Source organism: Kribbella sp. ALI-6-A (assembly GCF_001984195.1).
In the GTDB taxonomy this organism is placed as follows: domain Bacteria; phylum Actinomycetota; class Actinomycetes; order Propionibacteriales; family Kribbellaceae; genus Kribbella.
On the sequence record NZ_MTQN01000008.1, the window covers coordinates 170,089 to 280,792 of the forward strand.

The window sequence follows — 110,704 nt, forward strand, 5'->3', positions numbered from 1 at the left end:
CGGCGCCCACCACGACGAACGACCCGACGAGTCGACACCTGAGGAGATCGGCCGATGAGTGACGTAGCTGCCCGGATTGCCGGAGCCCCGATTTCCTGGGGTGTCTGCGAGGTTCCCGGCTGGGGCTGGCAGTACGACCCGGAGACCGTGCTGGCCGAGATGCGCGATGTCGGGATCGCGGCGACGGAGTTCGGGCCGGACGGGTTCCTGCCCGACGACCCGGCGGAGAAGGCGAAGACGCTCGCGGACCTCGGGCTGCGCGCGGTCGGCGGTTTTGTCCCGGTGGTGCTGCACGACCCGTTGCACGACCCGGTTCCCGAGGTCGCCCGTGCGCTCGAAGGCTTCGTCGCCGCCGGGGCTTCGACCCTCGTCATCGCCGCCGCGACCGGTTCGGACGGTTACGACGGCCGGCCCGTGCTCGACGACAGCGGCTGGGCGACCCTGCTGGCGAACCTCGACCGCCTGACCGAACTGGCCGCCGCCCAGAGCGTGCTCGCCACGATCCACCCCCACGTCGGCACGATGATCGAGAACGCCGAGGACGTCCGCCGCGTCCTGACCGGCTCCACGATCGGGCTCACCCTCGACACCGGTCACCTGATGATCGGCGGCGTCGACCCCGTCGCCCTGACCCTCGAACACACCGCGCGGATCAAGCACACCCACCTCAAGGACGTCGACGCGTCGTGGGCCGCGAAGGTCCAGTCCGGCGAGGTCAGCTACACCGACGCGGTCCGGGAGGGGATGTACCGCCCGCTCGGTCAAGGCGACGTCGACCTGACCGCGATCGTCGGCGCTCTCGAGTCGTCGGGCTACCAAGGCTGGTACGTCCTCGAGCAGGACACCATTCTCCAGGAGCGGCCGACCGACGAAGGCCCGGTCGCGGACGTCCGTTCCAGCATCGCTCATCTGCGCCACCTCGCAGCCGGATCGGCCGTCGAAGGCGCGGTGGTCTGATGGTGGACGACGTACTGACCATCGGGCGGATCGGAGTCGACCTGTATCCGTTGCAGACCGGCACGCACCTGGAGGACGTCGAGAGCTTCGGCAAGTTCCTCGGTGGAAGCGCGACCAACGTCGCGGTGGCGGCGGCCAAGCACGGGCGCAAGGCGGCGGTGATCAGCCGGACCGGGAACGACCCGTTCGGCACCTTCATCCATCGCACCCTCCGTGAGCTCGACGTCGACGATCGGTTCGTCACCGGAGTCGACGGGCTGCCGACGCCGATCACCTTTTGCGAGATCTTCCCGCCGGACAACTTCCCCTTGTACTTCTACCGGTTCCCGAAAGCCCCGGACCTAGTGATCCATCCCGAGGAACTGGATCTGCAGGCGATCAAGGACGCCAAGATCTACTGGTCGACGGTGACCGGCCTGTCGGCCGAACCGAGCCGCTCGGCCCACTTCGCCGCCTGGGAAGCGCGTGAGCGCCGCCCGATCACGGTGCTCGACCTCGACTACCGTCCGATGTTCTGGGCCGATCCCAGCGAGGCGCACGAGCAGGTCAGCAAGGCCCTGGACCACTGCACGGTTGCCGTCGGCAACCGCGAGGAGTGCGAGGTCGCCGTCGGCGAGACCGACCCGGACAAGGCCGCCCAGGCGCTGCTCGACCGCGGCCTCGACCTGGCCGTGGTGAAGCAGGGACCCAAGGGAACGCTCGCCCGGACCCGGGACGAACGCGTCGAGGTGCCGCCCTTCCCGGTCGAGGTCGTCAACGGCCTCGGCGCGGGCGACGGTTTCGGCGGAGCCCTGTGTCATGGGCTGCTCGCCGGCTGGCCGCTCGAACGCGTCATCCGCTTCGCCAACACCGCAGGTGCCATCGTCGCCTCCCGTCTCGAGTGCTCCACCGCGATGCCCACCGAGTCCGAAGTCCTCACCCTGATGGGCGAAACCGCATGACCAGCCATCAACCGCCGTCCCGAACCGCTCCGAGCGATCCGGCGCCCGCGCTGCACCCAACGCAGATGAGTGGTCAGAGGCAGGCCGTCAGCCCAACGCCGGACGCCGACCCGGCCCCTTCGTCGAGGCGAGCCGCCGCGGGCGGTACGGCGGCGTACGCGGGCGATCCGGTCGCCGGCGTGAACCCCGCGCAGGCGACTGATCCGGCGCTCGCCCCGAGCACGTCGCAGGCAGGTGGCCCGCCGTCTGCGCCGAGCCCCGGGCCGACGAGCAGCCCGGTACGCGCGGGTGGGACGGCGCCTGCAGGTGTGGGCAGGCAGGAGGCAAGGCAGGTGGAGTGGGGTACCGGGTACGGCGTGGATCTGACCGAGTTGCGGGTGCGGCATCCTGAGCGGGTGGCTGAGGCCTGGCAGCAGCGACGGCGGCGTGAACTCGTGGGAGACGACGGACGGTTGCTGATCGTCGCGGCGGACCACCCGGCGCGCGGTGCGCTGGGCGTCCGCGATGACCGGATGGCGATGGCCAGCCGATCCGGGCTGATCGAGCGGCTGTGCACGGCGCTGCAGCGGCCGGGAGTCGACGGCGTGCTCGCCACGCCGGACGTGCTGGAAGACCTCCTGCTGCTCGGAGCGCTGGAAGGCAAGCTGGTCATCGGGTCGATGAACCGCGGTGGGCTGCAAGGCGCCTCCTTCGAGTTGGACGACCGGTTCACGGCGTACCGGTCGGCGGACGACATCGCGTCGCGCCGGCTGGACGGCGGCAAGATGCTGACCCGGATCTGCCTGGACGACCCGGGCACGGCGGCGACGCTGGAAAGCAGCGCGCAGGCAGTCACGGAGCTGGCCGAGCGCAGGCTGATGGCGATGGTCGAACCGTTCTGGTCGGTGCGGACCGACGGGCGCGTCAGCAATCTGCTGGACCCGGACTCGGTGATCCGGTCGGTGCACATCGCTTCCGGGCTCGGCGCGACCAGCGCGTACACCTGGCTCAAGTTGCCGGTGGTCGACGAGCTGGAACGGGTGATGGAGGCAACGACGCTGCCGACTCTGCTGCTCGGCGGCGATCCGACAGTCGCGCCGGAGGAAACCTATGCATCCTGGGGCAAGGCGCTGAGCCTGCCGTCGGTGCGCGGTCTGGTCGTCGGCCGGGCGCTGCTGTTCCCGCCGGACGGCGACGTCGCCGCCGCAGTCGACCAGGCCGCCACGCTGGTACACGGAGGTGCCGTATGACGAAGGCCACGTCCAGCCACGGAGGTGTCGTATGACGCGCCTGATCCCACCGACCGCCGGCGCCCCGAAGGCAGTCCCGTCGACCCGTGGAGGTGTCGCATGACCGAGTGGTTCAGGCCCGCAGGCTCCACGGCCCGGGACGGCTACGACCTCGTGGTCCGGCCGGGGGAGCAGGACTGGCACCACACCGGCCTGAGCGTGCGGACGCTGCGGCCGGGACAGTCCGTCGAGTTCGACACCGAGGACTGTGAGTACCTGGTCCTCCCGCTGAGCGGCTCGGCCGAAGTGATCGTCGACGGCGAGGTCGTGCCGCTCGGCGGCCGGGCGGACGTCTTCGCCGGACCGACCGACCTCGCCTACGTCCCGCGCGAAACCACCGTGGCGGTCGTCAGCGCCGGTGGAGCGCGGATCGCCTTCCCGCACGCCAAGGCCGCGAGCGACTACCCGTTCCGCCGGATCGGGACCGAGCAGGTGGAGACCGAACTGCGCGGCGCCGGGGTCTCGTCCCGGCAGGTCCGCAACTTCGGTACGCCGGCCGTGCTCGACGCCGACTCGATCATCGCCTGTGAGGTGCTCACGCCGGCCGGCAACTGGTCGTCGTACCCGCCGCACAAGCACGACGAACACAAGCCGGGGGAGGAGAGTGTGCTCGAGGAGATCTACTACTTCGAGCTGCAGCTCTCCGAGGACGCGCCGGAAGGCGTCAAGGGCAACGACCCGATCGGCTACCAGCGGGTCTACGGGACCGAGGACCGGCCGATCGACGTGCTCGCCGAGGTCCGGGACGGCGACCTCGTGCTGGTGCCGCACGGGTGGCACGGCCCCGCGATGGCACCGCCCGGCTATGACATGTACTACCTGAACGTGATGGCCGGTCCAGGCACGGAACGCGCCTGGCTGATCAGCGACGACCCACAGCACGGCTGGGTCCGGCAGCTGTGGGACAACCAGCAGATCGACCCTCGGCTCCCGTTCGGCGAGCGGTGAACAGCCGCCCATGAACCTCTCTACGATCGATCCGCGGCTACCTTTCGGAGGACAGCGATGACGGTACGTCTCACGGTCGCGCAGGCGCTGGTGCGATTCCTGAGCGTCCAGTACTCGGAGCGCGACGGCGAACGGCAGAAGCTCTTCGCCGGCTGCTTCGGCATCTTCGGGCACGGCAACGTGGCCGGGCTGGGCCAGGCCCTGCTGCAGGCCGAGCTCGAGGACCCGACGGCGCTGCCGTACATCCTGGCGCGCAACGAGCAGTCGATGGTGCACAGCGCGTCGGCCTTCGCCCGGGCTCGCGACCGCCTGCAAACCTATGCCTGCACGGCCAGCATCGGCCCCGGCTCGACCAACATGGTCACCGGCGCGGCCCTGGCGACCGTGAACCGGCTGCCGGTCCTGATCCTGCCGTCGGACGTCTTCGCGACCCGCGTGGCCAGCCCGGTACTGCAGGAACTGGAGAGCTTCTCGGCCGGCGATGTCTCGGTGAACGACGCCTTCCGCCCGGTGTCGAAGTACTTCGACCGGGTCTGGCGGCCCGAGCAGCTCCCGTCGGCGCTGCTGAACGCGATGCGTGTGCTCACCGACCCGGTCGAGACCGGCGCGGTCACGATCGCCCTGCCGCAGGACGTCCAGGCCGAGGCCTACGACTGGCCGGAGGAGCTGTTCGCGGAGCGCACCTGGTACGTCGCCCGGCCGTTGCCCGAGGCATCCATCATCGAGAAGGCGGCCGAGCAAATCAGGGCGGCCGAGCGGCCGTTGATCGTGGCGGGTGGCGGCGTCGCCTACTCGCGCGCCCAGGACGCATTGCGCTCCTTCGCCGAGGCGACCGGGATCCCGGTCGCGGAAAGCCAGGCAGGCAAGGGATCCCTGCGCTACGACCACCCGCAGTCGGTCGGCGCGGTCGGTGCCACCGGAACCACGGCGGCGAACGCGCTGGCCCGCGATGCCGACCTGGTGATCGGCATCGGAACCCGCTACGCGGACTTCACGACGGCGTCGCGGACGGCGTTCCAGAACCCGGACGTGAAGTTCGTCAACATCAATGTGGCGCGGTTCGACGGTGGTAAGCATGCTGGTCTCCCGGTGGTCGCGGATGCTCGGGAAGCCCTTGTTTCCTTGACATCCGCGCTCGATGGCTGGCGCGTGCAGAGAAAGTACACGGATTCGGCCACCGCACTGGCCGAACAGTGGGACGAGGTTGTGGACAACCACTACAACCCGCCCGCCGAGGTGACCGGAAAGCTCGCGGAAGGACTGCTCACCCAGGGCCAGGTCCTCGGTGCCGTCAACGAATTGTCGGCGCCGTCTGATGTCGTTGTCTGTGCGGCCGGTTCGATGCCGGGCGACCTGCACAAACTCTGGCGGACCCGCGACCCGAAGGGCTACCACGTTGAGTACGGCTACTCCTGCATGGGATACGAGATCGCCGGCGGTCTCGGCGTCCGCCTGGCTGCCCCGGACCGCGACGTCTTCGTCCTGGTCGGCGACGGGTCGTACCTGATGATGTCGAGCGAGCTGGTCACCGCGGTCCAGGAGAACCTCAAGATCATCGTCGTCCTGGTGCAGAACCACGGCTTCGCCTCGATCGGCGCGCTGTCGGAGTCCCTGGGCTCCCAGCGATTCGGTACGGCGTACCGCAAGCGCGGCGCGGACGGGCGATTGGACGGCGACTACCTGCCGGTGGATCTGGCGGCGAACGTGCGCAGCTTCGGCGTCGAGGTGATCGAGGTGTCCAGCCGGGACGAGCTGGACAAGGCGATCCACACGGCGAAGGCCGCCGACGGACCGATCGCGATCCACGTCACCACCGACCCGATGACCGGCGCGCCGGACAGCGAGTCGTGGTGGGACGTGCCGGTCAGCCAGGTCTCCGACCTCGACTCGACCCGTGCGGCGGCGGCGTCGTACGAGGAGTCGAAGAAGGCCCAGCGTCCGTACCTGGCGCCGGTGGAAGGTCGTTGACGTGAGCTTCGAAACCGGCAGCGTGAGGATCGGCAGCGCCCCCGACTCGTGGGGCGTCTGGTTCGCCGACGACCCGCAGCAGACGCCGTGGACCCGATTCCTCGACGAGGTCGCCGAGGCCGGGTACACCAGGATCGAGCTGGGGCCGTACGGCTACCTGCCGACCGATCCCGCCGAGCTCAAGGACCAGCTCGACCGGCGCGGACTCGAGATCACCGCCGGTACGACGTTCGAGCACCTGCACCGGCCGGACTCGTTCGAGTCGACCTGGCGCGACGTGGCCCCGGTGGCCGAGCTGGCCGCCGCGATGGGCGCGAAGCACCTGGTCGTGATGCCCTCGATGTGGCGCGGTGACGACGGCCAGGTCGTCGAGCCGCGGCTGGACCACGAAGGTCAGGCGCGGCACGGTCGCCAGGTGACCGAGCTGGGTCGCCGGGTGTTCGAGGAGTACGGGCTGAGGACACAGTTCCACCCGCACGCGGACGGGCATGTCGACACTCAGGACACGGTCGAGCGGTTCCTGGCCGAGACCGACGGCGCGCACGTGAACCTCTGCCTGGACACCGGGCACATCAGCTACTGCGGCGGCGACAACCTGCAGCTGATCCGCGACTACCCGGACCGCATCGGCTACGTGCACCTGAAGCAGGTCGACCCGGCCGTGCTCGCGCAGGTCCAGGCCGAAGGGCTCGGGTTCGACGCGGCCGTCCAGCGCGGGGTGATGTGCGAGCCGCCCGGCGGCGTACCGGAGCTGCCTGAGGTGCTGGAGGCGCTCGCCGGCCTGGGCGTCGAGCTGTTCGCGATCGTGGAACAAGATCTCTACCCCTGTGCGCCGGAGGTGCCGCTGCCGATCGCGCGACGCACCCTGGCGTACCTGAACAGCCACGGGGGTGGTGCATCCGCCTGACGGCCAGGAGAGTATGCACTCTCTGGTCAGTAGCAACGCCGCGGCGTACCCGCGGGAACTTCGGAAAGGCTGGTTGTGGTCATGGTTCGGTGGCATAGGAAGGCCGTAGTCACTGGTGCGGCACTGGCGCTCGTGCTCGCGGTGGGAGCCTGCAGCGACTCCGGCGGCAAGCAGGAGGAGCAGAACGCGGACTCCGGCTCGGGCAACGTGGCGACCACGCCGCGGATCAAGGTCGCGCTGATCACCCACTCCAAGGCGGGTGACACGTTCTGGGACATCGTCCGGCGCGGGGCCGAGGCGGCGGCACAGAAGGACAACATCGAGCTGCAGTACTCCTCCGATCCCGACGGCGCGGCCCAGGCCAACCTGGTGCAGACCGCGATCGACTCGAAGGTCGACGGCATCGCGGTGACGCTGAACAAGCCCGACGCGATGATGCCGAACGTCAAGAAGGCGATCGCGGCGGGCATCCCGGTGACCGTGCTGAACGGCGGCCTGGACACCTGGAAGCAGTCCGGCGCGATCGGGTACTTCGGGCAGGACGAGCGGATCGCCGGCGAGGCGACCGGGGACAAGCTCAAGCAGCTCGGCGCGAAGAAGGTGCTCTGCGTCGTGCACGAGCAGGGCAACGTCAGCCTGGAGGCCCGCTGCCAGGGCATCAAGAACAAGTTCGGCAACGTCGAGAACCTGAACGTCGACGGCGCCGACCAGCCGGGCACGCAGGCGACCATCACCTCGAAGCTGCAGCAGGACAAGTCGGTGGACTACCTGGTGGGTCTGAACGCCGGTGTCACGCTGACCGCCGTCCAGGCCGCCAAGGACGCCGGGTCGTCGGCGAAGATCGGCAGCTTCGACATGAGCAAGGAGATGGCCAAGGCGGTCAAGGACGGCACCGTGCAGTTCGCCGTCGACCAGCAGCCGTACCTGCAGGGCTACCTGGCGATCGACGCGATCTGGCTGAACAAGACCAACGGCAACTCGATCGGCGGTGGCGAGGCCACGCTGACCGGCCCGTCGTTCGTCGAGAAGTCCAACATCGAGGCCGTCGAGAAGTTCGCCGCGGCCGGGACCCGCTGAGGTAGCCGCGATGGCATCGACGATCGCGACCCCCGCCGACGCCGACGACCGCGTCTCGGCGCGCTCGGTCGGCGCCCGGCTGCTCAGCCGCCCGGAGATCGGGTCGCTGGTCGGCGCCGCGGTGATCCTGGTCTTCTTCCTGGTCACGGCGGAGCCGTTCCGCGACATCAACAACGCCGGGACGATCCTCTACCAGGCCTCGCTGATCGGGGTGATGGCCGTTCCGGTCTCGCTGCTGATGATCGGTGGCGAGTTCGACCTGTCGGCCGGCGTGGCGGTGACGACCGGTGGCCTGACCGCCGGCATCTTCGCCTACCAGTTCAGCGTCAACGTCTGGGTCGGGATGGCGGTCGCGCTCGTCCTTGCCCTGGCGATCGGCCTGTTCAACGGCTGGCTGCTGATGCGCACCGGGCTGCCGAGCTTCCTGGTCACGCTCGGCACGTTCTTCATCCTGCAGGGGCTGAACGTGGCGGTGACCCGGCTGACGTCGGGCGCCGTCGCGTCGAACTCGATCAGCGACATGGACGGGTTCGGTTCGGCCAGGGCGCTGTTCGCCTCGGAGTTCAAGCTCGGCGGCCTGACGATCAAGATCATCGTGGTCTGGTGGATCGTGTTCGTCGCGATCGCCGCCTGGGTGCTGCTGCGGACCAAGATCGGCAACTGGATCTTCGCGGTCGGTGGCGACGCCGCGTCGGCGCGGGCGGTCGGCGTACCGGTGAAGAAGGTGAAGATCGGCCTGTTCATGACCGTGGGGTTCTTCGCCTGGTTCACCGGGATGCAGCTGCTGTTCGTGCAGAACGGCGTCGTGCAGTCCGGTGAGGGCGTCGGCAAGGAGTTCCTCTACATCATCGCCGCGGTGGTCGGCGGCTGCCTGCTGACCGGGGGCTACGGCTCGGTGGTCGGCGGCGCGGTCGGCGCGCTGATCTTCGGCATGGTGCAGCTCGGCGTCGTGTACGCCGGCTGGAACCCGGACTGGTTCAAGGCGTTCCTCGGCGCGATGTTGCTGCTGGCCACGATCGTGAACCTGGTCGTCAAGAACAAGGCGGACGCACGATGAGTACGACCGAAAGCTTCGCCAGCGAGGCGACCGGCAGCCCGACCACGCCGATCGTGCACCTGGAGGACGTGGGCAAGAGCTACGGCAACATCCATGCCCTGCGCGGGGTGTCGCTGTCGGTCCGGCAGGGTGAGATCACTTGTGTGCTGGGCGACAACGGCGCGGGCAAGTCGACGCTGATCAAGATCATCGCCGGCCTGCACGACTACACCTCGGGGACCATGTCGGTGAACGGCGAGGAGCGGCACTTCTCCTCGCCGCGCGAGTCGCTGGACAGCGGCATCGCGACCGTTTACCAGGATCTGGCGCTGGCGCCGTTGATGTCGGTCTGGCGCAACTTCTTCCTCGGCAACGAGCTGACCAAGGGCCCGTTCCGGGTGCTGGACTCGGCGCGGATGAAGCGGATCGCGCACGAGGAGCTGACCAAGATGGGGATCTCGATCCCCAACCTGGAGCAGCCGGTCGGCAAGCTGTCCGGCGGTCAGCGGCAGTGCGTCGCGATCGCGCGGGCGATCCACTTCGGCGCCAAGGTGCTGATCCTGGACGAGCCGACCGCGGCACTCGGCGTGAACCAGTCGGGTGTGGTGCTGAAGTACATCGTCAAGGCGCGGGACGCGGGCATCGGGGTCGTTTTCATCACCCACAACCCGCACCACGCGTATCTGGTCGGCAATCACTTCGTCATCCTCAAGCTCGGCCGGGTAGCGCTGGACACACACCGGTCGGACATCACGCTGGAGCAGCTGACCACGGAGATGGCCGGCGGCTCGGAGCTGGAGGCGCTCAGCCACGAGCTGCGCGGCTTCGACCCCGAGCTCGTCGTCGCTCCACAGAACAAGCAGGACTGAGCGGTACGGCGAGGCGCCGGCCCGGTCCGGTACGCCGGGCCGGGCGGTCCTCGGAAACAGGGCAGGTGGTTGCCGGACGGATTTGGTCGCCGGAAGTAGTGCAGGCGGTTGCCGGACGGACTCGGTGGTCGCCACAAGTGCGGCGCGGGCAGTCGTCGTACAACGTCGTCAGAGAGTAGGTCGAGATGCAGGATCTGAGGATCGGGATCATCGGTGTCGGGGTGATGGGCGCCGATCATGCCGAGCGGGTGGTGCGACGGATCTCCGGCGCACGGCTGGTCGCGATCTCCGATCCCGACCTGCCCCGGGCGACCGCCCTGGCCGAGTCGCTGGGTGAGATCCGGGTGATCGAGGATCCGCTGGCGCTGGTCGGGGACCCGAGTGTCGACGCGGTGATCATCGCGTCGCCGGGATTCGCGCACGCCGAGCAGCTGATGGCGTGCCTGGAGAACGCGAAACCGGTGCTGTGCGAGAAGCCGCTGACGATGGACACCGAATCTTCGTTGCGGGTCGTCGAGGCCGAGCACAAGCTGGGCCGGCAGCTGATCCAGGTCGGGTTCATGCGCCGGTTCGACCCGGAGTACGCCGCGCTGAAGCAGTTGCTCGACTCCGGTGAGCTCGGCCGGACGCTCCTGCTCCACAACGTGCACCGGAACAAGACGGTCTCGGCCAGCTTCCGCAGCGAGATGATCGTGCGCGACTCGCTCGTGCACGAGGTCGACGTCGCGCGCTGGCTGTTCGACGACGAGATCGCCCGGATCACCGTGCATGCGCCGAAGCCCACCGGTCTGGTCGCCGAGGGCGTGCTCGACCCGCAGTTCGCGGTGTTCGAGATGGCGAGCGGGGCGATCGCCGACGTCGAGGTGTTCGTCAACTTCCAGGTCGGCTACGAGGTGCGCTGCGAGGCCGTCGCCGAGAAGGGCAGCGCGACCATCGGACTCGGCGTCGACGTGCTGACCCGGCGCGGCGGGCAGTGGGGCGGCGTCGTACCGGAGGACTACCGGGCCCGGTTCGGTACGGCGTACGACATCGAGGTCCAGCGCTGGGTCGACGCGACGGCGCGGGGCGAGATCGACGGGCCGACGGCCTGGGACGGGTACGCCGCGGCCGCCGTCTGCACCGCCGGGGTCCAGTCGCTGCAGGAAGGCCGCCCGGTCGAGGTCGAGCTGGCCCGCAAGAGCGAGGTGCTCGGATGACCGCCGCACCCGCTTCACGACACGACATCACCGCAGGATCGACGCGAGGGACGAAGCTGTGAGCACTCAACGCATCACCCACCTGATCGGCGGGACCCCCTGGACGGGAGTCTCGGAGCGGACCAGCAAGGTCTACAACCCGGCCACCGGCGAGGTGACCGGTGAGCTCGACCTGGCCTCGGCGGCGACCGTCGACGAGGCGGTCAAGGTCGCCCACGAGGCGTCGAAGACGTGGGGGCGCACGTCGCTGACCAAGCGCGCGCAGGTGCTGTTCGCGTTCCGCGAGCTGCTGAACGAGCGCAAGGGCGACATCGCCGCGCTGATCACCGCCGAGCACGGCAAGGTGCTGTCGGACGCGCTCGGCGAGGTGACCCGCGGGCTCGAGGTGGTCGAGTTCGCCTGCGGCATCCCGCATCTGCTCAAGGGCGGCTTCAGCGAGAACGTGTCGACCAACGTCGACGTGTACTCGATCCGCCAGTCGCTCGGCGCGGTCGCGGTGATCTCGCCGTTCAACTTCCCGGCGATGGTGCCGCTGTGGTTCGTGCCGATCGCGGTGGCCTGCGGCAACAGCGTGGTGATCAAGCCGTCGGAGAAGGACCCGTCGGCGGTGAACGCCGTCGCCGCGCTGTGGAAGGAGGCCGGTCTGCCGGACGGCGTGATGAACGTCGTGCACGGTGACAAGGAGGCCGTCGACCGGCTGCTCGAGCACCCGGACATCAAGGCGGTCTCGTTCGTCGGGTCGACGCCGATCGCGCGGTACGTGTACGAGACCGGTACGGCGAACGGCAAGCGCGTGCAGGCGCTCGGCGGCGCGAAGAACCACATGGTCGTGCTGCCGGACGCCGATCTCGACCTGGCCGCAGACGCCGCAGTGAACGCGGGCTTCGGCTCGGCGGGCGAGCGGTGCATGGCGATCTCCGCGCTGATCGCGGTCGAGCCGGTCGCCGACGACCTGATCGGCAAGATCCGGGAGCGGATGGCGACGCTGAAGACCGGCGACGGGACCCGCGGCTGCGACATGGGCCCGCTGGTCACCGGCGAACACCGGGACAAGGTCGTCGGGTACGTCGAGGCGGGGGTCGCGGCCGGCGCCGAGCTCGCGGTCGACGGGCGAGAGGGACCGTTCGACGGCGGCGACGACGGGTTCTGGCTCGGACCGACGCTGTTCGACAAGGTCACGCCGGAGATGTCGATCTACACCGACGAGATTTTCGGGCCGGTGCTGTCGGTGGTGCGCGTCCCGTCGTACGACGCGGCGCTGGACCTGGTGAACTCCAACCCGTACGGCAACGGGACGGCGATCTTCACCAACGACGGTGGGGCGGCGCGGCGGTACCAGGTCGAGGTCGAGGTGGGCATGGTCGGGGTGAACGTGCCGATCCCGGTGCCGATGGCCTATTACTCGTTCGGCGGGTGGAAGAACTCGCTGTTCGGCGACACCCACGCGCACGGGACCGAGGGCGTGCACTTCTTCACCCGCGGCAAGGTGATCACCTCGCGCTGGCTGGACCCGAGCCACGGCGGCCTGAACCTGGGCTTCCCGACCCACGACTGATTGCCGTTCGGGGTGTAGCGTCGAGAGTGACCCCCGGGGATCAGGAGTGCCGCGGCGAATCAGGCTCAGCCGAGTCGTCCGTCAGTGGGAAGCCCCAAGCCCTGGAGTGCGTCATGTCGAAGAACAAGGGCGGACGCGAAGTCCGCAAGCCGAAACAACCTAAACAGCCGAAGGCCAGCCCGGCCGACAGCGCGATCATTCCGCCGACCAAGCAGGCGCGGAAGTAGTTCGCCAGGCACTGAACAGGTGAGAACGCCGGTTGCCACGCATCCTCGAGGAGCGCGGCGACCGGCGTTCGCCTGTCGCGGCGGCGGAGCAGTTAGCTCTCGCCGTGCCGCCGTGCCGCCGTGCCGCCGTGCCGCCGTGCCGCCGTGCCGCCGTGCCGCCGTGCCGCCGTGCCGCCGTGCCGCCGTGCCGCCGTGCCGCCGTGCCGCCGTGCCGCCGTGCCGCCGTGCCGCCGTGCCGCCGTGCGCGCCGGCGCGTCTCGCCGGCAACGCCGAGCCGAGTCGACCCCACCACGGTTGGAATCCGCGAGGTGGAACGTGAGGATCCGGGGCGTGCAGGCGAGAACGGCGTACAGGCAGGTCAGAGCTGCATGCTCGGGCGCGGCTGCAGCCCCGCGGACCGATAGGCCGCGTCGATCAGTTCCATCGTCGCGACCGCGTCGTCGGCGTCGATCGGCACCGGGGAGCCCTCGCGCAGATGCGCGGTGAAGGCCTCCAATTGGTACGCGTACGACGACTTGCGGCCGAGGTGTTCGACCCAGTGGTCTTCCTTGGTGGTGACAATCACCCGGTCGTCCTGGTGGGGCAGCACGAAGCTCGGGGCGAACGCCTCGCCGCGGGTGCCGACGACCTTGAGGCTGAACTCGAGCTGTTCGGCGGCCATGCTGGTGCGGACCGCGCCGGTCGCGCCGTTCGGGAACACGAGGTCGGCGTTCAGCCACTCGTCGACGCCGGGCAGGCGCTTGCGTTCGCCGGCGCGGGCGCTGACCAGCGTCGGCCGGCCGCCGCCCCACGGGGCGAGCATGCGCTGGGCGTGCAGCGCGTAACAGCCGACGTCCATCACGGCTCCACCGGCGAGCGGGAGCGACCAGCGCGGGTCCTCGTCGGCCGGCGGCGGCATCACCATCGTGGCCTCGACGTGCTGGAGTTCGCCGAGCTCACCCTTGCCGAGCAGTTCCTGCAGCCGCTTGGTCACCGGGTGGAACAAGTAGTGGAAGCCCTCCATCACCATGACGCCGGCCTCACGCGCGGCGTCCCGGACCTGGGCGGCCTCGGCCGCGTTGCTGGCCGACGGCTTCTCGGTCAGCACATGCTTGCCCGCGGCAATGGCACGCAGGTTCCACGGCCCGTGCAGGGCGTTGGCGAGCGGGTTGTAGATCGCCTCGACCTCGGGGTCGTTGATCACGTCGTCGTACGACGCGTGCACGCGCTCGACGCCGTGCTCGGCGGCGAAGGCCTCGGCCCGGTCGGTTTCCCGGGCGGCGACCGCGACCAGCCGGGCGCCGGTCAGGCGGGCCGGTTCAGCGATCGCCCGGCCGGCGATCCGGGCGGCGCCGAGGATGCCGATGCGCAGCGGTTCCATGCCTTCTCCTTCAGATGTCGTCCGTACGGCGGCGTACGGCGGGCTGGTCGAGGGCTTGCCGGAGGTGGGGCGGCCGGAGCCCGTCGAGTCCCTGGCGGGGTGTTCCGCCCGGCTCCGGGACGCAAGGTCGCCGGTCGGCGACGTCGCCGTCCGAGGCCGGCCGGAAAAGCGTATCCCCCGCCGCCGACGGAAACGGTGGCCGGATCGAAGGCGTCATCCTGCCCGAGGTCAGGCAGCACCCGGTAGGCCGTGACCGCCATCCGGACCCGCGGGCCGACCCCTCGTGCGACCCGGCCGCGATCACACCTCGCGACAACACACCGCACCCAACCGCAACCCGTCCATGCCCGCAGCGTAGAACCCGCCGGGCACGACGGAGGCCGCCGACCGCGGACCACCCACGGACCTTCACCTGCCGGATCCACCCCGTTCACCTCCATCGCTTGCCGAAGGCACCTTCCCCGGATTCACGTCCCCGTGATGAGATGCTCACCGGCTGACGACGAACCTGGGAGGCGGGAATGCGTACTGATCACGGGCTGCCGGTGGTTCGGCTGGGGCTGGTGGGCGCCGGCCGGATCGGAGTGATGCACGCCGGCAACATCGCACGCCACGTCGCCGGGGCCGAACTGGTGGCAGTGGCCGATCCCCGGCGTGAGGCGGCCGAGGAGCTGGCGGGCAAGTACGCGGCCCGCGCGTGCGAGGTCGACGAACTGCTCGCGGATCCCGAGATCGACGGCGTACTGATCGCGTCGATCGCGGCCGCGCACTCCGACCTGATCGTCCAGGCGGCACAGGCGGGCAAAGCGGTGTGGTGCGAGAAGCCGGCCTCGCTGACGCTCGACGAGATCGACCGGGCGATCACGGCGACCAAGGACGCCGGGGTGCCGTTCCAGGTCGGGTTCAACCGGAGGTTCGCGGCCGACTTCCAGCAGGCCCGGGCGACGGTCGACGCGGGCGGCATCGGTACGCCGCAGCTGATGCGCTCGATCACCCGCGACCCGGGCTGGCCGGCGGGGCTCACCAACGCGGCCGGCGTCCGGCCGTGGACGATCTTCCGCGAGACCTTGGTGCACGACTTCGACATCCTGCTCTGGCTCAATCCGGGCGCCGAGGTGGTCGAGGTCTACACCCGCGCCGACGCGCTGGTCGCGCCGGAGTTCAAGGACGACGGGCTGACCGACACCGCGGTCGTCGTGCTGACCTTCGACAACGGCGCGATCGCGACCGCGGAGGCGAACTTCTCCGCGCTCTACGGGTACGACGTCCGCGCCGAAGTCTTCGGCAGCAAGGGCATGGTGCTGGCCGGCCGGCTGCCGAGCACCCCGGCGGTGCACTACGACGAGAGCGGCCTGCACCAGCCGACGATGCGCAGCGACGAGCAGATGTTCCGCGACGCGTACGTCCAGGAGCTCGCCGACTTCGCCGCGGTCGTGCGCGGCGACACCGAACCGCCGGTCACCGGACAGGACGCACGTCGTGCCCTCGAGATCTCCCTGGCCGCGATGCGGTCGCATCAGGAGCAGCGGCCGATCCGGATCGGGTAGCCGGCGCCGAAATCGCCGCCCCACAAAGGAAGAGATCTGATCAAATCTGCTCATCGACTCGACGGTGGGCCGCTGACAGCCCAAGATGTGCCCATGAGCACCGTCCAGGTCAGCGTTGATCGCACCAGCCGTACCCCGCTCCATGTCCAGCTGGCGCAGCAGCTGGAGGCAGCGATCCAGGGCGGTGACCTGCCGGTCGGTTCCCGGCTCAGCAACGAGGTGGACCTCGCGGAGGCCTACGGGCTGAGCCGTCCAACCGTGCGGCAGGCCATCGCCCGGCTGGTCGACCAGGGCCTCCTGGTCCGCAAGCGTGGCGTCGGCACGCAGGTCGTCGGCAATTCCGGCCAGGTCCGGCGCTCGCTGGAGCTCACCAGCCTGTACGACGATCTGGCGGCGGCGCACCGCAAGCCCGAGACCGAGGTCCTGCGCTTCGGCATCGCTCCCGCGAGCCCTGACGTGGCCGCTGCCCTGCAGTGCGAGGCAGGAGACCGCGTACTGCGGCTGGAGCGCCTGCGCCGGGCGGACGGGGAGCCGTTGGCCCTGATGCGCAACTGGCTGCCGCCGGAGATGCTGGACACCGACCCCAGCACTCTGGCCGAGCGCGGCCTGTACGAGCTGCTCCGGGCCGAGGGGGTCCGCCTCAAGGTGGCCCACCAGACCATCTCGGCCCAGCCGGCCACCCTGGAACAAGCTCGCCTTCTCGGTGAGGAAGTGGGCCACCCGCTGCTGGCGACCACGCGGATCACCTACGACGACCACGGGCGCGCGGTGGAGTACGGCTCGCACCTGTTCCGCGCCTCCCGCTACGCCTTCGAGCACACCCTCGTCCACCGCTGACCCACCCCTCAGAGGATCAGCGGCGGACGAGAGAGCCTTACTACTTACCAGTTCCAGGGAACTTCCAGCCGGCGTTCCCGGCCATCGCGAACAACTCGGCGGTGCTGAGCACCGGCTTGACCCGAGTGTGCTTCGCGTCCTTCTCCTGCGGGCCGTTGTAGCTGGTCATGCTGATCATGCGGCCGTCCGGGTAGTGGATCTCGACCCGGTTGGCGAGCACGCCGTTGATCGCTTGGCGCTCGTCGCCGTACGTCGGCTCGTTCCTCGACCAGCCGGTCACCGCGCCGTCCGGACGGACCTGGCAGTGCGACGGACCCTCGTCGCCGCACTTGGTCCTGGGCGTCTCGTACTGCACGAACACGTCGACCCGGGCCGCGCCTCTGCCGTCGTTGACGACGTACGACGCACCGTTGAAGCCGTCACCGCCGCCACCCCAGGTCTCCGGACGAGTGAGCTGGAGATTCCGGGGGAGCACGTTCCGCAAGGTCTGCTGGGTCTGGGACAGCGGCACCGTCGGTTTGCCGTCGCCGGGTTGCGGGCCGAGATCCGGCTCAGGCGCCTTGGCCGGAAAAGTCCACTCGCTGCTGGTCGCCATCGCAGTCAGCTGGGCCACCGAGAACAGTGGGTTCGGCCTGGTGTGCTGGACTCCGACTCTCGGCGCGTTGTAGCTGTAGATGCTGATCATCCGCCCGTCGGGCCGGAAGAGCTCGACCACCGTGTTCTTGATGCCCCACGGATTCTTGTCCGGGCGATCCCGGGTGATCGACTCGTTGGCGTACGACGTGAACACCGATCCGTCCGGCAGGACCTTGCAGGTGCCGTGCAGTCCGGCGCAGGTCGAGAGCACCTTGGTGGTGATGATCGAGACCCTGATCAGCGAGGCACCCCGGCCGTCGTTCACGACGACCTCGGCGCGGTGCATCCCACCGCCGTCGGCCCCGCTCTTCGGCGACGACTGCTGCAGCGTTTCCGGCAGGAGGCTTTGAAGAGTCGCCAGCGTTCCGGCGGGCGTGGCCGGCTTCGGTGCGGCAGGCCGTTGCGTCGGTGCCGCGGTAGTGCTACCGGCGACGGGGGCCTGCGGGGTGCCGGCGAACAGTTGGGTGCCGCCGACGGTGACGCCGGCCGTGGCCAGGACCGCCGCGGCGCCGCTGAGGCTCAGCAGCGCCTTGCGGCGCCGGCGCAGCGTGACGCCCCGGCGGATGCCGCGGTCCACCAGATCCGGTGACTCCGGCTCGAGATCGTCGGTGACCCGGCGCATCAGGTCGGGCAAGCTGTCGTTCAAGTTGTTCATCGGGATTCTCCTGCGGATCAGAGAGCGATCAGGTGGACGTCGTCGCCGAGCACCGCGCGGAGCCGGTCCAGGGCGCGGGAGGTCCGGGTTCTGATCGCACCGGCGTTCTTGCCGAGATCGAGCGCGACCTGTTCGACGCTGCGATCTTCGAAGAACCGCAGCACGAGCACCGCACGATCAAGGGGAGACAGTTCGGCCAGAGCGTCCCGGAGGGCCACCCGCAGCTCGAGATCACCGGAGTGCACCGGCTGGTCCGGCATGGCCTCGGTCGGCTGCTCGCCCCAGCTACGCCGCCGGCGCTGCGAGATGAACGTCCGGGCCAGCACGGTCTGCGCGTACGCCGCGGGGTTCTCGATCCGCTGCATCCGCCACCAGGACCGGTACATCTTGGCCAGCGTCTCCTGCACCAGGTCCTCAGCGTGGTGCCGGTCGCCGGCGAGCAGCCAGGCGGTCCGGTACAGCTGGGGAGTTCGCGCTCTGGCGAACTCCTCGAAATCGTCCGTCGTCGATCCCATCACGGCCCTTCGTCGTGGTCTCACTCTGTACGACGCCGCGGGCCATCGGGCGCGTTACAGCCGGCCGGTCCCGGCGCGGCGGAGGCCACGGGTTTCTGCAACAAGCTGCAACGCGGGTGGACCACACCGTGAGCGCACGGTTACGGTCGGTCGGCCTCTGCCCGCCGGTCAGTTGTCCACAGGTTGCGCGGATCGGGTTGGCGCCCGCACCCTCCGGCTTGGGAGGATGGTCGCGCAGGGTGACGAAACGGTCGCCGGCCGGCAGAGCCGAACCACTGACGAGCACGGGGAGACGATGACAGCCGACAGGGTCGCCGCGCGCCGCAACGGCTTCGGTGGTGCGGTCGAGCTGATCGACGCGCAGGTCCGCGACGTCGTCCGGCGCGAGGGCATCGACCCGCTGCGCGACCCGGGCGCGGTCAGCTCGATCGTCGCGACCGTCGTCCGGGAGTACGACGAGCGCAGCCTGACCGGCATCGTGCCGCCGATCGGCGACGTCGAGGCGGTCAGCCGAGAGGTGCACGACCGGGTCGCCGGATTCGGGCCGCTGCAGCGCTATCTGGACGACCCGGCGGTCGAGGAGATCTGGATCAACGAACCGTCCCGCGTGTTCATCGCCCGCGACGGCCGGCACGAGCTGACCACCACGGTGCTGACCGAGGAGGAGGTCGCCGACCTGGTCGAGCGGATGCTGAAGACGACCGGACGGCGGATCGACGTCTCGCAGCCGTTCACCGATGCGCGCCTGCCCGACGGCAGCCGGGTGCACATCGTGCTCGGCGGTATCACTCAGCGCTATGCGGCGATCAACATCCGGAAATTCACGGTCCGGGCCACCAAGCTGGCCGACCTGGTCGCGCTCGGTTCACTGACTCCGCACGCGGCCGCGGTGCTCGACGCGTCCGTTGCCGTCGGCCTCAACATCTTGGTGGCCGGAGGCACCCAAGCGGGCAAGACCACGATGCTGAACGCGCTGGCCGGTTCGATTCCGGGCCGGGAGCGGGTGATCAGCTGCGAGGAGGTCTTCGAGATCAAGCTACCGATCCCCGACTGGGTGTCGATGCAGACCCGGCAGGCCGGGCTCGAGGGCACCGGCGAGGTGCGGTTGCGCGACCTGGTCAAGGAGTCGCTGCGGATGCGGCCGTCCCGGGTGATCGTCGGCGAGGTCCGCGGCGAGGAGTGCCTGGACCTCCTCTTGGCTTTGAACAGTGGACTTCCCGGGATGTGCACGATCCACGCGAACTCGGCACGCGAGGCGTTGACCAAGATGTGCACGCTGCCGTTGCTCGCGGGAGAGAACATCGGGTCCCGGTTCGTGCTGCCGACGGTGGCAGGTTGCGTCGACCTCGTCGTGCACCTCGGCATCGGGGCCGACGGGCAGCGCCGGGTGCGCGAGATCGTCGCGGTGAGTGGACGGATCGAGGACCAGACGATCGAGACCGAGACCCTGTTCGGCACCTACGACGGCGTACTGCGGCGGGCCGAGGGGCAGCTGCCGCACCCGGAGCGGTTCCAGCAGGCGGGCTATTCGCCGTCCGGGCTGCTGACCGAGCTGCCGCGAGGGGTGCACTGATGGGGCTGCTGCTCGGGCTGTTCTTCGGGGTCGGGTTGTTGCTGATCGGCTGGTCGTTCGTCGCGCCGTACGAGGAGAAGCCGAAGACCGACGGGCGGTTGACGGCACGCAGCCGTGACCTGCTGGCGCGGGCCGGGGTCGAGGGGGTCACGCCGGGCGCGTTCATCGGGGCTTGCCTGCTGACGGGGTTCGTGGCGTTCGTGCTGATGTTCCTGGTGTCGGCGACGTTGCCGGTCGGTGTGGTGTTCGGGGTGATGGCCGGTGGGGTGCCGGTCGCGCTGCTGAAGAGCCGGGCCCGCAAGCGACTGGCGGAGTTCCGGGAGCTGTGGCCGGACGTGGTCGACAACATCGCCTCCGCCGTACGGGCTGGGCTGTCGCTGTCCGAGGCGCTGGCGCAGGTCGGGGAGCGTGGGCCGTTGCCGCTGCGGGAGCCGTTCCGGCGGTTCGGGGCCGACTACGCCTCGACCGGGCGGTTCGCCGACTCGCTGGACCGGTTGAAGGCGCGGCTGGCCGATCCGGTCGGCGATCGGGTGGTGGAGGCGTTGCGAATCGCGCGCGAGGTCGGTGGCGGTGACCTCGGCCGGCTGCTGCGGTCGCTGTCGAGCTTCCTGCGCGACGACGCCCGGACCAGATCGGAGCTGGAGTCGAGACAGTCCTGGTCGGTGAACGGCGCTCGCGTCGCGGTGGCGGCTCCGTGGCTGGTGCTCGGGCTGCTGTCGTTCCAGGGCGACGTGATCCAGCGGTACAACTCGCCGGTCGGAGCGCTGATCATCGGCATCGGTGCCGTGGTCTGCGTGCTCGCCTACCGGGTGATGCTGCGCATCGGCCGGCTGCCCGAGCCCGAGCGGGTGCTGCGATGAGTCCCGTGCTGATGGGTGGCCTGCTCGGCGGAATGCTCGGGGCGAGTCTGCTGCTGGTGATCCGGCGGGTGCCGTTCCTGCGCAAGCCGACGGTCGACGACCGGATCGGGCCGTACCTGCGCGACCTCGCCGGAGCCGACGTGTTCTCCGGCGTGGTCGACTCGGGGTCGCCGTTCCACGCGATCCTGCGGATGTTCGGGCCGTCGTTGCGCGCGGGAGCCGTGCGGCTGGAGCGGATCCTCGGCGGTGCGGTGTCGATCCGGCGCCGGCTCGCGCGGGCGGGCATCGACCGGAGCGTGGAGGAGTTCCGGATCGAGCAGGTGCTGTGGGGGACGGCAGGATTCGGTGCAGGACTGCTGATCGCGCTCGTGGCGCTGTCGCTGGGTTATGGGAACCCCGTCGGACTGCTTGTGCTGTCCGCGCTGCTCGCCGTACTGGGTGTGCTGTCGCGGGACACCTACCTGAGCACCCAGGTGCGCAACCGGGAGCGCCGGCTTCTGGCGGAGCTGCCGACGGTGGCCGAGTTGCTTGCGCTGTCAGTCGCGGCAGGGGAGGGTCCGGCGGCGGCGCTCGACCGCGTGGCCAGGTCGTGCCGGGGAGAGCTGGCCGACGAGCTTCAGCGTGTGCTCGCGGAGACGCGTGCGGGTTCGTCGCTGGTGCGCGCGCTCGACAGCCTGGCGGACCGGACGGGCCTGCTCGCGCTGTCCCGGTTCGCCGACGGGTTGGCGGTCGCGCTCGAACGCGGTACGCCGCTGGCCGACGTCCTGCGGGCCCAGGCCGGAGACATCCGCGAGGCGAGCCGGCGTGAGCTGATCGAGTCCGGAGCGCGTCGCGAGGTCGCGATGATGGTGCCGGTCGTGTTCCTGGTGCTGCCCGTCACCATCATGTTCGCCTTCTACCCCGGCGCTGTCGGGATCGAGATGATCGCCGGATGAAACGAGGAGAAACCATGTCCCTGTTGCTGACCAGACTCTTCCTGTCCCTGGTCCTGAAAGCACGCCCGGCAGCCAAGGAACGCGGCGACGTCCCCGGCTGGGTCCTGATCACGGTGATGACGGCCGGCCTGGTCGTCGTCATCTGGAATCTGGCGGGTACCAAACTCGCAGACATGCTGGAACGCGCTCTGGACTCCGTCACCGGCAAGTGATCGGAGCCCACGGCAACCAACGGCGGCGGGACCAGCGCGGCGCGGCAGTGGTCGACTTCGTGCTGGTGTCGGTGATCGTCGTGCCGTTGTTCCTGGGCATCCTGCAGGTCGGCCTGTTCCTGTACATCCGCAACACGATGACCGCGGCGGCCTCCGAAGGCGCGCACTACGCGGCGGTGCTCAACCGGGACACCGCCGACGGCGAGGCCCGGACCCGTGAACTGGTCGACGGTGTCGTCCGGGACGAGCTGATCGAGTCGGTCACCGCCGAGCAGACCGACGTCGACGGGCAGCCCGTGGTGCGGGTCGCGATCTCGGCCCACATGCCCGCGCTCGGGCTGTGGGGGCCCGGCATCGACTTCACGGTCGAGGGGCACGCGATCAAGGAGACCGGCGAGTGAGGGAACGGCGGCGGAACCGAGACAGTTCGTCAAACCTGCTCGCGAAGGCGGCCCGCCGAAAACGCGACGAGCAGGGCAGCGCGGTGGTCGAGTTCTCCTGGCTGGCGTTGCTGCTGCTGGTGCCGCTGGTCTACGTGATGCTGGGCGTGTTCGACGTACAGCGTGCCTCGTACGGCGCGACGGCGGCGACGCGAGCCGCGGGGAGGGCCTTCGTCATCGTGCCGCAAGGGCTCACCGAGGACGACGCCAGGGCGCGGGCGTTCGAAGCCGCCCGGCTGGCGATGAAGGACCAAGGGCTCGACCTCGGATCCGGCGACCTGACGATCACCTGTGCCCCGGCCTGTCTGGAGCCTGGGTCGACGGTGACGGTCGAGCTGGACCATCAGGTGCCGCTGCCGCTGATCCCGGAGGCGCTCGGGGGAGCGCGACCGGCCGTCCACGTGTCCGCGTCGCACACCGAGCCGTACGGCGACTACCGGGAAGCGAAGGGCTCGCCGTGAAACCACGACGGGAGCGGGACGAGCGCGGCCAGATGACCGTGCTGATCATCGGGTTCACCGCGATCGTGCTGCTGATGATCGTCGTGGTGACCGACGTCTCGAAGGTGTTCCTGGTCCGGCGCGACCTGGACTCGACCGCGGACGGCGCGGTCCTGGCCGCGGCGAACGGCCTCGCGGCGATCTACGCGCAGACCGGCACCGGCGGCAACGCACCGATCGACCCGGAGGAGGCGCGGCGACTCACGGCCGACTACCTGGACACGGTGTCGGCGAGCGAGCGGTTCGACGGGCTCGACTGGTCGGCCGACGTGACCGGTACGACGGTGACCGTGCAGCTGACCTCCACGGTGGATCTGCCGTTCGAGCCGCCGGGCTGGCCGGGCGAGGCCGACATCGCGTCCACCGCGTCGGCCGTCGTACCGGTGCGGTGATCCCGGGCTGGTTGCTCGCGGACCCGCCCGACCTGGCCGAGGCGGTCAGCCGGCTGGTCAGCACCGCGCCATACACGGCCATGCCACGCGCTGTCCCGGCCAACGCCGGCGACCGTGACGAACTGTTGTCCAGGGCAACATGTGGAACGGGTTTGCCCGACTGGGCTCCTGGGGCACCATGGGGACCATGCGGATCGATCTGACAGGACGACGGGCGCTGGTTTCGGGATCCACCCAGGGGATCGGGCAGGCGATCGCCACCGAGCTGGCCAGAGCCGGCGCGAGTGTGGTGGTCAACGGGCGCGACCAGGCCAAGACCGACAAGGCCGCCGAGGCGATCCAGCAGGAACTGCCTTCGGCGGAGCTGATTCCGGTCGCGGCGGACCTCGCGACCGTGGAGGGCGCCGACGCTCTGCGGCAGCAGGCGGGCGAGCTCGACATCCTGGTGAACAACCTCGGCATCTTCGGCGCCAAGCCGGTGCTGGAGATCGACGACGACGAGTGGCGCCGCTACTTCGAGGTCAACGTGCTGTCGGCGGTCCGGCTGACCCGGATGTACCTGCCGGGCATGATGGAGCGTGGCTTCGGCCGGGTGATGAACATCGCCAGCGACTCGGCGGTGGTCACGCCGCTGGAGATGGTGCACTACGGCGTGACCAAGACGGCGCTGCTGGCGGTGACCCGAGGGTTCGCGAAGGCGGCCGCCGGGACCGGCGTGACGGTCAACTCGGTGATGGCCGGCCCCACCCACACGCCTGGGGTCGAGGAGTTCGTTAACGAACTGGTGGACGACGACCTGCCCTGGGACCAGGCGCAGCACCAATTCATGAAGGAGCACCGGCCGTACTCGCTGATCCAGCGGCTGATCGAGCCGCGGGAGATCGGCAACCTGGTGGTGTACCTCAGCTCCGAGCAGGCGTCGGCCACCACGGGCGGCGCGGTCCGCGTGGACGGCGGCTACATCGATTCGATCCTGCCGTAGCAGCGGCGGCCGGCGACCGGCTGACGAGGCAAAGCGCTCAGCCGAAGACCTCCCGGTGGTCGGCCAGCCAGGTGCGGAAGGTGCGCCCGGCATGGCCGGCCAGCTTCTCGACCGCCGGTTCGATCGGGTGCGGACTGCCGACCCGTGACGACCAGTACGCGAGCAACGCCTCGAGCTGTGCGGGCCGCCGCATCATGGCGCCCATCTCCACCCGAGCCTCGTCCGCGCTGAGGTCGACGGCCTCGAAGGACGCTCCGGTGACCTCGGCGACCTGAGCCAACTGCTGGCGACGGGTCATCGACTCCGGCCCGGTGAGCGGATACCCGCGGCCGTCGTGCTCGCCACCGGGTCCGTCCAGCAGCACACGGACCGCCACGTCGGCGATGTCCTGCTCGTGGATCGGCGCCTCCTCGGCGTCCAGGTACGGCAGCCGGACCTGACCGGTCGCGCGGATCGAGTGGGCCCAGTAAATCGCGTTGCTCATGAACGCGCCGGGCTGCAGTACGTCGTCGCGTACGAACCGCTGCCGACGAGCTGCTCGGTCTCCGCATGCGGATCACCGGCGGCCTCGTCGGTCCCGGCCTGGGACGACATCGACGACAGCAGCACCACCTGCCGTACGCCGGCCGCGTCGGCCGCTGCCGCGAAGAGGCCTGCGGTCGACGGATCGGCGTACAGGAAGACCTGCGTGACGCCGTCGAGGGCCGGGGACAACGGGTCGTAGGCGATCGCGCCGGGAAGATCGGCCGGCGCGCGACTGGCGATCCGGACGTCGCGGCCGGCGGCGGTGAGACCAGCGTAGACGGCGCGGGCGATGCGGCCGCGACCTCCGGTGACGAGAATAGTCATGGATGAGCTCCAAAAATGTAGTGACTACAAGATTGGAAAGAGTAAAGCACGGCGCCTTAAGGTGTGTCCATGGAGATCGGGCGCCGGGAGCGCAAGAAGCAGCAGACCCGGCAGGCGATCTCCGACGTGGCGACCCGGCTGTTCCTGGAACGCGGGTTCGACGCGGTGACAGTGGCCGAGGTGGCGAAGGCGGCTGACGTCGCGGTGCAGACGGTGTTCAACCACTTCCCGACCAAGGAAGACCTGTTCTTCGACGAGACCGGCTGGTGGGCGGGTCCGGCGCAGGCGATCCGTGATGCGCCGCCGGGCGCGAATCCGATCACCGTGCTGGAGCAGCAGTACTTGAGCGTGGTGCGGGGCCGCTTGGAGTCCGGCCACCTTGCCACCTGGCTCGAGTTCAACCGCACGACCGCGGAGAGTCCCGCGTTGCTCGCTCGCCGTCGCCAGATCGCCGAGGAGATGGAGGACACGCTCGCGGCTGCCCTGCTCGCGCGCGATCCCGAGCTGAAGCCGCTGACGGCCCGGCTGATCGCCGCGCAGTTCGCCGCCGCGCAGAAGGTGCTGGAGCAGGAGCTGGCGCTGATCCTGCCGGCCGATGCGAATCCCGAGCAGCTGAAAGCGGCGAACGCGGAGCTCAAGCAGGCTGTCGCCGAGGTGTTCGGCGCACTCCGTCGCGCTTGGTGACCGCGGCGCTGGATTCCCGGAGCGGCACGGTTAGCGGGTAGTCTGCTTGGTTGTGGCTGGACTGGATTTTGACGCGGAGCTCAAGCAGCTCGACGCGACGCTGACCTCGATCGAGAAGGTTCTCGATCTGGACACCATGCGCCGGGAGATCGCCGACCTCGGGGAGGCGGTCGCCGCGCCCGACCTGTGGGACGACCAGGCGAACGCGCAGAAGGTGACGTCGCGGCTGTCCAGCCTGCAGGCCGACCTGGAGCGGGTGACCAGCCTGCGCAGCCGGATCGACGACCTGGGCGTGATGATCGAGCTGTCCCGCGAGGAGAACGACGCCGACAGCCTGGCCGAGTCCGAGAAGGAGATCGCCGCGCTGGCCAAGTCGATCCAGTCCCTCGAGGTCCGCACCCTGCTGTCCGGCGAGTACGACGAGCGCGAGGCCCTGGTCACGATCCGCTCCGGCGCGGGTGGCGTGGACGCCGCGGACTTCGCCGAGATGCTGCAGCGGATGTACCTGCGCTGGGCCGAGCGGCACGGCTACCCGACCGAGGTCTACGACACGTCCTACGCCGAGGAGGCCGGGCTCAAGTCGACCACCTTCGGCGTCAAGGCGCCGTACGCCTACGGCACGCTGAGCGTCGAGTCGGGCACGCACCGGCTGGTCCGGATCTCCCCGTTCGACAACCAGGGCCGCCGGCAGACCTCGTTCGCCGCGGTCGAGGTGGTCCCGGTGCTGGAGCAGACCGACGAGATCGACGTCCCGGAGGAGGAGCTGCGCATCGACGTGTACCGCTCGTCCGGTCCGGGTGGGCAGAGCGTCAACACCACCGACTCCGCGGTCCGGATCACCCACATCCCGACCGGCACGGTGGTCTCCTGCCAGAACGAGAAGTCCCAGCTGCAGAACAAGGCCAGCGCGATGGTGATCCTCAAGGCCAAGCTGCTCGCGCTGAAGAAGGCCGAGGAGCGGGCCCAGATCGACGCGCTGCGCGGTGACGTGCAGGGCTCGTGGGGCGACCAGATGCGCTCCTACGTGCTGCACCCGTACCAGATGGTGAAGGACCTGCGGACCCAGTTCGAGTCCGGCAACACCTCGGGTGTGTTCGACGGCGAGATCGACGAGTTCATCGAGGCCGGCATCCGCTGGCGCCGGACCGGCCAGACGGTTGCCGACCAGAACTGACGTGACCGCGGAGCTCCGCGCCGACTGCGGGAGCTGCTTCGGGCTGTGCTGTGTCGCGCTGACGTTCGCCAGGTCCGCGGACTTCGCGATCGACAAACCGGCCGGCGACCCCTGCCCGAACCTGCAGGAGGACTTCCGCTGCGGCATCCACAGCAAGCTCCGCCCGGCGGGTTTCCAGGGCTGCACGGTCTACGACTGCTTCGGCGCGGGCCAGAAAATCTCCCGGCAGGCCGGAGTGAGCTGGCGCGAGCAGCCCGGCCAGGAGATGTTCGCCGCGCTGCCGATCATGCGGCAGCTGCACGAACTGCTCTGGTACCTGTACGACGCGCAGCAGCGCCCCGAGACCGCGCCGATCCGGGCCGAGCTCCAGCGAAGCCTCGACCACGTCGAGGCCCTGACCCAGCAGCCGGTCCTGGAAGTTGACCTGGGCAACGAACGCCAGAGCGTCAACGAGTTGCTGCTGACCACCAGCCGGCTCGTTCGCGGCAAGCAGAGCAAGAAGAAGGAACGCCGCGGCGCCGACCTCGTCGGGGCCAAGCTGCGCAAGGCCGACCTGAGCCGGGCCAACCTGCGCGGCGCCTACCTGATCGCTGCCGACCTGGCCGGCGCCGACCTCCGCAAGGCGGATCTGATCGGCGCCGACCTCCGCGACAGCGACCTCCGGGGCGCTGACCTCACCGACGCGCTCTTCGTCACCCAGTCGCAGGTCAACGCGGCCCGGGGCGACAGCAGCACCAGGATCCCCGGCAGCTTGCTGCGCCCCGACCACTGGAACTAACGCAGCTGCCGAGTCACCGGCGTCATCAGCAGCGAGATCGCGGTGATGGCCAGCGCCACCGCGGCCAGCGAGCCGCCCTGACCCCACGACGTACCGGACAGCGACAAGTACGCCGTACCGACCGTGGCTGCGCCGAGTGCCAGGCAGGTCTGCTGGCTCGTCAGCAAGATGCCGCTGCCGAGTCCGGCCTGGGCAGGCGGCACCTGACCGACCACCACGCCCATCAGCGGGACCATCACCAGTCCACTGCCGAAGCCGGCGATCAGCATCGGCAGAGCGAGGGTCCACGGCGTCACGTCGGGCCACAACGCCAGGCCGACCGCCGCCAGTACGGCGTACCCGACGGCCTGGATCAGCCAGCCGCGCACGATCAGACCGGCGCCGTACCGCGCCTGCAGGCGCGGGCCGTAGATCGACGTAATCAGGAAGCCGACTGCCATTGGCAGCAGGCTCAGACCACCTTCCAACGGTGACATTCCGGCCTCGCCCTGGGTGGCCAGCGCGAACACGAACATGAACCCGCCGAACGTCGTGAAGAACGCCATCGCCAGCAGCAGGCCGATTCGCATCGCCTTCAGGCGCAGCACGGTCGGAGGGATGAGCGGAGCCCGATCGGCCTTCTCGGCCCGGTGCTGGTGCAGGCCGAGCAGCCCCACAGCCGGTACGACGGCCGCCAGCGACAGCCAGGTCCACAGCGGCCAGCCGAGCGGGCGTCCCTCGGTCAGCGGTAGCAGCAGGAGCACCAGCGTGAGCGCGAGCAGTCCGGCGCCGGCGAGGTCGACCCGGTGGGCCTGAGCGGCCCGGGTCTCCGGCAGGAGCTTCAGCGCCGCGGCGAGCGCGACAATGCCGACCGGCACGTTGACCAGGAAGACGGCCCGCCAGCCCAGCCCGAACACGTCGGCCTCAACCAGTACGCCGCCCAGGATCTGGCCCAGGGCTGCCGCGGCCCCACCGGCGACACCGAACATCGCCATCGCCCGCGCCCGATGCTCACCGGCGAGCAAGCTGCTGATCGAAGCGAGCACCTGCGGCGTCATCGCGGCGGCGGCCGCGCCCTGGAGCACCCGGGCGGCCAGCAGGACGCCGATCGACGGAGCGATCGCGCAGAGCAGCGACATCACCGTGAATCCGACCAGACCGATCAGGAACAGCCGCTTCCGGCCGAAGCCGTCGCCGAGCCGTCCGCCGACGACGAGCAGAGTCGCGTTGGCGATGCCGTAGCTGCCGACGACCAGCTGGAGTTCGCCGGGCGTCGCGTGCAGGTCGGTCCCGATCGCCGGGAGCGCGACGTTGATGATGAAAAACGAGAGCATCGGCAGGAAGGCGCCGAAGAGCAGGGTGGTGAGCGCCACCGGACCGAGCGGCGATTTGGCAGGTGCGTCGATCGGCGGAGCGGAGGTCTGTGTCATGATCCCCAGCCTGCGCTGCTCCGGATCCGGGTAGTGAGAGCCTGGTTATCCTAGTACTCACACCACCTGGCACCGGCCTTCCGCGGCCCCGCGAGCTCGGCCACGATGGAGGGGTGAGCGTCGTGACCAGCCTGCCAGTCAGCCGCCAGAACGGCCCGGACGAGCGCCGCCGCGAGCTGGCGGGCTTCCTGCGCAGCCGCCGGGAGCGGCTTCAGCCCGAGGAGGTCGGCTTCGCACCGGGCGGCCGACGCCGTACGCCGGGCCTGCGGCGCGAGGAGGTCGCGCAGCTCGCCGGGGTCGGTGTCACCTGGTACACCTGGCTCGAGCAGGGCCGGGACATCAACGTGTCCGCCCAAGTGGTCGAGGCGATCGCCCGGACGCTGCGCCTCGACCGGCTGGAGCGCAACCACCTCTACACCCTGGCCGGGTTGCCGCTGGGGCCGGTGAGCGCCGAGTGCGGCGGTCTGCCGCCGTCGGTGCAGCGCATGCTCGACAACGCCTCGCCGTACCCGGGACTGGTGCTCAACGCCCGGTACGACGTCCTGGCCTTCAACGACGCGTACTGCAAGATCATGCTCGACCTGACCCAGATCCCGGTCGAGGAGCGCAACGTACTCTGGCTGACCTTCGTCACCCAGCAGTGGCAGTGCTCGTTCAGTGACTCGGAGTCGATCAAGCTGCACATGGTGGCGGGCTACCGGGCAGCCTCCGCCGATCACCTGGGCGAGCCCAGCTGGCAGGAGCTGACCCAGCGGCTGCTGGCCGAATCGCCGGAGTTCGCCGACCTGTGGAACCGGTACGACGTCGCCGCGCCGAGCAACAACGTCAAGGTGATCGACCACCCGCGGGTGGGCCGGCTCCGGATCGAACCGGTGAACATGTGGCTCACCCGGCTCGGCAGCGCCCGGGCCACCATCTACACCGCGGTCGACGACGAGTCCGAGGCGAAGTTCCGGCGGTTGCTCGAGGACTGAGCCGGACGGCCGGCGGCATCCAAGGCGCCGCCGGCCGTCCGGGGATCAGCTGATCGGGATCCCGGGGTTCGCCAGGCCCCTCCCGCCGGTGACGGTGTTGCTGCTGTCGATCGTGACCTTGCAGCTGGTCGCGTTGTAGTTGGTGATGTAGAACGCGTACCGCCCGCTGCCGGTGGCCCCCGTCAGGTCCGACCGGTTGTTGCGGAAGACGGTGCCGCAGCCCCACCCGGACTGCTGGGTGTGGGTCTCGAAACCGTTGTTGGTGGTGTTCTTGCCGGTGTTGTTCTCGATCAGGTAGTTGTTGCCTTTGACATCGACCCAGCTGTCGTCGTAGTTGGCGCCGGTCAGGCCGCGGCCGTCGAAGGTGTTGCCGGCCACCCGGCCGCCGGTGGTGCCCTCCTTCAGGTCGATCGCCTCGCCGCCGACGTCGGGACCGATCGTGTTGTCGAGGATCTGCACGTTGTCGGACTTGTCCGACGTACCGCCGGCGCTGCCGACGTACACGCCCTCGCCCATGCCCCGGCCGTCGTTGCCGGTGTCGTAGATCGTCGAGTTGCGGATCGTGCCGTACGTGCTGGAGTTGCGGAAGTGCACGCCCTCCATGTCCAGGCCGTGCACGGTGACACCGTCGATCACCACCCGGGTGGCGGAGTCGATCATGATGCCCTTCTGGCCGCCGGTGACCGTGAGGCCCTTGACCTGCCAGTACGACGCGCCGTTCAGGTGCAGGCCGTAGCCGCCACCCGCGGTGAGGACGGCCCGAGCGCTGCCGACGAGCGTGATCGGCGCGCTCGACGTACCGGCGACGGTGGTCTTGAAGTTGCCGGTGTAGGTGCCGTCGGCAAGCCTGATCGTGTCGCCGGGCTTGGCGCTGGTCAGGGCGGTCTTCAGTTGCGCGGCGGTGCTGACATCGATCGTGGCCGCTTCGGCCGGACCGGCGACGAGACCGGCGGCGACCACGCCCAGGGTGAGCAGCAGTGCGGTTCTCATTGGATCACCGACCTGAGCAGCTTGTCGCCGGTGGTGTTGGAGCTGCTGATCCAGATCGCGTTCGCACCTGGGACCTTCACCACCGACCGGAGCCGGCCGAAGGTGCTGGTGAAGTACGCCTGGGTCGCGCCGGCGTTCTCGCCGTTCAGTTCGACCCGCCACAGCCGCTGGCCGCGCAGCGCCGCGACGTACGCCGTGTCGTTGACGATCGCGAGGCTGCTCGGTGACGCCTCGGCCGTCGTCCAGGTGCGCTTGGGGTTGTCCATGCCGGGCGTACTGCAGGTGCCCTGGCAGATCGGCCAGCCGTAGTTGTGGCCGCTGACGATCAGATTGAGCTCGTCGAACTGGGTGTCTCCGAGCTCGGCGGACCACATCCGGCCGGCGGAGTCCCAGGCCAGGCCCTGCGGATTGCGGTGGCCCTTGCTGTAGACCAGGTTGCCGAACGGGTTGCCCGGCGCGGGCTGGCCGCTGGTGGTGAAGCGCAGGATCTTGCCGTTGAGCGAGTTGTTGTCCTGCGAGGTGGCGGTGTCCTGGGCGTCGCCGGTGCCGGCGTACAGGTAGCCGTCCGGGCCGAATTTGAGCTGGCCGCCGTTGTGGAAGGTGTTGCTGCGGATGCCCGGCACGATCACTGTCCGGTTGGACAAGGTGGTGCCGTCGAAGTTCATCCGGACGATCCGGTTCTCGGTCCGTCCGTTGTCGTTGGAGGTGTGGAAGAGGTAGACCGCCTGGTCGGTGGTGCCGTTCCAGGTCGGCGAGACAGCGATTCCCATCAGCCCGCCTTCACCGTTGGTGGTGACGGAGTTCGGCACGGTGCCGACCGTGGTGCGGGTGCCGTCGAGGCTGACCCGGGAGACCCGGAAACTGTTCCGCTCGGTCATCAGGGCGGATTGACCGTCGGGCAGGAACGAGGTGGCCCAGGGCAACGACAGACCGGTGACCAGCTCGGTCGGCTGCTGGGGTACGCCGCGCACCGGGGCCGGCGCGGTGTCGACGTCGACGGCGTCCAGGTTGGGCAGACCGGCGGCGGTGGCAGCGGTGGCGCGGATGGTGTTGGTGCCGGCCGCCAGATTGACGGTGATCACCCGGTCCTGCCAGGTGGTCCACGCTCCAGTGCCGGCGAACGACAGGTTGTCGGAGACCAGCGTGCCGTTCACCGTGATGTCGGCGGCGCGGTTGGCCGTCGTACCGTTGGCGAAGCGGAACGAGACCGTGGCCTGGCCCGCGGCCTGGACCGGAACGCTCCACTGGACGTAGCTGCCGGCGACGTTGTCGCCGTTGACGAAGCCGGTCCCGGTGAAACCGGCATGGTTCGACTCGACCACGCCCTGGGAGATCGTGGCCGACTCCGCCTGGTAGCGGATCGGCGCGGCGGCCGCCTGATGCGCGGGGACCAAGGCCGCGACGAGCAGGACGGGTACTGCTGTTCGGAGCAGTCGTCCCATGAGTTGCTTCCTTTCGAGGGGGCGGTGAGGAGACTCAGGGGAGAACCCGGGCCGGTCCTGGGGGCGTGAGGACCGGCCCGGGCGCACTTCAGCTGGTCGGGAAGTCGTCGGCGGAACGGATCCGGTCACGGATCCAGACCCCGGCCGGCTTCAGGACCGACGTACCGGTGAAGGAGTTGCCGGCGCAGGTGCCCTGCTTGAACACCGCGCCGGAGCGGAAGTCGTCGGAGAAGTTCCAGTTCGTCCAGCCGATCTTCTTGCTGGCCAGGAAGTCCAGGTACTTCTGCGAGTTGACGAAGTCGTTGGTGCCGTCACCGCTGGCGGTCTGGGTGCCGAACTCGGTGACGAACAGCGGGATCCGGTCCGCGGCCCGCGACAACGCGTTGAAGTACTCGGTGTAGTGCGACGCGGCGTAGAAGTGGAAGGTGTACATGAAGTTCGTCGCGTTGATCGGGTTGTTGATGATGTCGGCCTCGGACCGGCCGTCGGAGACGCCGAGTGAGCCCCAGCCGTGGGTGCCGACGAACACGACGCCGTCGGGGTCCTTGGCCCGGATGACCGGAATCATCTGCTCGGCGTAGGACTTGATCGCGGCCCAGGAGACGTTGTTCGGCTCGTTGGCGATGTCGTAGATGATGTTGGTCTTGGACTTGTGCCGGTCGGCGATCTCGGTGAAGAACGTCTTGGCCCTGGACAGGTTCGCGTTCGGGTCACCCGGCGTGAGCTGATGCCAGTCGACCAGGGCGTACATGCCGCGGCGAGTGGCCTCCTCGATGTAGCCGTGCACCATGTCGGTGAAGCGGCGCGGGTCGGTCTCGTAGCCGCCCTCCTGGATGTACATCGAGATCCGCAGCACGTCGGCGTTCCAGTCGGTCGCCAGCGCGTCCAGCGAAGCGGTCTTCACGCACTGGCTGTACCACTGGATGCCGTGCGTGCTCATGCCGCGCAGCTGGATCGGCTTGCCGTACTGGTTGCACAGCTTGACGCCGCAGACCCGGAGCTGGCCGTTGATCGCGACCGGCGTCGCGGCGGCGTTGACCGTGTCGACCGTCAGCGAGTCGGCGTTCGGGCCGCCGTCGGCGATCACCGAGCTGGTCCGGATCTTGTTGGTGCCGGCCACCAGGTTCGCCGTCGTGGTGACGGTCTGGTACGACGTCCAGGCGCCGGTGCCGGGGAAGCCGAGGTCGTTGGCGACCAGGGATCCGTTCACCGAGACGTCCAGCGGCCGGTTCGTGGTGGTGCCGTTGGCGTACCGGAAGGCCAGCGAGTACGGGCCGGCCGAGGGCACGGTGACGGTGTACTCGAGCGAGCTGGTGGTGACGTTGTCGAAGTTGACGAAGCCGGAGCCGGTGAAACCGGTGTGGTTGGACTCGACGACGCCCTGGGAGATGGCGGCGTTCTCGGACTCGTAGCGGACGGGAGCGGCCGAACTCGTGGTCGCTGTGGTGGTGACCAGGGCGGTGGCGGCCAGCGTTGCACTGGAAACCAGCGCTGACCAGCGGCGGGTACGCGTCATCGCGGATTGCCTCCTACTTCGCCGGGGGCGGTGGACGGAGTGGGACTGCATCGGAACCTAATAGGAAGGTTTCCTAACGGTTGCCGGGAACTTAGCGAGGATGCCGACCGCTGTCAATCGGTCGCCAAGCGTGAGGCCCGGTTCCGTGACCGGAGTTCCGCCCAGGCGGCTCAAGCGGTGTCGCGGTCCCGCCAGGCGGTCTTCAGGGCCGCGAGCGCAACCGCGACGGCGGGCCGGCGGGCGGTCGCCGTCCGCCAGACGGCGTACAGGCGACGGCTCGGCGCGGGCTGCAGCGGAAGCGCCGTGACGCCGTCGGGCAGCGGCCCTCGGCCCAGGCGGGGGATCATGCCGATTCCGATCCCGCGGTTCAGCATCGCGATCTGGGTCTGGTACTCCGCGACCGAGTAGGCAACGATCGGCTCGACTCCAGCCTTGCTCATGGTCCGGACCAGCCAGTCGTGGCAGATCGTGCCGGGTGGCTGGCAGATCCAGCGCTCGCCGACCAGATCGGTCGCCCGGACGGACTCCTTGCCGGCCAGGCGATGGGCGGCCGGGACGAGGACGTCGGCCGGGTCCGTGCCGAGCTTCACCCGGGACAACTCCTCGGTCAGCGTGAGCGGAGTGTTGTGCCAGTCGTGGACGACGGCAACGTGCACCTCTCCGCGCTGTACGGCGGCGACGGCGTCGAACGGATCCAGCTCGATCACGCGAACGTCGAGCGCCGGGTGCTCGTTGATCAGGTGCGGCAGGGCCGCGGGAAGCAGTCCCCGTGCCGCGGTGGGGAAGGCGGCGATGACCAGTTCGCCGATCGCCTGCCCGCGTTGCTCCTCGAGCTTGAGCTCCGCGCTCTCGACGAGTTCAAGGACCTTGGACGCCGTGGCCGCCAGTTCCTGCGCGGCGTCGGTGAGTACGACGCCGCGCCCACGCTTCTCCAGCAGCGTCGTCCGGGTCTCGCGCTCCAGCTTGGCGAGCTGCTGCGAGATCGCCGACGGCGTGTAGCCGAGCGCCTCGGCCGCGCTGCCGACCGATCCGTAGAGCGCGACGGCGTGCAGCGCGCGCAGCCGAGCGAGATCGATCATGTAGCACTCCTACATCGTGGGGCATAGCAATCTGTGCTGGTTCTTAACTGTACTTCCCTTGAGACTGGAGCCCATGAATCCCCGTCACGTGCTGCTCGCGCTCGCCGTCGTCCTGGTCTGGGGGATCAACTTCGTGGTCATCGAAGTCGGTCTCGAGGACTTCCCGCCGTTGCTGTTCTCGGCGTTGCGGTTCTTGCTCGCAGCGGTGCCGGCGATCTTCGTGCTCGGTCGTCCACGCGTCGCCTGGCGGTACGTGATCGCCGTCGGCCTCGCGCTGGGAGTCGCGAAGTTCGGCCTGCTGTTCGTGGCGATGGATAACGGCGTACCGGCCGGCCTGGCCTCGCTGGTGCTGCAGTCGCAGGTGATCTTCACGGTGCTGTTCGCCGTGCTGGTACTGCGCGAGCGGCCGCGGCGTATGCAGCTCTTCGGGATCGGTGTCGCGTGCGCCGGCCTGCTGCTGATCGTGCTGGACCGCGGGCTGGCCTCACCGCTCGGCGCGCTGCTGCTGGTCATCGCAGCCGGCGCCTGCTGGGGTGTGTCGAACACGGTGACCAGGCACGCGAAGCCGCAGGACATCCTGCGCTTCATGGTGTGGGTCAGTGCAGTCGCCGTCCTGCCGCTGACCGTTCTGTCGCTGCTGGTCGAGGGTCCGCGCGCTGACCTCGACGCGCTGCGCAGCATCGACCTGGGCGGTGCCGCCGCGCTGCTTTACCTCGCTGGTGCCGCAACCCTGTTCGGCTTCGGCGTCTGGGGCTACCTGCTCGGCGTGTACGACGCCAGCACCGTCGCGCCGTTCTCGCTGCTGGTGCCGGTCGTCGGCATGGCCGCCGCCTGGATCCTCCGGGGCGAAGCGGTGGGCCTGCAGCAGGCGATCGCCGCCGTACTGATCATGGGCGGCATGGCTTGCACGGTGGTCCGCCGTCGGACCGTCGTACCGGTGGAGGAGCCGGGGTTGGCGCTCAGCAAGACTGGCTGAGCCGGCTCCGGACCTCCATCAGAGCGAACCCGAGGAGGTTAAGGCCCCGCCACTGGGCGGGGTGCTCGGCACGTTCGTCGGTGGCCGCCAGTCCGATGCCCCAGATGCGGTCGACCGGGCTGGCCTCGACCAGGACGCGCTCGCCGGTGCCGAGCAGGTAGTCGCTCAGGGCGTCGTTCTGCTCGAACTTGTGGACGTTGCCCTCGATCACCAGGTCGAAGCGGTGCTGGATCCAGGTCTCGGTGTCGAACCCGCTGACCTGCCGGCCGAGCGCCTTCGCCTTCTGTGGATGGGGCGCGGCGACGATGCTCTGCTCGGCCTCGCGGTCGCCGAACAGCCGCGCCTTGCCGGCCATCATCCAGTGCTCGGCGGTCGGGTAGCGCACGCCGTCCACCGTGAACGGCGCGTGGAACCACTGGCTCAGGCAGCTCGCGTCGACCTGCCCGTCGCGCCGCGGGGTGTCGCCCCAGAAGAAGACGTACTTGTACCGCTGCCTGCGGGACAGGCCGTCGAGCAGGTCGGCGGTGGACAGCGGGGTCGTCATTCGTACGGGTTCGCCGGTGCGGTCACGGCTTTCACCTCGGAGACGGTCAGCGCGGCGACGTCGCCGTCGGCGCGTTTGGTCGGCTCGGCCCACTCGCCGGTCACGGTGACCCACTGGTTCTTCGGCGGCGCCGCGTGGCCGCGGGCCTCGACCATGAACGCCGTACCGTCGGCGACGCAGCAGGTCAGGCCGATCCGGGACACGTACCAGCTGCCGTCCTTGCCTGGCGTGACGAAGCCGGTGAGCTGGAAGTCGCGACCCTTCATGCTCTCCTTCTCCCACACGGCCCAGACGGCGTAGTCCCGGACGGCCAACGGGACCGGCGCGTTGCCCTGCGCGCTGTTGGCGAGCCAGGAGTTGCCCTTCGGGGCGACGGGTTTGGCGGCGACCGGGGATTGGCGCTGGGCGGCGTCGGCGCCCAGGGCGGGCGGGTCGACGACCAGCAGCGCGAAGACCGGGATGAGCATCAGCCAGGCGGCGCGAGGGAGTCCGTGGTGGTTGTGGCCGTCGTCGGCGTGCTCCTTGCCGCGGGTGTCGGCCAGGACGTCGGCGACCGCCAGCAGGATCAGGATGATGCCGGCCGCGAGCAGCATCCAGCGCATGCCGGGCTTCACGTACCGCAGATAGGTGTTGGAGATCGCGAGCTGGACGATCGCCGCACCGACGAACACGACGACCAGACCTGCGACGTTGCGCTTCACAGCAACCACCACCCGACCAGAAGACTGGCGCCGACCGCCACCACGAAGGTGGCCGGCGCGAACCGTACGGCGAACTTCGGCCCGAAAGTCCCGGCCTGCAACGCGATCAGTTTCACGTCGACGATCGGCCCGACCACCATGAACGCGAGCCGCGCGGTCAGCGAGAACTGCGTCAGGCTCGCCGCGACGAACGCGTCCGCCTCCGAGCAGATCGCCAGCAGCACCGCGAGCAGACCGAGTACGACGACCGAGAGCAGCAGGTTGCTCGCGACGTGGTCGAGCCATTCGCGTGGGACCACCACGTTGAGCGTGGCCGCCGCGGCGGCTCCGATCACCAGGAACCCGCCGGCGTGCAGGAAGTCGTGCAGCATCGACGAGCGGAAGACCTCCAGCCTGCCGGTGCCTTCGGCGTGCCGGCTCTTCGGCATCCGCAGCCAGGAACTGCCCTTGCCGGTCAGCAACCACAGCCAGCCGAGCGCCATCGAGACACCCAGCGAGGTGAGCGCTCGGGCGACGACGACCTTCGGCTGACCGGGAAACGCCACCGCGGTCGACGCCAGGACGACGGGATTGATCGCGGGGGCCGAGAGCAGGAACGCGATCGCCGCGGCGGGGGTGACGCCGCGGCTCATCAGCGCGGCCGACACCGGGACCGAGGCGCACTCGCAGCCGGGCAGGATCACGCCGGACGCGCTCGCGACCGGGACCGCGAGCGCCGGATGCTTCGGCAGGGCCCTGGCGAAGAAGGAAGCAGGGACGAAGGCGGTCAGCGCGGCCGACAGCAGGACGCCGAGCACGAGGAACGGCAGCGCCTGGACGGTGACGCCGACGAACATCGTCGCCCAGGTGCGGACGCCGTCGTCGGTGAACAACCCGGCGAACAGCTTGCGGCCGAACAGGGCGAGCCCGACCAGCACCACCAGGGTGATCGTGAAGGCGATCGACGAGCTCGCGGGCTCCTTCTCGGGGTCCTTCGTGGGTGGCTCCGAGGACGCGGGTGGTGGACCTGTCGGGGGCGCGGCATCACCCGGGGCGACGGGAATTTTTGTCGCCTCGGCGGAGTCGGCAGGCGTACTCATGGGCGGCATCCTGACACAGCAGGGTGCACCGGATCGACTACGTGGGGTGTACGTTAATGAAAATCACCGTCGTTCCGCAAAATACTGGCCGGTGCCGGGAAAGTGCTCGAAGAGTGCGTACCGAGTTCCTGTTGGGGCCCGCAGCGCCATGGCAGGGTGGAACGCATGGATGCCAACGTCGTCACCGCGGTCAACAGCCTCACCTCACGCTGGGCGCGCACCCTCGCCCCGGACAACACCGTGATCTCCGGCCTGGGCCTGTGGCCTCTGCTCGCGCTCCTGGCGACCGCCGCCGACGAACCAGGCCGCTCCGAGCTGGCCGCAGCCGCGGACGTCGACGCCTCCACCGCGGCTCGTGACGCCGTGGACCTGATTCACACGCTCGACGCGGCGACAGATCTGCACGCGGCCCTCGGCGTCTGGGTCCACGAGCAGCTGAAGCTCAGCGAGTCCTTCGACAGCGTGCTGCCCACGGAGCTGACCGGCACCCTCACCGGCGACCTGGCCGCCGACAAGGCGAAGCTCGACGCCTGGGCGGCAGACCACACCGACAACCTGATTCGCGAGATGCCGCTCGAGGTCACCCCGGACCTGGCCGTCGTCCTGGCGTCCGCGCTGTCCCTGCGCACGACCTGGAGCCGGCCGTTCCGCGAGCAAGTCAAACGCATCCCCACCGGCCCGTGGTCGGGCAACTGGCACTGGCTCGACCGCACCGACCCCGATCTCGACACCGTCCACGTGTACGACGACCCGGCGGCCGGCCCGCTGACTGTCGTCACGGTCCAGGGCGACGCGGACGTCGACGTCCTGCTCGGCATCGGATCACCCGAGGCCGCCCAGGCCGACGTTCTGGCGGGTCTCGTCGCGGCCGTCGCTTCGCCGACGTCCGGTCTGTCTGGTTCCGCCCTCATCACCCGAGGTGAGCCCGGTCAGGAGCTGGCGCCCGGCGTGAAGGTCTCCCAGTCCACCGCTGCCACCCCAGACGTGTCCCTGGCCCTCCCGGCCTTCAGCGTGACGGCGGAGCACGATCTACTGCCGCTGCGCGACCTCTTCGGCCTCACCACCGTCACCACAGCTCCCGGTCGCCAAGGCCACTTCTCCGCCATCAGCCCCACGCCGTTGGCCGTCGGTCAGGCGAACCAGTCCGTACTCGCACGCTTTTACGCCACCGGCTTCGAAGCCGCCGCCGTCACCGCGATGGGCATGATGCGCGCCTCGGTCCCCGTGATGAAGTCCCTGCGTCTGGACGTGTCCCTGACCCGTCCGTTCGCGTTCACCGCCGTCCACCGCGCAACCCGCCTACCGGTGGTCACCGGCTGGCTGCAAACCCCCACGGAGGCGGAGTGATCGGTCGACTAGCATCCGCGACCATGAGCGCCTCCCGTATCGAGCATCCCGCCGATCTCGACGTGGTGCGGACGTCCTACGACCGTGTCGCCGACAACTACGTCGAGCTGAACCTCGGCGACCTCACGTCCTATCCCTGGTTGCGGACCGCGATGGACGGTTTCGCGGCGGCGGTCCACGGTCTGGGTCCGGTGCTGGACGTGGGATGCGGTCCGGGAGACGTGACCGCCTATCTGGCCGAGCGGGGCCTGGATATCAAGGGCGTCGATCTCTCGCCGCGGATGATCGACCACGCCAGGCGGCGGTATCCCGACCTGCGGTTCGAGGTCGCTTCGGCCACCGAGTTGGAGCTGGCCGACTCGTCATACGGCGGGATTCTCGGCTGGTGGTCGCTGTTCAACCTGCCCCGGCACGTGCTTCCCGCGGTCATCGAGTCTTTCGCCCGAGCGCTGGTCCCGGGCGGGCACCTGATCATCGGGACCCATCAGGGCGAGGGCGACATCGAGCGGACCGAGGCATACGGCGCGGTGCCGGTCAGCTGGACGACGCATCTGTGGCAGCCCAAGGAGCTTTGGGCGATGCTGGGCGCGGCAGGCCTCGATTCAGTGGCCGAGCTGCGGCTTTCCGAGAGTGTCGCCGGGGTTCCCTCGCTGGTGGTGGTCGCGCAGCGGGCCGCCCCCTGACAGTTGCCTACGGCAAGGTGAAGAGCCGGTTCAGCAGTGCGGAGGCCTCGTCGACCCCCGCGCGGTCGCCGGTGAGCAGCAGGTCGAAGAGCAGACCGCGGGACGCCGCCAAGCCGAGTCGCGCGTACGCCGGCGCCTGGTCGGCGGGGATGCCGGCCTTGACGCAGAGCGCGATCAGCGGCGGGAGCCAGACGTTGATCAGGTCCGCCTTCAGCGCCTCGGTGTGGGGGAGATCCTGCATGGCGTGGGCGGACAGTTCGAAGAAGAGCGGGCCGTAGATCAGCGCGGCTTCGGTGACCCGTCGCCAGAACTGCTCGGCCTGCTGCTCCAGCGGGAGGTCCTCGAGTTCGGCCAGCAGTTCGCGTTGCTGTTGCTCGACCGTGCGCACCACTTCGGCCAGCAGACCCTCCCGCGAGCCGAAGTGGTAGATCAGCATCCGGTGGCTGGTGCCGATCGACGTCGCGATGCTGCGCAGGCTTGCGTCGCCGATGCCGTTCTTCGCGAAGTGCTCGACGGCGTCGGTGAGCAGCGACTCGCGGCTCACGCCTCGGTGACCTTCTTCAGGCTGGCGGCCTCCTGGGCGATGTACCGCCTGGTCAGACCGGCGTAGAGCCTGCCGAACAGCCAGCCGAGCGGACCCTCCTGGATGATCGTCGCGGTCACCACCGTGCCCTCCGGCGTACTGACGACCCGATGGCCGCCGGTCGTCTTGATGCCCGGGCCGCGCGAGACCCATTCGAAGTACTCGCCGTCCTTCAGCTCCGTCACCTCCCAAACCGCGACCGGGAGCTTGGGCTGGCGGATCCGGGTCCGGGCGCCGACCCGCAGGGCGCCCTCGTCGAGCCGCTCGACCGAGTCGACGGTCGGGGTCCATTCGGGCCAGCGGGCGACGTCGCTGAAGACCGCCCAGACGCGATCGGCCGGGGCGTTGATGGTGGCGGAGTGTTCGAAGCGCATGTACCAAATGGTACATGCGCGCTGCGTCGCCGTCGATCAGCCCAGCGTCGACAGTGCGTGTACGGACGGTAAGAGCCGAGTCAGATCGGCCATCGCGGTGTGCTGACGATCCGGTACCGCCGGTAGGGTCTGCCCCATGGCCGACCAGAACACGAACAACGCCACCGAGAACGAGCAGGACCCGGGGGCCAGCACCCAGATGTTTCGCGCCTTCGTCAACGAGGGCGAGGTGCACGCCGCCGAGGAGCCCAAGATGAACGGCCGCATGCTTGCCGTCGTCGGGGGCGTCGTGGTGCTGATCGCCGTCGTCGCGGCGATCCTCGTCCTCTGACCCGACCGTGGGACGTCCGACCTTGATGTGGCGACGCGGTGTGAGCCGGTGACCACCCTGGACGTGCACGTCGTCCGGGTCTTCGTCGACTCCGCCGGTGCCTTCGGCAATCCGCTCGGCATCGTCGACGGCGCCCAGGTCGCGCCGGCGGACCGGCAACGCGTCGCCGCGGAGCTGGGCTACAGCGAAACCGTCTTCGTCGACGACCCCGCCGCAGGCCGGATCCAGATCTTCAGCCAGACCGCCGAGATGCGGTTCGCGGGTCATCCCACCGTCGGCGTCGCCTGGTGGTTGCACGCGCAGGGCCACCCGGCCGACGTACTGCAGGTGCCCGCCGGTGAGGTCCCCGTGACCCGCACCGGCGACATCACGTCGGTCCGCGCCCACGCCACCTGGGGCAGCACCTTCGACTGGCGCCAGCTGCCGACACCTGAGGACGTCCTCGCCGCAGACCCCGCGTCGTACTCAGCCGGCCACACCTTCCTCTGGTCCTGGACCGACGAACCCAGCGGCCGCATCCGCGCCCGGGTCTTCGCCCCCGCCATGGGCGTGCCCGAGGACGAGGCCACCGGCTCAGCCGCCACCCAACTCACCGCCCGCCTCGCCCGAGACCTCCACATCACCCAGGGCGCCGGCTCCGAACTCCTCACCACCAACCTCCAGGACAACTGGACGACCGTCGGCGGCCGAGTCCTCCCGGCCCTGACCCGAAGCTTCACGTACTGACCGCATGGAGAGCGCGATGCGTCGAGTGCCGCTGGGAGAACTTCTTCGCTGAGAGCACCGCATACGTGGCGGGCCAGCTGGGTGATCAGTTGTGGGTCCCCGACAGCGACGGCCTCGCCTGGGACGCGCGTGCGGTGGATCCCGCTCGCCTCCGGCTCTGACGCCGGTCCCGCCCTCGCGCCGGCCCGCCCTGGCCTCGGCGGGATCCGACGCCGGCCGACCGACGCTGAATCCGCGCGCCGCCCCGGCATCCGTTGACGGCGGGTGGTGATCGGGCGGAGCATGGGTGCTCGGCTAGCGGGAGGTTCGCGATGGCGGAGATCGTGCGGGCGGCGTTGGTGCAGACGACCTGGACCGGGGACCAGGAGTCGATGGTCAAGGCGCACGAGGAGTACGCGCGGCAGGCGGCGGCGGCCGGGGCGAAGGTGATCTGCTTCCAGGAGCTGTTCTACGGGCCGTACTTCTGTCAGGTACAGGATCCGGAGTTCTACTCCTACGCCGAGAGTGTGCCGGGGCCGACCGTCGAGCGGTTCCAGGCGCTGGCGCGGGAGCTCGGCATGGTGATGGTGCTGCCGGTGTACGAGCAGGAGCAGCCGGGCGTGCTCTACAACACGGCCGCCGTGATCGATGCTGACGGCAAGTACCTCGGCAAGTACCGGAAGAACCACATTCCGCAGGTGAAGGGTTTCTGGGAGAAGTTCTACTTCCGGCCCGGCAATCTCGGCTACCCGGTGTTCGACACAGCGGTGGGGCGGATCGGCGTGTACATCTGCTACGACCGGCACTTCCCCGAGGGTTGGCGAGCGCTCGGACTGGCCGGGGCGAAGATCGTGTTCAACCCGTCGGCGACCAGCCGCGGCCTGTCGGCGTACCTGTGGCAGCTGGAGCAGCCCGCCTCCGCGGTGGCCAACGAGTACTTCATCGGCGCGATCAACCGGGTCGGCGTCGAGGAACTCGGCGACAACGACTTCTACGGTACGTCGTACTTCGTGGACCCGGAGGGCAAGTTCGTCGGTGACGTCGGGCACGACCACGAACCGGAGCTGATCGTCCGCGACCTCGATCTCGGCCTGCTCGACACCGTGCGGGACCGCTGGCAGTTCTACCGGGACCGGCGGCCGGACGCCTACGGAGACCTGACCAAGCCGTAACCGCAGACCGAAGGAGCGCCGCGCATGTCGTTGCTGGTCAAGGGTGGAACGGTGGTGGGCCCGACCGGCGCCCACCCGGCGGACGTGCTGATCGCCGGCGAGAAGATCGTCGCGGTGTTCGATCCCGAGCACAGTGCGCAGATCACCGCCGACGAGGTGATCGATGCTTCCGGCAAGTACGTGATCCCCGGCGGGATCGACGCGCACACCCACATGGAGCTGCCGTTCGGCGGTACGGCGGCCAGCGACACCTTCGACACCGGCACCCGGGCCGCGGCCTGGGGCGGCACGACCACGATCATCGACTTCGCCGTCCAGCGCACCGGCGAGGTGGTCCAGGACGGGCTGGCCGCCTGGCACACCAAGGCCGAGGGCAACTGTCACGTCGACTACGCGTTCCACATGATCCTCGGCGGCGTGGACGACGACGCGCTGAAGGCGATGGACCAGTTGGTCGCCGAGGAGGGCATCACCAGCTTCAAGCTGTTCATGGCCTATCCCGGCGTCTTCTACTCCGACGACGGGCAGATCCTGCGCGCGATGCAGACCGCCCGGGCCAACGGCGCGATGGTGATGATGCACGCCGAGAACGGCATCGCGATCGACGTCCTGGTCCAGCAGGCACTGGCCCGCGGCGAGACCGATCCGCTGTACCACGGGCTGACCCGGCCGCCCGCGCTGGAGACCGAGGCCACGAGTCGCGCGATCGCACTCGCCGAGGTCGCGCAGGACTGCCCGCTCTACATCGTCCATCTGTCGGCCAGCGGCGCGCTCGAGGCCGTCGCCGCGGCGCGTGACAAGGGCCGCAACGTCTTCGCCGAGACCTGCCCGCAGTACCTGTATCTGACGCTGGAGGACCAGCTCGGCGCGCCCGGGTTCGAAGGCGCGAAGTGGGTCTGCTCGACGCCGTTGCGCAGCAAGCACGAGTCGCACGCGCGCGACCTGTGGAAAGGGCTGCGCAGCAACGATCTCGCGATCGTGTCGACCGACCACTGCCCGTTCTGTTTCAAGGACCAGAAGGAGCTCGGCCGCGGCGACTTCTCCAAAATCCCGAACGGCATCGGCGGCGTCGAGCACCGGGTCGACCTGGTCTACCAGGGCGTGGTCGACGGGCAGCTGTCGCTGGAGCGCTGGGTGGAGACGATCGCGACGACGCCGGCCCGGATGTTTGGGCTGTACCCGCGCAAGGGAGTCATTCAGCCCGGCGCGGACGGCGACGTCGTGGTCTACGACCCGAACGGCAGCACCCGGATCAGCGCCGAGACCCATCACATGAACATGGACCACTCGGCCTACGAGGGGTTCGAGGTGAGGGGACATGTCGACACGGTGATTTCCCGCGGCACCGTGATCGTGGCCGATGGCAACTACCATGGCCGGAAGGGGCACGGGCGGTACCTGCGGCGCGGACTCTCGTCGTACCTGGTCTGAAGGGGGAAACCGGTGGACTTCGGAGTGGTGTTCCAGTGCGATCCGCCGGCCTCGGCGGTGGTGGAGCTCGCGGTCGAGGCCGAGCGGGCCGGGTTCAGCCACGTCTGGACGTTCGACTCGCACCTGCTCTGGCAGGAGCCGTTCGTGATCTACCCGCAGATCCTGGCCGCCACGGAGCGCGTCGTGGTCGGGCCGATGGTGACCAATCCGGGGACCCGGGACTGGACCGTGATCGCGTCCCAGTTCGCGACGCTGAACGAGCTGTTCGGGAACCGGACGATCTGCGGGATCGGGCGGGGCGACTCCGCGCTGCGCACGCTCGGTGCGAAGCCGGGCACGATCGCGGAGCTCAAACAGTGCGTCGAGGTGGTGCGCGAGCTGGCGTGTGGGCGCACGGTCGAGTACCGCGGGCAGCAGTTGAAGTTCGCCTGGGTCTACAACGGCGCCCTGGAGGTCTGGGTCGCGGCGTACGGGCCGAAGGCGCTGGCGGCCGCCGGGCAGGTCGGCGACGGGTACATCCTGCAGCTGGCGGATCCGGACATCGCGGCCTGGATGATCTCGGCCGTACGGCGTGCTGCCGAGGAGGCCGGGCGGGACCCGGCCGCGATCAAGTTCTGCGTGGCGGCACCGGCGTACGTCGGGGACGACCTGGCGCACCAGCGTGACCAGACCCGGTGGTTCGGCGGGATGGTCGGCAACCATGTGGCTGACATCGTCGCGCGGTACGGCGAGGGCGCGACGGTCCCGGCGGCGTTGACGGAGTACATCAAGGGACGGCAGGGGTACGACTACGCCGAGCACGGACGCGCGGGCAACAGCCACACGAGCTTCGTGCCGGACGAGGTGGTCGATCGGTTCTGCATCCTCGGGCCGGTCGAGAACCACCTGGCCAGGCTGCGCGAGCTGGAGGCGCTGGGCGTCGACCAGTTCGCGATCTACCTGCAGCACGACGCGAAGAGGGAGACGCTCGAGGCCTACGGGCGGGAGATCATCCCGGCGCTGTGAACGACCTTCGGCGGCGTCGGCCGCGACTTCACCGACGTCCACCACCGATCAAGCGACCGGCGCCTGGACGGCTCCCGCCTGGAGAGCGCGATCGAGGGCGGTCTCGGGCGGCTTGATCGGTGGTGGACGTCGGCCTCGGTCAGCATCTGGCCGCTCAGCTGCAGCGTGCCGTCGCCGGCTCAGCTCTCGGCGGTGGGCGTCCAGCGGTAGGCGCCGGGCAGGAGATCGGTGGCGACCACGCTGCCCAGGCCGTTATCGGTGGGCAGGATGACCCGGATGTCCGGGTGGTAGTCGACCAGGATCTGCCGGTCGCGGCCGCACGGGCCGCAGACGCCGCGGCCCTCGTTGCCGACGGCGACGATCGTGGTCAGCTCGCGGGCGCCCTCGGCGCGGGCGCGGCCGAGGGCGACGAGCTCGGCGCACGGGCCGCCGAGGAAGTGGTACAGGTTGATCCCGGCGAACATCCGGCCGTCGGCCGCGCGGACCGCGGCGCCCATCGTGTAGACGCCGTCCGGACCGTCGGTGTTCGCGTCGACGGTCCGGCGGGCCAGCTCGATCAGCTCGTGGTCGGCGGCGGTCAGCGGAAGCAGGTCGAGCACGTGGTCACCTTTCCGGTGGGCCGTAGGGGAAGACGCCGGTCGGGTCGTAGGTGGAGCGGATCTCGGCGAGGCGCTGGAAGATCTCGGCCGGCCAGCAAGCCTCGTACGAGCCGGGAACGGTGAGGCCGCCGGCGTAGTTGACGTTGTGCTCCGGGGAGATCCACGGCTGCAACGGCGCCAGCAGGGCCTCGGCAGCGGGCGGGAGGACGGTGTCGAAGAGCGCGGGGTCGGGGACACCGATCAGGATCAGCGTGTACGCCGCACCGCGGCCGCCGACGGCGCTGCCCTCGGGCACGTCCCGCGCGACGGCGCCGCCGAGGTGGCGGATCTCGATCGCGACGAACGGGACCTGCTGGTCGGGCCCGGCGACGCCGAGGAACGTGTTCACGAAGTCGGCGTCGAGGTCGGTGAGCAGCTGCCCGCGGTCCCAGCCGGGGCCTGGGTCGCGAGGGTCGTTGTGGATGTCGGCGATCCGCGACGCGGGCATGTCCTGGACGGAGTCGATCAGAACGGTCGCCACGTCCCGCATGGGCTGCAGCAACCGCTCGCCCTCGCGAGCGAGATCCCGGCCCGCGGTGCCCGCGGCCGTCTCGCCGCCCCCAGCGGAGGCACGCCCCGCGCCTTCCCCCACGTACGCGAACCGAACGCCCAGCACCGTCTTCCCCCGCAGCGGCTCCGGGATGACCTCCAGCGGCGGCAGCCGCAGGATGATCGCCGACGAGGTCGCGGTCTCCGGCAGAGTTTTCGTCCAGTCGACCCACGCACCGAAAGCCCGCGCGATCTGGTCGGCGTCGAAGAACAGCGTCCCCGCGTACAGAGTGCTCAGCGGGACGAGTTCGAAGTCCATCGACGTGACGATGCCGAAGCCGCTCTTGCCGCCCCGCAGCGCCCAGAACAGATCCGGGTTCTCCTCAGCCGATGCGGTCCGCACCTCACCGTCAGCGGTGACCAGGCGGAAAGAGCGAGCCCAGTCCGAGGAGAAGCCGAAGGTTCGCGCCAGCGGCCCAAGACCGCCACCCGTGGTGTAGCCGATGCAGCCGACGTTGTCGGAGGCACCAGCGACCGGCGCGAGTCCGTGCCCGGCGGCCGCGGCGATCACCTCGGCCCAGCGGCACCCGGCTCCGATCTGAGCGATGCGGCGAGAGACGTCGATGCTCACGCCGCCGAGTCGGCGCGTGGTGACCAGGATGCCGTCGGCAACCGGTACTGCCGACCCGTGGCCGGTGGCAAGGACCCGCACAGGGACACCAGCGGACGCGGCGATCCGCACCACCGCGGCTGCGTCCTGTTCCGAGCTGATGCCGACAGCAACGTCCGGTGCGTGCCGGACGGCGGTGTTCTGCGCGGCGACCTCGTCGGCGAAGCCGTCGTCGCCGGGCCCGAGGACCGGGCCGGCGGTGATCTCGGCGCGAAGCCGGTCGATCAGTTCTGCGGTCATGCTGGGTTCCCCTCCAAAGGATTCACTCACTGATTCCCGAACGCTCGACTCCCTCGACGATCCAGCGCTGCAGGAAGACGAACATCACCACCAGCGGCAGGATCGCGACGCAGGCGGCGACAAAAAGCTGTGGCAGGTTGATGGTCTGCGCGGTCAGGAACGTCGACAGCGCGATCTGCACCGTCCAGGCGTTCTGGTCCGGCGCGATCACCAGCGGCCACAGGAACGCGTTCCACGAGCCGATGAACGTGATCGTGCCGATCGCCGCGATGAAGCCGGTCGAGTTCGGCACGACGATCCGCCAGAACGTCCCCCAGTACGCCGTACCGTCGAGCTGCGCGGCTTCCTCCAGCTCGCGCGGGAAGTTCAGGAAGTACTGCCGGAACAGGAACGTCGCGAACGCCTGGAACAGCCCGGGCACGATCAGCCCGCGCAGCGTGCTCACCCAGCCGAGCGTGGAGACCAGCACGAAGCTCGGCACGAATGTGACCGCGGCCGGGATCAGCAGCGTCGCGACGATGAAGTAGAACACCGCGTTCGCGTACCGGAACGGGATCCGCGCCAGCCCGTAGCCGGCCAGGCCGGAGATCACCAGGACGCCGACGGTCTGCACCACCGAGATGACCAGCGAGTTGATCAGCGACCGGCCGATCGGCACCGTGGGATCGTTGAAGAGGTCGGCGATGTTGCTCCACTGCAGCGACGACGGGAAGAACGTCCAGTTCGGTGAGGTGATGTCCTGCTCGGTCGACAACCCGTTGCGCACCAGCAGGTAGAAGGGCAGCAGGAACAGGACAGCACCGGCCATCAGTACGACGTACCGGAGGACAGACCCGGCCCGAACCGCGCGGGACCGCTGGATGCTCGCCATCTCAGTCCTCCCTCCGGCCGAGTCCGAGGAACCGGCCCTGTACGAGCGCGACCAGCGCGATCAGGAGCGTCAGTAGGACCGCGCCCGCGCTGCCGTGGCCGAAGTCCTGCCCCTGTCCGAGCGCCGCGTAGTACAGGTAGACCAGCGGCGGTCGCGCGTACGGCGGGTACTGCCCCGAGCTCGACAGCAGGTTGTAGAACTCGTCGAAGGCCTGGAACGCGTTGATCAGCAGCAGCAACAGTACGGCGGTCGACGTGGCCCGCAACTGCGGCAGCGTGATGTACCGCAGCACCTTCCAGCCGGTCGCGCCGTCGATCGCGGCCGCCTCGTACAGCGACGGCGCGATCCGCTGCAGCCCGGCCAGGAACAGGATCATGTAGAACCCGGCCTGCAGCCACATCCGTGCCGACACGATCACCAGCCAGTACCAGGGCGGCTGCGTGACCGAGAGCCAGGCGATCGGCTCGACCCCGAACCACCCGAGCACGGTGTTGGCCAGGCCGAACCGGACGCCGTTGAAGATCGACAGCTTCCAGATCAGCGACGCCACGACGTACGAGCAGGCGGTCGGCAGGAAGAACACCGAGCGGAAGAACGTCCGGGCGAACCGGGTCCGGTTGACCAGCAGGGCCAGACCGAGCGATGCGACGAACGTGGTCGGCACGATGAACAGCGCGAACACGACGAAGGTGAGCAGGCTGGACCGGAACGCCGAGTCCCGCAGCATGTCCAGGTAGTTGGCCAGGCCGACGAAGTCGGTCGGCGTGACCGTGTTGCGGGCGTCGAAGAAGCTCAGCACCACCGACCAGACGATCGGCACGTAGACGAACACCAGCAGCCCGAGCACGAACGGGCCGACGAAGATCGCGAACCACAGGTTGCGGTCGTAGCGGCCCCGCAGCCGCGCGACGAGGGCCGGCATCAGCCGGCGATGCGCTGGAGCTCAGCCTCCACGACCGCCTTGACCGCCTTGATCTCGGTGGCCGGGTCGCTGCCGTTCTTGATGATCCGGCTCAGCGCGTCGGAGTACGCCGTACCGGACTTGGGGGTCCACAGCAACGGAGTCTGGGCACGGCCGTTCTCGTTGACGAACTTCACCGCGTCGGCGGCCGGTCCGGCCTTCAGTTTGTCCGCCTTCGCGGCCAGGCTCTTGCGGGCCGGGATGTGGAAGCCGTAGCTCTGCGCCCAGTCCAGCTGCTTGTCGGTCTGGTCGACCCACATCCACTGGACGAACTTCTTCGCCGCGTCGACGTTCTTCGACTTCGTGCTGACCGAGGCGCCGTACGCGCCGACCGGGACGCTCGGCGCGCCGGTCGAGGCGTTGAGCTTCGGCCAGGGCAGGACGCCGAAGTCGTCCGGCAGGGCCTTCTGGAGCTGGGGGAACGTCCACAGACCGGTGAACTGCATCGCGGTCAGTCCCTGGGTGAACGCCGACGGGTCGGACCAGTCGGTCGGTGCCCCGAGCAACAACGACTGCGAGGTGAACAGCTCGCGCAGCTTGCGTAGCGACTCGGCCGCGGCCGGGTCGTCGAAGCCGAACCGCCCGTCCTCGGTCAAATAGTCGAGGCCGGCCGACCACAGCGCCGGGCCGCCGAGGATGCCGACGCCGCCGTCGTTGCCGACGAACAGGCCCTTCACCTTGTCGGTGGTCAGCTTCTTCGCCGCCGCGATCAGCTCGTCGACGGTGGTCGGCGGCTGGACGCCGGCCTGCTGCAGCAGGCTCTTGCGGTAGACCAGCAGTTGCATGTCGGTGGCCTGCGGGATCGCGTAGAGCTTGCCCTGGTAGGTCACCCGGGCGAGCAGCGACGGGGTGAAGTCGTTCTTCGCGTCGCCGAGCAGGTCGGTCAGATCGGCAACCTGGCCGCCCTTGATCATGTCGATGGTCGGGCCGTTGCCGTACTCGAACACGTCTGGCCCGCCGTCGGTGAGCAGCGCGGCTGCCGTCTTCTTGTCGTAGTCGCCGGGGGACCACTGGACCGTGACGGTCGCGTCCGGGTACTCCTTGGCGTAACGTTGGACGGCCTGCTGGGTGCCTGCCTCGCCGTACTGGTGGTACCACTGCGACAGGGCCGGTTTACCGCCTCCGCTGCTCTCGCCGCCGCCACCACCGCCGTCCGAGCGACCCGTGTTCGATCCGCAACCGGCCACCGCCAGCGCGGCGATCCCGCCACCCAGGGCGAGGAAGCTCCTGCGGTTGAACCCGTCTGCACCCGGCATTCGACGTACCTCCACGATTCCCGGCGCGGTCCCACAGCCCGCGCACCTGGTCCGACCCTACGACCGGCCGGGTCTCCCGGTGCGCCTTTTCACCCGCTGAAAAAGCAGTTGCGCACCGGCTCGTGCGGGATAAGGTGTGCGCCATGTCCCGCATGCCGCACTAGAGCGGGCTCGCTGTCGCTGAGCCCATTTGCCGTCCCCTGCCTCGTCGAGGCCGGGGCTCTCTAGGAGCGCCTTCTCATGTCCAGCACCACGCGTGCTGGGAGCTACCGTGCCGTCCTCCTGCTGCCCTCCGCGCTGCGCACTTTCGCGCCCGCGCTGGCCGGTCGGCTGGCCTACGGTCTGCTCCCGCTGTCCACTTTGTTCACCGTCCACCGCGCGACCGGCTCGTTCGGCGTCGCCGGAGCCGCTGTCGCCGGCTTCGGGCTGGCGTCGTTGTCGATGCCCTACAAAGCCCGTCTGGTCGACCGCTACAGCCAGCGCCGAGTCCTCCCATCGCTGGCCCTCGTCTGCGCATTGGGGCTCGTCGCAACCACCTTCCTGAGTACGCCGGCCCTGCTGGTCGCATTCGTCGCTGTGACCGGTCTCTTCGCGCCACCACTCGGACCGTCGATGCGCTCGAACTGGCGCCTGATCACCGAGGACACCGACCTCAAGGAACGCGCTTACGCCCTGGACGCGATCTGCGAGGAGTCCCTTTACCTGTGCGGTCCCTTGCTGGCCGGTCTGCTGATCAGTCTCTGGTCAGCACCCGCAGCACTGATCTGTACGGCGGTGCTGCTTGCCTGCGGCACCTTCCTGATGGTCACCGCCCCACTGACCCGACGGACCACCCCGCCGAGTCCCGCCCGGCATCCGCTTGGGCCGCTGACGAACGGTGGGCTGCGCCGGATCCTCGTCGTCATCCTGGTCACGGCGGCCGGCGTCAGTACGGCGTACCTGTGCGTGGCGGGTGTCGCGCAAGCGGAGGGACGTCCGGGCGCTGCCGGTTTCGTCGAGGCGGGGATCGGGCTCGGCAGCGTCGTCGGCGGTCTGCTGTGGGGACGCCGGAAGCACACCCGGTCGCACGAGGCACACCTGGCCGGGCTGATCGGCGTACTGGCGGCTGGGCTGCTGCTGGCTTCGCTGGCGACGCACCTGGTCGTCCTGGGAGTCGTAATGGGCCTGGCAGGTGTCGCGGTCGCGCCGCTGTTCGTGGTGTCGTACCTGGCTGCCGACGACCTCACTCCGCCCGACCAGCGCACTGAGGCGAGCACCTGGATCAACACCGCCAACAACCTCGGCAGTGCCGCCGGAGCGTCACTGACCGGGCTGCTGATCGACCGCGCCGGGCCGGCGTACGGGTTCCTCGCCGGTGGCGTGCTGCTGGTGCTGGTGTCGGCGGCGGTGCTGCTGGGCCGTCGGACCGAGTGAGGGTCAGGCGTCCGAGAGCCGGGCGATGGTCGCGCCGGCGCGGCGGACGATCGGGACCGGCCCTTCGGGCAGGACGTCGCCGATGAAGGTGTAGTGGCGCAGGATGTCGGGGTCGACGCCCCCGGGGCGGTGCCGGCTGTGGTCGCGGACCCAGTCGATGATGTCGCCCCAGCCCGGCGCGGCCAGCGACCCGCCGAAGTGCTGGACGGACAGCCCGGCGCACAGGTTGCCGAAGGCGAGGCGGTGGGCGAGCGGCCAGCCGCGCAGCGTGCCGAGCACGAGCGAGGCGAGGAACACGTCACCCGCGCCGGTCGGGTCGTACGAGCGGACCGGCAGCGCGGGGATGTGCTCCTCCTCGCCGGTCGCGGAGTCGATCGCCAGCACGCCGTCGGAGCCGTTCGTCACGACGGCCAGCGGGACCCGCTCGGCCAGCTTGTGCAGCGCGGCCTTCGGCGTGTCGGTCCGGGTGTAGGCCATCGCCTCGCCGGCGTTCGGGGTGAAGGCGTGGAAGCCCTCCAGGACGTCGAGCACCGCCGGCGACCAGGTGTCGGTCGGATCCCAGCCGACGTCGCCGAACAGCAGCGCGCCGGACTCCCGGGCCTCGGTGGTCCAGCTGGGCAACTCCTCGGCGACCGGCACGATCGCCGAGCGGGTCTTCAGGCCGGGGCCGACCAGCTTGCTCGGGTCGCCCGGGGCCTCGTGGGCGTGGGTGACCATCGCCCGGTCCCGGTCGATCGACATCGAGACGGTGACGGGGGAGTGCCAGTGACCGATCCGCCGCGAGTGCGACAGGTCGACCTTCTCCTGGTCGGCCAGCGTGCGCCAGCAGAAGTCGGCGTACACGTCGTCGCCGAAGACCGCGGCCAGGCCGCTGCGCAGGCCGAGCCGGCTGGCGGCGATGGCGAAGTTCGCCACCCCGCCCGGGCACGAGCCCATGCCCTCGGCGAAGATCTCGGTCCCGGTGGTCGGGGCCGATTCCAGTCCGGTGAGCACGATGTCCAGGAACACGGTGCCCTGCACGAACACGTCGTAGCAGTCCGGGTCGTCCACGTGACGTCCTTGTCGGTGGTGAGTGGTTTGCTGTCCTTCGTAACATCATCGACCGGTCATCACCAGGGATTTGGGAGGACGTCCGTGACAGCGCAGGTGTGTCCGTGATTCCGACCTGGATCTCCGTGGTCGGCGTGGTGATGACCGTGCTGAGCCCGCTGCTGGCGCTCGGCGGGGTCGCGCTGGGCGCCTATCTGACCCGCAAGTCCGACCGCGAGCTCGACACCTGGCGGCACCGCGAGGAGACGATGCGGATGGTCCGCTGGGCCGTCGAGCAGATCCTCGAGGACGACGACGTCGGCACCGACGCCGGAGTGGTCACGCTGCGTTCACTGATGCGCTCCGAGCTGTTGCAGCCCGAGGACTACGAGCTGGTCGCCGCGCTGACCGCGGCGGTGGCCATCGACCGGGTCGGCGAGGCGACGTACGCTGAACTGGAGGACGCCGACACCGAGGTCGTCACGGAGGCCGGTCCCGAGGAGGGAAGTCGTCGATGGCTGAGAAGAAGACCGTGAAGGTGCCGCGGCAGGCGGTCGAGCTGGCCCGGCTGCACGTCGAGGCGGCCCGCCGCGCCGGGCGCAAGCCCGAGCCCGGTCTCGCCCGGATTGCGGACGCCCGTCCGGAGAACGGCGGCTCGACGGCGCCCGCGCCCGCCTGAGGGCCGGTTGTGGGCGGCACGCCTGACCGGAACACCCGGCCGAAGCACCTACACTGATCGACGGCCGCTCCCGGTGGCGTACGGTGCTGTGGTGGTTACCGCTACGTCGCTCCCTGTTCCCGACCACGGCCGGAATGTCCCGTGATCCGCTTCGAGAATGTTTCCAAGACGTACGAGGGTCAGTCCAAGGCTGCCCTGCTGAACGTGAACGTCGAGATCGAGAAGGGCGAGTTCGTCTTCCTGGTCGGCACCTCCGGGTCCGGCAAGTCGACGTTCCTTCGTCTCGTGCTGCGTGAGCACCGGACCTCCAAGGGTCACATCATGGTGGCCGGCAAGGACCTGAACCGGCTGGCCAGCTGGCGGATCCCGCAGATGCGCCGCCAGATCGGCACGGTCTTCCAGGACTTCCGGCTGCTGCCGAACAAGACCGTGGCGGAGAACGTCGCGTTCGCCCTGCAGGTGATCGGCAAGCCCCGCTCGCACATCCGCAAGACGGTGCCGGAGGTGCTCGAGCTGGTCGGCCTGGACGGCAAGGAGGACCGGCTGCCCGACGAGCTGTCCGGTGGTGAGCAGCAGCGGGTCGCGATCGCGCGCGCGTTCGTGAACCGGCCGATGATCCTGATCGCCGACGAGCCGACCGGAAACCTCGACCCCGGCACGTCGGTGGGCATCATGAAGCTGCTGGACCGGATCAACCGGACCGGGACGACCGTGGTGATGGCGACCCACGACGTCTCGATCGTCGACCAGATGCGCAAGCGCGTGATCGAGCTGGAGAACGGCCATGTCGTCCGCGACGAGTCGCGCGGCGTCTACGGCTACCAGCACTGAGACCAGGGACTACTGACTGATGCGCTTGAACTACATTCTCTCCGACCTCGGTATCGGCCTGAAGCGGAACCTGTCGATGACGATCGCGGTCGTCGTCACCATCTGGGTCTCGCTGTCGCTGTTCGGCAGCGCGCTGCTCGCCCGCGAGCAGGTCGACCTGATGAAGGGCAACTGGTACGACAAGATCCAGATCTCGATCTTCCTCTGCACCAAGGACTCCGGCGGCCGCGGCTGCTCGGGCGCCGAGGTGACCACGGAGCAGAAGAACCGGATCAAGCAGGTGATCGAGTCCAGTCCCGACACCGCGCCCGACGGCGTGTTCGGTGAGACGAAGAAGGAAGCCTTCGAGCAGTTCAAGAAGCTCTACAAGGACTCGCCGATCGTCAGCACGGTCACCGAGGACCAGATGCAGGAGTCGTTCCGGGTCAAGCTCAAGGACCCGCAGCGCTATCAGAACCTGGTCAGCGCCGTGGCCGGGCTGCCCGGCGTCGACACCGTGCAGGATCTGAGACAGTATCTCGATCCACTCTTCAAGGCGCTGAACGGATTGCAAGTCGGCGCGCTGGTGGCCGCCGCACTGCTGCTGGTCGCCGCGCTGATGCAGATCTCCAACACGATCCGGCTGGCCGCCTACGCCCGCCGGCGAGAGATAGGCATCATGCGCCTGGTGGGCGCCTCGAACTTCTACATCCAGCTACCGTTCCTGCTGGAAGCGGTGCTGGCGGCCCTGATCGGCGCGGTCCTTGCCTGCGGCACCTTGTGGATCGGCGTGTACTTCGTGGTCATGCAGCGCGCGCAGGAGACGTTCCGGGTCTGGCAGTGGGTCGGCGCGGCCGAGACCTTCCAGGCCACACTGATCATGGTGGTGGTCGGACTGATCCTCGCGGTGGTCCCGACATTCCTGACGACGCGGAAATACCTCAAAGTCTGACCCGGGTGACTTATCGTGCAGTAGCACGACAACTCAACCCAGAGCAAGGGGTCGACTGTGGTCCCGCACTTCCCCGGTGCGTTCCCGCGTGAGCGGGGACGCATCAAGCGAGACGACAGCATCGGCGCCACCGCCACACCGGACGGACGGTCACGCACGCGACCGCCCGCCCGGCAGACGATTGTCGCCGCTTGCTGCGTTGTCCTGTCCATGACCGCCGGAGCACTGGCGGTGGTTCCGTCTGCGAGCGCGGACCCACCCGATCCGAACGCGCAGAAGAAGCAGCTCGACAGCCAGATCAACCAGTCCAAGGCCGATCTGCACGAGTCCTACGACCAGCTGTCGAAATCTGTTGCCGCCTACAACCAGGCGGAGGCGCAGTACAAGGCCGTCCAGGCCCGGTACGCCGCCGCGCAGGGCAAGCTGGCTTCCGCGAAGGCCGCCGACGTGGTGGCCGCGGGCAAGCTCAAGGCGGCCGAGCAGGCGCTGGCGACCGCCCGGGCGAACGTTGCCCAGGGCCAGAAAGAGATCGCCGCGAAGAAGGCGCTGGCCGGTCGCGCGGTGCGTTCGGCGTACCAGCAGCAGAACCCGTTGGTCGGGCTGTCGATCGTGCTGCGTGGCGCGTCGCCGGCCGATCTGGCCAGCGGGATGCAGGTGCAGCGCAACGTCTTCGGGATCACCGGCAACGCGATCACGAACCTGAACAACGCGCAGGCGCAGCTGGCCAACAAGCAGGCCAAGCTCGCCGAGGCGGAACGGATCGTCGCGGCCCAGCGGGCCGAGGCGGCGCGGACCGTGCAGGAGGTCACCCGGCTCACCCAGCAGGTCGCTGCCGACAAGGCCGCGGCCGCCGCGGTGACGGCGACCCGGCTGGTGGCGCAGCAGGCGGCCGAGAAGGACAAGAACTCCGAGCTGGCGCACTACCAGTCGCTGGTCGCCGAGCGGTCGCGGGTCGAGCAGATCCTGATCGCGCGGGCGCGGGCCGAGAAGGCCGCGGCCGCCCGGCGCAAGGCCGCCGCCGAGGCCGCCGAGCGGGCGAAGGCGAAGAAGGAGCACCGGCCGCCGAAGCAGGTGCCGGATCCGCCGGACAACGACGGCGGGCTGAGCTACCCGATCAACACCTACATCACCTCGCCGTACGGGATGCGGTTCCACCCGATCCTGCACTACTGGAAGCTGCACGACGGCACGGACTTCGGCGCCGGCTGCGGTACGCCGATCCACGCGGCGGCCAGCGGCGTGGTCACGGACCGTTACTACAACGGCGGCTACGGGAACCGGATCTTCATCTCGCACGGCGTGATCGACGGCGACTCGGTGACCACGGTCTACAACCACCTGTCCCGCTACAAGGCCCGGGTCGGCCAGCGCGTGAAGAAGGGCCAGGTGATCGGGTACGTCGGCACCACCGGCTACTCGACCGGCTGCCACCTGCACTTCATGGTCTACGAGGACGGCCGCGTGGTTAACCCGATGAAGTGGTTGTGAGTCGTCTGGGATACTGGCCGGATGGTGAAACAGACCGGCCACAAGCCGATCGCGCAGAACCGTAAGGCGCGACACGACTACCACATCGACGACGTGGTGGAGGCCGGCCTTGTGCTGACGGGGACCGAGGTGAAGTCCCTGCGGCTGGGCCGGGCCTCGCTCGTCGACGCCTTCGGCTCGGTGCGCGGCCGCGAGCTGTGGCTGCAGAACATGCACATCCCGGAGTACACCCACGGCACCTGGACCAACCACGAGCCGCGGCGGACCCGCAAGCTGCTGCTGCACCGCGACGAGATGGAGAAGCTGATCAAGGCGGTCGAGCAGCAGGGCGTCACGCTGGTCCCGCTGTCGCTGTACTTCAAGGACGGCTACGCCAAGGTCGAGCTGGCCACCGCACGCGGCAAGAAGGACTACGACAAGCGGCACGCGCTGGCCGAGCGCCAGGCCAACCGCGAGGCCCAGCGCGCCCTGTCGGACCGCAGCCGCCGCTGACCCCGGCGAACGTCGTACGGAGTGCCCTGGGGTCGGCTCAGGGACGGCTCCGGGCGGCACCCGATGGGGTGAGCGGCGTTCGGGCCGCACAGTGGAGACATGTCCACTTCAGAGCTGCTGGTGACGCCGGCCCAACGGGACCGTGCGGTCGAGATCCTGCAAGAGATGTACGCCGACGGCCGGCTGACCCACCTCGAGTTCGACTCCCGGCTCGAGCTGGCGCTGAAGGCCCGCACCCGCGCCGAGCTGAACGGCTCGTTCGACGGGCTGCTGGCCCGGCCGGTCCCCACCTACGCGCCGGCCGCGTTCACCCGCCCGGCCCCGCTGCAGCCCTACCAGAGCTCCGGTCGCGGGATGGGCACCATCTCGCACTGGCTCGGTTACCCGACGTTTTTCGTCGGCCCCGCCCTGGTGGTCGCGACGGCCGGCAAGACCAACCCGGTGGTGCGCAAGCACGCGGTCGAGGCGGTGAACTTCCAGATCAGCGCGCTCGCCCTGTTCACGCTGCTCGGCATCGTCACCGGCGTCACCGAGGGCTTCACCGGCTTCCTGTTCCCGATCGTCGGGCTGGTCTGGTTCGTGCTGACCGGCATCGGCGGCCTGGCCGCGATGATCGGCTCCGACTTCAAGTACCCGTTCACGCTGCGCCTGCTCAAGTAACCGCCGCAACTTTCCTCCGGCCGGTCGCATCAAGTGGTGCATCGATGCCTACTGGTGACCGGAACGAGGAGTGGACGGTTGATGAGGTTCTGGGGACGACGAGCTGCCGGAGTGGGGACCGCGGTGGTGTCCGTGCTCGCGCTGTCGAGCGGGACGGCCGGCGCGGCTGACCCACCGGGGACGGTCGAGGTGAACCGGGTGCCGGCGCTGGAGCCGGCCATCAGGGTGGTGGACGCCTCGCCGTACGGGGTGCTGTACAAGGCCGGCCCGCGGAACGCCTTCGCCGGCCGCACGATCACGTGGCTGAAGCCGACCGGGCGACCGGCGTACGAGATCTCGAGCGACTTCCGGGCACTGCGCGGGGACAAGGTCTACGCACCGGGCGGGCGGTACCTGGTGATCGGGCGGACGCAGGAGCAGCGCTGCGCGCCGGACCTCGCGCCGCTCGAGCCGTGGACGTCGCCCGACGCGGCGTACACGTCCTTCGGCTGGATCGCCTCCGGCGGACGCCGGATCCACGTGTCCGCCGACGGTTGCCGGGTCGGTGGGACCGGGCCGGAGATCCAGGATTCCCAGCTGCTGGCGTCCGACGACCAGGGCTACGTACTGCGCGGTGGGACCGACAACGAGCTGGTCGAGCTCGAGTACCACTCGTACGCCGATCCCGGCACCGCGGTGAGGATCCAGGACGGCGGCCGCAACCGGTTCCCGCAAGGGATCGATCTCGAGGGCGACCAGGTCAGCTGGGCCAGCTACGAGTCGACCGAGCCGGTCCCGCACACGTCGTACGTCGTCCGCTCGACGACGACCGGTGGACCGGCGCGGGTCACCCGGATCGAGCAGGTGGTGCGCACGACGGCGATCAACGGGGCGGGCACCGGCTGGGCGGGCTGCGACGACAGCGTGACCGAGGATCGGTGCTCGGCGGGCTCGATCAGCGCGTCCGGGGTGGTGACGGAGCTCAAGGACAGCGAGTCGATCGGCGTGCACGACCAGCAGTACGTCGTCGACGTGTACGGACGGTCGCCGGGGCTGGACGCGATGGCCGTGGTGGGTGACGGCCTTCCGCGGACCCGGCTGGTGACGGTCGGGCTGCTCCCGCCGAAGAGCATCGGCGTCAGCCTCGGGGGCGGGTTCGTCGCCTACCGGGACAACCAGGGGACTCTGTATCAGGCCCTTCAGCGCCGCAAGGTGGTCGAGACGTCGGGCGGGCTCGTGCTCGGGCCGCAACGGTCGGCCGGCGACGTCGCCCCGATCGAGGCCGCGCAGGGCAGCGCCGGTACGGCGTACGTGGAACCGGTGCCGGGCGGCGACCTGTGGCTCTGGAAGTCCGACGGGACGCGGACGCGGGTGTACGCCAACCAGTCCAGCGCGGACAAGGTCGTCGGGCCGCTGCAGCTGAGCGGGCATCGGCTGCTGTGGATCAAGGGACTGCTGACCGATCAAATGTGTGGACCGTGGGGCTGCGAAGGGATCTACGACGACCACCGGATGATGGTGTACGACCTGCGGACCGGGACGAACACGGAGATCGGTCCGCTCGGCCTCAACGCGAGGGTGGCGCTGTCCGGGGACCGGCTCGTCCACACCGACAGCACGTGGCGGATCCTGCAGCGGGATCTGCGCACCGGGACGGTCAGTGAGCTCAGAGGTGCGGGAGAGCCGGTCAGGAGTCTGGATCTCGAGGGCTCGGTCATCGGGTTCTCGACCTGTACGACGAACGACTGGGGTGGTTGCGGCGACACGACGCTTGTCGTCCGGGACCTGGCGACAGCGGCCGCTCCGGTCGAGCGCGCGGCCTCCGGTGTCAGTAGCGTCCGGGTGTCGGCCGGGCAACTGGTCTACAGCACCCTGGCGGCGATGGGATCCGGAGCCGAGCTGCACGTGTGGCGGCCAGGCTCTCCGGATGCGGTCCGCACGATCGGCCCGATGGCCGGCTGGGGGGTGTTCGACGCCGCGGACGGGAAGGCCGCCTGGATCGGCCCCGACGAGGTGGTCAGGCTGGCTCCGCTGCCGGCCTGAGGAATGCCAGGTGCGGTTCGCTCGTTGGACTTGGTAGTGTTGATCTCCTACGGACCTTCGGGTCCGTAGGAGTTTGACAACTCAACAGGGGGTGAACGGTTTCGACTTTGGACGTACGTTCCAAGAGAAGCGGGCCGAGGATCCAGGGTTATCTCGTTAACGATCTCTGGAAACCAATAACTGCCAACGCTAACGCGCGCAGTAGCTTCGCTCTCGCCGCCTGACGGCCTGAGCACTTAAGAAGCGGTCAGCCCGGGGTTGCTTCCGACCCGGTTCCTGGCCTCAGCTAGGAAGCTTGCTTCGTCAGCCCGGTCACGGGGTTGACGCGGGACATTTACAGTGACTGAGTCTGTCAGCGACGTGTCTGTACGAGCGCTGGGACTGAGAAAACGACAATTCAGACTGCGCCCGGAGAAGTCTTGGGTCGGCGCCGAAGGACGCGGGTTCGATTCCCGCCACCTCCACCACCCCTTGAATGTCACGACCAAGCCCCGGCAGCCTCAGGTTGCCGGGGCTTGGTCGTGCCCGGGGTCAGTACGCGTAGCGCTTGACGGTCTCGGGGTGGATGACGATGCGAACCTGGGCCTCGCTCAGGATCCCGGCCAGGTCCTCGGCCCGGGTCGGGTCGTCGAGGTCCCAGTAGCGGGCGGCCAACCGCTCGGCCAGGGCGTGCCCGCCGTCCGGTTCCACCGTCGCGCGGCCGGCGACCGACACCCAGCGCTCGCGTTCACCCACCGGTGCCGCGACGACGATCGAGGCGCGGGGATCGCGGCGCAGGCGCCGTACCTTGACCGTGTCCGGACCGGTGAACAGCTGCATCGTGCCCTCGGCGGTGACCTCGAACCAGACCGGCCGGGGTTGGGCCGGCACGGGCCCGTCGGCCACGGACAGGAACCCGTAGAGCGGCCGCCGGAGGAACTCGAGGTCCTCGGTGGTCAGTGAACTGGCGTCGTCGGTGCTCATCACAGCCCTTCTGATCGGCATTGGGTGAGTACCTTCCATTGAACTCGACCGCGACCGGCGACATTTCCAGGAACACCGAGCCGATGCCGCGGGTTGCTGCTGATATGACGATCGAACTGGGGTTGATTCTGCCGACGTCCACGCCGGACCCGAGCACGCCGGTCCTGGGCGATGTGCGGGCGGCGGCGCGCACGGCCGAAGAGGCAGGAGTGGAGTCGGTGTGGTCGACCGATCACCTGATCGCCAGTGCGCCGATGCTGGACAGCACGGTGGTGCTGGCGACGGCGGCAGCGGTGACCGAGCGGGTGAAGATCGGGTACGGCGTGATGCTGCTCGCGCTCCGGCCGGTCGCATGGGCCGCGAAGCAGGTCAGCAGCTTGCAGTACGTGTCGGGGGACCGGGTGCTGCTCGGCGTCGGGACGGGCAACCCGGCGCACGGGGACGTCGGCTGGCGCGCGGCCGGTACGTCGTACGCGGACCGCGGGCGGCGGACCGACGAGGCGCTGGCGGTGCTGCCGGATCTGATCGCGGGGCGCACGGCGCGCGTGGACGAGGACTTCGAGGCGGCGATCGCGCCGGGCGCCACTGTCCCGCCGATTCTCGTCGCGGGCGACGGGCCCAAGGCGGTGGAGCGCGCCGCTCGGTTCGGCGACGGGTGGGTGTCGATCGCACTCTCGGTCGACGACGTGCCGGCGCGGATCGCGGCGCTGGATGAGCTGGCGGCGCGATCCGACCGGGCCCGGCCGGAGGTGACGATCGTCGCGCCGCAGCTGCATGCGGACCTCGCCAAGGCGGCCGCGCAAGTGGCGGCGTACGGGGAGGCGGGGGTTGCGCGGCTGATCCTGCCGCCGACCGGGAGCGAGTGGGAGCGCGACTACGCCTGGGCGGGTGAGCTGCAGGCCGAGGTCACCCGGGGCTGAGCTCCCACCCGGAGGTTCGGGCTCACTTCCTCGTGACGAGCCCGAACACCAAGCTGACGAGTCCGGCCACGCCGACCGTGATGCTCGTGATCACGAACCCTCGAAGGAACGTCGAGAACCTCGCGGCGTCGCCTCCTCCGCCGAGGAGGAAGAGCGCGAACGGCATGACCAGGATGACGAGAGCAAAGGCCAGCAGCACAGCTCCGAGAATGAGGGCGGTCACGCTGAGCCGCTTTCGGGTCGACTGTTCGGCGGGTGGTTGATGGGGGAACAGCGGTTGGTGCGGAGGGAAGTTTCCCCGCCGCGGGTCGTTGGCCCCTGGATGGCCCGGCGCGGACTGTGACATGCCTGGACACTACCTGCCGACGGGCTCTGCGGACCGCCCGCCGCGTCAGCCCTCGGATGTGGAGTAGTGCGCGGTCCACCAGGGCTTCCAGCGCTCGTCGATCGTGTCGCGGGTTGCGTCGTCCACGCCGTACAGGGTGAGGACGGCCATCGCGGCGCCGGCGGGCTTCTGCTCGTTCGGGCCGACGTGGCTGAGCACGAGCAGGCCGTTGCCCCAGCCGTCGACGGTCAGGCCGCGCTGGTGCTCGGAGACGAACCACACCGTGCCGGTGGCGCGCTCGCCGAGCAGGTCCATCTCGTACGGCGAACCGACGGGCAGGTCCGGCAGCTTGAACTGGTCAGAGCCCGTGCCGGAGTAGAAGAGCGTGCGCCGCGGCTCGTCCGGGTGGTGCTCCAGCGCGAAGCGGAGCTGCTGCAGGAACGTCGTCCAGCCCTCGGTGATGTCGTCGTAGTAGGCCTCCCAGTCGGGGTCGTCGCCGTGCGGTGCGCGGGTCAGCGTGATCCGGGCGCCGCCCTCGGCAGGCTCGACCTCGAACCGGTCGCCACCCTGGATCTCCAGCACCCGCGCCTCGGGGTTGTCCTCGGTGACGTGGGTGAAGTAGATCAGGTCGATCTCCTGGTCGAGACTGCCGTCGACTCCGCCCTCGTACTCCCAGCCGTGCCAGTGCCGGATCTTGTCCTTGTCGCGCAGCGCCTGCCAGACCGCCTCGACCGGCGCGGCCACGGTGACGACGATCTTCGGGGTCTCGCTCATCGGGAGTCCTCTCCTTCTTCGGTACGGCGTACTGCGGGGTGGCCGCCGGCGATCAGGCGGTAGGGCCGGCCGTCTTCGGTGTCGAAGGCCTCGACCACCTGGCGGACCGCCTCGGTCAGGGCGTCGGTGAACCGGTGCACGTCGCCCGGCGCGCCGAACCGGACCTCGGTCTCCAGCGTGAAGGTGAGCAGACGTTTGCCCGCGGCATCGGCTTTGCGCTGCATCCCGGCGACGTCCCGGACGGTGCCGGCGGCAACTTCCACCAGGTGCTCGGCGGCGTACTGGTCGTGGATCGCGGTGAACGCCCGGCCCATCAGGCCCGGATCGACCACGATCGTCGCGGAGGCGCGCAGGATCCGCTCGGTGAAGCCGCGACGCTGCCGCTGCTCGACGAGCTCGACCAGTCCGGCCTTCTCGAGTTCCTTGAGGTGGTAGTTCACCCGTTGGCGCGGCAGCTCCAGCGCAGCGGCCAGCTGGGTCGCCGAGGACGGCTCGCGCAACAGCTCCAGCAGCTGCCGCCGGATCGGCGACAAGGCGATCCGCACGGTCTCCGGTTCGTCGACGTAGGCCTGCATGCGACCCAGCGTCGTATTGACAGTTTAATTTGTCAATAGCCCAGCGCGGACGCCCACCACTGACCAACCACCCGTCGCAGCGCCAAACAACGGCGTGTCGCGGCGTGTCGCGGCGCGTCGGGTTGGTTGATCAGTGGTGGGCGTCCGCCCCTGTCGATGCGGCAGCATGAGGGCATGGCGATCGAGGGGCCGCAGTTGCCGGTCGGGACTCAGGTGGTGCTGCGGGTCGCGGGGCCGGACGACGCCGGCGGTACGGCGCAGCGTGGCGCGACCGGGCGGATCGGCGGGGTGACGGCCGACGGGCGGTACGAGGTGCGGCTGGTGGATGGCCGGGGGACGGTCGCCCGGCGGGACCAGTTGAGTCTGCGTACGGCGTACCAGGACGATGCGATCGGGCTGGAAGCGCCGGACGGCGATCTGCTCGTGCGGGAACGGACGATCTACGCGGCTGTCGTGGGGTCGCGGGCATTCGGACTCGACACGGACGCGTCGGACACCGACACCCGCGGGGTCTACGTGGCGCCGACCGAGGCGTTCTGGTCGCTGGCCAAGCCGCCGACGCATGTGGACGGTCCGGAGCCGGAGTGGTTCTCCTGGGAGGTCGAGCGGTTCTGCGAACTCGCGCTCAAGGGTAACCCGAATCTGCTCGAGGTCCTGCACTCCCCGCTCGTGGTCACCTGTACGCCGCTTGGCGAGGAGCTGCTCGAACTCCGCACGGCGTTCCTGTCGCAACTCGCGTACCAGACCTACTCGGGGTACGTGCTGAGCCAGTTCAAGAAGCTGGAGGCGGATTTCCGGCGGGACGGTGCGCCGAAGTGGAAGCACGTCATGCACCTGATCCGCCTGTTGCTGTCGGCACGAACCCTGCTGGCTGACGGCCGGCTCGTCGTCGACGTCGGAGCCGATCGCGAGCGGCTGCTGCAGGTCAAGGCCGGTGCGTTGCCCTGGGACGAGGTCGAGCGCTGGCGGCTCGACCTGCACGAGCAACTCGACCGTGCGCTGGCGAAAACCATGCTGCCCGCGACGCCCGATGTCGCTAGGGTCGACACCTGGTTGAGGTCGGTTCGGCGAAGGAGCATCGGTGACGCGTGACATGCGGGAGCTGGACCACGGCGAGCTGCGCGCGATCATCGCCGACCAGCCCTATCCGTTGCTCTTCGCAACGGTCTCCGGCGCGCACCTGTACGGCTTCCCGTCCCGCGACTCCGACGTCGACCTGCGCGGCGTGCACGTCCTGCCGGTCGAGGAGGTCGTCGGTCTGACCACCGGCCCCGACACCCTCGACCGGACCTGGTTCCAGAACGAGGCCGAGGTCGACCTGGTGACTCACGACCTGGCCAAGTTCGTCCGGCTGATGCTGCGCCGCAACGGCTACGTGCTCGAACAGGTGCTGTCCCCGCTCGTCGTGACCAGTACGCCGGAGCACGAGGAACTGGTCGCCCTCGCTCCCGGTTGCCTGACCACTTGGCACGCGCATCACTATCGCGGCTTCGGGAAAACCCAGTGGGACTTCTTCGGCAAGAAGCAGGAGCTGAAGCCGCTGCTCTACACCTTCCGGGTGCTGCTCACCGGAATCCACCTGATGCGGACCGGGGAGGTTCAGGCCGATCTCCGCGAACTGCTCGCGCTGCCCGAAGCGCCGGCGTACCTGCCGGAACTGATGGCGGCGAAGGCCGAGGCGGAACACGGCCCGCTGGTCGGGCCGGACACCGAGCGCCTCGCGAAGGACGTCGCTGCGTTGCAGGATGCTCTCGACCAAGCCGAGGCCGCGAGCAATCTCCCGGACCGCCCGAGCGCGGATGCGGCCATGAACGACCTGCTGGTGCGGGCGCGGCTCAGCCGCTGACGCAACGACCACGAACGCCCGATCAGCGCCCGCTGATCGGGCGTTCGCACGTTGTAGAAGGCCTCGCGCGGCCTTAGTGTACTTACTTAACTTCGTGAAGCATTGACATTCAGTGTGTCAGGGTAAATAGTTCCGTCCTGAAATCAATCAGAAAGCAGAGTGAATCAACAGTGTCCAACATCAAGGTGCTGCAGCTGCGCTCCGCGGGCGTCAGCCTCGTGCTGGACTGCTCAGGTCCGGCCCTTCCGTCCGTTCTGCACTGGGGTGCGGATCTCGGCGAGCTGAGCGAAACCGCGCTGGTTGATCTCAGGCGGGGGGCCGGCGCGGTCCAGTCCGGCAACGGCCTCGACGAGAACCTCCCGGTCGCGATCGTGCCGGAGTACTCCGCGGGCTGGTTCGGCCTGCCGGGCCTCAATGGGCACCGCGACGGCCAGGACTTCTCCGCGTCGTTCCAGCTGCAGAGCGCCGACCAGGACGGCAACACCGTCACCGTCCGCGCCGCCGACCCGGTCGCGCACCTGGAACTCGCGTTGACCATCGAGCTGACCGACTCCGGCCTGGTCAAGGCCAAGGCCGACCTGACCAACGCCGGCGGTACGCCGTACACGGTGGACGGTCTGGTTCTCGCGCTGCCGGTGCCGACCGAGGCGACCGAGCTGCTCGACATGACCGGCCGGCACATCGGTGAGCGGCACCCGCAGCGGCACGCGTTCACGCAGGGCGCGCACATCCGCGACAACCGCCGCGGCCGCACCGGCGCCGACGCGACGCTGCTGCTGATCGCCGGCACCCGCGACTTCGGGTTCCGCGACGGCGAGGTCTGGGCCGTGCACACCGCCTGGAGCGGCAACCACCGTTCGTACGCCGAGCGCGGCATGAGCGGGTACGCCGTGATCGGCGGCGGCGAGCTCCTCCTCCCGGGCGAAGGCCGGCTGGAGCCGCGGGGCAGCTACAGCACCCCTTGGATCTACGGCTCGTACGGCGTGGGCCTGGACCAGCTGTCCAGCCGCTTCCACGACTACCTGCGGGCCCGCCCGACGCACCCGACCAGCGACCGGCCGGTCGTGCTGAACACCTGGGAAGCGGTCTACTTCGACCTCGACCTGGACAAGCTGAAGGCGCTCGCCGACGCGGCCGCCGAGGTCGGTGCCGAGCGGTTCGTGCTCGACGACGGCTGGTTCCGCGGCCGCCGCGACGACCACGCCGGGCTCGGCGACTGGTACGTCGACGAGGGCATCTGGCCGAAGGGCCTGCACCCGCTGGTCGACCACGTCACCGGTCTCGGGCTGCAGTTCGGCCTGTGGGTCGAGCCCGAGATGGTCAACCCGGACTCCGACCTGGCCCGCGAGCACCCCGAGTGGATCCTTGCCACCGGCAACCGGATGCCGCCGACCGCGCGGCACCAGCAGGGGCTCAACCTGGGCATCCCGGCGGCGTACGACTACATCCTCGAGCGGCTGGACTCGCTGCTCAACGAGTACGACATCTCCTACCTCAAGTGGGACCACAACCGCGACTTCGTTGACGGCGGCAACCAGCTGACCGGGACCGCGGGCATTCACCAGCAGACTCTGGCGCTGTACCGGCTCCTGGACGAGCTGAAGCGCCGGCACCCCGGTCTCGAGATCGAGTCCTGCTCGTCCGGCGGCGCGCGGGTCGACCTCGGCGTGCTGGAGCGCACCGACCGGGTCTGGGGCAGCGACAGCAACGACGCGCTGGAGCGGCAGAAGATCCAGCGCTACACCCAGCTGCTGCTCCCGCCGGAGCTGATCGGCTGCCACGTCGGCCCGCCGAAGGCGCACACCACCGGCCGGACCCAGACCCTGGGCTTCCGCGCGGCGACGGCGCTGTTCGGTCACTTCGGGATCGAGTGGGACATCAGCGCGGCGTCCGCCGAGGAGCGGGCCGAGCTGGCAGGCTGGGTCGCCCTGCACAAGGAGCTCCGGCCGTTGCTGCACACCGGCCGGGTGGTCCGGGCCGACCGTGGCTCGGAGGACTTCCTGCTGCACGGCGTCGTCGCGCGGGACGGATCGCGCGCGGTCTACAGCGCCGTCCAGCTGACCCAGTCGATCACCTCCGACGTGGGCCGGGTCCGGCTGCCCGGTCTCGACCCGGCCCGGACGTACCGGGTCAGCAAGACCAAGACCCCTGGTGCGGAGCCGCGGCACGCGGCCGCCTGGTGGGTCGACGGCGGCCAGGTCGAGCTGAACGGCGCCGCCCTCGCCGCTGTCGGAGTGCACATCCCGGCCCAGTGGCCCGAGAACGCGATCCTGCTGGACGTGCAGGCCATCGACTGAGGAGGAGATCGGCTGTGACCGTGACGACGAGCGCGCCACCGAGGCGACGACCACGAAGGTTCGGTGACCTGAAGGTCGCGATGATCTTCCTGGCGCCGGCCACCCTCGGGTTCGTGGTGTTCTACATCTGGCCGACCCTGCGGGGCGCCTACCTGAGCTTCACCGAGTACAGCCTGCTGCAGCCACCGCGGTTCAACGGTCTGCAGAACTACGAGCGGATGGTGCAGGACAGCTTCTTCTGGAACGCTCTCGTCGTCACGGTCGAGTACGTCGTGATCAACATCGGCCTGCAGACCGTGCTGGCGGTGCTGATCGCGATGCTGATGTACCGGCTGACCAAGTCGATCACGGTCCGCGCGGTGATCCTGCTGCCGTACCTGATCGCGAACGTCGTGGTCGCGCTGGTCTGGTACTGGATGCTGGACTTCCAGGTCGGCATCGTGAACCAGGGCCTGGAACTGATCGGGATCGATCCGGTCGCCTTCTTCGGCGACTCGCACTGGGCGATCCCGACCGTGGCGGGCATCAACATCTGGCGGCACATGGGCTACACGGCGCTGCTGGTGTTCGCCGGCCTGCAGATGATCCCGTCGTACGTGTACGAGGCGGCCGAGGTGGACGGCTCGAGCGAGATGCAGACGTTCTGGCGGATCACGCTGCCGCTGCTGCGGCCGGTCCTGGTGATGGTCCTGGTGGTCACCATGATCGGCTCGTTCCAGGTCTTCGACACGATCGCGGTGACCACCCAGGGCGGACCGATCAACGCCACCCGGGTGATCTACTTCTACATCTACGAACGGGCCTTCACCCGGTTCGACTTCGGCTACGCCTCGGCGATGGCGATGGTGCTGTTCGTCATCCTGGCGATCGTCTCGCTGCTGCAGCTGCGGCTGCTCCGCGCCAAGGAGAGTGACCTGGCATGAGGAAGTCGCTCACTCCGGGCCGGGCGGCCGCCTGGGCCCTGCTGATCGTGCTGATGGTGCTCACCCTGTTCCCGTTCTACTGGATGCTGCGCACGGCGTTCTCCGACAACACCCAATTGGCCGGGCATCCCAGCTCGCTGCTGCCGGTGGAGACCACGCTCGGCGCGTTCAAGCGCGTGCTCGGACTGTCCACCGTCGAGGAGGCCCAGGCCCAGGGCGGATCCGGTGCCGCGGTCAACTTCTGGCTGTACCTGCGCAACTCGGTGATCGTGTCCACCGTGACCACGCTCTGCCAGGTCTTCTTCAGCGCGATGGCCGCCTACGCGTTCGCCCGGCTGCGCTGGCCCGGCCGGGACAAGGTGTTCGCGCTGTTCCTGGCCGCGCTGATGGTGCCGCCGATCTTCACCACGCTGCCGAACTTCGTGCTGATCAAGAACCTCGGCCTGCTGAACAGCTTCGCCGGCATCATCCTGCCCGGCGCGCTGATGACGCCGTTCGCGATCTTCTTCCTGCGCCAGTTCTTCCTCGGCATCAGCCGGGAGCTGGAGGAGGCGGCGATGATCGACGGCGCCGGGCACCGCCGGATCTTCTTCGGCATCGTGATCCCGATGAGCGCGGCGCCGATCGCGACACTGGCGATCCTGACCTACATCAACTCCTGGAACGACTACTTCTGGCCGTTGCTGGTCGGGCAGCAGGAGAACGTCCGGGTGCTGACGGTCGCGCTGGGTGTGTTCCGGTCCCAGACGCCGCAGGGCGGACCGGACTGGGCCGGGCTGATGGCGGCGGCGCTGATCGCGGCGCTGCCGATGATCATCCTGTTCCTGGCCTTCGCCAAGCGGATCACCAACTCCATCGGTTTCTCCGGGATCAAGTGAGGGTCGGATGAACATTTCACGACGCACGTTGCTCAAGGGGACGCTGGCCGGACTGGCCGCCTCGGCGGTGGCCGGCTGCAACAACGGGGCCGCCTCGCGCGGCTCCGGCGAGGTCATCTACTGGCTGTGGGACTCCGCCCAGCTGCCGATGTACACCGAGTGCGCGAAGGTGTTCCAGCAGGAGAACCCGCAGTACAGCGTGAAGATCGAGCAGTACGGCTGGAACGACTACTGGAACAAGCTGGTCACCGGCTTCATCTCCGGTACGGCGCCCGACGTGTTCACCTCGCACTCGGCCAAGTACCCGCTGTTCGCCGACAAGGGCCAGGTGCTGGCGCTGGACGAGTTCGTCGAGCGCGACGGGGTCGACCTGTCGATCTACCAGCAGGGCCTGGCCGATCGCTGGATCGGTGCCGACGGCAAGCGGTACGGCCTGCCGAAAGACTTCGACACCGAGGTCTACTTCTACAACAGCGCGCTCACCGAGGCGGCCGGGATCAGCACCGAGCAGCTCAACTCGATGACCTGGAACCCCCGGGACGGCGGCACGTTCGAGCAGATCGTCGCCCGGCTGACCGTCGACGCGAAGGGCCGGCGCGGCGACCAGCCCGGCTTCGACAAGAACAACATCAAGGTCTACGGACTCGGGTACGGCGACGCCGGCGGCGCGGACGGCCAGACCAGCTGGAGCTGGTACGCCGCGTCGAACGGCTGGAAGTACTCCGAGGGCGAGCCGTGGGGGACCAAGTTCTTCTACGACGACCCGAAGTTCACCGAGACGATCGCCTGGTGGCGTGGGCTGATCACCAAGGGGTACATGCCGACGTACGCGCAGGCCAAGTCCGGAGTCGACGTGACCACGTCGTTCGGGGCCGGCAAGTACGCGATCACCCCGAACGGGTCCTGGATGCTCGAGACGTACGCCGGGCTGAAGCAGGTGAAGACCAAGCTGGCCCGCCTTCCGCAGGGGCCGATCGGCAAGCGGGTGTCGATGATGAACGGGCTCGCGGACACGATCTGGGCCGACACCACCCGGCGGGACGCGGCGTGGGCGTGGGTCAAGTTCCTCGGGTCGAAGACCGCGCAGGACATCGTCGCCAAGGCCGGGGTGGTGTTCCCGGCGGTCAGCGCCTCGCTGCCGCTGGCCAAGGCGGCGTTCGAGGCGGACGGATGGGACGTCACGCCGTTCCTGGAGCCGGTGGAGGCCGGCGACGTCTTCGCGTACCCGGCGAACCCGAACGCGGCCGACGTCACCGCGGTGATGGTGCCGGCGATGGACGCGGTGATGTCGTTCGAGAAGGAGCCGTCCTCGCTGGCCGAGGCCAACGAGGACGTGAACCAGATCCTGGCGGCGGCGTCCTGAGAGCCTGCTGAAACGGCGTACCAGTTGCTGGTACGCCGTTTCAGCTGCTCGCGCTGCTGTATCTCCGGCTGGCGAGCTGCCAGTGCAGTCTGGTCAGGAGCATCGCCGCCGCGAGGGCCGGCACGGCGAACAGCAGCGGTGAGGTGGCGCCGGTCAGCGTCTCGACCGGCACCGCTGCCACCAGGCCGGCCGGCGCGAGCGTCATCAGGACGAGCCGGGCCGCGCCGGTGAAGTAGCTGATCGGGTACTTGCCGGCCTCCCGGAGCTGCGACGCGATCTCGTTGATCGGGTCGGCGCTGTCGAACCAGAACGCCGAGTAGGCAAGGTTGGCCCAGAGCAGGCTGAATCCGACGAAGCCGATCGCTGCCCACGCGGCCGCCTGGAGGACCAAGCCCGGACCGGGCCTGACGTCGGCCAAGTGCAGGCCGACGGCGACCATCGCGGCGCCGGACAGAACCCGGCCGAGCTCGGCCGGTTCCATCCAGCGCAGCGTCGCGAACACCTGGGCGTTGACCGGCCGGATCAGGATCAGATCGAGATCGCCCTGGCGGACGTAGCCGTGCATCTTGGCCAGGTTCGGCCGGACGAAGCAGTCCATCAGACCGGTGGAGATGCCGAAGACGCCGACCACGACGACGGCCAGGGGACCGGTCCAGGTGGTGCCGCCGGCGCCGGTCAGGATCAGCACCGGTACGACGCCGAGGACGAGGTCGCCGATCGACGACAACGCGTTGATCGCGGTCTGGCTGCGGAACTGCAGGTCCCGGCGGATCGCCTGCTTGAGGCAGGCCCAGAACAGCCGGGGCGTCATGCTCCGGCTCCTTGGTAGTCGCGCAGGCCGCGTCGCCAGACCAGGACGGCGCCGCCGACCAGGACGACGAACCAACCGGCTTGGTAGGCGTAGTCGATCGCGTGCGTCGTACCGAGCAGCACTTCGAGCGGGAACGACACCAGGAACCGGAACGGCTGGGCGGCGAGGAACGGCTGGAAGACGGCCGGGAAGAGCGCGAGCGGGACGAGCCCTCCGGACAGCAGCCTGGCGAGCAGGTACCGCAGGCGGTCGATCGCGGCGATGTCCTCCATCCAGAAGGCCAGCGAGCCGATCAGGATGTCGAAGGCGAACGTCATCGCGGCGGCGATGATCAGGGCCGGCAGGAAATGGAGCCAACGCTGTGGCTCGCCGGGCAGCCGGAGGTCGTGGCGGAAGACCAGGCCCAGGACGACGACCGGCGGAGCGATCAGGCCCAGTTTGAGCAGCTTCTCGGCGGAGTTGTTGGCCAGGTACGACAGGTGGGTCGAGCAGGGACGGACGAGCCAGGAGTTGAGGCCTCCGAGCCGGATCGAGGCGGCGAGGAAGCCTGACGTCCAGCTCGAGGTGACCATCGCGACGACGCTGACCAGGACCAGGTAGCTCGTGAGGTACGTCGTGGAGACGGGCGGGTCGGCGCCTTGGTCGACGGCGCCGTGCCAGACCAGGAGGGCGATGGCCGGCGGCAGCACGTTCGCGACCTGGAGCAGGAAGAGCCACCCGCGGTGGTTCATCATCATCCGGACCTCTTGGACGGTCAGGATCCGGAGCAGCCGCAACTGCCGGGTCATGAGCGGCCCCGGAACATCGCGGCCAAAACCTGGTCGAGATCCGCGTCGGCGTGCTGGCCGCTGCGCTGCCTCAACTCCTGGAGGTTGCCGTCGAACCCGATCACGCCGTGGTCGATCAGCGCGATCCGCTGGCACAGGGCGGCGACGTCGCTCATGTCGTGACTGGTCAGCACGATCGTGGTCCCGTGGTCCCGGTTCAGCTCGGCCAGGAAGTTGCGCAGGGCAAGCTTCGCGACGACGTCGAGGCCGACCGTCGGCTCGTCGGCGAACAGCAGGTCCGGGCCGTGGAGCAGGGCGAGGACGAGCTCGCAGCGCATCCGCTGGCCGAGCGACAGCTTGCGGACCGGGATGTTGATCAGGTGCGCGACGTCGAGGCGTTCGGTCAGCTCGGCGACACTCGCGTCGAAGACCGGGCGGGGGATCGCGTACATCTCGCGGTGGATCAGCAGCGAGTCGTACGTCGAGACGTCCCACCACAGCATCGACTTCTGGCCGAACACGACCGAGATCCGGCTGAGGAAGTCGAACGACCTCTTGTGCGGCTGGTGGCCGAGCACCTCCAGTTCGCCCCCGGTCGGGCGGAGCAGGCCGCAGAGCATCTTGATCGTGGTGGTCTTGCCCGCGCCGTTCGGGCCGAGCAGGCCGATCACCTGGCCCTTCGGCAACGTCAGGGTGACGGCGTCGACCGCCGTGCGCTCACGGCGTACGGGCTTGAACAGGCCCTTGACGGCGCCTTTGAGGCCGGGCGCCTGCTCGGAGTACTTGTAGACCTTGGTGAGTTGCGTCGCGCGGATCGCGTCGTCGCTGCGCATGCTGCGCCTCCAGGGGCCGGCCCACGCAGACTGGGGAGCCGGGGTCGATGGAGCGAGCCGGAGTCTGCCGGCAGCCGGACCCACATGACGGCGGGCGACCGCGGACGAGTTTAGCCGGGCTGTTCCGGAGGCGCTCGGGGTTTTCGTGTCGGGTGAGGGAACGACCCTGAGTGGGGCCCTGAGTCGGCGTACGCCGTGGGGAGTACGCCGGACTACCTCGGGCGGCGCAGGCTGCTCCTCCCGAGGTAGCGCAGGTGTCGCCGCCGAGCCGACGCGGTGCGGGGGTGTTCGGCGACACGATCGGTGACGTCAGGAAACGGCGAACCGAGGAGTGTCATGAACGAGCAGAGACCGGGCGACAACGTCCGGATCGGGGACCGGGAGCGCGAGGACGCGGTCAAGCGTCTGGGCGAGCACTACGAGGCGGGGCGGCTGAGCTCGGAGGAGCACGCCGAGCGGATCGACGCGGTGCTGCAGGCGAAGACCGCTGGTCAGTTGGCGGCGTTGTTCGCGGATCTTCCGGGCGGTGAGCGGGTCGCGGATGGGCCGGGCGAGGCGTGGGCCGGGCCGTTCGGGTGGACGCGGCCGCCGTGGACGTCCGCCGAGGCGGAGTCGGATCGACCGGGAGCGCGGGGCGGTGAGCGGCCGGGTTGGGCGGCCCGTGGTCCGTTCGCGCGGGTGCCGTTGCCCTTGCTGATCGCCCTGGCGGGCCTCGTGGTGATCGCGTCGATCGGTTGTGTGGCGGGTGGCGGGCATCCGCCGGTGCTGCCGCTGCTGCTGATCGTCGCCGGAGTGGTGCTGTGGAAGAAGCGTCACCAGGAGCGTCGGGCATGAGGACGGCGTACCGGGCGCTCGCGTCGGCGATCGCGATCGCGGTGGTGCTCCAGGTCGCGGCGATCGCGCTGGCCGGGTTCACCACCGCGGCCGACGCCGAGGACGGCGTCACGATCGGTGCCGACTACACGAACTTCGGCCAGAGCTACCACAGCATCGCCGGTACGGCGATCGGGCTGGTCGCGCTGATCTTCCTGATCGTGTCGTTCCTGACCGACGTACCGCGGGGGCGGATGCTGGCAGGGATCGTGGTCGGGCTGGTGGTCCTGCAGTTCCTGCTGGCGGTGGTGTCGTTCGGGATCCCGGCGCTGGGCCTCCTGCACGGGATCAACGGGCTCGCGATCGCGGGCGTCGCCGGTGCGGCGTCCCGGCGGGCGTCGATTCCACAGGTGGCAACCAGTGGCTGAGGGCAACAGACCTCCGGTGCGCAACAGGTTGATCGCCCTCGGGGTCGCGCTGGCGGTGCTCGCGCCGCTGGCCTACCTGTGGGCGACCAGCCTCGTGCCGTCGACGTACTCGGCGACGGACATGGGGTTCGCGGATTACGGCGGTGGGCCCGCTTCGTCGGGCGAGCATCATCACCACGGCGGCTCCAGTGTCGCGGATCTCATCGGTCCACGCACGGGCGCGGCGGACGTCGTACTGACGCTGAGCGCGCGGAAGCAGAAGTTCACGCTGGCGAGTGGGGAATCGGTCGACGGCTTCACGCTCAACGGGTCGTCGCCGGGGCCGCTGATCCGCGCCACCGTTGGTGATCTGGTCGAGGTCACGCTGGTGAACGAGTCGGTGCCCGGCGGCGCGACGCTGCACTGGCACGGGATCGACGTACCGAACGCGGAGGACGGCGTCGCCGGCGTCACGCAGGACGCCGTACCGGTAGGTGGCAAGCACGTCTACCGCTTCCGCGCGGACCAGGCGGGGAGCTACTGGTATCACTCCCATCAGGTGTCCAGCGAGCAGGTCCGCGACGGTCTCTTCGGGACGATCGTGATTGCGGATCGGGTGCCGGTGCGTGATTTGGTCGCCGCGATCCACACCTACGACGACCGCCGTACGATCAACGGGCGCACCGGCTCGTCGCGTGTCGACGTCGCGGCTGGTACGAGGTTGCGCGTACGGGTGGTCAACACCGACAACGCTTTGGTCCGCACCGGTCTGGTCGGTGCGCCGTTCAGGGTTGTCGCGGTCGACGGTCGGGAGTTGCGCGGGCCTACGCCCACGACGGACGCCTTTCCGCTGGCCGCGGGCGCGCGGGTGGATTTCGACGTCACCATCCCGGCGAACGGCGTACGGCTCGATGCCGGCGGCACCTCCCTGGCGCTTGCTCCTCCTGACATCACCCCGCCTGGCGATCCGTTGCCTACAGCAACCGTTGACCTCCTCACCTACGGCACCTCCGCCGCTCTCGGCCTCGACGTGGCGAATCCCGACCGCACCTTCGAGTACCGCATCGGCCGCCGCCCTGGCTTTTTGGACGGAGTTCCCGGCCTGTGGTGGACGATCAACGGCCACAAGTTCCCCGACGTCCCGATGTTCATGGTGGCGAAGGGCGACGTGGTGAAGATGACCATCTCCAACACCAGCGGCCAGTCCCACCCCATGCACCTGCACGGCCACCACGCCGTGGTCCTGTCCCGCAACGGCGTGAAGTCGACCGGCACCCCGTGGTGGGTCGACACCCTCGAGGTCGGCGACAAGGAAACCTACGAAATCGCGTTCCTGGCCGACAACCCCGGCGTGTGGATGGACCACTGCCACAATCTCCCGCACGCTTCGCAGGGTTTGATGACCCATTTGATGTACGAGGGGGTCAGTACGCCGTACGAGATCGGCGGCGACGCAGCCAACGAGCCGGAGTAACCCGCATCAATCGCATATCGACCCCACGGGCCGACCTGCGCACCCGCCTCGGGTGCGGTATCCCTGAAAGATGACCTGGCCGACCACCCTCCGCACCACCGCAGCCACCGCTGCCCTCCTGGCCGGCCTGGTCATCACCCCCATCGCCCTCTCCCGCCTGGACGACAACCAGCGCTTGGTCGAGACCCAACCCATCCGCGAGGTCGAGGTCGTCGCCGTCTACAGCCCCCGAACCATCTACGCCACGATGCCCACGGTGATGGTCCGCCACCCCGACACTTCCGTCCCGACCGCCGTCCAAGGCGCCGAGAAGCTCGTCACTCTCCCTGCCTCCGGCGCCTACGTCCCCGTAGTTGTCGACCCTGACGACCGCACCAACCTCTTCCTCACCACAGTCGACTGGTCACCCACGTGGTTCGACTACACGGCCACAACCGCCGCCACCGCGCTCCCGGCGTTGACCCTCGCCGCGCTGGTCTCGGGCATTTTCACCCAGCGCCGCAAGCCGGTCGAGTAGACCAGCACCATGACCTGGCGGCTCGACTGGCTGATCTGTCAGCGATCGGCGTCAGGTCCACCGCTGGCGACGGCGCCAGGTACTAGGCTGACATGGGCCAGTCCGAGGACCGGAGGAACGGGTGAACCACACGCAGTACCCGCAGTACCGGAGCAGGCTCATCGAACTCCTGAACGACTCGCCGATCACCCGGGCGAAGGTGATTCAGGACGTCCGTGAATTGATCGTCGTCGGTGAATACGACCTGGCCTTCGACACGCTGTGCGAGTGGATCTACGAGGACGACCTGCCGATCTCGACCGCCTATCACGCGAGACTGCAGGAGTTGGCCGACGAGATGAACGCGGTCGAACTGGTGCAGGCCCTGCTTGAGCAGGTCAAAGATCCGAAATGACGGATGGTGGGCACGCGGATGCAGCTCCGGACGTCTTCGTTCGAAGCACGGGAGGCTGGCGACGATGACGTGGACAGTCGAGGGGTACGTCGGCCTGGGGCCGATCAAGCTTGGTGCGGACCGTACTGAAGTTCGAGCGGTATTGGGTGACGCGCGAGATGCGGTGCGGATTCTCGAGCGCCAGCTCGAGGACCGATCGCTTGTTCACAGCCATCGAGCCGCTGGTCCGGGACGGGGTACTGCGTCCGGCGTACGCCGTCCTCCGTTACGGCGACGCGAGCCCAGGCCCGAAGCTACGCGGACCCGACCATCGATTCGTGACTGATGCGGCTGCACTGGGCGAGCCGGAGGGCCGCGATGCGGGCGCAGGCGGCGTCGATGGCGGCTCGTTGGGATTCGTACTGGCCGTACCAGAAGGGGTCTTCCGGCTGGGGGTCTTCCGGGTCGTCGATGTCGGCGTACCACGTGGTGCCCGTACGGAAGATCCTGGCGTGGAGGTGCAGGTCTGTCCCGTTCATCGCGCTTGTCTCCTGGAGTGAGAGTCGTGCGTTGCCCACTTCCGATGATGTGACGGGAAGTGGGCGACGCCAGGAGCGACACGCGGGTTTTACTGGACCAGGACAGTGAGGCGCTGGGCGGTGTTGTTGGCGAAGCCGCCTCGGTTCCACGCTGCCTCGACCGGTTGGGAGCGGCCGGACTTGTCGTGGGCTCGCACGGTGAGGACGTGTTCGCCGGGGGTGGCCTTCCAGGCGTAGGAGAAGGAGCGCCAGGAGAGGTCTTCGTTGTCGGGGGCATCTAACGTGGCGTCTTGCCAGGTGGCGCCGGCGTTGGTGCTGATTTCTACGCGGTCGATCGGAGCCCAGCCGGACCAGGCCCGGCCTTGGAGGGTGACCTCGCCGGCCTGGACGAAGCGGTGGCGGGACATGAAGTCGGGGTGGCCAGGTGGGATCAGCAGGGCTCGGGGCTCGATGCGGGTGACGGCGGTGCCGGGCTCGTCGGGTTCGGTGCGGATGCGGTACGCGACGGCGTTCTGGTAGCCGGTGAACTCGTGGTCGATGAGGTCGATCGAGCGGAGCCACTTGACGCTGGCCATGCCGTACCAGCCGGGGACGATCAGGCGGAGGGGGTAGCCGTGCTGGGGTGGGAGGGGGAGGCCGTTCATCTCCCAGGCGACGAGGGCGTCGGACTCCAGAGCTTCGGCGAGCGACAGGCCGCGTTGGTAGTCCTGTTCGATGCCGCGTTCGACGCCGTGGTCGGCGCCGGTGAAGACGACGTCGACGGCGTCCTCGCGGACACCGGCCGCGGCGAGCAGCGCCGCCAGCGGTACGCCGGTCCACTCGGCGGTGCCGACGGCTTCCATCAGCCAGGGCTGGCTGATCGGGCGCGGCTGCAGGTTCGCGCGGCCGTTGCCGGCGCACTCCAGTGTGACGCGCACGGTCTGGCGGCCCATCGCGCGCAGTTCGGTCAGGCCGAAGTCGATCGGTTGCTCGACGCAACCGCCGACGGTGAGGCGCCAGTCGAAGGCGTTGGTCAGCGGGATGTCGTAGTGGACCAGCACGTAGTGCAGCCCGGGTGGCGTCAGGTCGTAGCGCAGCGCCTCCAGCGGGATGCCGTGGTTGCGGGCGGCGAGCTGGAGCTCGTCGGTGGTGATGCCTTCGCCGGTGTCAGCCAGGCGGGCCTTGGTGCTGAACTGTTCGACCGTCATCGCGGATTCCTCTCCCCTGGGGGCCAGCCTATGCCGGGCGGCCGTGGGCAAGGCAAGACTGGGTCGCCGCTACCGTCAGGGCATGGCGTACGACGTACCGCATCCTGCCGACCGCGCGCAGTCGTGGGCCGACTGCGATCCGGACCTCCGCCGGTACGTCGAGCAGGCGCTCGCGGCCACCGGATTGGAGCCGTTCGGGGTGTACGTGCACGGCTCGCTGGCGATGGGGTGCTTCTACCGGGCCAAGAGCGACGTGGATCTGCTGATCGTCGTGCGGGAGAGCCTGAGCCCGGCGCAGCGCGAACGGGCGGCACGCGCCCTGGCGGAACGGGCGGCGACACGGCCGATGCTGGGAGATCTGGAGTTGTCGGTACTGACCGAGCGGCAGGTGGCGGAGGCCACGCGGGAGTTCGAGGTGCACTACTCGGCGTACTGGACCGAGAGGATTCTGGCCGGTCAGGTGAATTACGCGGCGACGCATCGGGATCCGGATCTGGCGGCGCACGTCAGCGTCGTACGGCGGCGTGGGGTGGCGGTGAGTGGGCCTGCGCCGGAGGACGTGTTCGCGCCGGTGCCGGCGGAGGAGTATCTGGCGGCGATCGAGGCCGATCTCGCGGACGTGGATCTCCTGGCCGAGCCGTACTACGGCGTGCTGAACGCGTGCCGGGTGCTGATGGTCCGGGAGTCGGGCGCGGTGGTCAGCAAGGACGAGGCTGGGGAGTGGGCGCTGGCCGCGCTCCCGGAAGAACACCGGGGGATCGTGGAGCAGGCGCTGCGCTGCTACCGGAGTGCGCGAGTGGTCGCGCCGGAGGAACGGGGGACCGACGGGCACGCATGGGATGTCGAGGCCCTGGAGGCCTTTCGTGCGTACGTGAGCTAGAGCCAGCCGTTGTCGACGGCGATGCGGGCGGCCTCGGCCCTCGTCCGGGCGCCGGTCTTTCCGATGGCCGACGACAGGTGATTGCGAACCGTGCCCTCGGAGAGGTGAAGCTCGCGGGCAATGTCCGCGACGGTTCCGCCGGACCGGGCCGCGCGCAGAACGTCGGTCTCCCGTGCAGTCAGCGGGCTGGTCCCGGCGACCAGAGTCTCAGCGGCCAGCGACGGGTCGACGACGCGCAGCCCCTGGTGGACCCGGCGTACGGCGTCAGCCAGTTGCGTGGCGGGAGTGTCCTTGACGACGAACCCCGCGGCCCCCGCCTCCATCGCACGCCGCAAGTAACCCGGTCGGCCGAACGTGGTGACCATCAGAATCCGCACACCCGGTACGGCGGTACGCAGCGCCGCGGCCGCCTCGATGCCGTCGAGCCCGGGCATCTCCACATCGAGCAGCGCGACGTCCGGCGTGCTCTGCTGCGCGGCCGCGACGACCTCGTCACCGCGGCCGACCTCGGCGACGACGTCGAGATCGGGTTCCAGGTCGAGCAGCGCCGCGAGGGCGCCGCGGACCAGCGCCTGGTCGTCCGCGATCAGCAGTCGGATGCTCACGGGCCCACTCTGACAGTCAGCCGGAATCCTCCGCCGGGCGCCTGGCCGACCGCGAGGGTGCCGCCCACCTGGTCGGCTCGCTCCCGGAGCCCGATCAGGCCGTGACCGCCCGGCGAAGGGGCCGGACCGCGACCGTCGTCCAGCACCTCGATCTCGGTCGCGGTGAGGCGGATCGTGCAGCGCCGGGCGCCCGAGTGCCGTACGACGTTCGTCACGCCTTCGCGAACGACCCAGGCGAAGAGTTCGCGGTGGGACTCCGGGACGGCGTCGACCGTGGTCGGGAGATCCGCGCGGATGCCGGCCGCGTCGAGCGCGGAGCGGGCGGCGACGAGTTCGCCGGCGAGGCTCAGTTCGCGGTAGCCGGCGACGGCGGCGCGGACGTCGGCGAGGGCGGCGCGAGCCAGTTGCTCGACCTCGGCGACCTCGATCGCGGCGCGCGAGGGGTTCGCGGAGATCAGCCGGCCGGCCAGTTCGGCCTTGACGGTGATCACGGTGAGGGAGTGGCCGAGGATGTCGTGCAGGTCCCGGGCGAACCGGTTGCGCTCCTCCTGGACGGCGAGCTCGGCGAAGTCCTGGCGGGCGATGGACAGTTCGATGCTGCGCTGAATTGCCCGCCGCATTCCGAACACGGCCAGCGCGGCGAGGAAGATCGCGAGGCCGTAGCTGCTGTCGTCGTGCCAGCCGGGAACGAGCCGCATCGACAGTTCCGCGCCGCCGAGCAGGACCAGGATCACGGGGATCGACACCCGCAGATCCAGCGACACCATCGCGATCGCCGTGATGTAGACGAGCGTCGTCAACGTGGTCTGCCCGGCAGCCGGCAGCATCAGCGCGGCCAGCAGGAGCAGCAGGATCAGATAGCCGATCCGCTGCCACACCGGCATGCCGTTGGCGTTCAGTCCGACCTGCCGGATCCAGATGAAGAACACCATGTAGCCGGCCGCGAAGAGCAGGAGCGCCACGACGCCGACCACGCGGACCATGCCGTGGCTGTGCTGGACGATCTCCTGCAGCGGATTGGCCAGGTAGAACAACCAGATCGCGGCCGCCAGCCAGCCCCACCGGCTCGGCCGGCTGCGCCCCGGCCGGGCTCCGTCGGCCAGGGCGTCGACCAGCGTCGCTTTGTTCTTCACGGTCGTCACGGTAACGCTCTCGGCTCAGGCCCGGGCGGTGTCCGCGCGGAACCGGCTCAGCCCGATCGCGCCGAGCACCACGGTCCAGATCAGCACGATCAGCAAGGCATGCAGGTCCAGCCCACTGTCCGACAGCGCGCTGCGCGAGCTCAGTCCGGTCCAGTACGCCGGGGTCAGCTCGGCGATCGTTCTCATCGCGTGCGGCATCTGCTCGATCGGCAGCCACAGCCCGCCGAAGGCCGCGATCAGCATCGTGGTCAGACCGGTGATCGGCTGCACGCTGTCCGGCTTGGCGACGTACCCGATCACCAGACCGAGTCCGGCGAACGGCAGCGCGCCGAGCCACGACACCAGCACGACCGAGATCCACTGGCCGGCGCTGAGGTGGACGTGGCCGACGATCATCCCGGCCAGGAACACCACGACCAGTGGCGGAATCGCCAGCAGCAGTGACAGCACGACCTTGGTCGCGACGTACGCCTGGGGCTTGAGCGGGGTCAGGCGCAGGGTCCGGTTCCAGCCGCCGTCGCGTTCCATCGCGATCACGCCGCCGCTGCTCATCGCGGCGTTCATCGAGCCGAACATCGCCATGCTGACCATCACGTACGCGATCGCCGAGATGCCGCCCTCGGAGTCGGCCGAGTGCAGCGTCGAACCGAAGATCAGGAACAGCACCAGCGGCATCAGCACCGCGAAGATCAGCACCCGCCGGTTGCGCAGGGTCCGTTTGATGTCGAACCGCAGGTAGTCGAGGTTCATGCCAGACTCTCCTGCTCGGCGCCGATCGCGAGAACGGCGTCCTCGAGGTCGGCGGAGGTGATCTCGATGTCGTGGGCGGGGGTGTTGGCCAGCAAGTGGCGCAGCGTGCTGTCGGAGTCCGCGCACTGCAGCAGCAGCACGTCGCCCCGCGTCTCGACGTTCCGTACGCCGGGCAGCGCCGCCAGCGCTGCCAGGTCGGCGCCGGGCACGGTCGCCCGGATGGTCCGGCCGGACACGCTCGCCTTGATCTGCACGGCGGTGCCGTCGGCAACGATCCGGCCGGCCCGCATCAGCACGATCCGGTCGGCGTACGCGTCGGCCTCCTCCAGGTAGTGGGTCGCGAACAGCACGGTCCGGCCGCGCGCGGTCTCGGCGTGCATCGAGGCCCAGAAATCCCGGCGGGACTCGACGTCCATGCCGGTGGTCGGCTCGTCCAGCACGATCAGGTCGGGCTGGGCGACGATCGCCATCGCGAACCGGACCCGCTGCTTCTGTCCGCCGGACAGTGCCTTCAACTTGCGGTCGGCGAGATCCGCGATGCCGGCCCGCTGCAGCGCATCGGCGACCGGCAGCGGGTCCTTGTGCAGGCCCGCCACCAAGTCGAGCAGTTCGCGGACCTTCGCGTCCTCGATGATTCCGCCACTCTGCAGCATCACGCCGACCTGGCCGGCCGCGATCGCCTCGACGGGGGACCTGCCGTAGAGCTGGACGCTGCCCTGGTCGGGCTGGACCAGACCGAGCAGGATCTCCAGCGTGGTCGACTTCCCTGCGCCGTTCGGGCCAAGCAGTGCCACCACCTCGCCCGACCGGATCGTGAGGTCCACCCCGGCCACGGCCTGCACTTCGCCGTACCTCCTGGTCACTCCGGTGAGGGTGACCGCAGTTGTTGTCGTCATACCGAGAATGCTCCGGCGCGCGGCGGGTGCGGGCCTGGATCGGGCGTCACGAGGTGCCCATGACATCCGTCAGATATCGGGCGCCTCGCTGCGGGACGTGCGGGTGATCGTGATCGAGGCGCCGACCACGCAGGCCATGCCGGCCAGCTGGACCGGGGTCAGCAACTGGTTGAGGATCAGGTAGCCGGCGGTGGCGCCGACGGCCGGTTCGAGGCTCATCAGGATGCCGAAGACTGCCGGACGCATCGTGCGCAGGGCCAGGGTTTCGAGGGAGTACGGCAGGACGGACGAGAGCACCGCGATCGACAGGCCGACCAGCAGCGTGTGCCAGTGGAGGAGCTCGGAGAAACCTGCGGTGGCGAACCCGATCGGCAGAGTGACGGCGGTGGCGACGACGATCGACAGGGCCAGGCCGTCGAGCTGGGCGAAGCGCCGTCCGGTCTCCGCGCTGAGCAGGATGTAGCAGGCCCAGAGGACGCCGGCCGCGGCCGCGAAGGCGACCCCGAGCCAGTCGACCTCGGCGAGTTCGTGGCCGTTGACCAGCACGACACCCACCGCGGCGGCCCCGGCGGCGATGAAGTCACGGCGGCGGCGCGACATGATCGCGGCCAGGCCGAGCGGGCCGATGAACTCGATCGTGACGGCCACTCCGAGGGGGAGGCGTTCCAGGGACAGGTAGAAGGTCAGGTTCATCAGGCCGAGGACGATGCCGAAGGCAATCACCGCGAGCAGGTCGCGGCCGGTTCGTTTCCGCAGGCTCGGCCGGGCGATCAGCAGCAGAATCGGCACGGCGAGCGCGAGCCGCAGCGACACGGTGCCCGCGGCCCCGATCCGGGCGATCAGCATCGCTGCCAGCGCACCGCCGAACTGGACGGAGACGACGCCGCCCAGCACCATCGCCGTCGGCGGCACCCGGACTGTACGCACAAGGGCGATCAGATCACGGCGCGGCGGGTCGGCCGCGACGGGATCCAGAAGGCGGACGTGCACCACTGATCAACCGGCGCTCATCTGCGAATTCCGGGCCGCGTCAGGCGTGACCGGACGGCGACGCAGCGGGTTGATCAGTGGTGGACGTCCGCGGTCAGCCCTCGCGCAGAGTGTGCAGGCCCTGCCAGAGCAGGTCCTGCAGGGTCCGCGCGGTCTTCTCGGCGGACGGCGGGGTGTCGCTGCGGGTGCGCCAGATGGCGAGGCGCTCGGTGGCGCCGGAGATGGTCTGCGCGATCACCTGGATCTCCTGCTCGTCGATGGTCGCCGGGGCGTTGAGCCGGACCATCGTCGCGATCAGCTCGACGAAGTCGGCGCGGACCTCGTCGGCGGCCTGGGCGGCCGGTCCGGCCGACAGCATGCCCTCGTCGACGATCACCGACCACGCGCGCGGATGGTCGTCGAGGAACTGGAACCAGGCCACGAAGCCGGCGTACATCGCCTGCTCGGCGTCGGCCGCCGCGAGCACGGCCTCGGAGACGGCGTCCAGCAGCTGCGCGCGCAGGCGGGACAGGCAGGCGAGGAACAAGCCGTCCTTCGAGCCGTAGTACTGGTAGATCAGCGGCTTCGAGACGCCGACGTCGGCCGCGATCTCGTCCATCGAGGTGCCCTGGTAGCCGCGGTCGCCGAAGATCCGCTCGGCGGCGTCGAGGATCTCCCGCTCGCGCGCGGCGCGGTCGCGGCGGCGTTTCACCGGTCCGCCGTCCGTGGTGGTCGTCACCTTGCCCAGCTTAACTGACTCGGAGTAACTTACTGGGAGTAAGTTCACCGGCACAGCGCAGGAGGACGGGCATGAGCGAGCAGAACCACCGGATCGTGGTGATCGGCACCGGGTTCGCCGGGATCGGCATGGCGGTCCGACTGAAGCAGTCCGGGTACGACGACTTCGTGGTGCTCGAGCGGGCCCAGGACGTCGGCGGCACCTGGCGGGACAACACCTACCCGGGCTGTCGCTGCGACGTGCCGTCACACCTGTACTCGTTCTCGTTCGCGCCGAACCCGGAGTGGTCGAGCACCTTCTCGCCGCAGCCCGAGATCGAGGCGTACCTGCGCCAGGTCACCGACGGGTTCAGGGTCCGCCCGCACATCCGCTTCGGCCACACGGTCCGGTCCGCACACTGGGTCGACGACCACTGGCTGATCCACACCGACCAGGGCGATTTCACGGCCGAGGTCCTGCTGTCCGGGATGGGGCCGTTGGCCGAGCCGTCGTACCCGAAGCTGGCGGGGATCGAGTCGTTCGAGGGGGAGGTGTTCCACTCGGCGCAGTGGAACCACGAGCTCGACCTGAGTGGTCGCAAGGTCGCGGTGATCGGGACCGGTGCGTCGGCGATCCAGTTCGTGCCGGCGATCCAGCCCGAGGTCGAGGAGCTGCACCTGTTCCAGCGCACGCCGCCGTGGGTGATGCCGCGGCCGGACCGGAAGATCACCGCGGTCGAGAAGGCGGTCTACCGGCGGTTTCCGCTGGTGCAGAAGGCGGTCCGGGCCGGAATCTATTGGGCACGCGAGTCGATGGTGCTCGGCTTCGCGAAGCTGCCGGGGATCATGAAGCAGGCGCAGAAGGTGGCCGAGAAGCACCTGCAGCAGCAGATCCGCGACCCCGAGCTACGGGCCAAGCTGACGCCCGACTTCACGCTCGGTTGCAAGCGGGTGCTGATCTCGGACGACTACTACCCGGCCGTCGCGCAGCCGAACGTCGAGGTGGTCACCGAGGGCATCACCGAGGTGACGCCGACCGGGATCGTCACCGACGACGGGGTGAAGCACGAGGTCGACACGATCATCTACGGCACCGGCTTCCGGGTCACCGACCTGCCGGTGATGGACATGCTGCACGGTCGCGACGGCCGGACTCTGCGCGAGGCCTGGGCCGGGGGAATGGAGGCGCACCTGGGGACGGCGGTCGCCGGTTTCCCGAACTTCTTCCTGCTGATCGGCCCGAACACCGGTCTCGGCCACAGCTCGATGGTGTTCATGATCGAGTCGCAGATCGCCTACATCCTGGACGCGCTGAAGACGATGGACCGCGACGGTCTGCAGCGGATCGAGGTCCGGCCGGAGGTGCAGCGGGAGTTCGTCGACGGCGTACGCTCCGCGATGCGCAACACGGTCTGGACTCGCGGCGGCTGCACCAGCTGGTACCTCGACGCGCAGGGCCGCAACACCACGCTCTGGCCGTCGTTCACCTTCCGCTTCCGCCAGCTGACCAGGCACTTCGATGCTCGGCAGTACCTGACGAGCTGACTCTCGCTATGTGACATCGATCGTGTTACATTCGATCGGTCGGATAGCTTCAGCCGAAGGGACGCGCTGGATGATCCCGTTGCACGGCATCGGCGGGCGCGGGGATCTGCCGGTCCCGCTCTGGCTGGCGAGCTACTCGGCGGCCGCCGCGGTCGCTGTGTCCTTCTTCGCGCTGGCCGCGTTCTGGGCGAGGCCGCGATTCGAGTACGCCGGTGGCAGGCCGCTCGAGGTGCTCACCCGATGGGTGGACGCCCGGGTGGTGCGATGGGCGCTGAAGGTTCTCGGGCTCGTCGCGCTGGCGCTGCTGCTCGCCACCGCGTGGTTCGGGAGCGCATCCCCGGCGTCGAATCCCGCGCCGACCTGGCTGTACGTCTGGATCTGGGTCGGGATCATCCCCGTCTCGATCCTGTTCGGACCGGTTTGGCGGCTGGCGAATCCGTTGCGGACGCTGGCGGCGCTGGTTCCGCGCCGAACCCGGCGCCGCCTTCCGGACCGCATCGCGTACTGGCCGGCGGTCGCCGGGCTCGCCGCGTTCCTCTGGCTCGAACTGGTCTGTCCGAACGGATCGGAACCGCTCGTCGTCGCGCTGTTCGTCACGGCGTACGCCGTCGTGAATGTTGCCACGGGCATCGTTTACGGCCCGCGCTGGTTCGCGATCGGCGACAGCTTCGAGGTGTACGCCGAAGTGCTGGCGCGGCTGAGTCCGATCGGTCGCGGCCCCGACGGGCGGCTGGTGCTGCGCAATCCGCTGGCCGGGCTGGCGACGATGCCGCAGGAGCCAGGACTGGTCGGTCTGCTCTGTTTGTTGCTGGGATCAACGGCTTTCGACGGCCTCTCACGATGGTCGGTGTGGACGTCGGCGACCGGCCAGCTCGGATCCGCCCAGCACATCGTGGTTTCCACGCTCGGCCTGATCGTCGTGGTCGCGATCGTGACCGGGTTGTTCGTCGGCGCGGCGCGAGCAACGGGCGCCGCGCGGGTCCGGCCCGGTGCCGTGGGCAACGCCGGGCTGCCGGGAGCGTTCGTGCACTCGCTGGTGCCGATCGCGATCGGGTACGCCGTGGCGCACTACTTCTCGTTCGCGGTGTTCCAGGGGCAGGATGGGGTTCTCCTGGCGACCGATCCGTTCGGTCGCGGCTGGGATCTGCTCGGGATCGGGCCGGCCGAAATCAACTACGGCCTGCTGGGTACCGGGGTGATCGCCGGGGTCCAGATCGGCGCGATCGTGCTCGGACACGTACTCGGGGTCGTGTCCGCGCACGATCGCGCGACCGGCCTGTTCCGTCGCCGGCAGCTGCGGCGGGCGCAGTACCCGATGCTCGCGGCGATGGTGGCCTTCACCGCCGGCGGGATCGCGCTGGTGTCGGCGTCATGACCGGGTTGCTGGTCGCGCTGCACCTGGGCGGCGTCCCGGAGACGGCGATGTTCCTCGGCCCGATCTTGCTGATCGTCGCCTTCGTCCGCATCGCCCGCCGCAAGGAGGCCGGCGCGGACGAGGACGACTGGGACGACGACTGGGACCCGGATCTCGGCGACCTCGGCCAGTCGGACGCCCACTCAGCCGACGTTGGAACGAACAACTCTGCTACTTCGCCGCGTCCTTGACGTCGCGCCAGACCGGGTCTTCGCTCACGACTTGTCCTTCCCGGCCGGGCGCAGCGCCGATGGTTTGTGGACCGCGGTACGCCCGGACTTGTCGCTGCGGACGAGGTACTGCGGGTCGTCGGGGGACGCGTCGACAGTGCGCTTGCCCGCGTGGGTCCGCTCGGTCAGCTTCTTCTCCACGGTGCCGTACGCGGTCCCGCCGTGGCTGTTCCACTCGACCTTATCGCCCTTGCGGAATGTCTTGCCGCTCATCGGATACCTCCCGGGTGCTGGGGCCTCGCCCGGTACCCCGGAAGGTATCGCCGATGCGGCGAAACTTGTTCAGCGCACCCTGATCGTGGCGGACGTGCCCTTCAGCCGGCTGCGGCCGTCGGTGACCTCGACGTGGTAGCCGACTGTCTGTCCGCTCTTGACCCGCGTGTCGTTGAAGGTGGCAACGGTCGGCCGGACCCACGGGTAGGAGTTGCGCGTCCAGGAGCCGAGCTTGGTGTTGCCTCGGTAGAGGGTGTAGGTGAGCGTGATGTTGTCGGGGTCGACGACGGCGGGGAAGGTGACGGTCACTCTGGCTCGTGCCGGGCTGGTGAGCTTGGGAGCCGCCGGGCGGGCCGGTTGGGCGCCGCCGGCGACGTTCGTGAAGCGGGTCAGGCCCTGCTGCGGCCGGCCGTTCACGGTGGTGAAGTCACCGCCGACCCAGAGATCGTTGCCGCCGGAGGCGAACGCGAGCGGGCCGACCGCGGTGAGGCCGCCGACGTTGGTGCCCGGGAACCACGGGCCGAACTTGCCGTTCGCCGTGCTGTGCGCCAGCAGTGTGCGCATGCCGTTGCCCTCGCCGAAGCTGCCGTCCTTGCGGCAGTCGTGCGCGTGCGACCCCTTGTAGAGCCAGCCGCCGATCGCCTTGATCGCCTCGGTCGCGCCCAGGCACTTGCTCTGCCAGACCAGCTTGCCGCTCGTGGAGTCGGCGGCCAGGATGCCGTCGTAGCAGCCCCTACCGCTGCCGGCGTTGGCCACGTAGACCCGGCTGCCCTGGGTGTCGATGTCCTTGACCCGGCTGAAGCATTCATCGGTCGGCGGCGGGATCGCGGCGGCGGCCGGCATCGGGTAGGCGCGGCCGTTGGTGGTGTTCAGCATCGCGAGCGCGAAGTGGGCGCCGCCGCCGACGGTCGTGAACCCACCGCCGACGAAGACCCGCTTGCCGTCGTCGGTCAGGTCGATCGCGTGCACGTCGTCGTCGGCGTTCGGGTTCCACGGCAACAGGGCGCCGCCGTTCAGCGTGACCGCGGCGAGCCGGTTGCGCGGCGTACCGGCGACGCGGCCGAAGGAGCCGCCGAGGTAGACGGTGTTGCCGGAGATCGCCAGGGCCGAGACACGGTAGCTGGCCGACGGGTTCCAGCTGGTGAGCTGGTTGTTCGCCACGTTGAACATCGCGACGTGGCGGCGCGGTACGCCGTTCACGGTGGTGAAGTCGCCGCCGATCACCACCCACTTGCCGTCGGCGCTGGTGGCGACGGCCCAGACCGCGCCGTCCAGCGTCGGGGCCCAGCCGCTCGGGGCGCCGGTCTTGCGGTTGAAGGACGCGACGTACGGACGGATCGCCTCGCCCTCGCCCTCGGGCTTGCCGGCCGGCCGGATCCTGGTGAACAGGCCGCCGGCGTACACGACGTTGCCCGCCGTCGCCAGGGCGTTCACGCTGTCATTGGTCTGCCAGACCGGCCGCGCCACGGCCGACACCGCGGAGCCGAACCCCGGTGACGCGGCCTCGACCGGCGGCCCGGACGGGATCAGCGCGGCGGCGATCACGGCCGCGGCGGTCACCGTGGCCAGAACAAGCTTCTTCATGAACGTCCCTCAGAGCCCGCGATTCACTGTGTGCGACCCCACGCTAACTGTCCGTTCAGTCATTCGTCGAAACGGGGCGGTGGAAGCGGACGTGCAGCATCCGCACCTCGTCGGCCAGTTCGTCCACCGGACCGTCGACGATCGCGCCCGGAACCACCTGCCGGATCGGCAGCGGACTGACCGGTGCTGCCGGTACGCCGAGCTCGGCCAGCCACGAGGACAGCTGCTTCGACGAACTCGCGTAGACGATCCGCCCGAGTCCGACCCAGCCATGCGCGGCGGCGCACATCGGGCAGTGCTCGCCTGACGTGTAGACGATGGCGGCGCGGCGTTCCTCCGGCGAAAGGTAAGTTGCCGACCAGCGGGCCAGGGCGAACTCCGGGTGCTGGGTGTGGTCGCCACCGGCGACGTGGTTGTGGTCCTCGCCGAGCACGGTCCCGTCGGCGCCGACCAGGACCGAGCCGAACGGCTCGTCCCCGACCTCGAGTGCCTGGGCGGCGAGCTGCACGCAGCGCCGGAGGTGAATCAGGTCCTGCTGGTCGATCACGGTGAACTCCTCGCGGGGGTTGACCTGGAGTGCGCTCCAGGTTGTTGGATCGAACGATGGACAGCCATTTTCTCGGCCGGACCGGTCTGCAGGTCAGCGAATTGTGTCTGGGCACGATGACGTTCGGTGGTGGCACCGACGAGGCCACCGCGCACCGGATCCTGGACTCGTTCGCCGATGCGGGCGGCACCTTCGTGGACACGGCGGACACCTACTCCAGTGGAGTGTCCGAAGAGATGATCGGGAGCTGGCTGAAGACCAAGGACCGCGACGAGCTGGTGATCGCGACAAAGGTGTACGGCGAGGCCGCGCCGGGTCTGCCGGTCCGCGGAGCCGGGCGCAAGCACGTGATGGCCGCCGTGGAGGCGAGCCTGCGCCGGCTGGGCACGGACTTCATCGACCTCTACCAGATCCACGTGTGGGACGACGCGACTCCGCTGGAGGAGACGCTGACGACGCTCGACGCGCTGGTGAGCAGCGGGAAGGTCCGGTTCATCGGAGCGAGCAACCTGGCGGGATGGCAGCTGCAGAAGGCGATCGACCTGTCGCGGCATCGCGGGCTCGAGCCGTACGTCTGCCTGCAGCCGCTGTACAACCTGCTCGATCGCGACGCCGAGTTCGAGCTGATTCCGGTCGCGCAGAACGAGGGCGCCGGCGTGATCGCGTGGAGCCCGCTGGCTGGTGGTTGGCTGTCGGGCAAGTACACGAAAGAGCTGGGCGGGCCGCCGGCCGGTTCGCGGTCGAGCGAGGCGGACTGGGAGTCGCGGTCCAGTGATCGGACCTGGCGGGTGATCGACACGCTGCTGGCCGTCGCCGACGAGACCGGGCGGACGCCGGCACAGGTCGCGCTGCGCTGGGTGATGCAGCGGCCGGGGCTCACGGCGCCGATCATCGGCGTACGGACGCCGGAGCAGTTGGCCGACAACCTGGGCGCGACCGGCTGGGCGCTCGACGACGAGCAGATGCGGCGGCTGACCGAGGCGGGGGAGACGCCGCCGCCGTACCCGCACAACCTGCTGCGGATGCCGCAGTTCAGGCGCCGGAGCTGAGGCTCAGCCGGTCGAGGGCAGGTCGTTGGGCGGCAGGCCGAGTTCCTCGTAGGCGGCGATCTCGATCTCCCGGCCCATCGCCTCGCGGAACGCGGCGACCAGGGCCTGGCCGGCCAGCGGGATGATGTTCTCCAGCGTGCGCTGGATCTCCGGCCAGCCCTCGGCGGGCAGGCCGGCGTCGGCGAACTGGCGCCAGACCGTGCCGCGGAACAGCTCGACGTAGATCTTCGCCACCTGGTCGGCCTGCTCGAACAGCTTCGGCAGCATCTCGAAGATCGCGTCGAGCGGCACGCCGAGCTTGATCACCTCCAGGCCGGTGCGCAGCAGGTCCGGGTTCGGGATCCGCAGGCGGTCGTCCTCGACGCGTTCGGCGATGCCCAGCTCGATCAGCTTGTCGATGGTCCTCGCGTCGTGCGGGATGCCGGCCCGGGCGGCCAGCTGGTGCTCGGTGATCACCTCGGGCTCGGCCGGCGTCCAGGGGCTGACCAGCGTCTCGAAGACGCCGAGCGCGAGCGCGCCGTCCGGCAGCTCGCTCATCATCCGCTCGACCGCGGCCAGCGTGTAGCCCTTGTCCAGCAGCTCGCGGACCAGCGTGAGCCGAGCCACGTGGTCGGCGCCGTAGTACCCGGTCCGGCCGACCAGGCGGGGCGGGGGAATCAGTCCGCGACCGGCGTACGCGCGCACGTTCCGGACGGTCATGCCCACCTTCGCGGCGAGCTGGTCGACCGTGTACTCCTCGGGGGCCGGTGCGGCCTGCTGTCCCTCCACCCTTGACAGTCTTCCAGACGCGACGTTACATGTCTGATGTAACATTCTCCATGGCGCATCCCTTCTGTCCCGCCGATCCCCGGAGCGACGCGATGACCGTCCCACTGGCAGCCTCGACCGGCACCGCGAGCTTCGACCAGATCGCGATCGTCACCGGCCTGGTCGGACTGATGTACGCCGCACTCGCCGTCCTGCTGTGGCGGGAACGGACCGGGCGCGCGACGCTGGTAGGGCGTCTCGCGGACACCATCGGGAGACTGGACGGAGTCCCCCGATGGGCCGCCATCACGCCGTACCTGCATGCGGTGTCGCTGCTGTCCTGTGCCTTCGGGGTGTGGTGGGACATCGCGGTGCACATCGACAAGGGCCGCGACACCGGCCCGTTCGGTACGCCGGCGCACTACCCGATCTTCTTCGGCATTCTCGGCGTGATCGTGTCCGGCGTGCTGCCGATCGCGCTGGCCCGCAAGCCGCTGCCGGCCCGGACGATCAAGCTCACCCAGGGCTGGCGGATCCCGTGCAGCGCGGCGCTGGTCACCTTCTGCGGCACGTTCGCGCTGGTCGGCTTCCCGCTGGACGACGTCTGGCACCGGCTGTTCGGTGAGGATGTCACGCTGTGGGGGCCGACGCACCTGCTGATGATCGCCGGGGTCGTGCTGTCGATCTTCGCCCGGCTGCTCGCGTCGGCCGAGGTGGAACAACTTGTCGGCAGCAACAAGCGCCGCCGGTTCCAGGAGATCGTTGCCCTCGGCGCGTTGCTGATCGCGTGGGACCTGTTCAGCACCGAGTTCAACTACGGCGTGCCGCAGTTCCCGCTGGTCCTGCAGCCGATCCTGATCGTCTTCGGCGCCGCGCTCGCCTTCACGCTGGTGCGGTCGCGGATGGGCCGGGGCAGCACGTTCGGCGCACTGGCGGTCTACCTGATCATCCGCGGCGGGATCGCCTGGGCGGTCGATCGGCCGCTCGGAGAAATCCTCGGCCACTTCCCGCTGCTGATCGTCGAGGCGGTCCTGGTCGAGCTCGTCGCGCTTGCTCTGGGCAACAAAGACCGCTTCCGCCTCGGGGTGGTCGCCGGAGCACTGATCGGCACGGTCGGCGTTCTCGCGGAGTACGGCTGGAGCCAGGTCTGGATGCCGATCCGCTGGCCCGCCTCGCTGCTTCCGTCGGCGCTCGGCTTCGGCGTCGTCGCCGGGATCGGTGCCGGGCTCGTCGGTGCCTGGCTGGCCACCCGGTACGCCGAGGTGGCGGGCGAGGTCCGCGCGGTGCCGTCGGTACGGCGTACGCATCAGCTCGGCGCGGTCGGCTTGATCGCGGTGCTGGGCGTGGCGTTCTTCTGTGTGCCGCGCTCGGCCGATCCCGGCGTGACGGCGACGATCTCGCTCGAGCGGGTCGCGACCGGCGCGGAGCCCACGGCGTACGTGACGGTGAAGCTGGATCCGGCGGACGCGGCCGAGGGAGCGCGCTGGTTCGAGGCGATGGCCTGGCAGGGCGGCGGGCTGGAGCTGCACCCGTTGCAAAAGGTTGCCGATGGCACGTATCGGTCCCAGCAGCCGTTGCCGATGTACGGGAAGTGGAAGTCGATGGTGCGGCTGCACCAGGGCGCCCGGGACCTGGTCGCGGCGTGGGTCTACGCGCCGGAGGACGCGGCGATCCAGAAGCCGGCGATCCAGGTGTCGGACGGGCAGACGGTGCGGTTCATCAGCGAGCAGGAGGTCCTGCGCCGCGAGGAGCGGACCGACGTCCCGCGCTGGATGTGGAACGGTGGGTACGCGCTGCTGGCGGTGGTCGGCGCGCTGGAGATCCTCGGGATCGCCTGGCTGGTCGGGCGAGGCGCTCGCGGTGGGCGGATGCGGGCCGAGCACCTGCAGGCGGTCGAGCGGGAGAAGGAGAGCGCATGAGGGCCGACGTGAGGGTTGAACGATGACCGGCCGAGCGGGTTTCGTGCGCCGGGACGGATGGGATCTCGCCGGGAAGCGTGCGCTGGTCACCGGGGCCGCCGGAGCCTTCGGCGCGGCGACGGTCGAGGCGTTGCGGGCGCGCGGCGCGACGGTGGTCGGACTCGATCTGCAGAAAAGCGACGACGTGATCGAGTGCGACCTGACCAAGCCGGAGCTGATCCCGGCGGCGGTCGAGGAGGCGATCGAGCGGCTCGGTGGGCTGGATCTGCTGGTCAGCAACGCGGGGATCGGCGTACCGGCGCTGGCGGGTGACGCTCCGGATGCGACCGCCCGCAAGGTGATCGAGGTCAATCTGTTCGCGGGATGGGGTGTCACGGCGGCCGCACTGCCGGCGTTGCGGGCGGCGAAGGGCCGGGTGATCTTCGTGTCCTCGGGACTCGCGTACGTGACGCTACCGCTGGCCGCGTCATACCTGGTCTCGAAGCGGGCGATCGACACCTACGCCGACGCGCTGCGGATCGAGAACGGGCGGCACCTGGACGTCAGCGTGATCTACCCGGGTTACGTGCCGACGCCGATTCACGACGCGTCGCTGGAGCGTGGCGTCGATCTCGGGATGTTCCTGCCGGCCGAGACCGTCGAGCAGGTCGTGTCGACGATCATGGCGGTCGCCGCGGCCCGCCGGCCGCCGCGCAACCGGGCCTCGACACGGACGACCGGCGTAGGCGTCGCGGTCGCGCGGCACCTGCCGTCGGTGGCGGACCGGATCGTGCGCCGGCGAACCAACCAGCGGCGGCGTGGGCTGGGCGAGCTGACCGATCGACTGGGGAAGATATGACGATGCAGGCGGAACGAACGGGCGTGGTCACTCCCGACGGGGTGCGGCTGCACGTCGAGACGGCCGGGTCGCCGGACGCGCCGGTGACCGTTGTGCTGGCGCACGGATGGACGTGCTCGACGCGGAGCTGGCATCACCAGCTGGCCGGGCTGCCCGCCGTACTGGGGCCGGACGGGGTGCGGGTCGTCGCCTACGACCACCGCGGGCACGGAAGGTCCGGACCGGCACCGGTGGGAACGACGCGGATCGAGCAGCTCGCGGACGACCTCGTGACGGTGCTCGACGAGATCGTGCCGTCGGGGCCGGTCGTGTACGCCGGGCACTCGATGGGCGGGATGACGCTGATGGCGCTGGCCGACCGGCGGCCGGAGCTGTTCGGGTCGCGGATCGCGGGGGCGGCGTTGGTCAGCACGTCGTCCGGGCAGACGACGTCCGGGGCCTTCGGGCTGCCCGCGCGCCTGGACGGCGCGGCGGCCGCGGTGGCGCCGCGGGCGATCAATCTCGCGGGCGCGCGGCTGGAGAAGCGAGAGCTGCGACGGAAGGTGGAACCTGATGTCGCGAAGGCCGAGCAGGACGCCGTACGGGTGTGGCGGCAGGTCGCCTCGACCCGGTTGCGGCGGCCGGCGTTGAGGCAGTTGGTCTTCGGCAAGAAGGCCGACCCGGCGGAGGTCGACATCCTGATGGCCGACCTGGACGCGCTGCCGGCCCGGTCGTTCAGCGGGTTCTTCGAGGCGATCACCCGGCACGATCTCGGTCACGCGCTCGCCGTCCTGGACTCCGTCCCGGTCGAGGTCATGCACGGCACTCGCGACCGCCTGCTCCCACCCCGGCACGCGAACCGCCTGGCCGATCAGATCCCGTCGGCCCGGCTGTGGATGTACCCGGGCGCCGGTCACATGCTCATGCAGGAACGCCCACGTGACGTCACTCACCGTCTGGCTTCTCTCGCCCGGAGAGCAGCAAGCCGCCCCTAGGGTGGACGGGTGCAGAACCTTCTCTCGGACGTCGTAGTCGTCGACCTGACCCGCGCGCTGGCCGGACCGCACGCCGCGATGATGCTGGGTGATCTCGGGGCCCGGGTGATCAAGGTCGAGACGCCGGCCGGTGGGGACGACAGTCGTGGGTGGGGACCGCCGTTCGTGGGCGGGGAGTCGACGTACTTCCTGTCGGCGAACCGGAACAAGGAGTCCGTGACGGCCGACCTCAAATCGGCCGAGGGCAAGGACTTCCTGACCCGGCTGGTCGGGAAGGCCGACGTGCTGATCGAGAACTTCCGGCCGGGCGTGCTGGACCGGCTCGGGTTCTCCGTCGAGCGGCTGCACGAGCTCAACCCGGGGCTGGTGATCCTGTCGATCACTGGGTTCGGGCACGACGGGCCGGAGGGCGGCCGCGCCGGGTACGACCAGATCGCGCAGGGCGAGGGCGGGCTGATGAGCATCACCGGCGCGACCGAACCGACCAAGACCGGGATGCCGATCGCCGACCTGCTGGCCGGCATGTACGGCGCGTACGGCGCTCTCGCGGCGTTGCACGAACGGTCGATCACCGGGCGCGGACGGGTGGTCCGGACGTCGTTGCTCGCGTCGGTGGTCGGCGTCCACGCCTTCCATGGCACGAAGTGGACCGTGGCCGGGCAGCTGCCGGAGCGGGTCGGCAACCACCACGCGCAGATCGCGCCGTACGGGATGTACCGGACGAAGGACGACAGCATCCAGGTCGCGGTCGGCAGCGAAGGGCAATGGCGTACGTTCGCGCCGATCGTGGGGCTCGACCCCGAGGACGAACGCTTCGCCGCGAACGCCGAGCGCGTCGCCCATCGCGACGCCCTGACGGCGGCGATCGAGACGGCCTTCGCGACCGAGCCGGCCGATGTGTGGTTGCAGCGGTTGGCCGAGGCCGGCATTCCGGCCGGGAAGGTCCGCGACTTCCAGCAGGTCTACGAGTGGGAACAGACGTTGTCGCAGGGGCTGCTGATCGACGTCGATCACCCGACGCTCGGCCGCATCCAGTTGCCCGGTCCGCCGCTGCGCTTCGACGACAACCCCTATGCCGGTTCCCGCGAGGCCAATCTCCCGCCGCCGCGGCTGGGCGAGCACAACGAGTCCGTGCGGGCCTGGCTCGACGAGGACTGAACCTCCCAGCGATACCCAGACCTCGCCCAGCGGCCCGCCGCGCCCTGACGGAGAGCGGCAGGCCGCGATGCTCCGCCCGGCAGCCTCCGGGCACGGCCGGCCGTCGCCGGCTGCTGCGCGTGCACGGCCCGTCGCGGCCAGGCCCGGACGCCCACCACTGACCAACCACCCGGCAGCCGCCGTCCACACGGCGTGTCGCGGCGTGTCGCGCCGATCTCGCGTGGTTGGTCAGTGCTGCACGTCCACCCTTTCCACCTGCCTCGAACAGGTGTCGTCCGGCCGGGCGGGCTTCTAGGGTCGAAAGGCGCTGTCGGGTATCGATTCCCGCCCCGGACGAAGCGAGGGGTTGACGGGCTGCCGAGCACGGGCATAGCGTCCGGGAAATCGATTACTCACCCGAGCGCGGAGGTGTCATGGCCGAGTCCGCCCTGGTCCGGATGTCGGGGATCGGCAAGCGGTACGGCGGGGTGCAGGCGTGCCACGAGGTCGAGTTCACGCTCGGCGCCGGCGAGGTGCACGCGTTGCTCGGCGAGAACGGCGCCGGCAAGAGCACGCTGATGAAGATCCTGTCCGGCGACGTCACCGACTACGACGGGCGGATCGAGATCGCCGGCGAGGCGGTCAGCTTCAACGGACCGACCGACGCCCAGGCCGCTGGGATCGCGATGATCCACCAGGAACTCGATCTGGTCCCCGCGCTCTCGGTCGCCGACAACATCTTCCTCGGTCGCGAGCTGCGTACGCCGTACCGGACCGTCGACCGCCGCCGGATGGATCGCGAGGCGCGCGCCCTGCTGGAGCGCAGCGGCGTGAACCTCGATCCGCGTCGACCGGTCGGCGAGCTGCGCGTCGGTGAGCAGCAACTCGTCACGATCGCGAAGGCGATCTCGCTCGACGCCCGGGTGCTGATCATGGACGAGCCGACCTCGGCGCTCACCACGTCGGAGGTCGAGCGGCTGTTCGCGGTGATTCGCGAGCTGCGCCGTTCGGGCGTCGGCATCGTCTACATCAGCCACCGGATGGAGGAGATCGCCCAGGTCGCCGACCGCGCGACCGTGCTGCGCAACGGGCAGATCGTCACCAGCTTCGACCCGCGCAAGCTGAGCACCGCCGAGGTGGTGGAGGCGATGGTCGGGCGTCCGGTGCAGACGATGTTCAGCACCCCGGACGCCCCGACCGGTGACGAGCTGCTGCGGGTCGAGGACCTGGTCGTCAAGCCTCGCCGCCCGCGCCCCGGCCGTCGCGATCCCGACGGCATCTCGCTGACCGTCCGCTCCGGCGAGATCGTCGGTCTGTGCGGCCTGCTCGGCGCCGGCCGGACCGAACTGCTCGAGACCCTGTACGGCGTGGCGCCCGGTGGCACGCGGTCCGGCCGGATCGTCCTGCAGGGCAAGGAGATCCGGCCGCGCGGACCCCGGCACGCGCTGGCGCAAGGGATCGGTCTCGTGCCCGAGGATCGCCGGGCCTCCGGGCTCGTGCTGTTCCACTCGATCCTGGCGAACACGGTGGTGTCGAGCCTCCCGGCGTACGGGCGGCTCGGGGTGATCGCGCGCCGGATGGAACGGGCCGCGTCGATCCGGATGGCCGATCGGCTGCGGCTGAAGTTCGGCCGGTTGCAGGACGACGTCGGGACGCTGTCGGGCGGCAACCAGCAGAAGGTGGTGTTCGGCAAGATGCTGCTGACCGAGCCGAAGCTGCTGCTGCTCGACGAGCCGACCCGAGGTGTCGACATCGGCGCGAAGGCGGAGATCTACCGCCTGCTGGGCGAACTGGCCGGCCAGGGGCTCGGGGTTCTGCTGGCGTCGTCGGAGCTGCCCGAGCTGATCGGGGTCTGCGACCGCGTCGTCGTACTCCGGGACGGGCGCGACGTCGCGTCGTTCCGGACCGCTGATTCCGGTGAAAGCGACTTGCTCGCCGCGGCGATGGGAGAGAGCGCAGTGTTCGAAGAGGTCGGAGGCCCGCAGTGACCGACGTACAAGACAAGCCCGCGGTGGCCCCGACGCCGGTCGAGAAGGCGTCCGGCGGTGTGGCCGCGACGCTGTTCCGGTTCCAGAGCGTGTTCGGGCTGCTCGCGGTCTTCGTTGCCGCGATCATCTTCTCGCCGCGGCGCGACGGGGAGATCCTGTTCCTCAGCGCGGACAACCTGGCCAACGTGGTGCGCGCGGTCTCCGAGATCGGCATCATCGCGGTCGGCATGACGTTCGTGATCCTGATCGGCGGCATCGACCTGTCGGTCGGCGCGGTGCTCGGCCTGGCCGCGGTCGGCTCGGCGGTGCTGATGGTGGAGAGCGACTGGGGCTTCCTGCCCTCGATCGTGGTGGTGCTCGCGATCGGCCTGGTCTTCGGCGCGCTGCAAGGCATGGCGACGGCGATGATCGGCATCCAGTCCTTCATTGTCACGCTGGCCGGGTTGCAGATCGCCAGAGGCCTGGCCCGGATCTGGTCCGACGGGCAGGGCGTCGCGATCGCGTACGGCGACGGGCCGAACGAGGCGCCGTCGACGTTCGCCCTGCTGGGCGAGCGGACCTTCGGGGGACTGGTCCCGATCCCGGTGCTGATCTTCGCCGTGGTGGCGATCGCCGCCGTGGTGTTCCTGCGGATCAGCGCGTTCTCCCGGCACCTGTACGCCGTCGGCGGCAACGAGAAGGCCGCGCGGCTGTCCGGCGTTCCGGTGATCCGGGTCAAGATCGCGGTGTTCGCGATCTGCGGGCTGCTCGCCGCGCTGGCCGGTGTCGTGCACGCCGTCCAGCTCAACCAGGGCAGCCCGAACGACGGCATCGGCTACGAGCTGGACGCGATCGCCGCGGTGGTGATCGGCGGGACCAGCCTGGCCGGCGGGCGCGGCTCGGTCGCCGGGACCGTGGCCGGCGCGCTGCTGCTCGGCGTACTGAACAACGTGCTTGCGCTCAACAACATCGACTCGAACATCCAGCTGCTGATCAAGGGCCTGGTGATCGTCGCGGCGGCCGCGCTGCAACGGCTCCGGCCCGCCTCGTGAGGAAGGTCCACCCCTGATGAAGATCCCCAAGTCGACCCTGGCCGTCGCGGCCGTCACCGCCCTGGCCCTCGCGGGCTGCGGCACGACCAGCGAGCGGACCTCCGACGAACCCCAGGCGCAGAGCTCGAAGGCGTGCAAAGGGGCCGATGGCAAGTACGTGATCGGGATGAGCCAGGCCAACGTGGCCGAGCCGTACCGGCAGCGGATGGACGACGACATCAAGGCGGCCGCCGCCGAGGTGCCGCAGTTCGAGGTGAAGTTCGCCGACGCGGCGCAGGACAACGCCAAGCAGGTCGCCGACGTGGAGAACTACATCACCCAGCAGATCGACCTGCTGATCATCAGCCCGAACGAGGCCAAGCCGCTGACCGCGGTGGTCAAGAAGGCCTACGACAAGGGCATTCCGGTGCTGGTGCTGGACCGCAAGGTCGAGGGGGACGCCTACACCGGCTTCATCGGCGGCGACAACGTGCAGATCGGCACCGAGGCGGGCAAGTACGTCGCCGAGAAGGTGCTGCCGAACGGCGGCAACGTCGTCGAGATCAAGGGTCTGGCCGGCGCCACCCCGCAGGCCGAGCGCAACCAGGGCTTCGCGGCCGGGATCAAGGCCAACCCGAAGGTCAAGGTGGTCGCGACCGCGAGCGGCGACTGGCTGCGGGAGAAGGGCCAGGCGCAGATGGACGCGCTGCTGAAGGCGAACCCGAAGATCGACGTGGTCTACGCGCACAACGACCCGATGGCCGAGGGCGCGTACCTGGCGGCGAAGGCGGTCGGGCGGGAGAAGGAGATGAAGTTCATCGGCATCGACGCGCTGCCGATCCCGTCCGGCGGCATCAAGGCGGTCGAGCAGGGCCGGCTGACCGCCACCTTCACCTATCCGACCAACGGCAAGGAAGCGATCGCCGCGGCCAAGAAGATCCTGGTCGACTGCGGCACGATCGAGAAGTCCCAGATCCTGCCGACCCGACTGATCGACAAGGCCAACGCCGCCCAGATCTACGCCCAGGAGAACCCGACGGGCTGATCTGTGGCCGTTGCGTCCGAAGAATCGCTGTGCGTCCGAAGAATCCGAGGCTGTAGCGCTCGGTCCTTCGGACGCATGCGGCTTCTTCGGACGCTCGGTGGCGGGTCAGCCGCGGTGGGAGCTGCCGCGTTCGATCAGGCGGGCGCCGAGGGTGGTGGTGGTCGGAGGCCGGCTGCCGTCCGCGATCCTTGCCAGCAGCAAACGAGCCGCGACCGTGCCGATCTCGTACGCCGGCTGCGCGACGACCGACAACGGGGGATCGACGAGCGCGGCCCAGGGAGCGTCGTCGAAGGCGACCAGCCCGACGTCCCGGCCGGGGCGGATCCCGCGCTCCTGCAGGGCTTGCAGTACGCCGACGGCCATCGCGGAGTTGGCCACCAGCAACGCGTCGGGCGGTTCCTCCTGGCTCAACACGTCGAGCGCCGCCTTGTGTGCCCCGGCCGCCTTGTACTCGGTACGCCGTACGAGCTTGGTGGAGCTTCGGTGCTTGGCCGCCTTGAGCGCGTCGCGATATCCGGCGAGCCGGTCGTCCGCCGTACGGACTCCTGACGGGCCGGTGATGCAGCCGATGCGTTGATAGCCCTGGGCGATGAGGTGCTCGGTCGCTTGGCGCGCAGCCAGCCGCGTGTCGACCAGGACGACGTCGCTGTCCTGCTGCGGCAACGGCCGGTCGACCGCGACGAACGCCGTACCGCGCGCGGCCAGCTTTTCCACCGACGACGTGGTCCCGGTCGGCGACAGGATCACGCCGGCGACGCGTTCCTGGATCGCGATGTCGATGTAGCGGTTTTCCTTGCCGGCGCTCTCGTCGGAGTTGCACAGGACAACGGAGTAGCCGACTTCGTGCGCAACGTCCTCGACGCCGCGCGCGATCGCGGTGAAGAACGGGTTCTCCACGTCGGAAATGATCAGCGCGACCACCGCGGCCTCCTGACGGCGCAGGTTCCGGGCCGGGCCGTTGGGCTGGTAGCCGAGCTGGTCGGCGGCCGTGCGGACCCGGGCGGCCAGCTCGGGATCGACCGTCGCCTTGCCGTTCAGCGCCCGCGACACGGTCGCCGTCGAGACGCCGGCCAGGGCCGCGACGTCGCTGATCGTGGCCATCGTTCCTCCCTTGCCGGCGTGATCGCTGGCCCGACTCTAGCCGCCGAGTAAAGGATTACCCAGCCGATCGCGGTGCACGCAACGTACGGAACCCCCGGCCGGTGGCACGACCATGAGAAGATCGCGGGCGTGACTGCCTTGCCGAGCGTTTCCTACTCCATCACCGTCCGGCTCGAGGTGCCCGCGGGCGGCTCGACGGTGAGCAAACTGACGACCGCCGTCGAGCAGGCCGGCGGCCTGGTGACCGCGCTCGACGTGACCGCCTCCGGCCACGAGCGGCTCCGGATCGACGTGACGTGCGCCGCCGCCGACACCGCGCACGCCGGCCGGCTGGTCGAGGCGATGCGCGCGGTGCCCGGCGTCGAGATCGGCCGGGTCTCCGACCGGACCTTCCTGATGCACCTCGGGGGCAAGATCTCGATGGAGGCCAAGCACCCGATCCGCAACCGTGACGACCTCTCGATGATCTACACCCCGGGCGTGGCCCGGGTCTGCCTGGCGATCGCCGAGAACCCCGACGACGCGCGCCGGCTGACGATCAAGCGCAACAGCGTCGCCGTCGTCACCGACGGGTCCGCCGTCCTGGGCCTGGGCAACATCGGCCCGAAGGCCGCGCTGCCGGTGATGGAGGGCAAGGCCGCGCTGTTCAAGCGGTTCGCCGGGATCGACGCCTGGCCGCTGTGCCTGGACACCCAGGACCCCGACGAGATCGTCAGCATCGTCAAGGCGATCGCGCCGGGCTTCGCCGGGATCAACCTGGAGGACATCTCCGCGCCGCGCTGCTTCGAGATCGAGGCCAAGCTGCGCGAGCAGCTCGACATCCCGGTCTTCCACGACGACCAGCACGGTACGGCGATCGTCGTGGTGGCCGCGCTCTACAACGCGCTGCGCGTGGTCGGCAAGGACATCAGCGAGGTGCGCGTCGTACTGTCCGGCGCGGGCGCGGCCGGTACGGCGATCCTCAAGCTGCTGCTGGCCGCCGGGGTCAAGGACACCTGCGTCGCCGACATCGGCGGTGTCATCCACACCGAGCGCGAGGGGTTGTCACCGGACCTGCGCTGGATCGCGGAGAACACCAACGCCGCGCAGTACAGCGGAGACCTCAAGGGCGCGCTGGCCGGCGCCGACGTGTTCATCGGGGTGTCGGCGCCGAACATCCTGAACGGCGACGACATCGCCACCATGAACGACGACTCGATCGTGTTCGCGCTGGCCAACCCCGACCCCGAGGTCGACCCGGCGGCGGCCGGCGAGCACGCCGCGGTGGTCGCGACCGGGCGCAGCGACTTCCCGAACCAGATCAACAACGTGCTGGTCTTTCCCGGCGTCTTCCGCGGTCTGCTCGACGCGCAGTCGTCGAAGGTGTCACTCGAGATGGAGCTGGCCGCCGCGAAGGCGCTGGCCGGTGTGGTCACCGACGACGAGCTGAACGCCAGCTACATCGTCCCGAGCGTGTTCCACCCGGAGGTGCACACGATGGTGGCGCATGCCGTACGGGATGCCGCTGGGGGCAAGGCGCCGGCGGCCGAGGTGTTCCCGGACGACGCTCCGTCGCTCGCGTAGTGCTCGGTTCGGCGCTTCGCTCCGGCTTCTCGGCGGCTTCGTGGTCGGCGTGAGCAGCCGGGTCTGGGCCTGGCGGGCCGGCTTCGTGCTGGCCTGCCTGGTTCAGCTGTACGGGCTGTACTCACCGCGGCAGGCCGGGCCGGACACGGGCATCCCGTACACCGACAAGGTCGGGCACTTTCTGATCTTCGCCGCGGTCGCCTACCTGGGGCTGCGGGTCGGCGTACCGGTGCGGTGGTTGCTGGCGGCGCTGGTCGTGCAGGCGATCGGCAGCGAGTTCATCCAGCACTACCTGCTGCCACACCGTAGCGGTGACCCGTTCGATGCGGTGGCCGATCTGCTCGGCGTCGCGGCCGGGACTTGGCTCGGGTTTCGCCCGGCGCGCAGCGCAAAGGGTGCCCGGCACGACATGATGGGTTCATGACGGCCTCGACCCTGACCGGATCGTTGCTCGTGGCGACCCCGTTGCTCGACGAGCCGCCCTTCCGGCGTTCGGTGATCCTGCTGCTGGACCACGACGACGACGGCGCGCTCGGCGTGGTGGTCAACCGAGCCGCCGATCTCGAGGTCGACCAGGTGCTGCCGGACTGGTCCACCACGGTGAACGAGCCCGGCGTGCTGTTCATGGGCGGCCCGGTCGGCACCGACAGCGCGCTCGCGGTCGCCGAGGTGATCGAGTCCGCCGACCCGCCCGGCTGGCGGGAGTGCTTCGGCCGGATCGGGCTGATCGACCTCGACGTCCCGCCGGCGCTGCTCGAGGGCGCGATCCAGCGGATGCGGATCTTCGCCGGCTACGCGGGCTGGTCGGGCGGACAGCTCGAGGGCGAGATCACCGAGGGCGCCTGGTACGTCGTACCGTCGGAGCCCGACGACGTGTTCAGCCTGCGCCCCGAGGGCCTGTGGCGGCGCGTGCTGCGCCGCCAGAACGACCAGATGGCCTATCTGGCGACGTACCCGGACGACCCGACGCAGAACTGACCGGACGACGAGCTTCGCGGTCCCGGTGTCGCCGGTTCCGGCCGGTCCCCGCGGGGACCGGCCGTGACGTGAGCGACTACTCCTTGTCGCCGTCGTCGTCGCCGGGGTTGAGCGACTCCCAGATCTCCTTGCACTCCGGGCAGACCGGAAACTTCTGCGGGTCGCGGCTGGGCACCCACACCTTGCCGCACAGCGCGACCACCGGCGTACCCATCACCATGGCCTCGGTCAGCTTGTCCTTCGGCACGTAGTGCGAGAACCGCTCGTGGTCACCGTTGTCCAGCGACGGCTGGGTGCGCTCGTCGACAACGGTCTCGGCACCCGGGCTCAACTGAGTACTCATGGCACCGAGTGTAGGCCGATCGTTCGACCGGCCGCCGCATGTTCTCCACAGCGATTGCCCTGTGGACAACCCTCGGAGCCGGGGCAGATCGCGGCATGTTCTTGGTGTGACCCAATCAGAGGAGGCACGATGTCCATTGTGGAGTACATCGCACCAACCGAGCCGGCTGTCCCCTGGCGGCCGAGCACTCCGCTCACCCGAGCCGATCTCGCCCGGATGCCGGACGACGGCCATCGTTACGAACTCATCGACGGGATTCTGCTGGTGAGTCCGGCGCCGACCCGTCTTCATCAGCGGGTGGTCGCGGCGCTGTACCGGCAGTTGTTCGCCGGCTGCCCGCCCGAGCTCGAGGTACTGTTCGCGCCGCTCGACGTGATCATCTCCGAGGACACCGTCCTGCAGCCCGACCTTCTCGTCGCTCGGCGCGAGGACTTCACCGAACGTGAGCTGCCGAAGGCGCCGCTGCTGGCTGTCGAAGTGTTGTCGCCGAGCAGCCGGCGAATCGACCTGATGCTCAAGCACTCCCGGCTCGAGGCAGCCGGCTGCCCGTCCTACTGGGTGGTCGACCCCGACACGCCGACCCTGATCGCCTGGGAGATGCAGGACGGGGCATATGCGCAGGTCGCGAAGGTCTCCGGCGACGAGGTGGCGCGGCTGACGAGCCCCTACGACGTCGAGGTGGTGCCCGCCGATCTGATTGTCTGAGCGTTCTCGGGTAACGTTCCTGCACGGCCGACAGTCGAGTATCGGGGGAGTATGCCGTCCGTGGATTCGCACGTGCCAGCACCACCAGCCGTGCTTCCTCCGGCCTACCCGGACCGCGCAGCCTGGGGCACCGCCAACAAGCTGCGCGCCTGGCAGGCGGAAGCGCTCCAGCTCTACATGGACAAGCAGCCGAAGGACTTCCTCGCGGTCGCGACGCCGGGCGCCGGCAAGACGACGTTCGCGCTGACGGTCGCCGCCGAGCTGCTGCACCGGCGGGTGATCGACCGGGTCACCGTGGTGACGCCGACCGAGCACCTGAAGATCCAGTGGGCCGAGGCGGCCGACCGGGCCGGGATCGCGATCGACCCGGCGTTCGCCGGCGGCAAGGGCCGGACCAACAAGGACTTCCAGGGCGTCGCGGTGACGTACGCCGGGGTCGCGGTGAACCCGCTGGCCTTCCGGGTCCGGACCGAGCGGTTCCGCACGCTGGTGATCCTCGACGAGGTGCACCACGGCGGTGACGCCCTGAGCTGGGGCGACGGGGTCAAGGAGGCGTTCGAGCCCGCCACCCGGCGGCTCGCCCTGACCGGGACGCCGTTCCGCAGCGACGACAACCCGATCCCTTTCGTCACCTACGAGTACGGTCACGACGGCGCGGCCCGGAGCAAGGCCGACTACACCTACGGGTACGGTCACGCCCTGCGCGACCACGTGGTCCGCCCGGTGATCTTCATGTCGTACTCCGGCGAGATGCGTTGGCGGACCAAGGCCGGTGACGAGGTCGCGGCGCGGCTGGGTGAGCCGCTGACCAAGGACCTCACCGCGCAGGCGCTGCGGACCGCGCTCGACCCGGCCGGCGAGTGGATGCCCGCCGTACTGGCCGCGGCGGACAAGCGCCTGACCGAGGTCCGGCGGCACATGCCGGACGCGGGTGGCCTGGTGATCTCCGGCGACCAGAACACGGCCCGCGCGTACGCGAAGGTCCTGCGCGAGCTGACCGGCGAGGCGCCGACCGTCGTGCTGTCAGACGAGAAGGCGGCGAGCAAGAAGATCGCGAAGTTCTCCGCCGACGACTCGCGCTGGATGGTCGCGGTCCGGATGGTCAGCGAGGGCGTCGACGTGCCGCGGCTGGCGGTCGGCGTGTACGCGACGCCGACCTCGACGCCGCTGTTCTTCGCCCAGGCGGTCGGCCGGTTCGTCCGGGCCCGCAAGCGCGGCGAGACCGCGTCGGTGTTCGTCCCGTCGGTCACCCGCCTGCTCGGCTTCGCCGCCGAGATGGAGGTCGAGCGCGACCACGTGCTCGGCCGCAAGAACAGCAACGACGACGGCGACATCTTCGCCCTCGAGGACGACCTGATCAAACAGGCCAACCAGGCCGAGGGCGCCAGCGACGACCTGGACGCGAAGTTCGAGGCGCTGGGCTCCGATGCCAGCTTCGACCGCGTCGTCTTCGACGGCGGCGACTACGGCACCGGCGGCGATCTGGCCTCCGACGAGGAACTCGACTTCCTCGGCCTCCCCGGCCTGCTGGAGCCAGACCAGGTCCGCGAGCTCCTCCGCAAACGTCAGGCAAAGTCGATCGCCCAGCAAAAGCGCAGCCAACGAGCCCCCGACGCAGACAACGCGACGACGGACCCGACTCCGACGGAGCTCGCCACGCACGAACAGGTCGCTCTGCTCCGCCGAGAACTCAACGGCCTGGTCGCCGCCTGGCACCACCGCACCGGCCAGCCCCACGGCGTGATCCACAACGACCTCCGCAGGAAGCTGGGCGGTCCGGCCGCGGCGCACGCGTCGTCGACCCAGCTGAGGGAACGGATAGAGCTGATCCGTGACTGGGCAGCTCAACGGCGGGCCTGAGCTGCGCCAAGGTGATCCGGCTGCACGCGGCTGAGTCGGGCAGTTGGCCGGGACCTGAGCCGGATTCGGTGTGCTCGGTGCCCGGCGCGCAACCAGCGACCCAGGCTGATCGCCCGACCTGAGCCCAAGCCGGTCAGCCAACCGGCAACCTCAGCCACAGCCCTTGACCGGCGACACTATCGAGCACGCGGTCCCACACCCAGCCAGCGGTGACGCGTGCTGACTTCTTGCCAACAGACGGCCTGTACCTGGCATGCCACGGAGGTAGCAAGAAGTTCACAGGTGGCACCTACGTGCACCAGCGCGCCTACCCGCGGCCGGCGCCGCGAGGCCTGACCCACGCGAGCATGCCCACCCAACGCCAACCCAAGCCGGTCAGCCGACCGACAGCCTCAGCCCGAACGGGTGAGCCGACCGGCAACCTCAGCCGCAGTGCCGCTCAGCCGACCAGCAACCTCAGCCCACCCGGGTCGATCCCCCCGTCACCCGACCATCCGTCGTACCGACGCCGACGGCCCTCGTACCAAATCCTCCATCCAACAAACTCACGCAAACGCAGCCTGAAACCGCCGACGAAGACCTCCCCGATCCACTACCCGACCAGCCAACACCACACCCCCGATCCGCCGAGTATTGGCGATATCGCCGACCGGATCCGCATCCAGGATCAAAAGGTCCGCCCGCCGACCCGGCTCAAGAACGCCTCGATCCGAAAGCCCCAGCAGCACCGACGACCGCCGCGTAGCAAACTCGATCGCCGCCAGCGGACTCAACCCCGCGTCAACCAGCGCCTCCAGCTCCCGATGCTCAGCCAACCCAGGAAGCTGCGCGAAAACCCCGGTGTCAGCGGAATAAACCAGCCGAACCCCAGCCTCATGCAGAATCCCGAAGTTCTCCCGTAAACGCCGATAGGTCTCACCCGTATCGAACAGCGGCTCCAGCGCCCGAGCCTCCATCCGCGTGCGCAAGTCATCGATATCCACCTGAGACAACGTCTCCCCAACCAGCGGATCGTCCAACCAGTCGACATGCGTCGGCCCCTGCACCGTCATCGACGTGAAGACCGCGACATCCCGCTCGAGCAACCTATCGATCAGCTCCCGGTCAGGCGCCGGGTAACGAGGCATGTGCGCAAGAATGTCCGCCCCCGCGTCCAGCGCGACCTTGGCGTCCTCGACCGAGTAGATGTGCGCGGCCGCGAGCAGCCCGTGCCGATGCGCCTCGTCGACGATCGCGTGACTCGCTTCGGGCGACAGCTTCGCCGACTTTCCACCCCGATCGTCGATCCAGAACTTCACCGCATCGACCCGCTGAGCAGCCAGCGTACGGACGAACGCCCGAGCGTCCTCGGCGTCCACGGCCTGACGCACAGCGTCGACAGCAAAGAACGGCGCCCCGCTAGGAAGCCCATCGGACGGCGCCGCCACGATGCCCGCACCGGCTGTGAACAGAGTCGCCAGATCCGGGTCGTCCAAGGTGCCCGACCGCTGCTCGTCCCGTACGGCGATCTCGGTGCCGTGCAGGTCGGTGCCGAGCGACTGGAACGTGCTGACGCCGTGGTAAACGAACCGGCGCAGATGGTCGAGAACGTTCTCGCGCGAGTAGTGGGCGGGATCGCACACGGTTCCTCGCATGTAGCCGATGTGCCCGTGCGGGTTCACCAGCGCCGGCATGATCGTCCGGCCGGTGCAGTCGATCTCCCGCGCGCCTTCGGGGACAGCGGCCCCCGCCGGCGCAACGCTGCTGATGACGCCGTCCTGCACGACAACGACGGCGTTGTCGATCACGGTGCTGCCATCGCCGACGATCACCTTTGCGCCGGTGAAGACGGTCGTTCCCGCACCGGAGATGGTCGGCTGAATCTGGTTACTCATGAGTGGTCTCGTCTCTGTCGACGGGCGGGATCAGCTACTGGTAGCGAGCGGCGCGACGTTCGTACGCCGTGTAGTCCATCGCGGACTCGAACTCCTGCTGGCCGAGGATCAGGTCGCCGAGTTCCGCGACTTCCGCCCCGGACGCCAACCCGTCGAGCGTCCCCATCACGGCCTTCGCTGCGGCGCCGATCAGGCTGTACCAGAGCAGCAGCACGTCCGCGCCGGCGTCGGCGTACTCGGCCAGCGTGCTGCCCGGTCGATCCTTGCCCGGGGCATCGAACAGGTCCGCGGCAACCATCACGGGCGCCTCGATGGCGGCCCGGATCTCCTTGAGCTTGGCCGCCGGTACGGCGGGCGCGAACACCACGTCGGCGCCCGCGGCGACGTAGCTGCGCAGACGGCTGAGGGTGTCGTCGAGGTCGCCGTACACCCATGCGGCGTCGGTTCTGGCGATGATCATGAAGGACGGGTCGGTGCGGGCGTCGAGGGCGGCCCGGATGCGGGTGACCATCCGGTCGGGGCTCAGCAGGCCGGCCGGGCGGGAGGTGTGCTTGCCGCCGAGGTTGTCCTCGATGTGAAGACCGACCGCGCCCGCGGACTCGAAGGC

General features: G+C 69.5%; 115 protein-coding genes and 1 other RNA gene (1 of these 116 cut by a window edge). 72 read left to right on the forward strand and 44 right to left on the reverse strand.

Annotation, left to right across the window (positions count from 1 at the left end):
- Nucleotides 1–54 precede the first annotated feature (54 nt).
- From BWI15_RS06720 to BWI15_RS06770, 11 genes are all read left to right on the forward strand, one after another.
- Entirely contained in the window at nucleotides 55–957 is a 903-nt protein-coding gene (locus tag BWI15_RS06720) for a sugar phosphate isomerase/epimerase family protein (RefSeq protein ID WP_077013435.1), read from the forward strand.
- Nucleotides 957–1,898: a 5-dehydro-2-deoxygluconokinase gene (gene iolC, locus BWI15_RS06725; protein ID WP_077013436.1), complete on the forward strand. Its 942-nt coding sequence runs from the start codon at nucleotides 957–959 to the stop codon at nucleotides 1,896–1,898. The genes BWI15_RS06720 and iolC overlap by 1 nt, the downstream gene beginning before the upstream one ends.
- Before the next feature lie 356 nt (nucleotides 1,899–2,254).
- On the forward strand, nucleotides 2,255–3,127 hold the full coding sequence (locus tag BWI15_RS06730) for a Cgl0159 family (beta/alpha)8-fold protein (protein WP_077013830.1): 873 nt from the start codon (nucleotides 2,255–2,257) through the stop codon (nucleotides 3,125–3,127).
- A 99-nt stretch (nucleotides 3,128–3,226) separates the two neighbouring features.
- Nucleotides 3,227–4,114 (forward strand): 5-deoxy-glucuronate isomerase, encoded by an 888-nt coding sequence (iolB, locus tag BWI15_RS06735; RefSeq protein WP_077013437.1) that lies wholly within the window; start codon nucleotides 3,227–3,229, stop codon nucleotides 4,112–4,114.
- Between the two features lie 57 nt (nucleotides 4,115–4,171).
- Nucleotides 4,172–6,082: a 3D-(3,5/4)-trihydroxycyclohexane-1,2-dione acylhydrolase (decyclizing) gene (iolD, locus tag BWI15_RS06740; protein ID WP_077013438.1), complete on the forward strand. Its 1,911-nt coding sequence runs from the start codon at nucleotides 4,172–4,174 to the stop codon at nucleotides 6,080–6,082.
- Between the two features lies 1 nt (nucleotide 6,083).
- The gene (locus tag BWI15_RS06745) at nucleotides 6,084–6,989 is read left to right on the forward strand and encodes a TIM barrel protein (RefSeq protein ID WP_077013439.1); all 906 of its coding nucleotides are present in this window, start codon (nucleotides 6,084–6,086) and stop codon (nucleotides 6,987–6,989) included.
- 81 nt (nucleotides 6,990–7,070) lie between these two features.
- On the forward strand, nucleotides 7,071–8,066 hold the full coding sequence (locus tag BWI15_RS06750; RefSeq protein WP_077013440.1) for a substrate-binding domain-containing protein: 996 nt from the start codon (nucleotides 7,071–7,073) through the stop codon (nucleotides 8,064–8,066).
- A 10-nt stretch (nucleotides 8,067–8,076) separates the two neighbouring features.
- A complete protein-coding gene (locus BWI15_RS06755; protein ID WP_077013441.1) occupies nucleotides 8,077–9,123 on the forward strand; it encodes an ABC transporter permease in 1,047 nt (348 codons plus the stop codon).
- Nucleotides 9,120–9,971, forward strand: a complete 852-nt coding sequence (locus BWI15_RS06760) for an ATP-binding cassette domain-containing protein (RefSeq protein ID WP_077013442.1) — start codon at nucleotides 9,120–9,122, stop codon at nucleotides 9,969–9,971. Before BWI15_RS06755 ends, BWI15_RS06760 begins: the two co-directional genes overlap by 4 nt.
- Nucleotides 9,972–10,156: 185 nt before the next feature.
- On the forward strand, nucleotides 10,157–11,167 hold the full coding sequence (locus BWI15_RS06765; protein WP_077013443.1) for a Gfo/Idh/MocA family protein: 1,011 nt from the start codon (nucleotides 10,157–10,159) through the stop codon (nucleotides 11,165–11,167).
- Nucleotides 11,168–11,225: 58 nt separating this feature from the next.
- A complete protein-coding gene (locus BWI15_RS06770; protein ID WP_077013444.1) occupies nucleotides 11,226–12,722 on the forward strand; it encodes a CoA-acylating methylmalonate-semialdehyde dehydrogenase in 1,497 nt (498 codons plus the stop codon).
- Between the two features lie 585 nt (nucleotides 12,723–13,307).
- Here BWI15_RS06770 and BWI15_RS06775 read toward each other — a convergent pair.
- A complete protein-coding gene (locus BWI15_RS06775) occupies nucleotides 13,308–14,309 on the reverse strand; it encodes a Gfo/Idh/MocA family protein (protein ID WP_077013445.1) in 1,002 nt (333 codons plus the stop codon).
- A 521-nt stretch (nucleotides 14,310–14,830) separates the two neighbouring features.
- On the opposite strand from BWI15_RS06775, the gene BWI15_RS06780 reads away from it, so the two are divergent.
- A complete protein-coding gene (locus BWI15_RS06780; protein WP_077013446.1) occupies nucleotides 14,831–15,856 on the forward strand; it encodes a Gfo/Idh/MocA family oxidoreductase in 1,026 nt (341 codons plus the stop codon).
- Between the two features lie 93 nt (nucleotides 15,857–15,949).
- Entirely contained in the window at nucleotides 15,950–16,693 is a 744-nt protein-coding gene (locus BWI15_RS06785) for a GntR family transcriptional regulator (RefSeq protein ID WP_077013447.1), read from the forward strand.
- Nucleotides 16,694–16,733: 40 nt separating this feature from the next.
- On the opposite strand, the gene BWI15_RS06790 is transcribed toward BWI15_RS06785, so the two are convergent.
- Together BWI15_RS06790 and BWI15_RS06795 are read right to left on the reverse strand one after the other, a co-directional pair.
- Entirely contained in the window at nucleotides 16,734–17,984 is a 1,251-nt protein-coding gene (locus BWI15_RS06790; RefSeq protein ID WP_077013448.1) for a hypothetical protein, read from the reverse strand.
- A gap of 17 nt (nucleotides 17,985–18,001) precedes the next feature.
- Nucleotides 18,002–18,499, reverse strand: coding sequence for a SigE family RNA polymerase sigma factor (locus BWI15_RS06795; protein ID WP_077013449.1), 498 nt, complete (start codon nucleotides 18,497–18,499; stop codon nucleotides 18,002–18,004).
- Between the two features lie 295 nt (nucleotides 18,500–18,794).
- Here BWI15_RS06795 and BWI15_RS06800 point away from each other — a divergent pair, with 295 nt between their 5' ends.
- The 8 genes from BWI15_RS06800 to BWI15_RS06835 all read left to right on the forward strand — a co-directional run bounded on the left by BWI15_RS06800 (nucleotide 18,795) and on the right by BWI15_RS06835 (nucleotide 24,393).
- Nucleotides 18,795–20,072, forward strand: coding sequence for a CpaF family protein (locus BWI15_RS06800; RefSeq protein WP_077013831.1), 1,278 nt, complete (start codon nucleotides 18,795–18,797; stop codon nucleotides 20,070–20,072).
- Entirely contained in the window at nucleotides 20,072–20,932 is an 861-nt protein-coding gene (locus tag BWI15_RS06805) for a type II secretion system F family protein (protein WP_077013450.1), read from the forward strand. Before BWI15_RS06800 ends, BWI15_RS06805 begins: the two co-directional genes overlap by 1 nt.
- Complete coding sequence (locus BWI15_RS06810; protein WP_077013451.1) at nucleotides 20,929–21,867, forward strand: type II secretion system F family protein; 939 nt, start codon at nucleotides 20,929–20,931, stop codon at nucleotides 21,865–21,867. Before BWI15_RS06805 ends, BWI15_RS06810 begins: the two co-directional genes overlap by 4 nt.
- Nucleotides 21,868–21,881: 14 nt before the next feature.
- Complete coding sequence (locus BWI15_RS06815; protein WP_077013452.1) at nucleotides 21,882–22,079, forward strand: hypothetical protein; 198 nt, start codon at nucleotides 21,882–21,884, stop codon at nucleotides 22,077–22,079.
- Nucleotides 22,076–22,480 carry a TadE/TadG family type IV pilus assembly protein gene (locus BWI15_RS06820; RefSeq protein WP_237771170.1) on the forward strand — a complete coding sequence of 135 codons (405 nt, stop codon included), beginning with the start codon at nucleotides 22,076–22,078 and terminating at the stop codon, nucleotides 22,478–22,480. The genes BWI15_RS06815 and BWI15_RS06820 overlap by 4 nt, the downstream gene beginning before the upstream one ends.
- Nucleotides 22,477–22,980 (forward strand): hypothetical protein, encoded by a 504-nt coding sequence (locus tag BWI15_RS06825; protein WP_237771171.1) that lies wholly within the window; start codon nucleotides 22,477–22,479, stop codon nucleotides 22,978–22,980. Before BWI15_RS06820 ends, BWI15_RS06825 begins: the two co-directional genes overlap by 4 nt.
- Nucleotides 22,977–23,411, forward strand: coding sequence for a Tad domain-containing protein (locus BWI15_RS06830; protein ID WP_237771172.1), 435 nt, complete (start codon nucleotides 22,977–22,979; stop codon nucleotides 23,409–23,411). Before BWI15_RS06825 ends, BWI15_RS06830 begins: the two co-directional genes overlap by 4 nt.
- Before the next feature lie 187 nt (nucleotides 23,412–23,598).
- Complete coding sequence (locus BWI15_RS06835) at nucleotides 23,599–24,393, forward strand: SDR family NAD(P)-dependent oxidoreductase (protein WP_077013834.1); 795 nt, start codon at nucleotides 23,599–23,601, stop codon at nucleotides 24,391–24,393.
- Nucleotides 24,394–24,430: 37 nt separating this feature from the next.
- On the opposite strand, the gene BWI15_RS38295 is transcribed toward BWI15_RS06835, so the two are convergent.
- Nucleotides 24,431–24,877, reverse strand: coding sequence for a hypothetical protein (locus BWI15_RS38295; protein WP_083750598.1), 447 nt, complete (start codon nucleotides 24,875–24,877; stop codon nucleotides 24,431–24,433).
- A complete protein-coding gene (locus tag BWI15_RS38300) occupies nucleotides 24,874–25,242 on the reverse strand; it encodes a hypothetical protein (RefSeq protein WP_083750599.1) in 369 nt (122 codons plus the stop codon). Before BWI15_RS38300 ends, BWI15_RS38295 begins: the two co-directional genes overlap by 4 nt.
- A 69-nt stretch (nucleotides 25,243–25,311) precedes the next feature.
- Between BWI15_RS38300 and BWI15_RS06845 the strand changes: the two genes are divergently transcribed.
- From BWI15_RS06845 to BWI15_RS06855, 3 genes are read left to right on the forward strand one after another with little or no spacing between them, the layout of a single operon-like run.
- Nucleotides 25,312–25,926: a TetR/AcrR family transcriptional regulator gene (locus BWI15_RS06845; protein WP_077013454.1), complete on the forward strand. Its 615-nt coding sequence runs from the start codon at nucleotides 25,312–25,314 to the stop codon at nucleotides 25,924–25,926.
- Between the two features lie 52 nt (nucleotides 25,927–25,978).
- Nucleotides 25,979–27,100 (forward strand): peptide chain release factor 2, encoded by a 1,122-nt coding sequence (prfB, locus tag BWI15_RS06850; protein WP_077013455.1) that lies wholly within the window; start codon nucleotides 25,979–25,981, stop codon nucleotides 27,098–27,100.
- A 1-nt stretch (nucleotide 27,101) separates the two neighbouring features.
- A complete protein-coding gene (locus BWI15_RS06855) occupies nucleotides 27,102–27,878 on the forward strand; it encodes a pentapeptide repeat-containing protein (RefSeq protein ID WP_237771173.1) in 777 nt (258 codons plus the stop codon).
- Here BWI15_RS06855 and BWI15_RS06860 read toward each other — a convergent pair.
- Nucleotides 27,875–29,287 (reverse strand): MFS transporter, encoded by a 1,413-nt coding sequence (locus BWI15_RS06860; protein WP_077013457.1) that lies wholly within the window; start codon nucleotides 29,285–29,287, stop codon nucleotides 27,875–27,877. The two genes, BWI15_RS06855 and BWI15_RS06860, sit on opposite strands and share 4 nt — an antisense overlap.
- 122 nt (nucleotides 29,288–29,409) lie before the next feature.
- Between BWI15_RS06860 and BWI15_RS06865 the strand changes: the two genes are divergently transcribed.
- Complete coding sequence (locus tag BWI15_RS06865) at nucleotides 29,410–30,261, forward strand: helix-turn-helix transcriptional regulator (protein ID WP_077013835.1); 852 nt, start codon at nucleotides 29,410–29,412, stop codon at nucleotides 30,259–30,261.
- 45 nt (nucleotides 30,262–30,306) lie between these two features.
- Here the strand turns inward: BWI15_RS06865 and BWI15_RS06870 are convergent, their stop codons facing one another.
- The 4 genes from BWI15_RS06870 to BWI15_RS06885 all read right to left on the reverse strand — a co-directional run bounded on the left by BWI15_RS06870 (nucleotide 30,307) and on the right by BWI15_RS06885 (nucleotide 35,288).
- Nucleotides 30,307–31,251, reverse strand: a complete 945-nt coding sequence (locus BWI15_RS06870) for a right-handed parallel beta-helix repeat-containing protein (protein ID WP_077013458.1) — start codon at nucleotides 31,249–31,251, stop codon at nucleotides 30,307–30,309.
- Nucleotides 31,248–32,693, reverse strand: a complete 1,446-nt coding sequence (locus BWI15_RS06875; protein WP_077013459.1) for a PQQ-dependent sugar dehydrogenase — start codon at nucleotides 32,691–32,693, stop codon at nucleotides 31,248–31,250. The genes BWI15_RS06870 and BWI15_RS06875 overlap by 4 nt, the downstream gene beginning before the upstream one ends.
- Before the next feature lie 88 nt (nucleotides 32,694–32,781).
- Complete coding sequence (locus BWI15_RS06880; RefSeq protein ID WP_077013460.1) at nucleotides 32,782–34,209, reverse strand: cellulase family glycosylhydrolase; 1,428 nt, start codon at nucleotides 34,207–34,209, stop codon at nucleotides 32,782–32,784.
- A 170-nt stretch (nucleotides 34,210–34,379) separates the two neighbouring features.
- Complete coding sequence (locus BWI15_RS06885; RefSeq protein WP_077013461.1) at nucleotides 34,380–35,288, reverse strand: LysR family transcriptional regulator; 909 nt, start codon at nucleotides 35,286–35,288, stop codon at nucleotides 34,380–34,382.
- Nucleotides 35,289–35,361: 73 nt separating this feature from the next.
- Between BWI15_RS06885 and BWI15_RS06890 the strand changes: the two genes are divergently transcribed.
- Nucleotides 35,362–36,264, forward strand: a complete 903-nt coding sequence (locus BWI15_RS06890) for an EamA family transporter (RefSeq protein ID WP_077013462.1) — start codon at nucleotides 35,362–35,364, stop codon at nucleotides 36,262–36,264.
- Here BWI15_RS06890 and BWI15_RS06895 read toward each other — a convergent pair.
- From BWI15_RS06895 to BWI15_RS06905, 3 genes are read right to left on the reverse strand one after another with little or no spacing between them, the layout of a single operon-like run.
- The gene (locus BWI15_RS06895; protein WP_077013463.1) at nucleotides 36,248–36,808 is read right to left on the reverse strand and encodes an NADAR family protein; all 561 of its coding nucleotides are present in this window, start codon (nucleotides 36,806–36,808) and stop codon (nucleotides 36,248–36,250) included. The two genes, BWI15_RS06890 and BWI15_RS06895, sit on opposite strands and share 17 nt — an antisense overlap.
- Nucleotides 36,805–37,509, reverse strand: coding sequence for a TIGR03943 family putative permease subunit (locus BWI15_RS06900; protein WP_077013464.1), 705 nt, complete (start codon nucleotides 37,507–37,509; stop codon nucleotides 36,805–36,807). The genes BWI15_RS06895 and BWI15_RS06900 overlap by 4 nt, the downstream gene beginning before the upstream one ends.
- Nucleotides 37,506–38,588, reverse strand: a complete 1,083-nt coding sequence (locus BWI15_RS06905) for a permease (protein ID WP_077013465.1) — start codon at nucleotides 38,586–38,588, stop codon at nucleotides 37,506–37,508. The genes BWI15_RS06900 and BWI15_RS06905 overlap by 4 nt, the downstream gene beginning before the upstream one ends.
- A gap of 165 nt (nucleotides 38,589–38,753) precedes the next feature.
- Between BWI15_RS06905 and BWI15_RS06910 the strand changes: the two genes are divergently transcribed.
- Both BWI15_RS06910 and BWI15_RS06915 read left to right on the forward strand, forming a co-directional pair.
- Nucleotides 38,754–39,935 (forward strand): serpin family protein, encoded by a 1,182-nt coding sequence (locus BWI15_RS06910; RefSeq protein ID WP_077013466.1) that lies wholly within the window; start codon nucleotides 38,754–38,756, stop codon nucleotides 39,933–39,935.
- A gap of 23 nt (nucleotides 39,936–39,958) precedes the next feature.
- Nucleotides 39,959–40,618 carry a class I SAM-dependent methyltransferase gene (locus BWI15_RS06915; protein ID WP_077013467.1) on the forward strand — a complete coding sequence of 220 codons (660 nt, stop codon included), beginning with the start codon at nucleotides 39,959–39,961 and terminating at the stop codon, nucleotides 40,616–40,618.
- Nucleotides 40,619–40,625: 7 nt separating this feature from the next.
- On the opposite strand, the gene BWI15_RS06920 is transcribed toward BWI15_RS06915, so the two are convergent.
- On the reverse strand, nucleotides 40,626–41,162 hold the full coding sequence (locus BWI15_RS06920) for a TetR/AcrR family transcriptional regulator (RefSeq protein ID WP_077013468.1): 537 nt from the start codon (nucleotides 41,160–41,162) through the stop codon (nucleotides 40,626–40,628).
- Complete coding sequence (locus BWI15_RS06925) at nucleotides 41,159–41,575, reverse strand: SRPBCC family protein (protein WP_077013469.1); 417 nt, start codon at nucleotides 41,573–41,575, stop codon at nucleotides 41,159–41,161. The genes BWI15_RS06920 and BWI15_RS06925 overlap by 4 nt, the downstream gene beginning before the upstream one ends.
- A gap of 136 nt (nucleotides 41,576–41,711) precedes the next feature.
- Between BWI15_RS06925 and BWI15_RS06930 the strand changes: the two genes are divergently transcribed.
- From BWI15_RS06930 to BWI15_RS06950, 5 genes are all read left to right on the forward strand, one after another.
- On the forward strand, nucleotides 41,712–41,906 hold the full coding sequence (locus tag BWI15_RS06930) for a hypothetical protein (RefSeq protein WP_077013470.1): 195 nt from the start codon (nucleotides 41,712–41,714) through the stop codon (nucleotides 41,904–41,906).
- Nucleotides 41,907–41,954: 48 nt separating this feature from the next.
- On the forward strand, nucleotides 41,955–42,632 hold the full coding sequence (locus BWI15_RS06935; protein WP_077013471.1) for a PhzF family phenazine biosynthesis protein: 678 nt from the start codon (nucleotides 41,955–41,957) through the stop codon (nucleotides 42,630–42,632).
- Between the two features lie 311 nt (nucleotides 42,633–42,943).
- A complete protein-coding gene (locus BWI15_RS06940; protein WP_077013472.1) occupies nucleotides 42,944–43,783 on the forward strand; it encodes a nitrilase-related carbon-nitrogen hydrolase in 840 nt (279 codons plus the stop codon).
- A 24-nt stretch (nucleotides 43,784–43,807) separates the two neighbouring features.
- Nucleotides 43,808–45,214, forward strand: coding sequence for a dihydropyrimidinase (hydA, locus tag BWI15_RS06945; RefSeq protein ID WP_077013473.1), 1,407 nt, complete (start codon nucleotides 43,808–43,810; stop codon nucleotides 45,212–45,214).
- 12 nt (nucleotides 45,215–45,226) lie between these two features.
- Complete coding sequence (locus tag BWI15_RS06950; RefSeq protein ID WP_077013474.1) at nucleotides 45,227–46,219, forward strand: TIGR03842 family LLM class F420-dependent oxidoreductase; 993 nt, start codon at nucleotides 45,227–45,229, stop codon at nucleotides 46,217–46,219.
- A 179-nt stretch (nucleotides 46,220–46,398) separates the two neighbouring features.
- Here the strand turns inward: BWI15_RS06950 and BWI15_RS06955 are convergent, their stop codons facing one another.
- The 5 genes from BWI15_RS06955 to BWI15_RS06975 are packed head-to-tail and all read right to left on the reverse strand — an operon-like array spanning nucleotide 46,399 to nucleotide 51,344.
- Entirely contained in the window at nucleotides 46,399–46,818 is a 420-nt protein-coding gene (locus tag BWI15_RS06955; RefSeq protein ID WP_077013475.1) for a cytidine deaminase family protein, read from the reverse strand.
- Between the two features lie 4 nt (nucleotides 46,819–46,822).
- Nucleotides 46,823–48,256 (reverse strand): FAD-binding oxidoreductase, encoded by a 1,434-nt coding sequence (locus tag BWI15_RS06960; protein WP_077013476.1) that lies wholly within the window; start codon nucleotides 48,254–48,256, stop codon nucleotides 46,823–46,825.
- A 22-nt stretch (nucleotides 48,257–48,278) separates the two neighbouring features.
- Nucleotides 48,279–49,127 (reverse strand): carbohydrate ABC transporter permease, encoded by an 849-nt coding sequence (locus BWI15_RS06965; RefSeq protein ID WP_077013477.1) that lies wholly within the window; start codon nucleotides 49,125–49,127, stop codon nucleotides 48,279–48,281.
- A 1-nt stretch (nucleotide 49,128) separates the two neighbouring features.
- Nucleotides 49,129–50,049, reverse strand: coding sequence for a carbohydrate ABC transporter permease (locus BWI15_RS06970; protein WP_077013478.1), 921 nt, complete (start codon nucleotides 50,047–50,049; stop codon nucleotides 49,129–49,131).
- Nucleotides 50,049–51,344 (reverse strand): ABC transporter substrate-binding protein, encoded by a 1,296-nt coding sequence (locus BWI15_RS06975; RefSeq protein ID WP_077013479.1) that lies wholly within the window; start codon nucleotides 51,342–51,344, stop codon nucleotides 50,049–50,051. The genes BWI15_RS06970 and BWI15_RS06975 overlap by 1 nt, the downstream gene beginning before the upstream one ends.
- Nucleotides 51,345–51,584: 240 nt before the next feature.
- Between BWI15_RS06975 and BWI15_RS06980 the strand changes: the two genes are divergently transcribed.
- Complete coding sequence (locus BWI15_RS06980; RefSeq protein ID WP_077013480.1) at nucleotides 51,585–52,757, forward strand: MFS transporter; 1,173 nt, start codon at nucleotides 51,585–51,587, stop codon at nucleotides 52,755–52,757.
- A gap of 3 nt (nucleotides 52,758–52,760) precedes the next feature.
- Here BWI15_RS06980 and BWI15_RS06985 read toward each other — a convergent pair whose 3' ends face one another.
- Entirely contained in the window at nucleotides 52,761–53,807 is a 1,047-nt protein-coding gene (locus tag BWI15_RS06985; protein WP_077013481.1) for a carbohydrate kinase family protein, read from the reverse strand.
- Between the two features lie 104 nt (nucleotides 53,808–53,911).
- On the opposite strand from BWI15_RS06985, the gene BWI15_RS06990 reads away from it, so the two are divergent.
- From BWI15_RS06990 to ssrA, 9 genes are all read left to right on the forward strand, one after another.
- Nucleotides 53,912–54,322, forward strand: a complete 411-nt coding sequence (locus BWI15_RS06990) for a hypothetical protein (protein WP_077013836.1) — start codon at nucleotides 53,912–53,914, stop codon at nucleotides 54,320–54,322.
- Nucleotides 54,301–54,465: a hypothetical protein gene (locus BWI15_RS39255; protein WP_168197272.1), complete on the forward strand. Its 165-nt coding sequence runs from the start codon at nucleotides 54,301–54,303 to the stop codon at nucleotides 54,463–54,465. The genes BWI15_RS06990 and BWI15_RS39255 overlap by 22 nt, the downstream gene beginning before the upstream one ends.
- A 141-nt stretch (nucleotides 54,466–54,606) precedes the next feature.
- Nucleotides 54,607–55,296 carry a cell division ATP-binding protein FtsE gene (gene ftsE, locus BWI15_RS06995; protein ID WP_077013482.1) on the forward strand — a complete coding sequence of 230 codons (690 nt, stop codon included), beginning with the start codon at nucleotides 54,607–54,609 and terminating at the stop codon, nucleotides 55,294–55,296.
- Nucleotides 55,297–55,315: 19 nt separating this feature from the next.
- The gene (gene ftsX / locus BWI15_RS07000) at nucleotides 55,316–56,227 is read left to right on the forward strand and encodes a permease-like cell division protein FtsX (protein WP_077013483.1); all 912 of its coding nucleotides are present in this window, start codon (nucleotides 55,316–55,318) and stop codon (nucleotides 56,225–56,227) included.
- Between the two features lie 210 nt (nucleotides 56,228–56,437).
- Nucleotides 56,438–57,715, forward strand: a complete 1,278-nt coding sequence (locus tag BWI15_RS07005) for a M23 family metallopeptidase (RefSeq protein ID WP_237771174.1) — start codon at nucleotides 56,438–56,440, stop codon at nucleotides 57,713–57,715.
- Nucleotides 57,716–57,736: 21 nt separating this feature from the next.
- The gene (gene smpB, locus BWI15_RS07010; protein ID WP_077013485.1) at nucleotides 57,737–58,207 is read left to right on the forward strand and encodes an SsrA-binding protein SmpB; all 471 of its coding nucleotides are present in this window, start codon (nucleotides 57,737–57,739) and stop codon (nucleotides 58,205–58,207) included.
- A gap of 99 nt (nucleotides 58,208–58,306) precedes the next feature.
- Nucleotides 58,307–58,867, forward strand: a complete 561-nt coding sequence (locus tag BWI15_RS07015; protein WP_077013486.1) for a DUF1707 and DUF4870 domain-containing protein — start codon at nucleotides 58,307–58,309, stop codon at nucleotides 58,865–58,867.
- A gap of 81 nt (nucleotides 58,868–58,948) precedes the next feature.
- Complete coding sequence (locus BWI15_RS07020) at nucleotides 58,949–60,889, forward strand: hypothetical protein (RefSeq protein ID WP_143465432.1); 1,941 nt, start codon at nucleotides 58,949–58,951, stop codon at nucleotides 60,887–60,889.
- Between the two features lie 87 nt (nucleotides 60,890–60,976).
- Nucleotides 60,977–61,356, forward strand: a transfer-messenger RNA (tmRNA) gene (ssrA, locus tag BWI15_RS07025).
- A gap of 64 nt (nucleotides 61,357–61,420) precedes the next feature.
- On the opposite strand, the gene BWI15_RS07030 is transcribed toward ssrA, so the two are convergent.
- Complete coding sequence (locus BWI15_RS07030; RefSeq protein ID WP_077013488.1) at nucleotides 61,421–61,852, reverse strand: pyridoxamine 5'-phosphate oxidase family protein; 432 nt, start codon at nucleotides 61,850–61,852, stop codon at nucleotides 61,421–61,423.
- Nucleotides 61,853–61,956: 104 nt separating this feature from the next.
- Here BWI15_RS07030 and BWI15_RS07035 point away from each other — a divergent pair, with 104 nt between their 5' ends.
- On the forward strand, nucleotides 61,957–62,772 hold the full coding sequence (locus tag BWI15_RS07035; protein ID WP_077013489.1) for an LLM class flavin-dependent oxidoreductase: 816 nt from the start codon (nucleotides 61,957–61,959) through the stop codon (nucleotides 62,770–62,772).
- Nucleotides 62,773–62,794: 22 nt separating this feature from the next.
- On the opposite strand, the gene BWI15_RS07040 is transcribed toward BWI15_RS07035, so the two are convergent.
- The 3 genes from BWI15_RS07040 to BWI15_RS07050 all read right to left on the reverse strand — a co-directional run bounded on the left by BWI15_RS07040 (nucleotide 62,795) and on the right by BWI15_RS07050 (nucleotide 64,446).
- Entirely contained in the window at nucleotides 62,795–62,995 is a 201-nt protein-coding gene (locus BWI15_RS07040) for a hypothetical protein (RefSeq protein ID WP_077013490.1), read from the reverse strand.
- 168 nt (nucleotides 62,996–63,163) lie between these two features.
- Entirely contained in the window at nucleotides 63,164–63,871 is a 708-nt protein-coding gene (locus BWI15_RS07045; RefSeq protein ID WP_077013491.1) for an SRPBCC family protein, read from the reverse strand.
- Entirely contained in the window at nucleotides 63,868–64,446 is a 579-nt protein-coding gene (locus BWI15_RS07050) for a winged helix-turn-helix domain-containing protein (RefSeq protein WP_077013492.1), read from the reverse strand. Before BWI15_RS07050 ends, BWI15_RS07045 begins: the two co-directional genes overlap by 4 nt.
- A 174-nt stretch (nucleotides 64,447–64,620) precedes the next feature.
- On the opposite strand from BWI15_RS07050, the gene BWI15_RS07055 reads away from it, so the two are divergent.
- The 6 genes from BWI15_RS07055 (at nucleotide 64,621) to BWI15_RS07080 (ending at nucleotide 71,753) form a co-directional block, all read left to right on the forward strand.
- The gene (locus tag BWI15_RS07055; RefSeq protein ID WP_083750601.1) at nucleotides 64,621–65,538 is read left to right on the forward strand and encodes a nucleotidyltransferase domain-containing protein; all 918 of its coding nucleotides are present in this window, start codon (nucleotides 64,621–64,623) and stop codon (nucleotides 65,536–65,538) included.
- Nucleotides 65,528–66,292, forward strand: a complete 765-nt coding sequence (locus BWI15_RS07060) for a nucleotidyltransferase domain-containing protein (RefSeq protein ID WP_237771175.1) — start codon at nucleotides 65,528–65,530, stop codon at nucleotides 66,290–66,292. Before BWI15_RS07055 ends, BWI15_RS07060 begins: the two co-directional genes overlap by 11 nt.
- 170 nt (nucleotides 66,293–66,462) lie before the next feature.
- Nucleotides 66,463–68,589 (forward strand): alpha-galactosidase, encoded by a 2,127-nt coding sequence (locus BWI15_RS07065; protein WP_077013494.1) that lies wholly within the window; start codon nucleotides 66,463–66,465, stop codon nucleotides 68,587–68,589.
- 14 nt (nucleotides 68,590–68,603) lie between these two features.
- Nucleotides 68,604–69,512 carry a carbohydrate ABC transporter permease gene (locus BWI15_RS07070; RefSeq protein WP_237771176.1) on the forward strand — a complete coding sequence of 303 codons (909 nt, stop codon included), beginning with the start codon at nucleotides 68,604–68,606 and terminating at the stop codon, nucleotides 69,510–69,512.
- Complete coding sequence (locus BWI15_RS07075; protein ID WP_077013495.1) at nucleotides 69,509–70,390, forward strand: carbohydrate ABC transporter permease; 882 nt, start codon at nucleotides 69,509–69,511, stop codon at nucleotides 70,388–70,390. Before BWI15_RS07070 ends, BWI15_RS07075 begins: the two co-directional genes overlap by 4 nt.
- Nucleotides 70,391–70,397: 7 nt before the next feature.
- A complete protein-coding gene (locus tag BWI15_RS07080) occupies nucleotides 70,398–71,753 on the forward strand; it encodes an ABC transporter substrate-binding protein (protein ID WP_077013496.1) in 1,356 nt (451 codons plus the stop codon).
- A 40-nt stretch (nucleotides 71,754–71,793) separates the two neighbouring features.
- Here the strand turns inward: BWI15_RS07080 and BWI15_RS07085 are convergent, their stop codons facing one another.
- Genes BWI15_RS07085 through BWI15_RS07095 form a run of 3 tightly spaced genes read right to left on the reverse strand, consistent with a single transcriptional unit; the run spans nucleotide 71,794 to nucleotide 74,164 of the window.
- On the reverse strand, nucleotides 71,794–72,564 hold the full coding sequence (locus BWI15_RS07085) for an ABC transporter permease (protein ID WP_077013497.1): 771 nt from the start codon (nucleotides 72,562–72,564) through the stop codon (nucleotides 71,794–71,796).
- On the reverse strand, nucleotides 72,561–73,352 hold the full coding sequence (locus tag BWI15_RS07090; protein WP_083750602.1) for an ABC transporter permease: 792 nt from the start codon (nucleotides 73,350–73,352) through the stop codon (nucleotides 72,561–72,563). Before BWI15_RS07090 ends, BWI15_RS07085 begins: the two co-directional genes overlap by 4 nt.
- Nucleotides 73,349–74,164, reverse strand: coding sequence for an ABC transporter ATP-binding protein (locus tag BWI15_RS07095; protein WP_077013498.1), 816 nt, complete (start codon nucleotides 74,162–74,164; stop codon nucleotides 73,349–73,351). Before BWI15_RS07095 ends, BWI15_RS07090 begins: the two co-directional genes overlap by 4 nt.
- A gap of 336 nt (nucleotides 74,165–74,500) precedes the next feature.
- On the opposite strand from BWI15_RS07095, the gene BWI15_RS07100 reads away from it, so the two are divergent.
- The 5 genes from BWI15_RS07100 to BWI15_RS07120 all read left to right on the forward strand — a co-directional run bounded on the left by BWI15_RS07100 (nucleotide 74,501) and on the right by BWI15_RS07120 (nucleotide 77,769).
- The gene (locus tag BWI15_RS07100) at nucleotides 74,501–74,998 is read left to right on the forward strand and encodes a DUF1707 SHOCT-like domain-containing protein (protein WP_077013499.1); all 498 of its coding nucleotides are present in this window, start codon (nucleotides 74,501–74,503) and stop codon (nucleotides 74,996–74,998) included.
- Nucleotides 74,995–75,405, forward strand: coding sequence for a hypothetical protein (locus BWI15_RS07105; protein ID WP_077013500.1), 411 nt, complete (start codon nucleotides 74,995–74,997; stop codon nucleotides 75,403–75,405). The genes BWI15_RS07100 and BWI15_RS07105 overlap by 4 nt, the downstream gene beginning before the upstream one ends.
- Before the next feature lie 16 nt (nucleotides 75,406–75,421).
- The gene (locus BWI15_RS07110; protein WP_237771177.1) at nucleotides 75,422–76,858 is read left to right on the forward strand and encodes a multicopper oxidase family protein; all 1,437 of its coding nucleotides are present in this window, start codon (nucleotides 75,422–75,424) and stop codon (nucleotides 76,856–76,858) included.
- 70 nt (nucleotides 76,859–76,928) lie between these two features.
- Nucleotides 76,929–77,375, forward strand: a complete 447-nt coding sequence (locus BWI15_RS07115; protein WP_077013502.1) for a hypothetical protein — start codon at nucleotides 76,929–76,931, stop codon at nucleotides 77,373–77,375.
- A 121-nt stretch (nucleotides 77,376–77,496) separates the two neighbouring features.
- On the forward strand, nucleotides 77,497–77,769 hold the full coding sequence (locus tag BWI15_RS07120) for a MafI family immunity protein (RefSeq protein WP_077013503.1): 273 nt from the start codon (nucleotides 77,497–77,499) through the stop codon (nucleotides 77,767–77,769).
- Nucleotides 77,770–78,062: 293 nt separating this feature from the next.
- Here the strand turns inward: BWI15_RS07120 and BWI15_RS07125 are convergent, their stop codons facing one another.
- Nucleotides 78,063–78,287 carry a hypothetical protein gene (locus BWI15_RS07125; protein ID WP_077013504.1) on the reverse strand — a complete coding sequence of 75 codons (225 nt, stop codon included), beginning with the start codon at nucleotides 78,285–78,287 and terminating at the stop codon, nucleotides 78,063–78,065.
- Between the two features lie 89 nt (nucleotides 78,288–78,376).
- On the reverse strand, nucleotides 78,377–79,474 hold the full coding sequence (locus BWI15_RS07130; protein WP_077013505.1) for a sulfite oxidase: 1,098 nt from the start codon (nucleotides 79,472–79,474) through the stop codon (nucleotides 78,377–78,379).
- A gap of 82 nt (nucleotides 79,475–79,556) precedes the next feature.
- On the opposite strand from BWI15_RS07130, the gene BWI15_RS07135 reads away from it, so the two are divergent.
- Nucleotides 79,557–80,354, forward strand: a complete 798-nt coding sequence (locus tag BWI15_RS07135; protein WP_077013506.1) for an aminoglycoside adenylyltransferase domain-containing protein — start codon at nucleotides 79,557–79,559, stop codon at nucleotides 80,352–80,354.
- On the opposite strand, the gene BWI15_RS07140 is transcribed toward BWI15_RS07135, so the two are convergent.
- The 6 genes from BWI15_RS07140 to BWI15_RS07165 form a co-directional block, all read right to left on the reverse strand.
- Nucleotides 80,351–80,959, reverse strand: a complete 609-nt coding sequence (locus BWI15_RS07140) for a response regulator transcription factor (RefSeq protein ID WP_077013507.1) — start codon at nucleotides 80,957–80,959, stop codon at nucleotides 80,351–80,353. The two genes, BWI15_RS07135 and BWI15_RS07140, sit on opposite strands and share 4 nt — an antisense overlap.
- Nucleotides 80,956–82,092, reverse strand: coding sequence for a sensor histidine kinase (locus BWI15_RS07145; RefSeq protein ID WP_143465434.1), 1,137 nt, complete (start codon nucleotides 82,090–82,092; stop codon nucleotides 80,956–80,958). The genes BWI15_RS07140 and BWI15_RS07145 overlap by 4 nt, the downstream gene beginning before the upstream one ends.
- A 24-nt stretch (nucleotides 82,093–82,116) precedes the next feature.
- A complete protein-coding gene (locus BWI15_RS07150; protein WP_077013508.1) occupies nucleotides 82,117–82,851 on the reverse strand; it encodes an ABC transporter permease in 735 nt (244 codons plus the stop codon).
- The gene (locus tag BWI15_RS07155; protein ID WP_077013509.1) at nucleotides 82,848–83,747 is read right to left on the reverse strand and encodes an ABC transporter ATP-binding protein; all 900 of its coding nucleotides are present in this window, start codon (nucleotides 83,745–83,747) and stop codon (nucleotides 82,848–82,850) included. Before BWI15_RS07155 ends, BWI15_RS07150 begins: the two co-directional genes overlap by 4 nt.
- A 69-nt stretch (nucleotides 83,748–83,816) precedes the next feature.
- Nucleotides 83,817–84,674 carry an EamA family transporter gene (locus tag BWI15_RS07160; RefSeq protein WP_083750632.1) on the reverse strand — a complete coding sequence of 286 codons (858 nt, stop codon included), beginning with the start codon at nucleotides 84,672–84,674 and terminating at the stop codon, nucleotides 83,817–83,819.
- 157 nt (nucleotides 84,675–84,831) lie between these two features.
- Nucleotides 84,832–85,455 carry a TetR/AcrR family transcriptional regulator gene (locus tag BWI15_RS07165; protein WP_237771178.1) on the reverse strand — a complete coding sequence of 208 codons (624 nt, stop codon included), beginning with the start codon at nucleotides 85,453–85,455 and terminating at the stop codon, nucleotides 84,832–84,834.
- 71 nt (nucleotides 85,456–85,526) lie between these two features.
- On the opposite strand from BWI15_RS07165, the gene BWI15_RS07170 reads away from it, so the two are divergent.
- The 3 genes from BWI15_RS07170 to BWI15_RS07180 are packed head-to-tail and all read left to right on the forward strand — an operon-like array spanning nucleotide 85,527 to nucleotide 88,583.
- On the forward strand, nucleotides 85,527–86,978 hold the full coding sequence (locus tag BWI15_RS07170; protein ID WP_077013510.1) for a flavin-containing monooxygenase: 1,452 nt from the start codon (nucleotides 85,527–85,529) through the stop codon (nucleotides 86,976–86,978).
- A 10-nt stretch (nucleotides 86,979–86,988) separates the two neighbouring features.
- A complete protein-coding gene (locus tag BWI15_RS07175; protein WP_237771179.1) occupies nucleotides 86,989–88,353 on the forward strand; it encodes a hypothetical protein in 1,365 nt (454 codons plus the stop codon).
- On the forward strand, nucleotides 88,350–88,583 hold the full coding sequence (locus tag BWI15_RS07180) for a hypothetical protein (protein ID WP_077013512.1): 234 nt from the start codon (nucleotides 88,350–88,352) through the stop codon (nucleotides 88,581–88,583). The genes BWI15_RS07175 and BWI15_RS07180 overlap by 4 nt, the downstream gene beginning before the upstream one ends.
- A 24-nt stretch (nucleotides 88,584–88,607) precedes the next feature.
- Here the strand turns inward: BWI15_RS07180 and BWI15_RS07185 are convergent, their stop codons facing one another.
- From BWI15_RS07185 to BWI15_RS07195, 3 genes are all read right to left on the reverse strand, one after another.
- Nucleotides 88,608–88,835, reverse strand: a complete 228-nt coding sequence (locus tag BWI15_RS07185; RefSeq protein WP_077013513.1) for a DUF2945 domain-containing protein — start codon at nucleotides 88,833–88,835, stop codon at nucleotides 88,608–88,610.
- A 69-nt stretch (nucleotides 88,836–88,904) separates the two neighbouring features.
- On the reverse strand, nucleotides 88,905–90,419 hold the full coding sequence (locus BWI15_RS07190) for a hypothetical protein (RefSeq protein WP_077013514.1): 1,515 nt from the start codon (nucleotides 90,417–90,419) through the stop codon (nucleotides 88,905–88,907).
- 55 nt (nucleotides 90,420–90,474) lie between these two features.
- Nucleotides 90,475–90,966: a nucleoside deaminase gene (locus tag BWI15_RS07195; protein ID WP_077013515.1), complete on the reverse strand. Its 492-nt coding sequence runs from the start codon at nucleotides 90,964–90,966 to the stop codon at nucleotides 90,475–90,477.
- A gap of 56 nt (nucleotides 90,967–91,022) precedes the next feature.
- On the opposite strand from BWI15_RS07195, the gene BWI15_RS07200 reads away from it, so the two are divergent.
- Entirely contained in the window at nucleotides 91,023–92,015 is a 993-nt protein-coding gene (locus tag BWI15_RS07200; RefSeq protein ID WP_077013516.1) for an aldo/keto reductase, read from the forward strand.
- 3 nt (nucleotides 92,016–92,018) lie between these two features.
- Here the strand turns inward: BWI15_RS07200 and BWI15_RS07205 are convergent, their stop codons facing one another.
- Entirely contained in the window at nucleotides 92,019–92,783 is a 765-nt protein-coding gene (locus BWI15_RS07205) for a MerR family transcriptional regulator (RefSeq protein WP_077013517.1), read from the reverse strand.
- Nucleotides 92,784–92,875: 92 nt separating this feature from the next.
- On the opposite strand from BWI15_RS07205, the gene BWI15_RS07210 reads away from it, so the two are divergent.
- The 7 genes from BWI15_RS07210 (at nucleotide 92,876) to BWI15_RS07240 (ending at nucleotide 101,673) form a co-directional block, all read left to right on the forward strand.
- Entirely contained in the window at nucleotides 92,876–94,681 is a 1,806-nt protein-coding gene (locus tag BWI15_RS07210; RefSeq protein ID WP_077013518.1) for a hypothetical protein, read from the forward strand.
- 22 nt (nucleotides 94,682–94,703) lie between these two features.
- Entirely contained in the window at nucleotides 94,704–95,519 is an 816-nt protein-coding gene (locus BWI15_RS07215; RefSeq protein ID WP_077013519.1) for an SDR family NAD(P)-dependent oxidoreductase, read from the forward strand.
- 2 nt (nucleotides 95,520–95,521) lie between these two features.
- A complete protein-coding gene (locus BWI15_RS07220; RefSeq protein WP_077013843.1) occupies nucleotides 95,522–96,493 on the forward strand; it encodes an alpha/beta fold hydrolase in 972 nt (323 codons plus the stop codon).
- 9 nt (nucleotides 96,494–96,502) lie between these two features.
- Entirely contained in the window at nucleotides 96,503–97,651 is a 1,149-nt protein-coding gene (locus BWI15_RS07225; protein ID WP_077013520.1) for a CaiB/BaiF CoA transferase family protein, read from the forward strand.
- A gap of 413 nt (nucleotides 97,652–98,064) precedes the next feature.
- Complete coding sequence (locus BWI15_RS07230) at nucleotides 98,065–99,618, forward strand: sugar ABC transporter ATP-binding protein (protein WP_077013521.1); 1,554 nt, start codon at nucleotides 98,065–98,067, stop codon at nucleotides 99,616–99,618.
- Entirely contained in the window at nucleotides 99,615–100,649 is a 1,035-nt protein-coding gene (locus tag BWI15_RS07235) for an ABC transporter permease (RefSeq protein ID WP_143465435.1), read from the forward strand. Before BWI15_RS07230 ends, BWI15_RS07235 begins: the two co-directional genes overlap by 4 nt.
- A 16-nt stretch (nucleotides 100,650–100,665) precedes the next feature.
- Nucleotides 100,666–101,673 (forward strand): substrate-binding domain-containing protein, encoded by a 1,008-nt coding sequence (locus BWI15_RS07240; RefSeq protein ID WP_193432142.1) that lies wholly within the window; start codon nucleotides 100,666–100,668, stop codon nucleotides 101,671–101,673.
- A gap of 105 nt (nucleotides 101,674–101,778) precedes the next feature.
- Here BWI15_RS07240 and BWI15_RS07245 read toward each other — a convergent pair whose 3' ends face one another.
- Entirely contained in the window at nucleotides 101,779–102,774 is a 996-nt protein-coding gene (locus BWI15_RS07245) for a LacI family DNA-binding transcriptional regulator (protein ID WP_077013523.1), read from the reverse strand.
- A gap of 129 nt (nucleotides 102,775–102,903) precedes the next feature.
- Here BWI15_RS07245 and BWI15_RS07250 point away from each other — a divergent pair, with 129 nt between their 5' ends.
- From BWI15_RS07250 to BWI15_RS07260, 3 genes are read left to right on the forward strand one after another with little or no spacing between them, the layout of a single operon-like run.
- Nucleotides 102,904–104,337: an NAD-dependent malic enzyme gene (locus tag BWI15_RS07250; RefSeq protein ID WP_077013845.1), complete on the forward strand. Its 1,434-nt coding sequence runs from the start codon at nucleotides 102,904–102,906 to the stop codon at nucleotides 104,335–104,337.
- Nucleotides 104,338–104,386: 49 nt separating this feature from the next.
- The gene (locus BWI15_RS07255) at nucleotides 104,387–104,761 is read left to right on the forward strand and encodes a VanZ family protein (RefSeq protein ID WP_237771180.1); all 375 of its coding nucleotides are present in this window, start codon (nucleotides 104,387–104,389) and stop codon (nucleotides 104,759–104,761) included.
- Nucleotides 104,758–105,315 (forward strand): YqgE/AlgH family protein, encoded by a 558-nt coding sequence (locus BWI15_RS07260; protein WP_077013525.1) that lies wholly within the window; start codon nucleotides 104,758–104,760, stop codon nucleotides 105,313–105,315. Before BWI15_RS07255 ends, BWI15_RS07260 begins: the two co-directional genes overlap by 4 nt.
- 76 nt (nucleotides 105,316–105,391) lie before the next feature.
- Here BWI15_RS07260 and BWI15_RS07265 read toward each other — a convergent pair whose 3' ends face one another.
- Nucleotides 105,392–105,658 carry a DUF3039 domain-containing protein gene (locus BWI15_RS07265; RefSeq protein ID WP_077013526.1) on the reverse strand — a complete coding sequence of 89 codons (267 nt, stop codon included), beginning with the start codon at nucleotides 105,656–105,658 and terminating at the stop codon, nucleotides 105,392–105,394.
- Between the two features lie 129 nt (nucleotides 105,659–105,787).
- On the opposite strand from BWI15_RS07265, the gene BWI15_RS07270 reads away from it, so the two are divergent.
- Both BWI15_RS07270 and BWI15_RS07275 read left to right on the forward strand, forming a co-directional pair.
- A complete protein-coding gene (locus tag BWI15_RS07270; RefSeq protein ID WP_077013527.1) occupies nucleotides 105,788–106,363 on the forward strand; it encodes a Uma2 family endonuclease in 576 nt (191 codons plus the stop codon).
- A gap of 51 nt (nucleotides 106,364–106,414) precedes the next feature.
- On the forward strand, nucleotides 106,415–108,223 hold the full coding sequence (locus tag BWI15_RS07275; protein WP_077013528.1) for a DEAD/DEAH box helicase: 1,809 nt from the start codon (nucleotides 106,415–106,417) through the stop codon (nucleotides 108,221–108,223).
- Between the two features lie 545 nt (nucleotides 108,224–108,768).
- On the opposite strand, the gene BWI15_RS07280 is transcribed toward BWI15_RS07275, so the two are convergent.
- Both BWI15_RS07280 and BWI15_RS07285 read right to left on the reverse strand, forming a co-directional pair.
- Nucleotides 108,769–110,097 carry an amidohydrolase family protein gene (locus BWI15_RS07280; RefSeq protein WP_077013529.1) on the reverse strand — a complete coding sequence of 443 codons (1,329 nt, stop codon included), beginning with the start codon at nucleotides 110,095–110,097 and terminating at the stop codon, nucleotides 108,769–108,771.
- A gap of 34 nt (nucleotides 110,098–110,131) precedes the next feature.
- Nucleotides 110,132–110,704 carry the 3' portion of an isocitrate lyase/PEP mutase family protein gene (locus tag BWI15_RS07285; RefSeq protein WP_077013530.1) on the reverse strand. It continues 309 nt past the right edge of the window, so only the last 573 of its 882 coding nucleotides appear in the window; its start codon lies beyond the right edge, outside the window — the gene reads right to left on this strand; the stop codon is at nucleotides 110,132–110,134.

Excerpts from the sequence above, each read along its gene's own strand:
- BWI15_RS07270 (WP_077013527.1), top strand. The coding sequence starts at position 105,788 with ATGTCCATTGTGGAGTACATCGCACCAACCGAGCCGGCTGTCCCCTGG.
- BWI15_RS07135 (WP_077013506.1), top strand. The coding sequence starts at position 79,557 with ATGGCGTACGACGTACCGCATCCTGCCGACCGCGCGCAGTCGTGGGCC.
- BWI15_RS06720 (WP_077013435.1), top strand. The coding sequence starts at position 55 with ATGAGTGACGTAGCTGCCCGGATTGCCGGAGCCCCGATTTCCTGGGGT.
- BWI15_RS06800 (WP_077013831.1), top strand. The coding sequence starts at position 18,795 with ATGACAGCCGACAGGGTCGCCGCGCGCCGCAACGGCTTCGGTGGTGCG.
- BWI15_RS07050 (WP_077013492.1), bottom strand. The coding sequence starts at position 64,446 with ATGCAGGCCTACGTCGACGAACCGGAGACCGTGCGGATCGCCTTGTCG.
- BWI15_RS06780 (WP_077013446.1), top strand. The coding sequence starts at position 14,831 with ATGCGTACTGATCACGGGCTGCCGGTGGTTCGGCTGGGGCTGGTGGGC.
- BWI15_RS06845 (WP_077013454.1), top strand. The coding sequence starts at position 25,312 with ATGGAGATCGGGCGCCGGGAGCGCAAGAAGCAGCAGACCCGGCAGGCG.
- BWI15_RS07200 (WP_077013516.1), top strand. The coding sequence starts at position 91,023 with ATGGACAGCCATTTTCTCGGCCGGACCGGTCTGCAGGTCAGCGAATTG.
- BWI15_RS07055 (WP_083750601.1), top strand. The coding sequence starts at position 64,621 with ATGGCGATCGAGGGGCCGCAGTTGCCGGTCGGGACTCAGGTGGTGCTG.
- BWI15_RS06810 (WP_077013451.1), top strand. The coding sequence starts at position 20,929 with ATGAGTCCCGTGCTGATGGGTGGCCTGCTCGGCGGAATGCTCGGGGCG.
- BWI15_RS07075 (WP_077013495.1), top strand. The coding sequence starts at position 69,509 with ATGAGGAAGTCGCTCACTCCGGGCCGGGCGGCCGCCTGGGCCCTGCTG.
- BWI15_RS06965 (WP_077013477.1), bottom strand. The coding sequence starts at position 49,127 with ATGGCGAGCATCCAGCGGTCCCGCGCGGTTCGGGCCGGGTCTGTCCTC.
- BWI15_RS06880 (WP_077013460.1), bottom strand. The coding sequence starts at position 34,209 with ATGACGCGTACCCGCCGCTGGTCAGCGCTGGTTTCCAGTGCAACGCTG.
- BWI15_RS38295 (WP_083750598.1), bottom strand. The coding sequence starts at position 24,877 with ATGAGCAACGCGATTTACTGGGCCCACTCGATCCGCGCGACCGGTCAG.
- BWI15_RS07185 (WP_077013513.1), bottom strand. The coding sequence starts at position 88,835 with ATGAGCGGCAAGACATTCCGCAAGGGCGATAAGGTCGAGTGGAACAGC.
- BWI15_RS07125 (WP_077013504.1), bottom strand. The coding sequence starts at position 78,287 with ATGAACGGGACAGACCTGCACCTCCACGCCAGGATCTTCCGTACGGGC.
- BWI15_RS07105 (WP_077013500.1), top strand. The coding sequence starts at position 74,995 with ATGAGGACGGCGTACCGGGCGCTCGCGTCGGCGATCGCGATCGCGGTG.
- BWI15_RS07045 (WP_077013491.1), bottom strand. The coding sequence starts at position 63,871 with ATGAGCGAGACCCCGAAGATCGTCGTCACCGTGGCCGCGCCGGTCGAG.
- BWI15_RS06805 (WP_077013450.1), top strand. The coding sequence starts at position 20,072 with ATGGGGCTGCTGCTCGGGCTGTTCTTCGGGGTCGGGTTGTTGCTGATC.
- BWI15_RS06910 (WP_077013466.1), top strand. The coding sequence starts at position 38,754 with ATGGATGCCAACGTCGTCACCGCGGTCAACAGCCTCACCTCACGCTGG.
- BWI15_RS07015 (WP_077013486.1), top strand. The coding sequence starts at position 58,307 with ATGTCCACTTCAGAGCTGCTGGTGACGCCGGCCCAACGGGACCGTGCG.
- BWI15_RS07130 (WP_077013505.1), bottom strand. The coding sequence starts at position 79,474 with ATGACGGTCGAACAGTTCAGCACCAAGGCCCGCCTGGCTGACACCGGC.
- BWI15_RS06875 (WP_077013459.1), bottom strand. The coding sequence starts at position 32,693 with ATGGGACGACTGCTCCGAACAGCAGTACCCGTCCTGCTCGTCGCGGCC.
- BWI15_RS06775 (WP_077013445.1), bottom strand. The coding sequence starts at position 14,309 with ATGGAACCGCTGCGCATCGGCATCCTCGGCGCCGCCCGGATCGCCGGC.
- BWI15_RS07220 (WP_077013843.1), top strand. The coding sequence starts at position 95,522 with ATGCAGGCGGAACGAACGGGCGTGGTCACTCCCGACGGGGTGCGGCTG.
- iolB (WP_077013437.1), top strand. The coding sequence starts at position 3,227 with ATGACCGAGTGGTTCAGGCCCGCAGGCTCCACGGCCCGGGACGGCTAC.
- BWI15_RS07035 (WP_077013489.1), top strand. The coding sequence starts at position 61,957 with ATGACGATCGAACTGGGGTTGATTCTGCCGACGTCCACGCCGGACCCG.
- BWI15_RS06755 (WP_077013441.1), top strand. The coding sequence starts at position 8,077 with ATGGCATCGACGATCGCGACCCCCGCCGACGCCGACGACCGCGTCTCG.
- BWI15_RS06890 (WP_077013462.1), top strand. The coding sequence starts at position 35,362 with ATGAATCCCCGTCACGTGCTGCTCGCGCTCGCCGTCGTCCTGGTCTGG.
- BWI15_RS07080 (WP_077013496.1), top strand. The coding sequence starts at position 70,398 with ATGAACATTTCACGACGCACGTTGCTCAAGGGGACGCTGGCCGGACTG.
- BWI15_RS07245 (WP_077013523.1), bottom strand. The coding sequence starts at position 102,774 with ATGGCCACGATCAGCGACGTCGCGGCCCTGGCCGGCGTCTCGACGGCG.
- BWI15_RS07230 (WP_077013521.1), top strand. The coding sequence starts at position 98,065 with ATGGCCGAGTCCGCCCTGGTCCGGATGTCGGGGATCGGCAAGCGGTAC.
- BWI15_RS07190 (WP_077013514.1), bottom strand. The coding sequence starts at position 90,419 with ATGAAGAAGCTTGTTCTGGCCACGGTGACCGCCGCGGCCGTGATCGCC.
- BWI15_RS06915 (WP_077013467.1), top strand. The coding sequence starts at position 39,959 with ATGAGCGCCTCCCGTATCGAGCATCCCGCCGATCTCGACGTGGTGCGG.
- BWI15_RS07090 (WP_083750602.1), bottom strand. The coding sequence starts at position 73,352 with ATGACCCGGCAGTTGCGGCTGCTCCGGATCCTGACCGTCCAAGAGGTC.
- BWI15_RS06765 (WP_077013443.1), top strand. The coding sequence starts at position 10,157 with ATGCAGGATCTGAGGATCGGGATCATCGGTGTCGGGGTGATGGGCGCC.
- BWI15_RS07100 (WP_077013499.1), top strand. The coding sequence starts at position 74,501 with ATGAACGAGCAGAGACCGGGCGACAACGTCCGGATCGGGGACCGGGAG.
- iolD (WP_077013438.1), top strand. The coding sequence starts at position 4,172 with ATGACGGTACGTCTCACGGTCGCGCAGGCGCTGGTGCGATTCCTGAGC.
- BWI15_RS06885 (WP_077013461.1), bottom strand. The coding sequence starts at position 35,288 with ATGATCGATCTCGCTCGGCTGCGCGCGCTGCACGCCGTCGCGCTCTAC.
- BWI15_RS06750 (WP_077013440.1), top strand. The coding sequence starts at position 7,071 with ATGGTTCGGTGGCATAGGAAGGCCGTAGTCACTGGTGCGGCACTGGCG.
- BWI15_RS06835 (WP_077013834.1), top strand. The coding sequence starts at position 23,599 with ATGCGGATCGATCTGACAGGACGACGGGCGCTGGTTTCGGGATCCACC.
- BWI15_RS06785 (WP_077013447.1), top strand. The coding sequence starts at position 15,950 with ATGAGCACCGTCCAGGTCAGCGTTGATCGCACCAGCCGTACCCCGCTC.
- ftsX (WP_077013483.1), top strand. The coding sequence starts at position 55,316 with ATGCGCTTGAACTACATTCTCTCCGACCTCGGTATCGGCCTGAAGCGG.
- BWI15_RS06795 (WP_077013449.1), bottom strand. The coding sequence starts at position 18,499 with ATGGGATCGACGACGGACGATTTCGAGGAGTTCGCCAGAGCGCGAACT.
- BWI15_RS07180 (WP_077013512.1), top strand. The coding sequence starts at position 88,350 with ATGACCGGGTTGCTGGTCGCGCTGCACCTGGGCGGCGTCCCGGAGACG.
- BWI15_RS07155 (WP_077013509.1), bottom strand. The coding sequence starts at position 83,747 with ATGACGACAACAACTGCGGTCACCCTCACCGGAGTGACCAGGAGGTAC.
- BWI15_RS07280 (WP_077013529.1), bottom strand. The coding sequence starts at position 110,097 with ATGAGTAACCAGATTCAGCCGACCATCTCCGGTGCGGGAACGACCGTC.
- BWI15_RS06760 (WP_077013442.1), top strand. The coding sequence starts at position 9,120 with ATGAGTACGACCGAAAGCTTCGCCAGCGAGGCGACCGGCAGCCCGACC.
- BWI15_RS39255 (WP_168197272.1), top strand. The coding sequence starts at position 54,301 with ATGGCTGAGAAGAAGACCGTGAAGGTGCCGCGGCAGGCGGTCGAGCTG.
- BWI15_RS06975 (WP_077013479.1), bottom strand. The coding sequence starts at position 51,344 with ATGCCGGGTGCAGACGGGTTCAACCGCAGGAGCTTCCTCGCCCTGGGT.
- BWI15_RS06790 (WP_077013448.1), bottom strand. The coding sequence starts at position 17,984 with ATGAACAACTTGAACGACAGCTTGCCCGACCTGATGCGCCGGGTCACC.
- BWI15_RS06870 (WP_077013458.1), bottom strand. The coding sequence starts at position 31,251 with ATGAGAACCGCACTGCTGCTCACCCTGGGCGTGGTCGCCGCCGGTCTC.
- hydA (WP_077013473.1), top strand. The coding sequence starts at position 43,808 with ATGTCGTTGCTGGTCAAGGGTGGAACGGTGGTGGGCCCGACCGGCGCC.
- BWI15_RS07115 (WP_077013502.1), top strand. The coding sequence starts at position 76,929 with ATGACCTGGCCGACCACCCTCCGCACCACCGCAGCCACCGCTGCCCTC.
- BWI15_RS06815 (WP_077013452.1), top strand. The coding sequence starts at position 21,882 with ATGTCCCTGTTGCTGACCAGACTCTTCCTGTCCCTGGTCCTGAAAGCA.
- BWI15_RS06905 (WP_077013465.1), bottom strand. The coding sequence starts at position 38,588 with ATGAGTACGCCTGCCGACTCCGCCGAGGCGACAAAAATTCCCGTCGCC.
- BWI15_RS07020 (WP_143465432.1), top strand. The coding sequence starts at position 58,949 with ATGAGGTTCTGGGGACGACGAGCTGCCGGAGTGGGGACCGCGGTGGTG.
- BWI15_RS06925 (WP_077013469.1), bottom strand. The coding sequence starts at position 41,575 with ATGCGCTTCGAACACTCCGCCACCATCAACGCCCCGGCCGATCGCGTC.
- BWI15_RS07215 (WP_077013519.1), top strand. The coding sequence starts at position 94,704 with ATGACCGGCCGAGCGGGTTTCGTGCGCCGGGACGGATGGGATCTCGCC.
- BWI15_RS07150 (WP_077013508.1), bottom strand. The coding sequence starts at position 82,851 with ATGAACCTCGACTACCTGCGGTTCGACATCAAACGGACCCTGCGCAAC.
- BWI15_RS06940 (WP_077013472.1), top strand. The coding sequence starts at position 42,944 with ATGGCGGAGATCGTGCGGGCGGCGTTGGTGCAGACGACCTGGACCGGG.
- BWI15_RS07210 (WP_077013518.1), top strand. The coding sequence starts at position 92,876 with ATGACCGTCCCACTGGCAGCCTCGACCGGCACCGCGAGCTTCGACCAG.
- BWI15_RS38300 (WP_083750599.1), bottom strand. The coding sequence starts at position 25,242 with ATGACTATTCTCGTCACCGGAGGTCGCGGCCGCATCGCCCGCGCCGTC.
- BWI15_RS06860 (WP_077013457.1), bottom strand. The coding sequence starts at position 29,287 with ATGACACAGACCTCCGCTCCGCCGATCGACGCACCTGCCAAATCGCCG.
- BWI15_RS06970 (WP_077013478.1), bottom strand. The coding sequence starts at position 50,049 with ATGCCGGCCCTCGTCGCGCGGCTGCGGGGCCGCTACGACCGCAACCTG.
- iolC (WP_077013436.1), top strand. The coding sequence starts at position 957 with ATGGTGGACGACGTACTGACCATCGGGCGGATCGGAGTCGACCTGTAT.
- BWI15_RS07265 (WP_077013526.1), bottom strand. The coding sequence starts at position 105,658 with ATGAGTACTCAGTTGAGCCCGGGTGCCGAGACCGTTGTCGACGAGCGC.
- BWI15_RS07095 (WP_077013498.1), bottom strand. The coding sequence starts at position 74,164 with ATGCGCAGCGACGACGCGATCCGCGCGACGCAACTCACCAAGGTCTAC.
- BWI15_RS07170 (WP_077013510.1), top strand. The coding sequence starts at position 85,527 with ATGAGCGAGCAGAACCACCGGATCGTGGTGATCGGCACCGGGTTCGCC.
- BWI15_RS06960 (WP_077013476.1), bottom strand. The coding sequence starts at position 48,256 with ATGACCGCAGAACTGATCGACCGGCTTCGCGCCGAGATCACCGCCGGC.
- BWI15_RS07085 (WP_077013497.1), bottom strand. The coding sequence starts at position 72,564 with ATGACGCCCCGGCTGTTCTGGGCCTGCCTCAAGCAGGCGATCCGCCGG.
- smpB (WP_077013485.1), top strand. The coding sequence starts at position 57,737 with ATGGTGAAACAGACCGGCCACAAGCCGATCGCGCAGAACCGTAAGGCG.
- BWI15_RS07030 (WP_077013488.1), bottom strand. The coding sequence starts at position 61,852 with ATGAGCACCGACGACGCCAGTTCACTGACCACCGAGGACCTCGAGTTC.
- BWI15_RS06895 (WP_077013463.1), bottom strand. The coding sequence starts at position 36,808 with ATGACGACCCCGCTGTCCACCGCCGACCTGCTCGACGGCCTGTCCCGC.
- BWI15_RS07005 (WP_237771174.1), top strand. The coding sequence starts at position 56,438 with ATGACCGCCGGAGCACTGGCGGTGGTTCCGTCTGCGAGCGCGGACCCA.
- BWI15_RS07260 (WP_077013525.1), top strand. The coding sequence starts at position 104,758 with ATGACGGCCTCGACCCTGACCGGATCGTTGCTCGTGGCGACCCCGTTG.
- BWI15_RS06980 (WP_077013480.1), top strand. The coding sequence starts at position 51,585 with ATGTCCAGCACCACGCGTGCTGGGAGCTACCGTGCCGTCCTCCTGCTG.
- BWI15_RS06930 (WP_077013470.1), top strand. The coding sequence starts at position 41,712 with ATGGCCGACCAGAACACGAACAACGCCACCGAGAACGAGCAGGACCCG.
- BWI15_RS07240 (WP_193432142.1), top strand. The coding sequence starts at position 100,666 with ATGAAGATCCCCAAGTCGACCCTGGCCGTCGCGGCCGTCACCGCCCTG.
- BWI15_RS07275 (WP_077013528.1), top strand. The coding sequence starts at position 106,415 with ATGCCGTCCGTGGATTCGCACGTGCCAGCACCACCAGCCGTGCTTCCT.